Origin of the sequence: Rhodanobacter sp. KK11 (assembly GCF_033345435.1) — a bacterium.
Taxonomy (GTDB): Bacteria; Pseudomonadota; Gammaproteobacteria; order Xanthomonadales; family Rhodanobacteraceae; genus Rhodanobacter.
In genome coordinates, this window is record NZ_JAWPMI010000003.1 from 224,902 (window position 1) to 335,565 (window position 110,664).

At 67.3% G+C, this 110,664-nt stretch carries 114 protein-coding genes, 1 tRNA gene and 1 other RNA gene (1 of these 116 only partly in view); 75 read left to right on the plus strand and 41 right to left on the minus strand.

The window, feature by feature from the left end:
• From R5H19_RS08925 to R5H19_RS08935, 3 genes are all read right to left on the minus strand, one after another.
• Positions 1-524, minus strand: the start of a protein-coding gene (locus tag R5H19_RS08925) for a bifunctional enoyl-CoA hydratase/phosphate acetyltransferase (RefSeq protein WP_318158639.1). It extends 889 nt beyond the left edge of the window; 524 of the gene's 1,413 nt are visible here — the first part of the coding sequence; it begins with the start codon at positions 522-524; its stop codon lies beyond the left edge, outside the window.
• 86 nt (positions 525-610) lie between these two features.
• Entirely contained in the window at positions 611-1,810 is a 1,200-nt protein-coding gene (locus R5H19_RS08930; protein WP_318158640.1) for a cation:proton antiporter, read from the minus strand.
• A 55-nt stretch (positions 1,811-1,865) separates the two neighbouring features.
• Entirely contained in the window at positions 1,866-3,248 is a 1,383-nt protein-coding gene (locus R5H19_RS08935) for an MFS transporter (RefSeq protein WP_318158949.1), read from the minus strand.
• Positions 3,249-3,518: 270 nt separating this feature from the next.
• Between R5H19_RS08935 and rnk the strand changes: the two genes are divergently transcribed.
• Genes rnk through epmA form a run of 3 tightly spaced genes read left to right on the plus strand, consistent with a single transcriptional unit; the run spans position 3,519 to position 7,328 of the window.
• Entirely contained in the window at positions 3,519-3,926 is a 408-nt protein-coding gene (gene rnk / locus R5H19_RS08940) for a nucleoside diphosphate kinase regulator (RefSeq protein WP_318158641.1), read from the plus strand.
• Positions 3,927-3,981: 55 nt separating this feature from the next.
• Positions 3,982-6,372, plus strand: a complete 2,391-nt coding sequence (ligA, locus tag R5H19_RS08945) for an NAD-dependent DNA ligase LigA (RefSeq protein WP_318158642.1) — start codon at positions 3,982-3,984, stop codon at positions 6,370-6,372.
• Positions 6,372-7,328 (plus strand): EF-P lysine aminoacylase EpmA, encoded by a 957-nt coding sequence (gene epmA, locus R5H19_RS08950; RefSeq protein WP_318158643.1) that lies wholly within the window; start codon positions 6,372-6,374, stop codon positions 7,326-7,328. The genes ligA and epmA overlap by 1 nt, the downstream gene beginning before the upstream one ends.
• 38 nt (positions 7,329-7,366) lie before the next feature.
• Here epmA and aqpZ read toward each other — a convergent pair whose 3' ends face one another.
• Positions 7,367-8,068, minus strand: a complete 702-nt coding sequence (aqpZ, locus tag R5H19_RS08955) for an aquaporin Z (RefSeq protein ID WP_318158644.1) — start codon at positions 8,066-8,068, stop codon at positions 7,367-7,369.
• Positions 8,069-8,256: 188 nt separating this feature from the next.
• On the opposite strand from aqpZ, the gene R5H19_RS08960 reads away from it, so the two are divergent.
• Positions 8,257-9,555 (plus strand): MFS transporter, encoded by a 1,299-nt coding sequence (locus R5H19_RS08960; protein ID WP_318158645.1) that lies wholly within the window; start codon positions 8,257-8,259, stop codon positions 9,553-9,555.
• Here R5H19_RS08960 and R5H19_RS08965 read toward each other — a convergent pair.
• Both R5H19_RS08965 and sbcB read right to left on the minus strand, forming a co-directional pair.
• A complete protein-coding gene (locus R5H19_RS08965) occupies positions 9,552-10,238 on the minus strand; it encodes a DUF2461 domain-containing protein (protein ID WP_318158646.1) in 687 nt (228 codons plus the stop codon). The genes R5H19_RS08960 and R5H19_RS08965 overlap by 4 nt on opposite strands.
• 33 nt (positions 10,239-10,271) lie before the next feature.
• Entirely contained in the window at positions 10,272-11,717 is a 1,446-nt protein-coding gene (sbcB, locus tag R5H19_RS08970; protein WP_318158647.1) for an exodeoxyribonuclease I, read from the minus strand.
• A gap of 57 nt (positions 11,718-11,774) precedes the next feature.
• Here sbcB and orn point away from each other — a divergent pair, with 57 nt between their 5' ends.
• From orn to R5H19_RS08990, 4 genes are all read left to right on the plus strand, one after another.
• Complete coding sequence (gene orn / locus R5H19_RS08975; RefSeq protein ID WP_318158648.1) at positions 11,775-12,341, plus strand: oligoribonuclease; 567 nt, start codon at positions 11,775-11,777, stop codon at positions 12,339-12,341.
• Positions 12,342-12,368: 27 nt separating this feature from the next.
• The gene (folP, locus tag R5H19_RS08980) at positions 12,369-13,283 is read left to right on the plus strand and encodes a dihydropteroate synthase (RefSeq protein ID WP_318158649.1); all 915 of its coding nucleotides are present in this window, start codon (positions 12,369-12,371) and stop codon (positions 13,281-13,283) included.
• Between the two features lie 81 nt (positions 13,284-13,364).
• Positions 13,365-14,717 carry a phosphoglucosamine mutase gene (glmM, locus tag R5H19_RS08985; protein ID WP_318158650.1) on the plus strand — a complete coding sequence of 451 codons (1,353 nt, stop codon included), beginning with the start codon at positions 13,365-13,367 and terminating at the stop codon, positions 14,715-14,717.
• 99 nt (positions 14,718-14,816) lie between these two features.
• Positions 14,817-15,752 (plus strand): 2-oxoglutarate and iron-dependent oxygenase domain-containing protein, encoded by a 936-nt coding sequence (locus R5H19_RS08990; RefSeq protein ID WP_318158651.1) that lies wholly within the window; start codon positions 14,817-14,819, stop codon positions 15,750-15,752.
• 46 nt (positions 15,753-15,798) lie between these two features.
• Here the strand turns inward: R5H19_RS08990 and R5H19_RS08995 are convergent, their stop codons facing one another.
• Positions 15,799-16,473 (minus strand): DUF6445 family protein, encoded by a 675-nt coding sequence (locus R5H19_RS08995; protein ID WP_318158652.1) that lies wholly within the window; start codon positions 16,471-16,473, stop codon positions 15,799-15,801.
• A gap of 54 nt (positions 16,474-16,527) precedes the next feature.
• Entirely contained in the window at positions 16,528-17,337 is an 810-nt protein-coding gene (locus R5H19_RS09000) for an SDR family oxidoreductase (protein ID WP_318158653.1), read from the minus strand.
• Between the two features lie 138 nt (positions 17,338-17,475).
• Between R5H19_RS09000 and tpiA the strand changes: the two genes are divergently transcribed.
• The 5 genes from tpiA (at position 17,476) to R5H19_RS09025 (ending at position 20,576) form a co-directional block, all read left to right on the plus strand.
• Positions 17,476-18,243, plus strand: a complete 768-nt coding sequence (gene tpiA / locus R5H19_RS09005) for a triose-phosphate isomerase (protein WP_318158654.1) — start codon at positions 17,476-17,478, stop codon at positions 18,241-18,243.
• A 7-nt stretch (positions 18,244-18,250) separates the two neighbouring features.
• Complete coding sequence (gene secG, locus R5H19_RS09010) at positions 18,251-18,712, plus strand: preprotein translocase subunit SecG (protein WP_318158655.1); 462 nt, start codon at positions 18,251-18,253, stop codon at positions 18,710-18,712.
• Between the two features lie 11 nt (positions 18,713-18,723).
• A tRNA-Leu gene (locus tag R5H19_RS09015) sits at positions 18,724-18,808 on the plus strand.
• Between the two features lie 512 nt (positions 18,809-19,320).
• A complete protein-coding gene (locus tag R5H19_RS09020) occupies positions 19,321-19,788 on the plus strand; it encodes a hypothetical protein (RefSeq protein WP_318158656.1) in 468 nt (155 codons plus the stop codon).
• Positions 19,789-19,922: 134 nt separating this feature from the next.
• On the plus strand, positions 19,923-20,576 hold the full coding sequence (locus R5H19_RS09025; protein WP_318158657.1) for a response regulator: 654 nt from the start codon (positions 19,923-19,925) through the stop codon (positions 20,574-20,576).
• A 90-nt stretch (positions 20,577-20,666) separates the two neighbouring features.
• On the opposite strand, the gene R5H19_RS09030 is transcribed toward R5H19_RS09025, so the two are convergent.
• The gene (locus tag R5H19_RS09030; RefSeq protein ID WP_318158658.1) at positions 20,667-23,813 is read right to left on the minus strand and encodes an Rne/Rng family ribonuclease; all 3,147 of its coding nucleotides are present in this window, start codon (positions 23,811-23,813) and stop codon (positions 20,667-20,669) included.
• 333 nt (positions 23,814-24,146) lie between these two features.
• Here R5H19_RS09030 and R5H19_RS09035 point away from each other — a divergent pair, with 333 nt between their 5' ends.
• Entirely contained in the window at positions 24,147-25,145 is a 999-nt protein-coding gene (locus R5H19_RS09035) for an RluA family pseudouridine synthase (RefSeq protein WP_318158950.1), read from the plus strand.
• Here R5H19_RS09035 and R5H19_RS09040 read toward each other — a convergent pair whose 3' ends face one another.
• Complete coding sequence (locus R5H19_RS09040) at positions 25,146-25,487, minus strand: 4a-hydroxytetrahydrobiopterin dehydratase (RefSeq protein WP_318158659.1); 342 nt, start codon at positions 25,485-25,487, stop codon at positions 25,146-25,148.
• Positions 25,488-25,641: 154 nt separating this feature from the next.
• Here R5H19_RS09040 and R5H19_RS09045 point away from each other — a divergent pair, with 154 nt between their 5' ends.
• Positions 25,642-26,250, plus strand: a complete 609-nt coding sequence (locus tag R5H19_RS09045; protein WP_318158660.1) for an NfuA family Fe-S biogenesis protein — start codon at positions 25,642-25,644, stop codon at positions 26,248-26,250.
• A gap of 72 nt (positions 26,251-26,322) precedes the next feature.
• Here R5H19_RS09045 and R5H19_RS09050 read toward each other — a convergent pair whose 3' ends face one another.
• Positions 26,323-26,676: a cytochrome c gene (locus tag R5H19_RS09050; protein WP_318158661.1), complete on the minus strand. Its 354-nt coding sequence runs from the start codon at positions 26,674-26,676 to the stop codon at positions 26,323-26,325.
• A gap of 19 nt (positions 26,677-26,695) precedes the next feature.
• Positions 26,696-27,019 (minus strand): cytochrome c, encoded by a 324-nt coding sequence (locus R5H19_RS09055; RefSeq protein WP_318158662.1) that lies wholly within the window; start codon positions 27,017-27,019, stop codon positions 26,696-26,698.
• Positions 27,020-27,218: 199 nt separating this feature from the next.
• On the opposite strand from R5H19_RS09055, the gene ssrA reads away from it, so the two are divergent.
• Positions 27,219-27,572: a transfer-messenger RNA gene (gene ssrA, locus R5H19_RS09060) on the plus strand.
• A gap of 52 nt (positions 27,573-27,624) precedes the next feature.
• Here the strand turns inward: ssrA and smpB are convergent.
• Positions 27,625-28,116, minus strand: a complete 492-nt coding sequence (gene smpB / locus R5H19_RS09065; protein WP_318158663.1) for an SsrA-binding protein SmpB — start codon at positions 28,114-28,116, stop codon at positions 27,625-27,627.
• Between the two features lie 141 nt (positions 28,117-28,257).
• Between smpB and R5H19_RS09070 the strand changes: the two genes are divergently transcribed.
• Both R5H19_RS09070 and R5H19_RS09075 read left to right on the plus strand, forming a co-directional pair.
• Complete coding sequence (locus R5H19_RS09070) at positions 28,258-28,689, plus strand: type II toxin-antitoxin system RatA family toxin (protein WP_318158664.1); 432 nt, start codon at positions 28,258-28,260, stop codon at positions 28,687-28,689.
• Positions 28,682-28,960: an RnfH family protein gene (locus R5H19_RS09075; protein WP_318158665.1), complete on the plus strand. Its 279-nt coding sequence runs from the start codon at positions 28,682-28,684 to the stop codon at positions 28,958-28,960. The genes R5H19_RS09070 and R5H19_RS09075 overlap by 8 nt, the downstream gene beginning before the upstream one ends.
• 15 nt (positions 28,961-28,975) lie before the next feature.
• Here R5H19_RS09075 and bamE read toward each other — a convergent pair whose 3' ends face one another.
• Entirely contained in the window at positions 28,976-29,443 is a 468-nt protein-coding gene (gene bamE, locus R5H19_RS09080; RefSeq protein ID WP_318158666.1) for an outer membrane protein assembly factor BamE, read from the minus strand.
• Between the two features lie 75 nt (positions 29,444-29,518).
• Here bamE and fur point away from each other — a divergent pair, with 75 nt between their 5' ends.
• Entirely contained in the window at positions 29,519-29,941 is a 423-nt protein-coding gene (gene fur / locus R5H19_RS09085; protein ID WP_318158667.1) for a ferric iron uptake transcriptional regulator, read from the plus strand.
• A gap of 306 nt (positions 29,942-30,247) precedes the next feature.
• Here the strand turns inward: fur and R5H19_RS09090 are convergent, their stop codons facing one another.
• On the minus strand, positions 30,248-31,840 hold the full coding sequence (locus tag R5H19_RS09090; RefSeq protein WP_318158668.1) for an MASE1 domain-containing protein: 1,593 nt from the start codon (positions 31,838-31,840) through the stop codon (positions 30,248-30,250).
• Positions 31,841-31,930: 90 nt separating this feature from the next.
• Between R5H19_RS09090 and R5H19_RS09095 the strand changes: the two genes are divergently transcribed.
• Positions 31,931-32,566, plus strand: a complete 636-nt coding sequence (locus R5H19_RS09095) for a response regulator transcription factor (protein WP_318158669.1) — start codon at positions 31,931-31,933, stop codon at positions 32,564-32,566.
• A gap of 12 nt (positions 32,567-32,578) precedes the next feature.
• Here R5H19_RS09095 and recN read toward each other — a convergent pair whose 3' ends face one another.
• On the minus strand, positions 32,579-34,252 hold the full coding sequence (gene recN, locus R5H19_RS09100) for a DNA repair protein RecN (protein WP_318158670.1): 1,674 nt from the start codon (positions 34,250-34,252) through the stop codon (positions 32,579-32,581).
• A gap of 120 nt (positions 34,253-34,372) precedes the next feature.
• Between recN and hrcA the strand changes: the two genes are divergently transcribed.
• From hrcA to dapB, 5 genes are all read left to right on the plus strand, one after another.
• Positions 34,373-35,443, plus strand: a complete 1,071-nt coding sequence (gene hrcA, locus R5H19_RS09105; RefSeq protein WP_318158671.1) for a heat-inducible transcriptional repressor HrcA — start codon at positions 34,373-34,375, stop codon at positions 35,441-35,443.
• Between the two features lie 79 nt (positions 35,444-35,522).
• Positions 35,523-36,056, plus strand: a complete 534-nt coding sequence (gene grpE, locus R5H19_RS09110) for a nucleotide exchange factor GrpE (protein WP_318158672.1) — start codon at positions 35,523-35,525, stop codon at positions 36,054-36,056.
• 152 nt (positions 36,057-36,208) lie between these two features.
• Positions 36,209-38,125, plus strand: a complete 1,917-nt coding sequence (gene dnaK / locus R5H19_RS09115) for a molecular chaperone DnaK (RefSeq protein WP_318158673.1) — start codon at positions 36,209-36,211, stop codon at positions 38,123-38,125.
• A 111-nt stretch (positions 38,126-38,236) separates the two neighbouring features.
• Positions 38,237-39,361, plus strand: a complete 1,125-nt coding sequence (dnaJ, locus tag R5H19_RS09120) for a molecular chaperone DnaJ (protein WP_318158674.1) — start codon at positions 38,237-38,239, stop codon at positions 39,359-39,361.
• Positions 39,362-39,410: 49 nt separating this feature from the next.
• Positions 39,411-40,211: a 4-hydroxy-tetrahydrodipicolinate reductase gene (gene dapB, locus R5H19_RS09125; protein WP_318158675.1), complete on the plus strand. Its 801-nt coding sequence runs from the start codon at positions 39,411-39,413 to the stop codon at positions 40,209-40,211.
• 81 nt (positions 40,212-40,292) lie between these two features.
• Here the strand turns inward: dapB and R5H19_RS09130 are convergent, their stop codons facing one another.
• Entirely contained in the window at positions 40,293-40,988 is a 696-nt protein-coding gene (locus R5H19_RS09130; RefSeq protein WP_318158676.1) for a 2OG-Fe(II) oxygenase, read from the minus strand.
• Positions 40,989-41,202: 214 nt separating this feature from the next.
• On the opposite strand from R5H19_RS09130, the gene carA reads away from it, so the two are divergent.
• From carA to greA, 3 genes are read left to right on the plus strand one after another with little or no spacing between them, the layout of a single operon-like run.
• A complete protein-coding gene (gene carA / locus R5H19_RS09135) occupies positions 41,203-42,339 on the plus strand; it encodes a glutamine-hydrolyzing carbamoyl-phosphate synthase small subunit (RefSeq protein ID WP_318158677.1) in 1,137 nt (378 codons plus the stop codon).
• Positions 42,332-45,559, plus strand: a complete 3,228-nt coding sequence (gene carB / locus R5H19_RS09140; RefSeq protein WP_318158678.1) for a carbamoyl-phosphate synthase large subunit — start codon at positions 42,332-42,334, stop codon at positions 45,557-45,559. Before carA ends, carB begins: the two co-directional genes overlap by 8 nt.
• Complete coding sequence (gene greA / locus R5H19_RS09145; RefSeq protein ID WP_318158679.1) at positions 45,556-46,032, plus strand: transcription elongation factor GreA; 477 nt, start codon at positions 45,556-45,558, stop codon at positions 46,030-46,032. The genes carB and greA overlap by 4 nt, the downstream gene beginning before the upstream one ends.
• Positions 46,033-46,123: 91 nt before the next feature.
• On the opposite strand, the gene ykgO is transcribed toward greA, so the two are convergent.
• The 4 genes from ykgO to R5H19_RS09165 form a co-directional block, all read right to left on the minus strand.
• Positions 46,124-46,249, minus strand: coding sequence for a type B 50S ribosomal protein L36 (gene ykgO / locus R5H19_RS09150; protein WP_318158680.1), 126 nt, complete (start codon positions 46,247-46,249; stop codon positions 46,124-46,126).
• Positions 46,250-46,310: 61 nt separating this feature from the next.
• Complete coding sequence (locus R5H19_RS09155; protein ID WP_318158681.1) at positions 46,311-47,222, minus strand: LysR family transcriptional regulator; 912 nt, start codon at positions 47,220-47,222, stop codon at positions 46,311-46,313.
• A gap of 250 nt (positions 47,223-47,472) precedes the next feature.
• Entirely contained in the window at positions 47,473-49,491 is a 2,019-nt protein-coding gene (locus R5H19_RS09160; protein WP_318158682.1) for an NADPH-dependent 2,4-dienoyl-CoA reductase, read from the minus strand.
• A gap of 87 nt (positions 49,492-49,578) precedes the next feature.
• Entirely contained in the window at positions 49,579-49,836 is a 258-nt protein-coding gene (locus tag R5H19_RS09165; RefSeq protein WP_318158683.1) for an acyl-CoA-binding protein, read from the minus strand.
• Positions 49,837-49,948: 112 nt separating this feature from the next.
• On the opposite strand from R5H19_RS09165, the gene cmk reads away from it, so the two are divergent.
• From cmk to bla, 11 genes are all read left to right on the plus strand, one after another.
• Positions 49,949-50,629, plus strand: a complete 681-nt coding sequence (cmk, locus tag R5H19_RS09170; RefSeq protein ID WP_318158684.1) for a (d)CMP kinase — start codon at positions 49,949-49,951, stop codon at positions 50,627-50,629.
• A gap of 175 nt (positions 50,630-50,804) precedes the next feature.
• Positions 50,805-52,478 carry a 30S ribosomal protein S1 gene (rpsA, locus tag R5H19_RS09175; RefSeq protein ID WP_318158685.1) on the plus strand — a complete coding sequence of 558 codons (1,674 nt, stop codon included), beginning with the start codon at positions 50,805-50,807 and terminating at the stop codon, positions 52,476-52,478.
• Positions 52,479-52,556: 78 nt separating this feature from the next.
• Entirely contained in the window at positions 52,557-52,856 is a 300-nt protein-coding gene (locus R5H19_RS09180; RefSeq protein WP_318158686.1) for an integration host factor subunit beta, read from the plus strand.
• A 173-nt stretch (positions 52,857-53,029) separates the two neighbouring features.
• Positions 53,030-53,278, plus strand: a complete 249-nt coding sequence (locus R5H19_RS09185; protein WP_318158687.1) for a DUF1049 domain-containing protein — start codon at positions 53,030-53,032, stop codon at positions 53,276-53,278.
• Positions 53,275-54,447, plus strand: coding sequence for a lipopolysaccharide assembly protein LapB (gene lapB, locus R5H19_RS09190; RefSeq protein WP_318158688.1), 1,173 nt, complete (start codon positions 53,275-53,277; stop codon positions 54,445-54,447). Before R5H19_RS09185 ends, lapB begins: the two co-directional genes overlap by 4 nt.
• Positions 54,448-54,454: 7 nt before the next feature.
• Positions 54,455-55,477, plus strand: coding sequence for a glycosyltransferase family 4 protein (locus tag R5H19_RS09195; protein ID WP_318158689.1), 1,023 nt, complete (start codon positions 54,455-54,457; stop codon positions 55,475-55,477).
• Entirely contained in the window at positions 55,464-57,362 is a 1,899-nt protein-coding gene (locus R5H19_RS09200) for a nucleoside-diphosphate sugar epimerase/dehydratase (protein ID WP_318158690.1), read from the plus strand. The genes R5H19_RS09195 and R5H19_RS09200 overlap by 14 nt, the downstream gene beginning before the upstream one ends.
• The gene (gene galU / locus R5H19_RS09205; RefSeq protein WP_318158691.1) at positions 57,359-58,234 is read left to right on the plus strand and encodes a UTP--glucose-1-phosphate uridylyltransferase GalU; all 876 of its coding nucleotides are present in this window, start codon (positions 57,359-57,361) and stop codon (positions 58,232-58,234) included. Before R5H19_RS09200 ends, galU begins: the two co-directional genes overlap by 4 nt.
• 78 nt (positions 58,235-58,312) lie before the next feature.
• Positions 58,313-59,602 carry an FAD-binding oxidoreductase gene (locus tag R5H19_RS09210; RefSeq protein WP_318158692.1) on the plus strand — a complete coding sequence of 430 codons (1,290 nt, stop codon included), beginning with the start codon at positions 58,313-58,315 and terminating at the stop codon, positions 59,600-59,602.
• The gene (locus R5H19_RS09215; RefSeq protein ID WP_318158693.1) at positions 59,599-59,946 is read left to right on the plus strand and encodes a tRNA-binding protein; all 348 of its coding nucleotides are present in this window, start codon (positions 59,599-59,601) and stop codon (positions 59,944-59,946) included. Before R5H19_RS09210 ends, R5H19_RS09215 begins: the two co-directional genes overlap by 4 nt.
• Positions 59,947-60,044: 98 nt before the next feature.
• A complete protein-coding gene (gene bla / locus R5H19_RS09220; RefSeq protein ID WP_318158695.1) occupies positions 60,045-60,917 on the plus strand; it encodes a subclass B3 metallo-beta-lactamase in 873 nt (290 codons plus the stop codon).
• Positions 60,918-60,935: 18 nt separating this feature from the next.
• On the opposite strand, the gene R5H19_RS09225 is transcribed toward bla, so the two are convergent.
• Positions 60,936-61,859 (minus strand): MBL fold metallo-hydrolase, encoded by a 924-nt coding sequence (locus R5H19_RS09225; RefSeq protein WP_318158696.1) that lies wholly within the window; start codon positions 61,857-61,859, stop codon positions 60,936-60,938.
• Positions 61,860-62,035: 176 nt separating this feature from the next.
• On the opposite strand from R5H19_RS09225, the gene R5H19_RS09230 reads away from it, so the two are divergent.
• Both R5H19_RS09230 and R5H19_RS09235 read left to right on the plus strand, forming a co-directional pair.
• Positions 62,036-62,377, plus strand: a complete 342-nt coding sequence (locus R5H19_RS09230; protein WP_318158697.1) for a hypothetical protein — start codon at positions 62,036-62,038, stop codon at positions 62,375-62,377.
• 9 nt (positions 62,378-62,386) lie between these two features.
• Positions 62,387-62,812, plus strand: a complete 426-nt coding sequence (locus tag R5H19_RS09235) for a DUF2231 domain-containing protein (protein WP_318158698.1) — start codon at positions 62,387-62,389, stop codon at positions 62,810-62,812.
• On the opposite strand, the gene R5H19_RS09240 is transcribed toward R5H19_RS09235, so the two are convergent.
• The 5 genes from R5H19_RS09240 to R5H19_RS09260 all read right to left on the minus strand — a co-directional run bounded on the left by R5H19_RS09240 (position 62,793) and on the right by R5H19_RS09260 (position 66,763).
• Entirely contained in the window at positions 62,793-63,437 is a 645-nt protein-coding gene (locus R5H19_RS09240) for a DNA-3-methyladenine glycosylase (protein WP_318158699.1), read from the minus strand. The genes R5H19_RS09235 and R5H19_RS09240 overlap by 20 nt on opposite strands.
• Positions 63,438-64,091 carry a DNA oxidative demethylase AlkB gene (alkB, locus tag R5H19_RS09245; RefSeq protein WP_318158700.1) on the minus strand — a complete coding sequence of 218 codons (654 nt, stop codon included), beginning with the start codon at positions 64,089-64,091 and terminating at the stop codon, positions 63,438-63,440.
• Entirely contained in the window at positions 64,088-64,819 is a 732-nt protein-coding gene (locus R5H19_RS09250; protein ID WP_318158701.1) for a 2OG-Fe(II) oxygenase, read from the minus strand. Before R5H19_RS09250 ends, alkB begins: the two co-directional genes overlap by 4 nt.
• Positions 64,816-65,892, minus strand: a complete 1,077-nt coding sequence (gene ada / locus R5H19_RS09255) for a bifunctional DNA-binding transcriptional regulator/O6-methylguanine-DNA methyltransferase Ada (protein ID WP_318158702.1) — start codon at positions 65,890-65,892, stop codon at positions 64,816-64,818. The genes R5H19_RS09250 and ada overlap by 4 nt, the downstream gene beginning before the upstream one ends.
• Before the next feature lie 169 nt (positions 65,893-66,061).
• Positions 66,062-66,763, minus strand: coding sequence for a pirin family protein (locus R5H19_RS09260; protein ID WP_318158703.1), 702 nt, complete (start codon positions 66,761-66,763; stop codon positions 66,062-66,064).
• Positions 66,764-67,167: 404 nt separating this feature from the next.
• Between R5H19_RS09260 and R5H19_RS09265 the strand changes: the two genes are divergently transcribed.
• Entirely contained in the window at positions 67,168-67,554 is a 387-nt protein-coding gene (locus R5H19_RS09265; protein ID WP_318158704.1) for a carboxypeptidase-like regulatory domain-containing protein, read from the plus strand.
• 164 nt (positions 67,555-67,718) lie between these two features.
• On the opposite strand, the gene R5H19_RS09270 is transcribed toward R5H19_RS09265, so the two are convergent.
• On the minus strand, positions 67,719-69,302 hold the full coding sequence (locus R5H19_RS09270; RefSeq protein WP_318158705.1) for an SDR family oxidoreductase: 1,584 nt from the start codon (positions 69,300-69,302) through the stop codon (positions 67,719-67,721).
• Positions 69,303-69,630: 328 nt separating this feature from the next.
• On the opposite strand from R5H19_RS09270, the gene R5H19_RS09275 reads away from it, so the two are divergent.
• Positions 69,631-70,680: a hypothetical protein gene (locus R5H19_RS09275; RefSeq protein WP_318158706.1), complete on the plus strand. Its 1,050-nt coding sequence runs from the start codon at positions 69,631-69,633 to the stop codon at positions 70,678-70,680.
• Positions 70,681-70,785: 105 nt separating this feature from the next.
• Here R5H19_RS09275 and R5H19_RS09280 read toward each other — a convergent pair whose 3' ends face one another.
• Together R5H19_RS09280 and R5H19_RS09285 are read right to left on the minus strand one after the other, a co-directional pair.
• Positions 70,786-71,112: a DUF5329 family protein gene (locus R5H19_RS09280; protein WP_318158707.1), complete on the minus strand. Its 327-nt coding sequence runs from the start codon at positions 71,110-71,112 to the stop codon at positions 70,786-70,788.
• Between the two features lie 143 nt (positions 71,113-71,255).
• Positions 71,256-72,803, minus strand: a complete 1,548-nt coding sequence (locus tag R5H19_RS09285; protein ID WP_318158708.1) for a phospholipase D family protein — start codon at positions 72,801-72,803, stop codon at positions 71,256-71,258.
• Between the two features lie 389 nt (positions 72,804-73,192).
• Between R5H19_RS09285 and R5H19_RS09290 the strand changes: the two genes are divergently transcribed.
• From R5H19_RS09290 to R5H19_RS09315, 6 genes are all read left to right on the plus strand, one after another.
• On the plus strand, positions 73,193-73,705 hold the full coding sequence (locus R5H19_RS09290; protein ID WP_318158709.1) for an ECF-type sigma factor: 513 nt from the start codon (positions 73,193-73,195) through the stop codon (positions 73,703-73,705).
• Positions 73,706-73,781: 76 nt separating this feature from the next.
• Positions 73,782-76,601: a protein kinase gene (locus R5H19_RS09295; protein WP_318158710.1), complete on the plus strand. Its 2,820-nt coding sequence runs from the start codon at positions 73,782-73,784 to the stop codon at positions 76,599-76,601.
• Positions 76,602-76,724: 123 nt separating this feature from the next.
• Complete coding sequence (locus tag R5H19_RS09300; protein ID WP_318158711.1) at positions 76,725-78,155, plus strand: cytochrome c peroxidase; 1,431 nt, start codon at positions 76,725-76,727, stop codon at positions 78,153-78,155.
• 41 nt (positions 78,156-78,196) lie between these two features.
• Positions 78,197-78,988, plus strand: coding sequence for a methanethiol S-methyltransferase (gene mddA, locus R5H19_RS09305; RefSeq protein ID WP_318158712.1), 792 nt, complete (start codon positions 78,197-78,199; stop codon positions 78,986-78,988).
• A gap of 300 nt (positions 78,989-79,288) precedes the next feature.
• Entirely contained in the window at positions 79,289-80,473 is a 1,185-nt protein-coding gene (locus tag R5H19_RS09310) for a hypothetical protein (RefSeq protein WP_318158713.1), read from the plus strand.
• 323 nt (positions 80,474-80,796) lie between these two features.
• Positions 80,797-81,195, plus strand: coding sequence for a carboxypeptidase-like regulatory domain-containing protein (locus R5H19_RS09315; RefSeq protein ID WP_318158714.1), 399 nt, complete (start codon positions 80,797-80,799; stop codon positions 81,193-81,195).
• Between the two features lie 250 nt (positions 81,196-81,445).
• Here R5H19_RS09315 and R5H19_RS09320 read toward each other — a convergent pair whose 3' ends face one another.
• The 3 genes from R5H19_RS09320 to R5H19_RS09330 all read right to left on the minus strand — a co-directional run bounded on the left by R5H19_RS09320 (position 81,446) and on the right by R5H19_RS09330 (position 85,817).
• Complete coding sequence (locus R5H19_RS09320; protein ID WP_318158715.1) at positions 81,446-82,651, minus strand: acetyl-CoA C-acyltransferase; 1,206 nt, start codon at positions 82,649-82,651, stop codon at positions 81,446-81,448.
• A 115-nt stretch (positions 82,652-82,766) separates the two neighbouring features.
• The gene (locus R5H19_RS09325; protein WP_318158716.1) at positions 82,767-85,154 is read right to left on the minus strand and encodes a 3-hydroxyacyl-CoA dehydrogenase/enoyl-CoA hydratase family protein; all 2,388 of its coding nucleotides are present in this window, start codon (positions 85,152-85,154) and stop codon (positions 82,767-82,769) included.
• Between the two features lie 36 nt (positions 85,155-85,190).
• Positions 85,191-85,817, minus strand: a complete 627-nt coding sequence (locus R5H19_RS09330) for a TetR/AcrR family transcriptional regulator (protein ID WP_318158717.1) — start codon at positions 85,815-85,817, stop codon at positions 85,191-85,193.
• A 222-nt stretch (positions 85,818-86,039) separates the two neighbouring features.
• Between R5H19_RS09330 and ndk the strand changes: the two genes are divergently transcribed.
• The 11 genes from ndk to tadA all read left to right on the plus strand — a co-directional run bounded on the left by ndk (position 86,040) and on the right by tadA (position 97,634).
• A complete protein-coding gene (gene ndk, locus R5H19_RS09335) occupies positions 86,040-86,465 on the plus strand; it encodes a nucleoside-diphosphate kinase (RefSeq protein ID WP_318158718.1) in 426 nt (141 codons plus the stop codon).
• Between the two features lie 2 nt (positions 86,466-86,467).
• A complete protein-coding gene (gene rlmN / locus R5H19_RS09340) occupies positions 86,468-87,598 on the plus strand; it encodes a 23S rRNA (adenine(2503)-C(2))-methyltransferase RlmN (protein ID WP_318158719.1) in 1,131 nt (376 codons plus the stop codon).
• On the plus strand, positions 87,588-88,376 hold the full coding sequence (gene pilW / locus R5H19_RS09345; RefSeq protein WP_318158720.1) for a type IV pilus biogenesis/stability protein PilW: 789 nt from the start codon (positions 87,588-87,590) through the stop codon (positions 88,374-88,376). Before rlmN ends, pilW begins: the two co-directional genes overlap by 11 nt.
• Positions 88,373-89,374: a RodZ domain-containing protein gene (locus R5H19_RS09350; RefSeq protein WP_318158721.1), complete on the plus strand. Its 1,002-nt coding sequence runs from the start codon at positions 88,373-88,375 to the stop codon at positions 89,372-89,374. The genes pilW and R5H19_RS09350 overlap by 4 nt, the downstream gene beginning before the upstream one ends.
• Before the next feature lie 153 nt (positions 89,375-89,527).
• Positions 89,528-90,178 carry a tetratricopeptide repeat protein gene (locus R5H19_RS09355; RefSeq protein WP_318158951.1) on the plus strand — a complete coding sequence of 217 codons (651 nt, stop codon included), beginning with the start codon at positions 89,528-89,530 and terminating at the stop codon, positions 90,176-90,178.
• Positions 90,175-91,386 (plus strand): outer membrane protein assembly factor BamB, encoded by a 1,212-nt coding sequence (gene bamB, locus R5H19_RS09360; RefSeq protein ID WP_318158722.1) that lies wholly within the window; start codon positions 90,175-90,177, stop codon positions 91,384-91,386. Before R5H19_RS09355 ends, bamB begins: the two co-directional genes overlap by 4 nt.
• A gap of 22 nt (positions 91,387-91,408) precedes the next feature.
• Complete coding sequence (gene der, locus R5H19_RS09365) at positions 91,409-92,812, plus strand: ribosome biogenesis GTPase Der (protein ID WP_318158723.1); 1,404 nt, start codon at positions 91,409-91,411, stop codon at positions 92,810-92,812.
• A gap of 70 nt (positions 92,813-92,882) precedes the next feature.
• Positions 92,883-93,752: a bifunctional methylenetetrahydrofolate dehydrogenase/methenyltetrahydrofolate cyclohydrolase FolD gene (folD, locus tag R5H19_RS09370; RefSeq protein ID WP_318158724.1), complete on the plus strand. Its 870-nt coding sequence runs from the start codon at positions 92,883-92,885 to the stop codon at positions 93,750-93,752.
• A 91-nt stretch (positions 93,753-93,843) separates the two neighbouring features.
• Positions 93,844-95,301: an IMP dehydrogenase gene (guaB, locus tag R5H19_RS09375; protein WP_318158725.1), complete on the plus strand. Its 1,458-nt coding sequence runs from the start codon at positions 93,844-93,846 to the stop codon at positions 95,299-95,301.
• Positions 95,302-95,489: 188 nt separating this feature from the next.
• Positions 95,490-97,067 (plus strand): glutamine-hydrolyzing GMP synthase, encoded by a 1,578-nt coding sequence (guaA, locus tag R5H19_RS09380; protein ID WP_318158726.1) that lies wholly within the window; start codon positions 95,490-95,492, stop codon positions 97,065-97,067.
• Between the two features lie 78 nt (positions 97,068-97,145).
• The gene (gene tadA / locus R5H19_RS09385) at positions 97,146-97,634 is read left to right on the plus strand and encodes a tRNA adenosine(34) deaminase TadA (RefSeq protein ID WP_318158727.1); all 489 of its coding nucleotides are present in this window, start codon (positions 97,146-97,148) and stop codon (positions 97,632-97,634) included.
• Between the two features lie 3 nt (positions 97,635-97,637).
• Here tadA and R5H19_RS09390 read toward each other — a convergent pair whose 3' ends face one another.
• Together R5H19_RS09390 and R5H19_RS09395 are read right to left on the minus strand one after the other, a co-directional pair.
• Positions 97,638-97,922, minus strand: coding sequence for a hypothetical protein (locus R5H19_RS09390; RefSeq protein WP_318158728.1), 285 nt, complete (start codon positions 97,920-97,922; stop codon positions 97,638-97,640).
• Between the two features lie 89 nt (positions 97,923-98,011).
• Entirely contained in the window at positions 98,012-98,179 is a 168-nt protein-coding gene (locus R5H19_RS09395) for a hypothetical protein (protein WP_318158729.1), read from the minus strand.
• Positions 98,180-98,444: 265 nt separating this feature from the next.
• On the opposite strand from R5H19_RS09395, the gene R5H19_RS09400 reads away from it, so the two are divergent.
• The 3 genes from R5H19_RS09400 to R5H19_RS09410 all read left to right on the plus strand — a co-directional run bounded on the left by R5H19_RS09400 (position 98,445) and on the right by R5H19_RS09410 (position 100,422).
• The gene (locus tag R5H19_RS09400) at positions 98,445-98,615 is read left to right on the plus strand and encodes a hypothetical protein (RefSeq protein WP_318158730.1); all 171 of its coding nucleotides are present in this window, start codon (positions 98,445-98,447) and stop codon (positions 98,613-98,615) included.
• A gap of 332 nt (positions 98,616-98,947) precedes the next feature.
• On the plus strand, positions 98,948-99,523 hold the full coding sequence (locus tag R5H19_RS09405; protein WP_318158731.1) for a GNAT family N-acetyltransferase: 576 nt from the start codon (positions 98,948-98,950) through the stop codon (positions 99,521-99,523).
• Positions 99,524-99,540: 17 nt separating this feature from the next.
• Positions 99,541-100,422 carry a universal stress protein gene (locus R5H19_RS09410; protein WP_318158732.1) on the plus strand — a complete coding sequence of 294 codons (882 nt, stop codon included), beginning with the start codon at positions 99,541-99,543 and terminating at the stop codon, positions 100,420-100,422.
• Between the two features lie 218 nt (positions 100,423-100,640).
• Here the strand turns inward: R5H19_RS09410 and R5H19_RS09415 are convergent, their stop codons facing one another.
• Genes R5H19_RS09415 through R5H19_RS09430 form a run of 4 tightly spaced genes read right to left on the minus strand, consistent with a single transcriptional unit; the run spans position 100,641 to position 102,385 of the window.
• A complete protein-coding gene (locus R5H19_RS09415; protein WP_318158733.1) occupies positions 100,641-101,078 on the minus strand; it encodes a universal stress protein in 438 nt (145 codons plus the stop codon).
• Between the two features lie 25 nt (positions 101,079-101,103).
• Positions 101,104-101,274, minus strand: a complete 171-nt coding sequence (locus R5H19_RS09420) for an SDR family oxidoreductase (RefSeq protein WP_318158734.1) — start codon at positions 101,272-101,274, stop codon at positions 101,104-101,106.
• Positions 101,275-101,313: 39 nt separating this feature from the next.
• Positions 101,314-102,150, minus strand: coding sequence for a universal stress protein (locus R5H19_RS09425; RefSeq protein ID WP_318158735.1), 837 nt, complete (start codon positions 102,148-102,150; stop codon positions 101,314-101,316).
• Between the two features lie 28 nt (positions 102,151-102,178).
• Positions 102,179-102,385 (minus strand): dodecin family protein, encoded by a 207-nt coding sequence (locus R5H19_RS09430; RefSeq protein WP_318158736.1) that lies wholly within the window; start codon positions 102,383-102,385, stop codon positions 102,179-102,181.
• Positions 102,386-102,575: 190 nt separating this feature from the next.
• On the opposite strand from R5H19_RS09430, the gene R5H19_RS09435 reads away from it, so the two are divergent.
• Complete coding sequence (locus R5H19_RS09435) at positions 102,576-103,295, plus strand: CBS domain-containing protein (protein WP_318158737.1); 720 nt, start codon at positions 102,576-102,578, stop codon at positions 103,293-103,295.
• Positions 103,296-103,433: 138 nt separating this feature from the next.
• On the opposite strand, the gene R5H19_RS09440 is transcribed toward R5H19_RS09435, so the two are convergent.
• Both R5H19_RS09440 and R5H19_RS09445 read right to left on the minus strand, forming a co-directional pair.
• Positions 103,434-103,793, minus strand: a complete 360-nt coding sequence (locus R5H19_RS09440) for a hypothetical protein (protein ID WP_318158738.1) — start codon at positions 103,791-103,793, stop codon at positions 103,434-103,436.
• 421 nt (positions 103,794-104,214) lie between these two features.
• The gene (locus R5H19_RS09445; protein WP_318158739.1) at positions 104,215-104,568 is read right to left on the minus strand and encodes a helix-turn-helix transcriptional regulator; all 354 of its coding nucleotides are present in this window, start codon (positions 104,566-104,568) and stop codon (positions 104,215-104,217) included.
• 82 nt (positions 104,569-104,650) lie between these two features.
• Between R5H19_RS09445 and R5H19_RS09450 the strand changes: the two genes are divergently transcribed.
• The 11 genes from R5H19_RS09450 (at position 104,651) to R5H19_RS09500 (ending at position 110,486) form a co-directional block, all read left to right on the plus strand.
• On the plus strand, positions 104,651-104,854 hold the full coding sequence (locus R5H19_RS09450; protein ID WP_318158740.1) for a hypothetical protein: 204 nt from the start codon (positions 104,651-104,653) through the stop codon (positions 104,852-104,854).
• A complete protein-coding gene (locus R5H19_RS09455; protein WP_318158741.1) occupies positions 104,854-104,988 on the plus strand; it encodes a hypothetical protein in 135 nt (44 codons plus the stop codon). Before R5H19_RS09450 ends, R5H19_RS09455 begins: the two co-directional genes overlap by 1 nt.
• Positions 104,985-105,170: a hypothetical protein gene (locus tag R5H19_RS09460; RefSeq protein ID WP_318158742.1), complete on the plus strand. Its 186-nt coding sequence runs from the start codon at positions 104,985-104,987 to the stop codon at positions 105,168-105,170. The genes R5H19_RS09455 and R5H19_RS09460 overlap by 4 nt, the downstream gene beginning before the upstream one ends.
• A complete protein-coding gene (locus tag R5H19_RS09465) occupies positions 105,167-105,421 on the plus strand; it encodes a hypothetical protein (protein WP_318158743.1) in 255 nt (84 codons plus the stop codon). The genes R5H19_RS09460 and R5H19_RS09465 overlap by 4 nt, the downstream gene beginning before the upstream one ends.
• Before the next feature lie 206 nt (positions 105,422-105,627).
• The gene (locus R5H19_RS09470; RefSeq protein ID WP_318158744.1) at positions 105,628-106,587 is read left to right on the plus strand and encodes a replication initiation factor domain-containing protein; all 960 of its coding nucleotides are present in this window, start codon (positions 105,628-105,630) and stop codon (positions 106,585-106,587) included.
• 225 nt (positions 106,588-106,812) lie between these two features.
• Complete coding sequence (locus R5H19_RS09475) at positions 106,813-107,088, plus strand: single-stranded DNA-binding protein (protein ID WP_318158746.1); 276 nt, start codon at positions 106,813-106,815, stop codon at positions 107,086-107,088.
• 226 nt (positions 107,089-107,314) lie between these two features.
• On the plus strand, positions 107,315-107,539 hold the full coding sequence (locus R5H19_RS09480) for a hypothetical protein (RefSeq protein WP_318158747.1): 225 nt from the start codon (positions 107,315-107,317) through the stop codon (positions 107,537-107,539).
• Between the two features lie 477 nt (positions 107,540-108,016).
• On the plus strand, positions 108,017-108,892 hold the full coding sequence (locus R5H19_RS09485) for a hypothetical protein (protein WP_318158748.1): 876 nt from the start codon (positions 108,017-108,019) through the stop codon (positions 108,890-108,892).
• A gap of 3 nt (positions 108,893-108,895) precedes the next feature.
• Positions 108,896-109,210 (plus strand): DUF2523 family protein, encoded by a 315-nt coding sequence (locus R5H19_RS09490; RefSeq protein WP_318158749.1) that lies wholly within the window; start codon positions 108,896-108,898, stop codon positions 109,208-109,210.
• Positions 109,210-110,343: a zonular occludens toxin domain-containing protein gene (locus R5H19_RS09495; protein WP_318158750.1), complete on the plus strand. Its 1,134-nt coding sequence runs from the start codon at positions 109,210-109,212 to the stop codon at positions 110,341-110,343. Before R5H19_RS09490 ends, R5H19_RS09495 begins: the two co-directional genes overlap by 1 nt.
• Positions 110,343-110,486, plus strand: coding sequence for a hypothetical protein (locus tag R5H19_RS09500; protein WP_318158751.1), 144 nt, complete (start codon positions 110,343-110,345; stop codon positions 110,484-110,486). Before R5H19_RS09495 ends, R5H19_RS09500 begins: the two co-directional genes overlap by 1 nt.
• The last annotated feature ends 178 nt before the right edge of the window (positions 110,487-110,664 follow it).

Sequence of the window (110,664 nt, forward strand, 5' to 3'; positions counted from 1 at the left end):
CGGGTCGCCAGCGGAAGGCCATCGACGCCGGGCACGCGCACTTCCGGCAGGCAGGTGCGCGCGTATTCGATGCGCGCATCCGGCGCGGTCACGTCGACCGTGCCGTCGATCGCCAGCACGCCGTGCTGGTTGGTGCAGCGGCAGGCGAAGCGGATGCGTCGGGTCGCCGCGTCCCGCGCGATCGCCTGCACCTGCACCGCCAGCGTGTCGCCGATGCGCACCGGCGCGTGGAAACGCAGCGCCTGCTCCAGGCAGGCGGTGCCGGCCCCGGGCAGGCGCGTGCCCAGCACGGCGGAGATCAGCGCCGCGCCCCACATGCCGTGGCCGATCACGCCGTGGAGGCCGGGCGCGGCGCCGCACGCCGGGTCCAGCGGCTGCGGATCGCCGTCGCCGTAGAGGGTCGCCAGCAGCTGCGCGTCCTCCGCGGTCAGCGTGCGCTCGATCGTCGCGCTGTCGCCGACGGCGATCTCGTCGAACGTGCGGTTGCGGATCGGCGGCGCGGTGTCGGGCGGGGTCTCGTCCATGCGTCTGCTCCGGTCGGTGTCGGCGGTACCGGCGGCGCCGGTGCGGACAGCGTAGCGCCGCCGGGCCCGGCGCGTCGAAGCGGCATTCAGCCGCGCACGTCGGGAACCTCGACCGGGCCGGCGCTGCGCTTCAGCAACCACGCCAGCACCGGCGGCGTCACCATCGCGGTAAGCAGCGACATCGCCACGATGATGGCGTAGATGCGGTTGTCGAATACGCCGGCGGCGAGGCCCAGGGTGGCGACCACGATGCCCACTTCGCCGCGCGGCACCATGCCGAAGCCGATGATGGTGGCGCTGCGCCGGCCCAGCGTGATCGAGCCCAGCCAGCCGCCGATGAACTTGGAGACGATGGCGATCGCAGTGACCACGGCCAGCATCCACAGTGCCTCGGCGCTGGCCAGCTCGTGCAGGTCGACCTTGCTGCCGGTGACCACGAAGAAGAACGGCGTGAGCAGGGCCAGCAGCGGCTGGGTCTGTTTTTCCAGGGTGTGCTGCTGGCGGGTTTCCGAGGCGATCATGCCGGCCAGGAACGCGCCGATGATCGCGGCCAGGCCGAACCGGGTGGACAGCCAGGCCAGGCCCAGGCACAGCGCCAGCACAATCATCAAGGGCGAGTGCGGGCCCAGCGGCCGGTCCAGCCAGCTGGAGTTCCAGCGCATGATGCGCGCGCCGCCCCAGCCGATCACCGCGATGAAACCGACCGCGCCGGCCAGCACCACCAGCAGGTGCGAGGCGTTGATGCTGCCGCCGCCTTGCAGCGACACCACCACGCCGAGCAGCAGCATGGCGAGGACATCGTCGATCACCGCCGCGCCCAGGATCACCTTGCTCTCGATGCGCTGCAGCGCGTTCAGTTCCTGCAGCACGCGCGCGGTAATACCGGCCGAGGTGGCCACGAAGGCAGCCGCCACGAACAGCGAGCGGTCCCAGTCAAAGCCGTTGCCATGGGCCCACACGCTGCCCATGCCGAACGGCACCAGCACGCCGACCACGCCGACCACGAACGCCACCTTGCCCACTTTCTTCAGGTCTTCCAGCCGGGTTTCCAGGCCGACTGCGAACAGCAGCAGGATCACGCCGATCTCGGCCAGCACGTCCAGCGGGGTGCCGGTGGCGATCTGCCCGGGGGTGATCCAGCCCAGCAGCGAGGGGCCGATCGCGCAGCCGGCGGCGATCTCGCCGACCACGCCGGGCAGCTTCAGCCGTTGCGCGATCTCGCCGCCGATCTGGGCGGCGACGAACACGACGAACAGGGTGAACAGGATCTCGCTGGCGTGGTGCATGCGGTGCGTGTCCGGACTTTCGACAAAGACTGCATGCTACATGCAGCTTCCCGCGTCATGCAGCGCCGGGCAACGGGCGATCATGCCGCAGGCGGCTGAACACGCGGCTGGCCAGCGCGGTGATCGCCGCCAGCAGGATCATCGTCCAGCGGAATGCCACCACGTAATCTTCATGGGCGTGCCCTTGCAGCATCGCTTCCATCAGCAAGGTGGACAGTGCGATGCCGAAGCTCATCGCGAGGTATTGCACGGTCGAGGCCATCGACGAGGCCATCGAAGCGTGCCTGATGTCGAGGTCGGTGTAGATCAGCGTGTTCATCGTGGTGTATTGCAAGCCGGCAAAGGCGCCGTAGGCGAACGTCAGCAACGCGATCACCCACACCGGCGAGCCCGGGCCAAGCAGGGCGAACGTGGCCAGCAGCGCGGCCACGATCAGCGTGTTGCCCAGCAGCAGGCGGCGGTAACCGTAGTGCACCAGGGCGCGGTTGACCGCCCATTTCGCGATGATCGAGCCCAGCGCCTGCGGCACCATCATCAGGCCGGCCATCAGCGGCGACCAGCCGCAGCCGACCTGCAGGAACAGCACCAGCAGCAGGAACATGCCGGAGATGCCGAGCCGGGTGAACAGCCCGCCGGCCAGCGATACCCATACGCTGCGCACCTTCAGCAGGGCCAGGTCCGCCACCGGATGGCGGGTGCGCCGGCTGTGCCACACGTAGACCGCACCGAGCAGCACGGCAACCAGCGTGCACAGGCCCATCTGCAGCCACGGCACCGGCGCACTGCCGGCCAACTCCGAGGCGGTGAGCAGCAGGGCCGAGGCGGCGGCAAACAGCAGGAAACCGGGCAGGTCGAAACGGTTCGCGCGGTCGAGCCGGTAGTCGGGCATGTCGCGCCGGTTCATCCACACGCCGGCGATCGCCACCGGCACGTTGATCAGGAAGATCAGCCGCCACGAGGCGAACTCCACGATGGCGCCGCCCAGCAGCGGCCCCAGCACCGAACCGAGCAGGCCGAAGGTGGCCACCGTGCTCATCGCCCGCACGAACTCGCGCTTGTCGATGCTGCGCACCAGCACGTAGCGGCCCACCGGCATCAGCGCGGCGCCGCCGATGCCCTGCACCACGCGCGCGGCGACCAGCTGCGGCAGCGTTTGCGCGATGCCGCACAGCAGCGAGCCCAGGCCGAACACCACGATCGCCGCGCCGAACACCCGCCGCGTGCCGAAGCGGTCGCACAACCACGGGCTGGCCGGGATCAGGACCGCCAGGGTCAGCACGTAGCTGGTCAGTGCGGTGCGCATGCCCAACGGGGTGACCTGCAGCGCGTCGGCCATCGCCGGCACCGCGGTGTTGACCACGGTGGAATCCAGCGACTGCATGAAGAAGGCAGCGGCGACCAGCCACAGCAGCCCGCGGAAGCGCTCGCGCGTGGACATCGCGGACAGGCCTTCGGCTCCACCAGCTTCTGGTGCAGGAGCATCGGCGGCGACGGCGTGGGTATCCGCGGCGGTATGGGAAGGCATTTCCGGCATGGTAACCGCTGTGAAAGCTTGATTTTCGTCGGCAGTATCCGCACAGTTGGCCTTGTTTCACCTGCCAGTCATGCCCATATGGGCATCAAGGCCATCGACAACCACGCGCGCCGGGGCGACTTCGTTCCGGCGTGCGCTTTTGTGCGGCAGGAGCCGCGAGTACCAGGAAAAGCCATGAGCAAGCCACCGATCACCGTTTCCCGCATCGACCTGGAACGCATCGAAGCGTTGTTGGAACGTCTGCCGGCCGCCGAGGCCGACAAGCTCGACGCGTTGCGCGCGGAGCTGGATCGCGCCGAGGTGGTCGAGCCGGCGGCGATGCCCGGGCACATCGTGACGATGAACTCCACCGTCACCTTCGAGGACGAGAGCAACGGCGAGAAGCTGACCCTGACCCTGGTCTACCCGGCGGGCGCAGGCGCGCCCGGTACGGTGTCGATCCTGGCGCCGGTGGGCAGTGCGTTGCTCGGGCTGGCGCGCGACCAGCAGATCGACTGGCCCACCCCGGACGGCCGCAAGCGCCGCCTGAAGGTGCTGGAGATCGCCTACCAGCCGGAAGCGGCCGGGCACTTCCACCGCTGAGGCCGCAGCACGCGCCGGTGTCGTTAAACTGCGGGGAGATCCGAAGGAGACCCGCATGACCGAACGCCCGGCCCCGGCCGAGACTGTCGCCCGCGCCGCCGCGCTGCGGGCGCAGATCGAGCAGGCCAACTACCGCTACCACGTGCTCGACGACCCGGACATCACCGACGCCGAGTACGACCGGCTGATGCGCGAACTCGAGGCGCTGGAGGCCGAGCATCCCGCGCTGGCCTCGCCCGATTCGCCCACGCGCAAGGTCGGCGCGCGCGCGCGCGGCGGCTTCGCCGAGGTGCGCCACGCGATCCCGATGCTGTCGCTGGGCAATGCGTTCGAGCAGGACGGCGAGTCGGATCGCGAACGTTTTCATGAAGTGGCCGAGTTCGAGCGCCGCATCGAGCAGACGACGAAACGGACCCAGCCCGTTTTCTCGGTGGAACCGAAACTCGACGGCCTGGCGATCAGCCTGCGCTACGAACACGGCGTCTTCGTGCAGGGCGCCACCCGCGGCGACGGCGAGACCGGCGAGGACGTGACCGCCAACCTGCGCACCGTTCGCGCCATACCTCTGAAGCTGCGCGGCACGGGCTGGCCCGACGTGCTCGAAGTGCGCGGCGAAGTGGTCATGCTGCACAAGGATTTCGAGGCGTTCAACGCCTATGCCCGCAAGCACGGCGAGAAGCCGTTGGCGAATCCGCGCAACGGCGCCGCCGGCTCGCTGCGCCAGCTCGACCCGGCGGTCACCGCGAAGCGGCGGCTGAGTTTCTTCGCCTACGCGGTGGGCGAGGTGAAGGGCGGCGAGCTGCCGCCGACCCATTCGGCCACGTTGCGGCAACTGCGCGAGTGGGGTTTCCCGGTGTCACCGGAAGTGGACATCGCACACGGTTTCGACGGCCTGATCGCGTACTTCCGGCGCATCGGCGCGAAGCGCGACAGCCTGCCGTACGACATCGACGGCGTGGTCTACAAGCTCGACGACTACGCCGGCCAGCGCGCGATGGGCTTCGTCTCGCGCGCGCCGCGCTGGGCCATCGCGCACAAGTTCCCGGCACAGGAGCAGACCACCACGGTCGAGGCGATCGAGATCCAGATCGGCCGCACTGGCGCGGCCACTCCGGTGGCGCGGCTGGCGCCGGTGCAGGTGGGCGGCGTCACCGTCACCAACGCCACGCTGCACAACGCCGACCAGGTGGCGCGACTGGACGTGCGCGTGGGCGACAGCGTGATCGTGCGTCGCGCCGGCGACGTGATCCCGGAGGTGGTGCGGGTGATGCCCGAACTGCGGCCGCCGCACGCGCGCCCCTGGCATATGCCCACGCGTTGCCCGGTATGCGGCTCCGCGCTGCTGCGCGAGGAGGGCGCCGCCGCGTGGCGCTGCTCGGGCGGACTGGTCTGTGCCGCGCAACGCAAGGAGGCGCTGATCCACTTCGCCTCGCGCCGCGCGATGGACATCGAGGGACTGGGCGAGCGCTTTGCCGAGGCGCTGGTGGAGCTCGATATCGTGCACTCGCCGGCCGACCTGTACGGCCTGGGCGTGGACGATTTCGTTGACATGAAGCGCCGCATCGACGAGCGCGACGGCACCACGCCGGAGACGGTGAAGGCCGGCAAGGTGGCGACCAAGTGGGCAGAAAACCTGGTGGCCGGAATCGAGGCCAGCAAGCACACCACGCTGGCGCGTTTCCTGTATGCGTTGGGCATCATGCATATCGGCGAGAGCACGGCGAAGACGCTGGCGGCGTGGCTGGGCCGGCTCGATTTCGTGCGCAGCACGCCGGCGCCGGTGCTGCGCGTGCTGCCGGACATCGGCAGCGAAGTGGCGACCTCGATCGCCGGCTTCTTCGCGCAGGCAGGCAACGAGCAGGTGGTCGACGCGCTGCTCGAAGCCGGCATTACCTTCAGCGACGAAGGCGCGCCGTCGCCGCAGCTGCGCGAACGCCTGGACCTCGGCGTGCTGCTGGGCATGGCCAGCATCAACAAGCTCGGCCCGAAGAGCTGCACCTTGCTGGCGCAGCATTTCCCCACGCTGGACCGGTTGCTGGCCGGCGGGCCGGCGCACTGGATCACCGCCGGCGTGCCGCAGGCGGCGGCGACCAGCCTGCAAGACCACCTTGCCGATCCGGCCGCCCTGGCCGGGTTGCGCGAGGCCGAGGCGGCGATGCAGCGCCTGCTTGCAGCCATCCCGAACACGGCGAAAGCGGCGACGGCGCCGCTGGAAGGGCAGACCTTCGTGCTCACCGGCACGCTGGCCTCGCTCAGCCGCGACGAGGCGAAGGACCGGCTCGAAGCGCTGGGCGCCAAGGTCTCCGGCTCGGTGTCGAAGAAGACCAGCGTGGTAGTCGCCGGTGAGGCCGCCGGCTCCAAGCTGGACAAGGCGCAGGAGCTGGGCGTGCCGGTGTGGGACGAAGCGCAGCTGCTGGCCCTGCTCGGCAAACACGAGGCAGCTTGATGGGCGTCGAACCACTTGCCGCACTGCAACTGCGTGCGCGGCTGTACGCACTGGTGCGTGCGTACTTCGCCGAACGCCAGGTGCTGGAGGTGGAGACGCCGATCTTGTCGGCGGCCGGCAATACCGAGCCGAATATCGAGAGCTTCAGCACCAGTTTCAGCGGCCATGTCGACGCCGGCGCGCGCGAGCGCTGGCTGCGCACCTCGCCGGAGTATCCGCTGAAGCGGCTGCTCGCGGCCGGCATCGGTGACTGCTACGAACTGGGTCGGGTGTTCCGCAACGGCGAGGCGGGCGGGCGGCACAACCCCGAGTTCACCATGCTGGAGTGGTACCGGGTCGGCTGGGATCATCGCCGGCTGATGCAGGAAGCCATCGCGCTGGTCGAGGCCGCGCTGGCGATGGTGGAACGGCGCGCCGAGGTGTTGGTGACGAGTTACCGGCAGCTGTTCCTGGACGAACTGGGCATCGACCCGGCGCATGCCTCGATCGACGAGTTGCGCGCACCACTGGCGGAGTTCGGCATCGGCCCGGAAGGGTTGGGCCACGATGACTGGCTCGACCTTTTGATCACGCACCGGCTGCAGCCGGTGTTCCCGCGCGACCGCATCACGGTGATCCACGACTACCCGGCCAGCCAGTGCGCGCTGGCGAGGATCCGCCCCGGCGAGCCGCCGCTGGCCGAGCGCTTCGAGCTGTACCTGGGGCCCTACGAACTGGCCAACGGCTATCACGAGTTGAACGATGCAGCCGAACAGCGCGCGCGCTTCGAACGCGACAACGCGGTGCGCCGCGCGCGTGGCCTGCGCGAGCTCCCGCTCGACGAGCGCCTGCTCGGCGTGCTCGACGCGCTGCCCGACTGCGCCGGCGTGGCGCTGGGCGTGGAGCGCCTGCTGATGTGCCTGGCCGACACCGATGCGATCGCCGACGTGCTGGCGTATCCCTTTTCCGAAGCTTGAAGACAACGACCCCGCCGGGTGGCGGGGTCGGACGCGGATCAGTCGCGGCTTTCCAGCAGGTAGCGGTAGATCAGTCCGCCGACGATGCCGCCGATCAGCGGCACCAGCCAGAACACCCACAACTGGTCGATCGCCCAGCCACCGTGGAACAGCGCCACGCCGGTCGAGCGGGCCGGGTTGACCGAGGTGTTGGTGATCGGGATGCCGACCAGGTGGATCAGGGTCAGCGCCAGGCCGATCGCGATGCCGGCGAAACCGGCCGGCGCGCGCTTGTCGGTGGCGCCGTGGATCACGACCAGGAAGAACGCGGTGAGCACCAGCTCGGCCACGATCGCCGCGTGCAGCGAGTAGTGGTCGGGCGAGTGCTCGCCGTAGCCGTTGGAGGCGAAGCTGCCGGCGGTCACGTCAAAGCCGGCCTTGCCGCTGGCGATGATGTACAGCACGGCACCGGCGGCGATCGCGCCGAGCACCTGGATCACCACGTAGGGCACCACGTCCTTCGCCGGGAAACGGCCACCGGCGCACAGGCCCACGGTGACTGCCGGGTTGAAGTGCCCGCCGGAGATGTGCCCGACCGCATAGACCATGGTCAGCACGGTGAGGCCGAAGGCCAGCGCCACGCCGGCGAAACCGATGCCCAGTTCCGGGAACGCTGCCGCGAAGATCGCACTGCCGCAACCACCAAACACCAACCAGAACGTGCCGAAGAACTCGGCACCGAGTCGCTTGCTCATGTTCATCGTGGAGACTCCTGCTGCGAAGGGAAGGAGATGCCCGGCGTGCCCATGCGCATGCTGCGGCAGCGCATGGCGTGCCAAGTCAAGCACACCCCAGTGCCGCCCGCCATGCCGGATGCCGTCGTAGCCGGCGCACCCGGAGCGATCTGCGGTAAGGTGGCGCGCCTTCCGCCGCGGGGACCCGTCCGTTGATGAATGCGCCGTCCGTAGCCGACCACGAGCGTCTGCGTCCACGCGACGTGAAGACCCTGCTGCTGTCCGCGCTGGGCGGCGCACTGGAGTTCTACGACTTCGTGGTGTTCGTGTTCTTCGCGATTCCGCTGAGCCATCTGTTCTTTCCGCCCGACACGGCGCCGTGGCTGGCCCAGTTGCAGGTGTTCGGGATTTTCGCCGCCGGATATCTGGCGCGGCCGCTGGGCGGCATCGTGATGGCGCACTACGGCGACACGCTGGGGCGCAAGCGGATGTTCACCCTCAGCGTGTTCCTGATGGCGGTGCCGACCCTGGCCATCGGCCTGTTGCCGGTGTACGCGCAGATCGGCCTGCTGGCGCCGCTGTTGCTGCTGTTGCTGCGGGTGGTGCAGGGCATCGCGGTGGGCGGCGAGGTGCCCGGCGCGTGGGTGTTCGTGGCCGAGCACGTGCCGCCGAAGCGGATCGGCTTCGCCTGCGCCAGTCTCACTTCGGGGCTTACCGTGGGCATCCTGATCGGCTCGCTGGTGGCCGCGGCAATCAACAGCCGGATGACCCCGGCCGAGGTGCTCGATCACGGCTGGCGGCTGCCGTTCCTGGCCGGCGGCGTATTCGGCTTCTTCGCGGTATGGCTGCGCCGCTGGCTCAGCGAGACGCCGGTGTTCGAGGCGATGCACGCGCGCAGGGAACTGGCCGCGGGCCTGCCGTTGCGGCAGGTATTCGAACGGCACCTGCCCGGCGTGCTGCTGTCGATGCTGGTGACCTGGATGCTCACCGCGGCGATCGTGGTACTGATCCTGATGACGCCGACGCTGGCGCAGTCGGTGTTCCATGTGGCGCCGGCGCGCGCATTCCTCGGCAACAGCGTGGCTTCGTTCGCGCTGGCGCTGGGCTGCCTCTTCTACGGCTGGCTGACTGACCGCCTCGGCTACGCGCAGGCGCTGCTGGCGGGCGCGATCGGCTTGCTGGCGTGCGGTTACGCGTTGTACTTCGACCTGCAGGCCGGCGCCGCGCACTTCGTCGCGCTGTACGCGCTGGCGGGTTTCGCCGTGGGCGTGGTCGGCGTGGTGCCAACGTTGATGGTGGTGGCGTTTCCGCCAGCGGTGCGTTTCTCCGGCCTGTCGTTCTCGTACAACGTCGCCTATGCGTTGTTCGGCGGATTGACGCCGCCGCTGATCGGCCTGCTGATGAGGCGGTTCGGCGTGCTCGCACCGGCGCACTACGTGGCGTTCACCGCCGTGATCGGTATCGCCGTGGCAGCCTGGCTGCTGACCGCACGGCGCGCGGCAGTTCCTGCCTAGAACTCCAGTTCCTGCGCTGCGCACAGGTAGTCGACTAGTGGCGCGACGCGCTTGAACGTGGCCACCGTCCACGGCAGCAGTTCTTCCGAACAGGCCAGCGCTTCATCGAACGCGGTGGTGGCGACGAAGTCCTTGCGCTTGAGGTCTTCGATCAGCTCGTGCGCGGGGTCGTAGCCGCGCGGCGGGCGCACCAGCGATTCGCCGCCCAGCTGCAGGTGCTCGCGGAACGCCTTGCCCTGCGTGGCGCGCTTCCACGCGGCCGGGTTGTCGACCAGGAATTCGCGGATGTGCTTCAGCGCCTCCGGTTCCGGGTGCCACATGCCGCCACCGGCGAAGCACTCGCCGGGTTCGATGTGCAGGTAGAACCCCGGTGCCTGGATCTCGTGCCGGCGCTGGTGGAAGAAACGCGAGCCCTGCCACGACTTGTACGGCAGCTTGTTGTTGGAGTAGCGGGTGTCGCGGTAGATGCGGTACAGCGAGCCGCCGTTCTTGCGCGGATCGGCGCGGTAGTGCGGGCTGATCTTTGCCAGCGGCGCCTGCAGGTCGGTGATCAGCTGCAGGAACGGTTCGCGCACGTGGCGCTCGTAGTCGTCCTTGTGCGCGTGGAACCAATCGCGGTTGTTGTTGCGCCCGACGGCGCGCAGGAAGCGGAAGGTGGCGGGGGTGAAATAGCTCTGGGGCATGGTGGGTCTTGAGGACGGATCGGGTGGGTTGGATCAGAGGGGTTCGACGCTGACGGCGAGTTGTTCGCCCCAGGCCTGCAACTGGTCGAGCAGGGCCAGCTTGTGCTGCACCTGCGGATCGTGGCGCAGCTCATCGAGGCGGGCGAAATAGTCGTCGAGGGTGAGGCCGGTCAGCGGCGTGTGCCGGGTGAGGCGTGCCTGGCGGAAGCTTTCCCAGCGCGCGCGTTCGTCGGCGTCCAGCGTCTCGGGCCAGTTGCGTGCGCGGTAGCGGAACAGCAGTTCCGGATACCGCGGGTCGCGGAACGGGAACGCGCGCGTGCCCAGTTCCTGCGGCGGCGTGGCACGGACCTGGGCGAGCAGGCGCTTGTCGGCATCGGGAAGGAAGCCGCCGCCGTACAAGGCCAGTTCGGGGTCTTCCGGCGGCGTCAGTTCGGCGGCGCGCTGGAACACGCGGCGCAGTTTCTCGGCCAGTCCGTCGACGGCGTGCAACACGTCGCGGTGGGCCTGGCAGCGGGCCAGGTCCAGTCGCAGTCGCTGCAGGTCCACGCCCTGCAGCACCGACAGCGGCGCCAGCGCCGGCGCGTGGTTCGCGCGCACGGTGCGCAGCGGGATGCGTTCGACGTCCTCGGGCAGGTCGGCGCGTGCGGTGAAGATGCGGTCGGCGATCTCGTCCTCGTCCAGCGCCAGCCATGCGGCCGGGTCGGTGGCGAGGTCGTACACGATCACCTCGCCGGGGCGGCTGGGATGCGGCGCCAGCGGCGCGATCACGGCCAGGCAATGGCGGTTGGCCGGGTAGCGCGAGGAGACGTGCACCAGTGGCGTCATGTTCACCACGTCGAGCAGCTCGAACACCTTCTGCTTGCGGCGCAGTCCGTAGTACCAGTCCCACAGCCGCGGCTGGCGCACGCGGATCAGCCGGGCCAGCCCGATCAGCGCATGGACGTCCGACAAGGCATCGTGGGCGCGCTCCTGGGTGAGTTGGTTCGCACCGGCCAGGTGTTCCAGCTTGAAGCTGGGCGAACCGTCCTCGCGAGTCGGCCAGACGATGCCTTCGGGCCGCAGCGCCTGGCACAGGCGCACCAGGTCGATCAGGTCCCAGCGCGAGTTGCCGTTCTCCCACTCGCGGCCGTACGGCTCGTAGAAGTTGCGGTAAAGCATCTGCCGGGTGAATTCGTCGTCAAAGCGCAGCGAGTTGTAGCCCACGCCGCAGGTGCCCGGCGCAGCCAGCTGCTCGTGCACGCGGGCGGCGAATTCGGCCTCGCTGACGCCTTCACGCTCGGCCTGCTGCGGGGTGATGCCGGTGATCAGGCAGGCGTCGGGGTGCGGCGGCATCTCCAGCGACGGCTTGCCGTAGAACATCACCGGCTCGCCGATGATCTCCAGTTCCATGCTGGTGCGGATACCGGCGAACTGCAGCGGACGGTCGCGCCGCGGGTCGGCGCCGGAGGTTTCGTAGTCATGCCAGAAGAAGGTCTGCATGGAACGGATCATCGCATGCTGGCAAGGCTGATAAACTGCGGCGCACAAGGAGAGCCCATGAGCCAAGCCCACGAAGACAACCTGATCTGGATCGATCTGGAGATGACCGGCCTCGACACCGACAACGACTCGATCCTGGAGATCGCCACGATTGTCACCGACAAGGAACTGAACGTGCTGGCCGAAGGGCCGGTGTTCGCGATACGCCACGAGATCGACCGGCTGGAGTCGATGGACAGCTGGAACTCCAATCAGCACCACAAGTCGGGGTTGTGGCGGCAGGTGCTGATATCGGAAACCGACCACGCGATGGCCGAGCAGGCCACGGTGGATTTCCTGCGCACGTGGGTGCCGCCGGGCAAGTCGCCGATGTGCGGCAACTCGATCTGCCAGGATCGCCGTTTCCTGCACCGGCAGATGCCGCGGCTGGAGCGCTACTTCCACTACCGCAACCTGGACGTCTCCACGCTCAAGGAACTGGCCCGGCGCTGGGCGCCGGAGATCGCCAAGAGCGTCGGCAAGGAATCGGCGCACACCGCGCTGTCGGACATCCGCGATTCCATCGCCGAGCTGCGCCATTATCGCCGCTACATGGGCGAACTGGGCGGCAGGATCGAAGCCTGAGTGCCGTTTCCGGACATTGACGAGGTCATGAGCATGTCGAACGATCTGTTTGCGCCGGTGCTGGATTGCGCCGGGCGCCCGTTGCGGCTCGACCGTGCACGGGTGGTCGGCATCCTCAACGTCACCCCCGATTCGTTCTCCGACGGCGGCACGCACGACAGCGTGGAAGCGGCCGTGGCGCACGGCCTGCGCCTGGCGGAGGAGGGCGCCGACATGATCGACGTCGGCGGCGAGTCGACCCGTCCCGGCGCCGCCGACGTGCCGGTCGAGGAGGAACTGCGCCGGGTGCTGCCGGTGATCGAGCAACTGGTCGCGCGCACCACGCTGCCGATCGCGATCGACACCTCCAAGCCGCAGGTGATGCGCGCGGCGGTGGCCGCCGGCGCCGGCATGATCAACGACGTGTACGCGCTGCGCCGCGACGGCGCGATGGAGGCCGCGGCCGAGCTGGGCGTGCCGGTGTGCCTGATGCACATGCAGGGCGGGCCGCGCAGCATGCAGGCCGAGCCGCACTACGACGACGTGGTCGGCGAAGTGCACCGCTTCCTCGCCGACCGGCTGTTCGCCTGCGAACTGGCCGGGATCGACCGGCGCAAGGTGATGGTCGACCCGGGTTTCGGCTTCGGCAAGACGCTGCAGCACAACCTGGCGCTGCTGCGTGCGCTGGAACGCTTCGCTGACCTCGGCAGCGGCGTCTATGCGGGGCTGTCGCGCAAGTCCATGATCGGCGAGCTGACCGGCCGCCGGACGCCGGCCGAGCGCGGCGCAGGCTCCGTGGCTGCCGCGTTGATCGCGGCGCAACGCGGTGCGCGCCTGCTGCGCGTGCACGACGTGGCCATCACGGTGGACGCCCTGGCGGTGTGGCAAGGTGTGCATGCCGGTGACGAAGCGCCTCGCCGTGATCCCGCCCCAGCCGTACCGCGCTGGCCCGACGACGACTGAACATCACGACCATCGGGCACGACGGGACAACGGACTGCAGGGCCGGGCCGCCCGGCGGCAGTCCACCGGGAGACGATACGCATGATCCAGCACAAGTATTTCGGCACGGACGGCATCCGCGGCACGGTGGGCGTGTGGCCGATCAATGCCGAGTTCATGCTGCGCCTCGGCCGCGCGCTGGGCGCGGTGCTCGGGCGGCAGGGCACCGCGCGGCGTGGCGTGCTGATCGGCAAGGACACCCGCATTTCCGGCTACATGTTCGAAGCCGCGCTGGAGGCCGGGCTGGTCTCCGCCGGCGTGGACGTGCGCATGCTCGGGCCGATGCCGACGCCGGCGGTGGCCTTCCTCACCCGCTCGCTGCGCGCCGAGGCCGGCATCGTGATCAGCGCCTCGCACAACCCGCACCACGACAACGGCATCAAGTTCTTCTCCGCCCACGGCGAGAAGCTCAGCGACGCGATGGAGGAGGCGATCGAGGCGGAGATCGACGCACCCTTCGTCACTGTGCCCTCCGAGCAGTTGGGCAAGGCCCACCGCATCGACGATGCGGCGACCCGCTACGCGGAGTTCTGCAAGAGCACGGTCGCCGGCGACTTCAACCTCAACGGCCTGAAAGTGGTGCTGGACTGCGCCAATGGCGCCACCTACCAGGTCGCGCCGAAGGTGTTCGCCGAGCTGGGCGCCGCGGTGATCGCCATCGGCGACAAGCCGGACGGCTTCAACATCAACCGTGAGGTCGGCTCGACCCACCCGCAGGCGCTGCAGCAGGCCGTGCTGGCGCAGGGCGCCGACCTCGGCATCGCCTTCGACGGTGACGGCGACCGCGTGCAACTGGTCGACCGCCACGGCGTGCTGGCCGACGGTGATGACATCCTCTACGTGCTGGCGCGCAGCTGGCATGTGCAGGGGAAACTGCAAGGGCCGGTGGTCGGCACCCTGATGAGCAACTACGGCCTGCAGCAGGCGCTGGCCGCGCTGGACGTGCCGCTGATCCGCGCCAACGTGGGCGACCGCTACGTGCTGCAGCTGTTGCACGAGCGTGGCGGCATGCTGGGCGGCGAGACGTCCGGCCACATCCTGTGCCTGGACCGTGCCACCACCGGCGACGGCATCGTGGCCGCGCTGGCCGTGCTGGAAGCGCTGGCGCATTCGGGCGAGGACCTGGCCACTGCGCGGCAGGGCCTGCGCAAACTGCCGCAGGTGATGCTGAACGTGCGCGCCGAGGGCGCCCGCCGGGCGTTGGCCGACGAGGAAGTGCAGCAGGCGTTGGCCGAGGTGGAACACGCCTTGCAAGGTCGCGGCCGGGTGGTGCTGCGCGCCTCCGGCACCGAGCCGCTGGTGCGGGTCACCGTCGAGGGCGCCGATGCGGCGGAAGTGCAGCAGTTGGCGGAAAGGCTGGCAGGAACGGTAAAATCCGCCGCCGAACGCTCGTGAACCTGTAGTTGTACCGGGTCGCCATGGATTGGCCCGACGTGCCCCGCCCTCTGCGGTGGCGGATGAATCGACCGCACGCCCAACCTGGTGACTACAGCCATGAAGAATGTTCCCACCCTCGACATCCGCCGCTACGACACCGATCGCGACGCCTTCGTCGCCGAGATCGGCGCGGCCTACCGCGAATTCGGCTTCTGCTGCATCAGCGGCCACGGCATCGCGCGCGAGCTGATCGACGGCTCCTACGACGCGTTCCGGCGTTTCTTCGCGTTGCCCACCGAAACCAAGATGAAGTATCACGTCGCCGGCAGCGGCGGCGCGCGCGGCTACACCCCGTTCAAGGTGGAGACCGCCAAGGACAGCCAGTACGCCGACCTCAAGGAGTTCTGGCACATCGGCCGCGAGATCCCGCGCGATTCGAAGTTCGCCGACGTGATGCCGCCGAATGTCTGGCCCAGCGAAGTGCCGGACTTCAGGCAGTACGGCTACGGCCTGTACGAGGCGCTGGACCAGCTCGGTACCCGCGTGCTGCGCGCGTTGGCGCTGCACATCGGCGAGGCGGAGAACTTCTTCGAGGACAAGACCGACCTCGGCAACTCGATCCTGCGGCCGATCCACTACCCGCCGATCACCGAGGAGAACATCCCGAACGTGCGTGCCGGCGCGCACGAAGACATCAACTTCATCACGCTGCTGGTCGGCGCCAGCGCGGAAGGTCTCGAAGTGCTCACCCGCGAGGGCGAGTGGCTGCCGATCACCACCGAGGGCGACGCCATCGTGGTGAACATCGGCGACATGCTGCAGCGGCTCAGCAACCACGTGTACCCGTCCACCACGCACCGGGTGGTCAACCCGAAGAACGAGAACGCGCGCAAGCCGCGCTACTCGGTGCCGTTCTTCCTGCATCCGAACCCGGACGTGGTGCTGGACCCGCTTGATTCGTGCATCACGCCGGACAATCCGCGCCGCTACGACAGCTCGATCACCTCGCACGAGTACCTGCTGCAGCGCCTGCGTGAGATCAAGCTGATCTGAGCCGGGATGCGGGGTTCGGGAGAGCCTGGCGAAACCGGGTCGGCAGTCACGCCATCCAGAAGAACACGGCGGTCATGCGCTTGCTGGCGGTACCCTCCAGACCCCAGTACGCGCTGGCGCTGTGGATCAGGTTGGCCTTGTAGAGCAGCAGCCGGTTGCAGCGGTGCGCCACGCGCACGTCCTCGACAAACGCGTTCGGCTGCACGAAGCGGTTGCCCAATGCTTCGGCCAGGTTGCGGTGCGGCGGCAGCACGATGTTGCCGCCGAGCTGGCCGCCGGGCATGCGCTGGCGGAAGAAGCTGGTGCCGCAGTGGTCGGGCACGTCGGGGTTGAGGTACAACACGGCGGCGTAGCGGCACAGGTGCGATGAATCGGTATGTGGCTTGACCGCACCCTCGACCGCGCCGACCACCTGCACGCAGTTGTGGTTGAGCCGGATGCCGGCCTCGGTCTGCTCGACCCACAGCTTCTTCGCACCGGTAAGCCGGCGCACCTGCGCCTCCAGCATGGCCAGTTCGTCATCCAGCAGGGCGGGGCTGGCGCGCATGCCCGGCCAGACTTCGCCAGTGTACGGATAGCCCATTTCCCAGTCGGTCCTGGCCAGACAGCGCGTGCGTACCTCACCGACGTTCGGCAGCGCCTCGTCCATCACCCAGTAGTCGCGCCCCTCGACGGGCTTGCGGTAGGGCAGCGGGCGCATCTGGGTCGGAAACAGGGACATGGGTCGGCGCTTGTGGGAAGTCGTGGATGATGTTTGCGGAAGGGGACGCACAGCCTAGATCGAGGTGTTCCGGTAGCGCCTCGATTCGCGCGCCGAAAGCCGCATGGCCAGTCGGTCCGGCAGCAACTGCACCAGCGTCTTGATGGCGCGGTTGACCCGCCCCGGGATGTACACCGCCTCGCCGCGCTCGACGGCGGCGATGCCCTGGCGTACCACTTCTTCGGCGCTCAGCCACAGGAAGCCGGGCAGCCGGTTCATCTTGTCGCGGGTGCCGGTGACATCGTGGAATTCCGACCAGGTGAAGCCCGGGCACAGCGCGCAGACGTGCACGCCGGCGGCGTGGTTCTCCAGCGCCAGCGACTGCGAGAATTTGATGAGGTAGGCCTTGCTGGCGGCGTACAGGGTGTGCCCGGCCGGGCCGGGAACGTGTCCGGCCAGCGAGGCGACGTTGATCACGCGGCCGTAACCACGTTGGCGCATGCCCGGCAGCAGCCGCCAGGTCAGTTCGGTCGGCGCCGCCAGCAGCACCTGCAGGAACTGCGCATGGGTTGTCCAGTCGTTGGCGACGAAGGTGCCGGGTACGCCGTAGCCGGCATTGTTGAGCAGCCAGTCCACCTGCAGCCCGCGCCGGTCCAGTTCGTCGCACAGTATCTGCGGCGTGGCCGGATCGGCCAGGTCGTGCGGCAGCACGGTGACCTGTGCGGCATGCCGTTCACGAAGTTCGGCAGCGAGGGCTTCCAGTCGGTCGGTGCGGCGCGCAGTCAGCGCCAGGTTGTGGCCGAGCGCCGCGAGTTGCCGGGCAAATTCGGTGCCGATGCCCGAAGAGGCCCCGGTGATCAGGCTGAGCGGACGAGTCGGCGTCATGCGGCGTTCCACGTGGCGAATCGTCATTCTTGACCGGCTCGCCAGGGCGGCGCCAGTGGCACAGGCCCGTTCCGGCGGTTTGCCCATCTCCTGGACCGTCGGTAAGCTTGCGGTTTTGACCGCAGCGGAAGCCGCCCCATGCGCAAGAAACTCGTCGCCGGCAACTGGAAAATGCACGGCAGCCGTTCGATGGCCAAAGCCTTGATGGCCGACATCGCCGCCGGCGTGCCGGACGGCGTCGAGGTGGCGGTATTTCCACCGTTTCCCTATGTGGCCGAGCTGGCCCGGCAGTATGCCGACTCCAGCCTGGGCATCGGCGCCCAGGATGTCAGCGAGCACGAGGGGCAGGGCGCGTATACCGGCGAAGTCTCTGCCGCGATGCTGGCGGACGTCGGCGCGCAATGGGTGCTGGTCGGCCATTCCGAGCGGCGCCAGTACCATGGCGAAAGCGACGAACTGGTGGCGCGCAAGTTCGCCGCGGCTCGCGCCGGCGGCCTGACGCCGATCCTGTGCCTGGGCGAAACGCTGGAACAGCGTGAAGCCGGCGAAACCGAGGCGGTGATCGCCCGGCAGCTGCAGGCCGTACTGGCGACCAACGGCGTGGCCAGTTTCGATACGGCGGTGATTGCCTACGAGCCGGTCTGGGCCATCGGTACCGGCCACACCGCCAGTCCGGAGCAGGCACAGCAGGTGCACGCCTTCATTCGTAGCCAACTGGAAAAAGAAGATGTTATGATTGCCCGTCTGACCCGACTGCTTTACGGCGGTAGCGTCAAGGCGGCCAATGCCGCGGAATTGTTCGCGCAGGCGGACGTGGATGGAGGGCTGATCGGCGGGGCCTCCCTGGCCGCATCCGACTTCCTTGGAATCTGCGCCGCGGCGCATCAGGCGCCACAGGCTCGATAGAAACCTTATGTTCGTCATTTTCAGCGTGTTCTACATCCTGATCGCTGCAGCGATGATCGTGCTGATCCTGCTGCAGAACGGCGCTGGCGCCGATGCCGGCTCGGGCTTTGGCGGCGGCGCTTCGGCCACGGTGTTCGGTGCACGCGGCTCGGCCACGTTCCTCACCCGTGCCACCGGTGTCCTGGCAGGCCTGTTCTTCCTGCTCAGCCTCGGCATGGGTATCTACCTGCATGGCAACGGCGCGCCGCATGCCAATACGGAAGATCTCGGCGTGATGGCCGCACTTGCCGACAAACCCGCGGCCGGCAAGCCGACTCCGGCCGCACCTGCGGCTGGTACGGAAGTGCCATCGGCGGTTCCCGCGACGACGAACCATGCCGTTCCGGCTGCGGTACCGGCGGCAACTCCCGCCCCGACCCAGGGTCAGGGCGAACTGCCGGCAGCCACTGAGCCGCCGGCGAAACACTGAGCAACACACCTGCCCAGGTGGCGGAACTGGTAGACGCACTACCTTGAGGTGGTAGCGACGCAAGTCGTAGGGGTTCGAGTCCCCTCTTGGGCACCAATCACGATCCATGTAGACCAACGATCCAGGGTAGCTTCCACGCTACCCTTTTTCGTAAGGCGACACCTCTGTCACGCAGGTCTCACGGTGTTGCGGTCGGGTGTCACGCTGCATGTCCAGCGCCGGCACCGCGCCGCCAGGCATCGCCGGCATCGGGCGCATAACCTCTTTGGTGGCCGCCACGACCCAGGGTCGGACCGGTGTCGCGGGGCAAATGTTCAGCGCTGCTCACCAGTGGCAGGCCACCTTCATCCCTTTTCAGCGGCCAGGGCTCTGGGGCTTTCATGAAGGGCCGTGTCCCTTCGTTCCTGCGCGGGGCGGGCTGCGGGCGTCCTCGCCACAAGCCATGCCCCATCATTCCCACTGGCCCGCTCGAAAATGCGCAGGCGAGACGGAAGCACTGAACGACGCGGTTGAGCGCTGCGCGGGTGGCGGATGGGCGGTGCTTTTCAGGCCGTGCTTTGCGGGTTGCATGAGCACCGACTCGGGACTGCCTCCTGGGCTACATGCGGATGGCTTCGACAGACGTGCCCGAGGCCGCAACACAAAATCACGGATTGAAGGTTTTTTTGCGTGCCGTGATACGTGAACGGAAAAGGGTGTGCGTCGGCCGGCGGCATCCGAAGCAGCAGAAGAAGGTGATGAACGTCGGCAATTCGTGCAGGCATCACAGCACCTTGCGTACAGCGGGCGTAGGCGCCGGCCGACATATCGAGCGTTGGGACCATGACACAGTGCGCCAGGCGACGAAGGGGAGCCGAATGACCGGTCTTGTCGCTGTCAGATTCTTCGTGGCGGGGGGGCTGTCCATGATGGCGATTTTGTTGAAGCGGGAGCTCGGGGCTGGCCCAAGGCGAGTACCAGTGCCCTGCGCGCCGGGTTCGCGCGAAAATGCCCGGGACGATTTTCATGATGGTGCTGTGCGTCGTGCCGGCGTCGACGAAGGCGAGAGCGAGGCCGTCCATACGCCGGTGGCCTGAGCGATGCTGGACCAGATGCCTATATCGCGCCTGGTGCGGCCGTCGCTGGCCGGCTTTCCCTGCCGCACGACAACCGCTTGCAAAGGGGCGCCGTGCGACCTAATTTCATGCAGCCCAACCAAGGAGGGCGTCAAGTGATCAATGTGGTCCTGGTGGACGATCACGAGCTGGTTCGTACCGGTTTTCGGATGATCTTGCAGCAACAGCCGGACATAAAGGTCGGCGGCGAGGCAGGCAGCGCCGAAGAGGGCCTGCAGTTGATCCGGACGCTGGCGCCGGACATTGCCCTGGTCGACGTGCACATGCCGGGCATGAGCGGCATCGAACTCACCGAGCGCGTGTGTCGTTCGAAACTGCCCACGCATGTCGTCATCGTGACGGTGGTCGACGACGCGCGTTTCCCCAAGCGCCTGCTCGACGCCGGCGCGCTCGGTTACCTGACCAAAGGGTGCAGCGCCGACGAGCTGGTGTCCGCCGTGCGTCAGGTGGCCGGCGGCCGGCGTTACCTTGCCCCGGCCGTCGCCCAGCAGCTTGCGCTGGCTACGCTCGATGGCAGTGCCTCGCCGTTCGATGTCTTGTCCAGTCGCGAACTCGAAGTGGCGATGATGCTGGTGCGCGGCAAGCCGCTGACGATCATCGGCGAGCAGCTCAACCTGAGTCCGAAGACCGTCTCCACCTACAAGCAGCGACTGATGGAGAAGCTGCACGTGGACCATGTGCTCAGCCTGGCGCATCTGATGACGGTACATGGCCTCATCGACATGCCGAGTCATCATGTCGGCAACTGACGCGGCGGAGCATGCCGCCGCATGATTCGAAGCGATAAAAAAACCGGACCAGGGGTCCGGTTTTTTCGTGCTGCATGACGCTGCCAGGACTCAGCCGCGCGAGTTGCCCTCATGGGTATCGGGCTCGGTGCGTGACCGCGACATGGCCGGTTCGCTTTCCTCGGTGGCCGGCGGCACCGGGCTTGCTGCCGGAAGAGTCACCGGCTGGGCCAGCAGGTCGCCTTGCTCGGGCAGCGGCAATGAATCCACCGCGTCGACCGGCGCCGGCGTTTCAGGCGTGTCGATGGTGTCCGATGCCGTCGTCACGTCAGCCGGGCGCTCTGCCTGATCGGCCGACGAGGCTGCAGTCGTGGCCGGTGCAGGGGCCACGTGAGAGGCGGGCGTCGGGGTTGCCGGAGCCGCCGTCGGGATCGGTTGTGCCGTCGACGGAACTCCGACGGTCGATGTCGCGTCGGAGACCGGGCGGCTGATCGTCGTTGGCGTTGCAACAGCCGTAGTGACGACTGCCGGTGCAACAGCCGTGTGGGAGTCTGCACTGTTCGCCGTGAACGGGGTCGTTTGCGGTTTCGGCTCCGGGGCAGCCGCGGAGGTGACTGTCACGACGTCTTGTTCATCGGTCGCGGCGGTTGCCGTCGCGGATTTCACCACATCGGGGATCGGCGGCAGGGGCGGCAGGTTGAACGCCGTGACGGCGGGCACAGCAGCGCTGACCGCCGCGGCTGCCGAGGCGGTGGCGGCCTTTTCGATCGGCTGGACCGGTGTCGACTGACGAACCGCGGGAGCGGCGGCCGCCATCGTGGCGTTGTCGTTCGGGCCGGCCGTGGGCGACGAGTCATGCGGCGACGGCCCGGTGTGCGCGACCGGAATGTCTGCGCCGGCGGCCGTAGCAGTTTCGTCGCGGTCCTCGTCGTCGAGTGCTTGCACCTGAGCGTTGTCGATGCCCGCGCTGCCGGCGGCGGCTTCGTCGTGACGGCGGCGGCGGCGACCACCGCGGCGGCCGCGGCGACGGCGCGACTGGCCGCCTTCGGCATCCGTGGTGTTGTCGACGGACTCGGGAGCCGTCGAAGTGACCGGCGCCAGCGGCAACTGCTCGGCTTCTTTCGCCGCGTCATCCAGCGGAGCTGCGGTCGGACGCTCATCGGCGGCGGCACGAGGCGGCCGTTCGGTCTTGGGCGCTTGCTGTGGATTCGGTTTGCGTTCCGTTCGTGCCGGGGTGCCCTCGGCGGCGGCCGGTTTGGGCTGACGCGGTTCCGCCTTGGCCGCCTGCGCCTGCTGTGCCGGACGCGGCTGGCCCTCGTTGTTACGTTGGCGATTGCCGCGCGGCTGCTGGGTGGTGGATTTCGCCGGGCCTTGCTGGGTGTTCTCGCGCCGTGGCTGGCGCGACGACGGAGCATTTGCGCTGGCGCCGTTGCGATTGCCGCGCTCGTCACGACGGTTGCGGTCGCCGCCGTCCCTGCCGGCGCGCTGCGGCGCCGACGCTGCCGTCTCCGCACTGCGGAACCAGCCCAACAGGCGCGAGATGATGCCGCCGGCGGGGACCGCGGCAGCAGGGGCCTTCGGCGGAATGGCTGCCGGCTGACGGCGTGCAGCTGGCTGCGCCGCGGAGGCTGGGGCGACGACTTCCTCGCGCACCGGTGCCGGGCTGGCCGGTACGATGCCGCTCACCGCGGGCTGTTCGCCGCTGCCCAGGGTCTGGCCCATCTTCGGGATCGGCGTGGCCTCCACCGTGGTGAGGCGCTCGTAGCTGGGCTTGCTGTGCTCGCCCATCTCCGCCTCGCGGATGCGCTGAATCTCGATGTGCGGGGTTTCCAGCTTCTCGTCGGCGACGATCACCACGTGCGCCTTGTGGCGCAGCTCGATCTCGACCACGCTGGCGCGTTTTTCGTTGAGCAGGAAGTTGGCAACGCTGGTGGGCGCCTGCACCAGCACCTGGCCGGTGTTGTCCTTCATTGCGTGTTCTTCGATCAGGCGCAGGGTGGACAGCGACAGCGATTCGACGCCGCGAATGTGGCCGTGGCCCTCGCAGCGCGGGCAGACGATCTGGGTCGCTTCGCCGAGGCTGGGGCGCAGGCGCTGGCGCGACATCTCGAGCAGGCCGAAGCGCGAGATGCGGCCGATCTGCACGCGGGCACGATCCTGTTTCAGCGCTTCCTTCAGGCGGTCTTCCACTTCGCGCTGGTGCCTAGGGCTGTCCATGTCGATGAAGTCGATCACGATCAGGCCACCGGCATCGCGGATGCGGCACTGCCGGGCGATTTCCACCGCCGCTTCACAGTTGGTGTTGAACGCGGTTTCCTCGATATCCGAGCCCTTGGTGGCCTTGGAGGAGTTGATGTCGATCGCGGTGAGCGCTTCGGTCTGGTCGATCACGATCGAGCCACCGGAGGGCAGGCGTACCTGGCGGTCGAACGCGCTCTCGATCTGCGTCTCGATCTGGTAGCGGGTGAACAGCGGGGTGTCGTCCTTGTACAGCTTGAGCTTGCGCAGGGCGTTGGGCATCACCTGCTGCATGAAGTCGCGGGCATCGTTGTACAGCGATTCCTCGTCGATCAGGATCTCGCCGATATCGCTGCGCAGGTAGTCGCGCAGGGCGCGGATGAACAGCTTGGACTCCTGGTAGATCAGGAACGGCGCCTTCTGCTTGCTGGCTGCCGCGGAGATCGATTTCCACAGCTGCAGCAGGTAGTCCAGGTCCCACTGCAGCTCTTCGGCGTCGCGGCCGAGGCCGGCGGTGCGCACGATCAGGCCGACGTCATCGGGAACCGTGACGTGATCCAGGGCTTCCTTCAGTGCCTGCCGGTCCTCGCCCTCGATCCGGCGCGAGACGCCGCCGGCCTTCGGGTTGTTCGGCATCAGCACCATGTAGCGGCCGGCCAGGCTGATGAACGTGGTCAGGGCGGCGCCCTTGTTGCCGCGTTCCTCTTTCTCTACCTGGACGACGACTTCCTGGCCTTCCTTGATCAGCTCGCGGATGTTCGCCTTGTGCGGATCCAGGCCCGGGGCGAAGTATTCGCGGGAGATCTCCTTCAGCGGCAGGAAGCCGTGGCGCTCGGCACCGTACTCGACGAAACAGGCTTCGAGTGAAGCCTCAACCCTGGTGATTCGGCCCTTGTAAATATTGGACTTTTTCTGTTCCCGCGAAGGGATTTCGATGTCCAGGTCGTACAGGGTCTGGCCGTCGACAATAGCCACGCGCAACTCTTCACGCTGAGTCGCGTTGATCAACATGCGTTTCATGGTGGTAATCCTCGGCTAGCCGCGCGTCGCGTGCCACGGTGGCGCCACCATGGCGGCCTGCCGGAGATCGCGCCGCTGCGGTTAAGCGGCAAAAAAACGGCACCGTTTCCGGCGTCGGGATGATTCGGTCAGCAGCGCCCACCGCCCCGACACCGCAATGGCATCGGACAAACAGCGACCCAAACCGTTACGATGAAAGGGAGTCGCAACCGGCCGCCACAAGGCAATCGGAGCAACCCTCGCCGACATCCGGGAGGGCATTCGGCCCGGTCCGGATTGCGGCGGGCAGAATGTAGCGCCCGCCGAGTATCCTATTTAAACAGGTTTTTTTCAATGCAGACGGCAACTTCCCATGACGCATCTCACGGTGTACGTCAAGTCGAGATCGGCCCCGAGCGCGACGGCCAGCGTATCGACAATGCGCTGGTGACCATCCTCAAGGGCGTGCCCAAGAGCATGATTTACCGACTCTTGCGTACTGGCCAGGTACGTGTGAACGGCAAGCGGGCCAAACCCGACACTCGTCTCATTGATGGCGATACGTTACGTATTCCGCCGGTCCGGGTGGCGGAGCGAGCGGAGCAGCAGGGGCCATCCGAGGGGCAGGTCGCCGAGCTGGCCGAGGCGGTCATCTTCGAGGACAAGCACTTCCTGGTGATCGACAAGCCCGCCGGGGTGGCCAGTCATGGCGGCAGCGGAGTCAGCCATGGCGCGATCGAACTGCTGCGCGCAGCCCGGCCGCAGGAACACCTGGAACTGGTGCACCGGCTCGATCGCGATACCAGCGGTGTACTGGTGTTTGCCCGTACGCGAGCGGGGTTGACCGGCCTGCAGGCAGCGATCCGTGCCGGTGAGGTCACCAAGCAGTACCTGTGCCTGATGCTCGGCCACCCGTCCAAGGCCAAATTCGACGTCAATGCGCCATTGCTCAAGTCCGTGCTGCAAGGCGGTGAGCGGATGGTTCGGGTGTCGGACCACGGCAAGCCGTCACTGACCTTTTTCCGCGAGATGGAGCAATACCCCAGCGCCCGCCTGATGCAGGCCACGCTGGGCACCGGCCGCACCCACCAGATCCGCGTGCATGCGGCGCATGTCGGCCATCCGCTGGCCGGCGACCCGAAGTACGGCGATCGCGAGATGAACAAGCGCTATCGCGAGATGGGCCTGCACCGGATGTTCCTGCACGCATCGCACATGAGCTTCGACCTGGACGGGCGCTCCTACAGTTTTTCCGCGCCGTTGCCGCAGGACCTCAAGGATTTTCTCGACGTGCTGGCGGTGAAGGGAAAGCGGCTGGTGTGGATGCAGGAGAAATCGCGCACCGGCTCCTGATCAGCGCGCGAGCAGGGCGTCGACCCGTGCTGCGCAAACGAAATCGTTGAGCGACAGGCCGCCCACGTCGTGGGTCGACCACAGCAACCGGCAGTGGCCGTAGCCGGCTTCGATGTCCGGGTGGTGGTCTTCCTGGTTGGCCATGAAGCCCACCGCGTTGATGAAGCCCAGGGTGTGGTGGAAGTCGGCGAAACGGAAATCCTTGACGATGGCCGTGCCGTCGCGGTGCAGCTGCCAGCCCGGCAATTGCCGCAACAGCTCGGCCGCCTGCTCGGCGTTCAGGGCGTGCTCTTTGCCCTTGCGCGGTTGGCAATGCCCGTTGGCCAGGTCGTTGGCGTTCATCGTGATCTCCGTCGAGGCTTGAGTCTTGGGGATGCGAAGCGTCGAAGTTGTGCGCGCAAATGTCAAAGCGCGCGCGGGACCCTAAACAGGACTAAAATGGTGCTATTTAGCCGATTTCCATCCATCGGCACTCATCGGCGACCCTGGAGCAGGCATGATCGAAATCTCGGAACGCGCGCAGCAGCATTTCCTGCGGCTTCTTTCACAGCAAGGCATCGACGGGCTGGGCATCCGCCTGCGGGTGACCTCACCGGGCACGCCGGCGGCCAACTGCGAGCTGGAGTTCTGCGAGCCCGCGGATCTGGCCGGCGGGGAATGGACGATCGAGTGCGCCGGCTTCGACTTCCATATCGATGGCGACAGCGCCAGCTGGCTGGATCAGGCCAGCATCGACTTCGAGCCCAATGCCACCGGTGGCCAGCTCAATATTCGCGCACCGAAGATCAAGGGCGACGTGCCGGGTGTGGAAGCAGGCCTGATCGAGCGCGTGCGCTATGTGCTGGAGGCGGAGGTCAACCCGAAGCTGGCCTCGCACGGCGGCCGGGTCAGCCTGCTGGAGATTGACGCCGACGGCGCGGTGCTGCTGCAGTTCGGTGGCGGCTGCCACGGCTGCGGGATGGTCGACGTGACGCTGAAGCAGGGAGTGGAGAAGACGCTGCGCGAGCGGGTACCGGAGATCACGGCGGTGCGTGACGCCACCGACCACGCCGCCGGCAAGAAGCCTTACTACAGCAAGCCGGAGGGCAAGTCGGCGATTGCCTGAACGACAACGCCGCCGCAAAACAAAAGGGTCCGCCAACGCGGACCCTTGATGTTTTCACGCGACTAGGCGGACCTAGTTGCTGCCGCTGATATGCCCCTTCAGCGTATCCAGCTTGCTCGGCAAGCTGGAGAAATAGGTAGAGATGTCCTCGATATCCTGGTCGGACAGGGTGGCCACCATGCCTTTCATGATCGGATTGTCGCGCTCGCCGTCCTTGTACTCGTGCAGCACTTTCTGCAGATAAAGGTTGTACTGGCCGGCCAGGCGCGGGTACTGCGGGTCGACCGCGTTGCCGTCTGTGCCATGGCAGGCGAAGCAGGTGGCCGCCTTCTGCTTGCCGTTCTCGGCGTTGCCGGCAGCAATCGACTGGGTGGAAGCGAACGCCAGGATGGCGCCGAATGAAAGCAGGATGATTGCACGTTTCATGCGGGAAGTCCTTGGCAACTTACTTGGCGAGGCTGGAAAGATAGGCGGCGATGTTCTGGATGTCCGTGGCGGACAGGCTCTGTGCCTGCGCATCCATGGTCGGATGCTTGCGGCCGCCGCTCTGGTAGCCTTGCAGGGCATTGACGATGTATTGCTCGTTCTGTCCGGCAATCTTCGGCACCGGGTACTGCGGATAGGCGTTGGTATAGCCGGGCACGCCATGGCAACCGGCGCACGTGTAGATCAGTTTGCGACCGGCAGCCTTGTCGCCTTCGGCATGTACGCTGGCGGCGGCAAAGAGGCTTGCGGTTACGGCCAGGCCAAGCAATTGCAATCGAGTCATCGAGATCATTCCCACTGTGCGACGAATACGGGAGCGCGCAAGTCACCAAGTATAGACGTTGCGTTAACGCACGAACAACACTCGGCTTGACGTTGGTCAATGTTTGCACAGTGCGTATCCGCTACAGGCCTCCTCAATCGTGCGGCATTGCCGTTACGATCCGCGCCCCCATATACTGGCGTGGTCCGCTCGTTCTTCCGGGGGTGTCCTGGCTTCGACGGAGGTAGTGAGACGACTTGGTGCATGCCGAGGGGGCAGCTTTCCTCGTTAATCCAGCAGCAAACTCATAGTTGCCAACGACGACAACTACGCTCTGGCCGCTTAAGGCCTAGCCCCGAACCCACTTGTGCTCATGCTCGTCGGTGTAGGGTCATTATCATGAGATCGCCGAACGCTGCCGCCTGGCGGTTCTAGGCTAAATCAATCAGGCTGGTTCCGCGGTGCGCCTTGCCCATCGTGCTTGTCGCGGAACGAGATCGAACGGCGGGCTAAGCATGTAGATCCAGGCGTTGAACGCCTTCGGACGCGGGTTCGACTCCCGCCACCTCCACCAATGCAAAACCCCCGGCTTGCCGGGGGTTTTTCTTGCACTTCCTGCGGCGGCTTCAGGCTGCACGGTTGTGCGAGCGCATGGTGCGCTGCTTTTCGATCTGCCAGTCGCGCTGCTTTTCGGTATCGCGCTTGTCGTGTTCCTGCTTGCCGCGGGCAAGGCCGATCTCGAGCTTCACCTTGTTGCCCTTCCAGTACATCGCGGTGGGCACCAGGGTGTAGCCCTTGCGCTCGACTGCGCCGATCAGCTGGTCGATCTCCTTGCGATGCAGCAGCAACTTGCGGGTGCGCCGATCCTCGGCGACGACGTGGGTGGAGGCGCTGATCAGCGGGGGGATCGAGGCGCCGACCAGGAAGATTTCGTTCTTCAGTACGACCGCGTAGCTGTCGCCGAAGTTGATCCGGCCTGCGCGCAGGGCCTTCAGCTCCCAGCCCTGCAACGCGAGGCCGGCCTCGAAGCGCTGGTCGATGTGGTACTCGAAGCGCGCGCGCTTGTTGAGCGCGATGGTGCCGCTGCCCTTGTTGTCCTTGTCCTTCGCCTTTGCCATGTCCGCTAAACTTAGGGCCTCTGGGCGGCCGTATTGCCCGTCGCCCCATCGGAGCGACGCATTTGTCGAGAGTGCACCCCGGGAAGGGCGCTCATTTGATCTTCGCATTCATGGATGAATGCACAAGCCCAAGAGGTTGCCGTGATCGAAATCCGCCGCAGTGCACTGGTGAAGTATTCGCCGGCGCAGATGTTCGAGCTGGTCAACGAAGTTGAAGCATACCCAAAGCGCTTCACCTGGTGTGCCGGTGCCGAGATCATCGGACGCAGCGACGACGTGCTGGTGGCGCGACTGGACCTGAAGTTCGCCGGATTCCATCAGAGTTTCACCACGCGCAACACGCTCGACCCGCCGCGGCGCCTGCGGATGGATCTGGTCGATGGTCCGTTCCGCAGCCTCGAAGGCGTGTGGAATTTCATCGCGCTGGGCGAAACCGGGTGCAAGGTCGCGTTCGAGCTGGATTTCGACTATGCCGGTCGGCTCGGCGGCGGCGCACTGAAACTGGGGTTCCAGGGACTGGCCGGGCGCATGGTGGGCGATTTCTGCCGCGAGGCCGAGCGGGTTTATGGCTGAACGCACGATCCGCGTCGAGGTGGTCTACGCTGGATCCGAGCAGGTGGTCCGGCGCCGGGTCGAGTTGGCCGTTGGCAGCACGGTGATGCAGGCGATCGCGGCCTCGGGAATGGTCGCCATGCTCCCAGGCGAGGCGATCGACCCATCGCGCCTGGGCATCTTCGCGCGGAAGGTGGGACCGGATCGGCCGGTGCGGGAAGGCGACCGAATCGAAATCTACCGACCGCTGGCACTTGACCCGATGGAGGCACGCCGCCGGCGCGCCCGCTGAGGGGATGCTGCCGGGTCAGTGGCCGTCGTTGCCATCCGGGTTGCCGCCCTGGCCAAAGCCGCCATTCTTCTTCTCGTCCGGGGACGTGTTCTTGTCGCCCTGGGTTTCGGTGGCCGGATAGCCGGCGTTGTACTTCTTGCTGTCCTTGACCAGTTGCTGGGCATCCTGCGCGAAGAAATCGCCCTCGGTGCGCACCAGGGTGTCGTTGTTGAAGGTCAGGGTGAACGTGCGCACTTTCATCGCGCCGCCCCGGTGCGACATGGTCGACACGTAATCCCAGCGGCTCTGGTCGAACGGCGTGTTGACCGAGGGGGTGCCCATCAGCACCAGTACCTGGCGCTTGGTCATGCCGGGCTTGAGCTGATCCACCGTTTTCTTGTCGAGCAGATTGCCTTGCTGCACGTCCGGTTTGTAGACGATGTGGCAGCCGGCGACGGAAAGCGCCAGCATGGCGAAAACCAGCAGGGTGATCAGCTTTTGCATGCGTGTTGCGTCCGGGTCGTGAGGGTGTCGGATGATACACTACCGGCCTGGAAACGCCGTGTGCGGGGGTGAATCATGGAACAGGAAACCAAAGAGTTGCGCAGGGTTGGTCTCAAGGTGACCCATCCGCGCATGCGCATCCTGCAAATCTTCGACGAAGAGGGCGCTCAGCACCTCACTGCCGAAGACGTCTACAAGAGGCTGCTTGCCCACCAGGAAGACATCGGCCTGGCCACGGTGTATCGCGTGCTGACCCAGTTCGAGGCGGCCGGTATCATCGTCAAGCACAATTTCGAAGGCGGTCAGGCTGTCTACGAACTCGATCGCGGCAAGCATCACGATCACATGATCGATGTGGACAGCGGGAACGTGATCGAGTTCGTCAGCGAGGAAATCGAGCGGCTGCAGCACGAGATCGCGGCGAAGCACGGCTACGTGATCGAAGATCACAGCCTGGTGCTGTACGTGCGGCCGAAGCAGCGCGCACGCAAGGACTGAGCCGCCACCCTGGCTGCAAAGTGCTGGCCGGCGCGGGAAGCGGCGTGCAGGCGGGCACAAAAAAGCCGCGGGGAGGACTCCTGTCCGCCCGCGGCTGCTCCCCTACCTGCCGATCGGCGGCGCGAATGGCTCGCTGTCGCCTTTTGACCATCGCCAGGTAGCGGCGAAACGGCATCCTGCCGTTGTTTCAGGGCCCCCGTCCCCACGGTGACCCTGATCCACCATCTTGCGATGGTGGCTCCCCCACATCGATGAAGCGATCCTAACGGGGGCTTCACGTTCCCGGTATCGGAAAAATTCCTAGTCCTACCGGCTGTTCTCGGTGGGATGGTTGTTGCTGCGCAACAGAATACGCAGATGAACGCCGGCAGGTGCCGGACGCAGGCGGAACTGCCCGCCAAGTGAGGTGACGCGGTCGCGCATGCCTTGCAGGCCGCGACCGCCCCGTGGCAGCCGGCTGGGCAGGCCGGTGCCGTCGTCGCGCAGATCGAGCAGGGCCACTGGGACGCCCTGGCGCTCGCCGATGCGCAGGCGCAGGCGGAACTCGCTGGCCTTGGCGTGCTTGACGGCATTGGTCGCGCTTTCCTGTACCAGCCGATAGATCGCGGTGCGGGTGTCGTCGTCCAGCAGGCGCGGATCGCCGTGCAGCTCGGTGCGGTAGGTCATCCCGGCGGCATTCAGCAGGTCGCGGATCGGGCCCTCGTCGAGGGCGCGCAGCAGGCCGAATTCGTCCAGCACGGCAGGGCGCAAATCGTCCAGCAGGCGATGCAGGGCCCGCCGCATGTGCGCGAGGATGGTATTGATCGAGGCGCTGATGTCCTCCATGCCGGCCTGGTGCAGGCGGGCCTGGGCCAGCTTCACGTGGGTCTGGATCGCGGTGATGTTCTGGCCCAGCTCGTCGTGCAGTTCGGCAGCCAGGTGCCGGCGCTGGTTCTCGTCGGCCTGCAGGTTGCCGCGGGCGGCATCGCGCAGTTGGTGGGCCAACTGGTCCAGCCGGCGGTTCACCGCGCCCAGATAGACGTTCTGCTCGGCGACCCGCTCGCTGCTCCGACGCAGCGCATCGGTGGCCGAGCCCAGCATCAGCGCACCCGTCCCGGCTACGGCCAGGAACAGGTAGGCCGCGGCGTTCGAAGGGGCATGGCCCAGGTGCTGATCGACCAGGGTCATGCCAAGGCTGGTGATGAGCATGGCCAGGCTGGCGCCGCGCCAACCGTGACGGAAGGCGAAGAACAACACCGGCGCCAGCGACAGCACGCGGGCGAATTGCGGCTGGGGAGCTGCCTGTTCGGACAGCACCAGCAGGATCGTCATGGAGGGCAGCATCACCAACAGCCCGTCCATGAACAGGCTGACCAGGGCTCGCTGCTCGATCCGGGTGCGCAGCAGCATGATCATCAGCGGCACGATCAGCAGGATGCCCAGATAGTGGCTGAGCAGTTCTTCGCCGAGCACGCGGATGATCAGTTCCGGCGAACTCGGCGTGCTGACCAGCGCCAGCAGGGCCGCATCGACGGCGGTGGTGGCGGTCACCACCAGCACCACGGAGAGCAGCAGGCGGGTCACTTCCTGCGGGCTGTGCAGGCTGGCGTGCAGGTTGAACCGCCGCAGCAACCACAGGCCGGCAGCCATCACCAGCGGCTCCGGCAGCTCGTCGACGGCGAAACCGACCCAGCCCTGCGGCAGGCCATGGGTCCAGCTGATACCGGCGGTGGCGACCAGCTCGGCACCCAGCAGCCAGCCCCAGTAACGAACCGGAGTGAGCAGCAGGGCACCGAAACGCAGACCGTAAGGCAACATCCAATACGGCTGCACCGTCAGCCACAGCAGCAGCCACAGCAGCAGGTAGCCGGCAGCGAGCAGGGGGCCGGAGTCGGGCAGGCGTAGGGGCTTCAGGCGCATGCGCGGATGTTACATGGGCACCCCCGGTCCTGCCGTCGGCGTGCCGGAGGGGAGGTGCGTGGCAGGGGAGTCCGTGTGTAAAGTAGCGGGATGTACAGCATCGTTCTGGTCGACGACCACGCCATCGTTCGCGAGGGTTTCAAGCGGCTGATCGAGATGGAGCCCGATCTCGACGTGGTAGCCGAGTGCCGCAGCGCCGACGATGCGGTCGAGGCGGTAAGCCACTGGCATCCCGACCTTGTCGCACTGGACCTCTCCCTGCCCGACGGCAGCGGCCTGCCGCTGATCGAACATCTGCTCAGCGTGCACGCGCAAACCCACGTCGTGGTGTTGAGCATGCACGACGGCGAACCGTACGTATCCGAGGCGCTGCGCCGCGGTGCCAGCGGTTACGTCACCAAGGGCGTGGCGCCGGAGGAACTGGTGGCGGGCCTTCGTGCGGTGATGCAGGGCGAGTGTTTCCTCAGCTCGGACTTGCGCCAGCGCCGGGCCGATCGCCCGGACGCGGCATTGGACCCGATCAACCGGCTGACCGCGCGCGAGCGCGAGGTATTCCTGCTGCTGGCCGGTGGCCGCGCCCCGAAACAGGTGGCGGCGGAACTGGGGATCGGGCAGAAGACGGTCTACATCCATCGCGCCAGCCTGATGGGCAAGCTGGGCGCCGGTTCGGAACTGGATCTGTACCGGATGGCCACCGAGCGCGGGATGCTGCCGCCGACTGGATGACCGGTCGCCGGATCAGGCGGTCTGCGCCCGCTCCAGCATCTGCTTCGCATGGGCCCGCGTCTCGCGGGTGATCTCTACGCCGCCCAGCATGCGCGCCAGTTCATCGCGGCGACCGGCAGCGTCGAGCCGTTCGATCTGCGTACGGGTGGAGTCGCCGTCGCTATGCTTGCTGACCTTGAGGTGCGCATGGCCCTGGGCGGCTACCTGCGGCAGATGGGTGACGCACAGCACCTGGCGCTGGGTGCCCAGCGCGCGCAGTTTCTGCCCGACCACTTCGGCGACCGCGCCGCCGATACCGGTATCGACCTCGTCGAAGATCATGCTGCCAATGGTGTCCTTGCCCAGCGTGGCGACCTCGATCGCCAGGCTGATGCGCGCCAGTTCGCCACCGGAGGCAACCTTGCGCAACGGGCGCGGCGGCTGGCCGGGGTTGGCGCTGACCAGCAGCTCGCAGCGTTCCCCGCCCTGCGGGTCCGGCTCGCCGCCGGCAGCCGGTTCCAGCTCGACGCGCAGCAGGCCACCGGCCATGCCCAGCTCGGCCATCAGCACGCTGACCTCGTCACCGAGCCGGGCGGCAGCGGCGGCGCGTGCTTCGCTGAGTCCGGCTGCTGCACGGGTGTACTCGTCCAGCAAGCGCTGGCGTTGTGCCGCCAGTCGTTCCAGCGCGTCACCGGCGCCTTCGAGCTCGGCCAATTCGGTTCGCAGGGCGGCCAGCCGGTCGTACAGCTCGGCCACCGGCAGTCGATGCCGGCGCGACAACTCGTGCAGGCGGGCCAGGTGGTTGTCGACCTCGGTATAGCGCTCCGGATCGAGGTCGACGTCCTGTGCATAGCGCGCCAGGCCGTCGGCAGCTTCGCCAAGCTGGATGTCAGCGTTGTCCAGCAGCTCCAGCAGCGGGTTCAGCGCGTCGTCGAGCGCGGCCAGTTTGCCGAGTTCGGTTTGTGCCCGGCCGAGTGCGCGGCGTAACGCGAATTCACTGTCGCCGTCGAGCAGCTCGACCACGCCTGCGGTACCTTCAGCCAGTCGGCCGGCATTGGCGAGGCGCTTGTGGTCCGCCTCCAGCTCGGCCAGTTCGGCGGGGGGCAGCGCCCATTTTTCCAATTCGTCGATTTCGTGGCGCAGCAGTTCGATGCGCTGGTCGCGATCGTCGCCGCCGCTGAGCTTGCGCATGTGCGCACCCAGCTCACGCCACTGCACTGCGCTGCCGCGCACTTGCGCCAGCAGGTCGTCGTGGCCGGCGTAGGCATCGAGCAGGGCCAACTGGTGCGGGCGCGACAGCAGCGCCTGATGTTCGTGCTGGCCGTGGATCTCGACCAGCAGTGCGGCCAGCTCGCCGAGCTGGCGGGCATTGGCCGGGCGGCCGTTGATCCAGGCCTTGGAGCTGCCTTCGGCGCGGATCACCCGGCGCAACTGGCAGCCGCCGTCCTCGTCCAGTTCCTCGCGTTGCAGCCAGTCGCGGGCTGCGGGCAGCTCGGCCAGGTCGAACTCGGCCGCCAGTTCGGCACGGTCGCTGCCGGCGCGCACCATGCCGCTGTCGGCGCGGGCGCCGGCCAGCAGCATCAAGGCGTCGACCAGCAGTGACTTGCCGGCGCCGGTCTCGCCGCTGACCACGGTCAGACCCGGGCCGAACGCGACCTCGGCGGCTTCGACGACGGCAAAGTGACGGACGTAGAGCGAGGTGAGCATGGGCAGGCTGCTGATGGAGTGACCGGATTGTAGCGGCAGCCCGGTGGCGCGACATGTTTCACTTGCAAGCTGCGCGCGCAGACCTTATTTCTGTCGGGTCTCAAGGATCGCTACAGCCGCATGATCAATCCGCATGGCCACGACCTCGATGCGCGTGCCCGCCGCCTGTTGCGCACGCTGATCGCCCAATACCTGGCCGATGGCGAGCCGGTCGGCTCGCGCACGCTATCGCGCTCATCCGGTCTGGACGTGAGTCCGGCGACGATCCGCAACATCATGGCCGACCTCGAGGACGCCGGCCTGGTCGCCTCGCCGCATACCTCGGCGGGTCGGGTGCCCACCCCGCGCGGCCTGCGTCTGTTCGTGGACAGCCTGATCGAACTGCAGCCGCTGCCGCAGGCGGAGATGGCGCGCCTGCAGCGCAAACTGCCGCCGGGGCCGACCACCACTCGCGACCTGCTCGGCAACGTGTCGACCCTGCTGTCGGCGATGACCCGCTTCGCCGGCGTGGTCACGGTGCCGCGCCAGGCCGATTTCCCGCTGCGCCACATCGACTTCGTGGCGCTGCCGGACGCACGGGTGCTGGTGATCCTGGTGTTCAGCGACAACCAGGTGCAGAACCGCATTGTGCAGCTGGCCAAGCCGCTGGGCGCACGCGAGCTGGAGCAGGCCGCCAACTACCTCAACAGCCATTTCGCCGGGCTGCGCGTGGACGACATCCGCGCCAGCCTGCTGGCCGAGGTGCGCACGGCCGGCAGCGAGCTGAACCGGATGCTGGCCAGCACGGTGGAGCTGGCCACTGCCTCGTTCGCGCCGTCGGCCAGTGGCCCAAGCGGCCCGGACGTGCTGGTCAGCGGGCAGACCAACCTGATGGGCTACGCCGAGCTGGCCGACCTGCAGCGCCTGCGCGAACTGTTCGAGGCGTTCCAGCAGAAGAACGAATTGCTGCAACTGATGGAAGTCTGCGCCCGCGCGCCGGGGGTGCGGCTGTTCATCGGCGAGGAATCCGGCTTCACCGCCCTCGACGGCTGCAGCGTGGTGACCGCCAGTTACGGCGCACAGGGACGCGTGCTGGGCGCGGTCGGCGTGATCGGCCCGACCCGGATGGCCTACGAACGGGTGATCCCGGTGGTGCAGGCCACCGCCGGATTGCTCAGCGACGCCTTGAATCGCGCTGCCACGACCCTATAACCGCCCCGGGAGCGGGATTTCTCGCGAATCTGGGCGGTCGGCGCGTGTGTCGGCCACGAAACTTTGTTTTGGAGTGAGCATGCAGAACAACGATCCGCAGTCGCCGGGCGAAACGCCGCTGCAGGGCCAGGGCGCCGAGTCGACGACCACCGAACTGGCAAGTCTGCAGGCGCGTGTGGCCGAGCTGGAAGCAAGCAACGCGGAGTTGCGCGAGACGGTGTTGCGAGAGCATGCAGAGCTGGAGAACCAGCGGCGCCGCCTTCACCGCGACCTGGAACAGGCCCGCCGCTTCGCCAACGAGAAACTGCTGAGCGAGCTGCTGCCGGTCTACGACGGTCTGGAGAGCGGGCTGGCGATCGAGGGCGGCGACTTTGCCTCGATGCGCGAAGGCCTCGTGCTGACCCTGAAGGCGTTGCTCAAGGTGGCCGAGAACCATGGCATGGCGCAGGTCGATCCGCAGGGCCAGCCGCTCGACCCGGAACGTCATCACGCGGTGAGCATGGTCGAGGCCCCGGGCCAGGCGCCGGGCACCGTGGTCAGCGTGCTGCAGAAGGGCTATGTGCTCAACGATCGCCTGCTGCGCCCGGCTCTGGTCGCGGTGGCAAAGGACTGAACGGCGGCGTCCGGGGCCGCCTGAACGGTGCGACGGCGGGCGCCGCGAAATCACATCGGGGGCCTTGCCGGCATTGAATCGCCAAGGCCGGGCCCCATCTGGAAACCGGTGCGGCCGCGGGGGCCGCAAAAAAAATTTCGGAGATCGCACACATGGGCAAGATCATCGGCATCGACCTGGGCACGACCAACTCCTGCGTGTCCGTGATGGACGGCAGCACGACCAAGGTCATCGAGAACTCGGAAGGCGATCGCACCACGCCCTCCATCGTCGCCTTCACCAAGGACGGCGAAGTGCTGGTGGGCGCCTCGGCCAAGCGCCAGAGCGTGACCAACCCGAAGAACACCTTCTATGCGGTGAAGCGCCTGATCGGCCGCAAGTTCACCGATGCCGAGGTGCAGAAAGACCTGCACATCGTGCCTTATGGTGTCGTTGCTCATGACAACGGCGATGCCTGGGTGCAGACCTCCGACGGCAAGAAGATGGCGCCGCAGGAAATCTCCGCCAAGGTGCTGATGAAGATGAAGAAGACCGCCGAGGACTACCTCGGCGAGACGATCACCGAGGCGGTGATCACGGTGCCGGCGTACTTCAACGACAGCCAGCGCCAGGCGACCAAGGACGCCGGCAAGATCGCCGGCCTGGAAGTCAAGCGCATCATCAACGAGCCGACCGCGGCCGCGCTGGCCTATGGCTTGGACAAGAAGGGCGGCGACCGCAAGATCGCGGTTTACGACCTGGGCGGCGGCACCTTCGACGTGTCGATCATCGAGATCGCCGAAGTCGACGGCGAGAAGCAGTTCGAGGTGCTGGCCACCAACGGCGACACCTTCCTCGGCGGCGAGGACTTCGACATGCGCGTCATCGACTACCTGGTCGAGGAATTCCAGAAGGAGCAGGGCATCGACCTGCGCAAGGACCCGCTCGCGCTGCAGCGCCTGAAGGACGCCGCCGAGCGCGCCAAGATCGAGCTGTCCTCGAATCACCAGACCGACGTGAACCTGCCGTACGTGACGGCCGACGCGTCCGGTCCGAAGCACCTCAACATCAAGCTGACCCGGGCCAAGCTCGAGGCGCTGGTCGAGGACCTGGTCAAGCGCACCATCGAGCCCTGCCGCACTGCGTTGAATGACGCCGGCCTGCGTGTGTCCGACATCGACGACGTGATCCTGGTCGGCGGCCAGACCCGCATGCCGAAGGTGCAGGAGGCGGTGAAGGATTTCTTCGGCAAGGAGCCGCGCAAGGACGTCAATCCGGACGAGGCCGTCGCCGTGGGCGCGGCGATCCAGGGTGGCGTGCTGGGCGGTTCGGTCAAGGACGTGCTGCTGCTCGACGTCACCCCGCTGTCGCTCGGCATCGAGACCATGGGCGGCGTGATGACCAAGCTGATCGAGAAGAACACCACGGTGCCGACCAAGGCCTCGCAGACCTTCTCCACCGCCGACGACAACCAGACCGCAGTGACCGTGCACGTGCTGCAGGGCGAGCGCGAGCGCGCCAGCGCGAACAAGTCGCTGGGCAAGTTCGACCTGCAGGGCATCGAACCGGCGCCGCGCGGCATGCCGCAGATCGAAGTCACCTTCGACATCGACGCAAACGGCATCCTGCACGTGTCGGCCAAGGACAAGAAGACCGGCAAGGAGCAGAAGATCGAGATCAAGGCCGGCTCGGGCCTGTCCGAGGAGGAGATCGCGCGGATGGTCGCCGACGCCGAGGCGAACAAGGAAGAAGACAAGAAGTTCCACGAACTGGTGGCCACGCGCAACAAGGCCGACCAGCTGGTGCACGCCACCCGCAGCGCGCTGAAGGAGCACGGCGGCAAGGTGCCGGCCGACCAGCTCAGCAGCATCGAGGGCGCGTTGTCCGACCTGGAGAAGGTCAAGGATAGCGACGACAAGGCGGCGATCGAGGCCAAGGTCGAGAAGCTGGAGCAGGTGGCGCAGGCGCTGTATGCGGCCGCGCAGGGCGGCCAGGCCGATGCTGGCGCGCAGTCGGCACCGGGCGGTTCTGCTCAGCCGGACGACGTGGTCGACGCCGAGTTCACCGAAGTGAAGGACAACAAGCAATAATCACCGGCCGTCAGCGGTACGGCCGATCGACCAGCCCGCGCCAGGCAAACTCCCGGCGCGGGCTGTTTTGCTGGATGGGGCAGGGGCGTGACAAGCAGTGTGGATGCATGAATGAGCAAGCGTGACTACTACGAAGTGCTGGGCGTCGAGCGCAGCGCCAGCGAAGCCGAGCTGAAGAAATCCTTTCGCCGGCTGGCGATGAAATACCATCCGGACCGCTGCCCGGACGATCCCACCGCGCAGGACAAGTTCAAGGAGGCCAAGGAGGCCTACGAAGTCCTGTCCGACGCTTCGAAGCGCGCGATGTACGACCAGCATGGCCATGCCGCTTTCGAGAACGGCATGGGCGGTCGCGGTGGCGCCGGCTTCGGTGACATGGGCGACATTTTCGGCGACATTTTCGGTGACATCTTCGGCCGCGGCGGCGGGCGTGGCCGCCCGCGGCGCGGCGCCGACCTGCGCTACATCATCGAGCTGAACCTGGAGGAGGCCGTGTTCGGCGTCAGCCGGCAGATCGAGGTGCCGACCCAGGTCAACTGCCACCATTGCAACGGCAGCGGCTCGGAGGACGGCAAGGTCAGCAAGTGCAAGACCTGCCACGGCCACGGTCAGGTGCGCATGCAGAACGGCATCTTCTCGATCCAGCAGGCCTGCCCGCATTGCGGCGGCAGCGGCCAGGCGATCGAAAGGCCGTGCCGGAAGTGTCATGGCGAGGGCCGCCTGGAAGAAACCCGCACGCTGTCGGTGCAGATCCCCGAGGGCGTCGACAACGGGGACCGCATCCGCCTCTCCGGCCAGGGCGAGGCCGGCCCGGCCGGTGCGCCGGCCGGCGACCTGTACGTGGAGGTGCGCGTGCGCGAACACGACATCTTCCAGCGCGACGGCAACGACCTGTACTGCGAATTGCCGATCCGTTTTTCGCAGGCGGCGCTCGGTGCCGAGCTGCCGGTGCCGACGCTGGAAGGCGAAGTGCCGATCAGCATTCCGCCGGAAACGCAGACCGGCACCCAGTTCCGTCTGCGCGGCCGCGGCGTGAAGTCGGTCCGCAGCAGCCGCCACGGCGACCTGATTTGCCGCGTGGTGGTGGAGACGCCGGTACGCCTGACCAGGCAGCAGCGCGAGCTGCTGGAGTCCCTGGAGGCCACCTTCGCCGGCAGCGACGCCGGCAAGCACACGCCGCGCGCCAAGGGCTGGGTCGACGGCGTGAAAAAATTCTGGTCCAGGGTCACCGCGTAGGCTTCGCTGCGCGGTTAGCATGTACGGCCCGACCACTGGAACGCCGCCGATGCCCCGTCCTCTTCGCCTCGCCCTGAACGGCGCCTCCGGTCGCATGGGGCACGCATTGCTCGACCTGCTTGGTGCGGACGCAGGCATCGAGCTGGTGCATGCGGTGGTCGCGCCGGGCTCGGTCCACGACGGCCAGCCGGTACCCGGCCTCGCGACGGGTTCTCTGCACTATGCGCACGACTGGACACTGGCGCCGCCGATCGATGTCATCGTCGACTTCAGCAATCCGGCTGCGCTGGCACGGGCGCTCGATCATTGCCTGGCGCACGGCACGGCCCTGGTCAGCGGGACCACCGGCATCGACGCAGCACTCGAAACACGCCTGGCCGATGCCGCCCGCCACATCGCGATCCTGCGCGCTGCCAATTTCAGCCTCGGCGTGGCGGTGTTGACGCGCCTGCTGCGCGAAGCGGCGGCGGCCCTGCCGGACTGGGATCTGGAAATCGTCGAGGCGCACCACGGCCGCAAGCAGGACGCACCGTCCGGTACTGCGCTGGCGCTCGGCCGGGCGGCAGCGGCGGCACGCGACACCGTGCTGGAAACGACGGCGACATACCACCGCGAAGGCCACACCGGCGAGCGTGCCGAGGGCAGCATCGGCTTCGCCGTGGTGCGCGGGGGCGACATAGTCGGCGAGCACACGGCCATGCTGATCGGGCAGGGCGAACGGCTGGAGCTGGCACATCGCGCCACCGACCGGTCGATCTTCGCGCGCGGCGCCCTGTACGCGGCGCGCTGGCTGACAGGCCGGCCGGCCGGCCGGTGGCAACTGGACGACGTGATCGCCACGTTGCCCTGAGCCGGTCTCGAAAGATCGCGCGTTGACGGCGACGAGCGGTGGGGCAGTTGTCGCGCGTGGCCAGGTCGTCGCGGGGCAGGCTCAGTCGGGGTGCGAGGCGTTGCGGCCGCGCCCGGCACCGAGCTTGGCATCCAGACGGCCGAATAGCTTCTTGAATGCGCGCGAGAACTTGCCGCGTTTGGTCTTGCGCAGCTTCTCTTCTTCGCTGGTCAGCCAGGCCACCTGGATCACCCGTCGTTCGCCCTCGTAGGGCAGGTGGCCATGAAAGGAGTTTTCGCAACGCTTGAACACGGCGAACTCGCCGTAGAGCGGCGCCAGCTCGGGAACCACCACGCTGTCGATGTCGTCGATCTTGTGCAGGAAACGCAGGCAGCCGTCGCTGGTGTCCGGCCATTGCGGATTCAGGTAGATCAACGCGGTGGCCACCTTGGACCTGCTGTCGGTATGGATGGTGCCGTGGCGCTTGTTGAGCAGGCGACAAAGCGTCACCAGGGTCGGGTACTGGTCGAGCTGGTCGATGCCCAGGCGCTGGCCGATGGCGCGGGCGAACGCCGGCGCTGTCATGTTCTCGATCAGCGTATTGATGCTGGGGCCGCACTCGGCCGGGTCGTAGGGGAAGAAGCCGGCGCTGACATAGCGGGGGAAGTCGCGATCCAGCTCATCACGCGCCTCGTCCGGCAGCTGCCCGTGCGCCATCATGAACGGGAAGGGCTGGTGCTGAACCGTGGTATCCGGACGATCGAGGCGGGCGGGATCGAGCAGGACGGCGGCACTCATGGGGCATCGGACTCCGGCGAAATGTCGCCTAGTGTAGCGCCGCTCGATCGGGGCAAACGGCCTCGAATGCGCAATATTCACGTTCCGTAAGGTGGACAGAAACGGCCCCGCCGCCTATCATTTCCACCCGCCCGAATTTCTTTCCCTGTCAAGTTCCACAAGCCGGCAATCCTGCGGCTTGCGGACTTCGCTGTATCCAAAAGGCGGTTACCCGATGCCTATTTCTGCCCTGCTGGCCCTCGAAGACGGCAGCGTGTTTCACGGTCACGCCGTCGGCGCCCTTGGCGAAACCGTCGGCGAGGTGGTCTTCAACACCGCGATGACCGGCTACCAGGAGATCCTCACCGATCCTTCCTACGCGCGCCAGATCGTCACGCTGACCTATCCGCACATCGGCAGCACCGGCGTCAACGCCGAGGACGTGGAGTCCACCGCCGTGCACGCAGCCGGCCTGATCGTGCGCGACGTGCCGCGCCGGGCCAGCAACTGGCGCAGCACCGAAAGCCTGCCCGACTACCTGAAGCGTCACGGCACGGTCGCGATCGCCGGCATCGACACTCGCCGGTTGACCCGCATCCTGCGCGACAAGGGCGCGCTCGCCGGCTGCATCGTGGCAGGTGAGCAAGTCGACGCCGATGCGGCGCTGGCCAGGGCACGCGCGTTCCCCGGCCTGAACGGCATGGACCTGGCCAAGGTGGTCAGCACCGTCAAGCCGTATGCGTGGAACCAGGGCGTGTACGACCTCGATCGTGCTTCATTCAACCAGCCCGCGCTGCGCTTCAAGGTGGTCGCCTACGATTTCGGCACCAAGCTCAACATCCTGCGCCTGTTGGCCGAGCAGGGCTGCGAGATCACCGTGGTGCCGGCACAGACGCCCGCCGCCGAGGTGCTCGCCATGAAGCCCGATGGCGTATTCCTCTCCAATGGCCCCGGCGATCCGGCGGCCTGCGATTACGCCGTCGCGGCGACCCGGCAATTCCTCGACGCGAAGATCCCGCTGTTCGGCATCTGCCTCGGCCACCAGTTGATGGGCCTTGCGCTGGGCGGCAAGACGCTGAAGATGAAGTTCGGCCACCACGGCGCCAACCATCCGGTGAAGGACCTGGACGACGGCCGCGTGCTGATCACCAGCCAGAACCACGGCTTCGCGGTGGACCCGGCCACACTGCCGGCGCACGCGCGTGTCACGCACGTCTCGCTGTTCGACGGCTCGCTGCAGGGTTTCGCGCTGACCGACCGCCCGGCGTTCTGCTTCCAGGGGCACCCCGAGGCGAGCCCCGGCCCGCACGATATCGGCTATCTGTTCCAACGTTTTGCCGCACTGATGCAGGAGGCCCGCACGCATGCCTAAGCGTACCGACATCAAGAGCATCCTCATCATCGGCGCTGGCCCGATCGTGATCGGCCAGGCCTGCGAGTTCGACTACTCCGGTGCGCAGGCGTGCAAGGCGCTGAAGGAAGAGGGCTACCGGGTGATCCTGGTGAACTCCAATCCGGCCACCATCATGACCGACCCGGATACCGCCGACGCGGTCTACATCGAGCCGATCAACTGGCAGACGGTAGAGCGCATCATCGCCAAGGAACGTCCGGACGCGGTGCTGCCCACGATGGGCGGACAGACCGCGCTGAACTGCGCACTGGATCTGGCCGACCACGGCGTGCTGGAGAAGTACGACGTCGAGCTGATCGGTGCCAAGCGCGACGCCATCCGCATGGCCGAGGACCGCGAGTTGTTCAAGCACGCCATGACCGAGATCGGGCTGGAAAGCCCGAAGTCGGACGTGGCCAAGAGCTTCGAGCACGCAGTGCGGATCCAGACGCAGCTCGGTTTCCCCGTGATCATCCGTCCCAGCTTCACGCTGGGCGGCACCGGCGGCGGCATCGCCTACAACAAGGAAGAGTTCGAGACCATCGTCAAGCGCGGCCTCGAAATGTCGCCCACGCACGAGGTGCTGATCGACGAATCGGTGCTGGGCTGGAAGGAATTCGAGATGGAGGTGGTCCGCGACACCGCGGACAACTGCATCATCATCTGCGCCATCGAGAACCTCGACCCGATGGGCGTGCACACCGGCGACTCGATCACGGTGGCCCCGGCGCAGACGCTCACCGACAAGGAATACCAGCGCCTGCGTGATGCCTCGATCGCGGTGCTGCGCAAGATCGGCGTGGATACCGGCGGCTCCAACGTGCAGTTCGGCATCAACCCCGCCGACGGCCGCGTGGTGGTGATCGAGATGAACCCGCGCGTGTCGCGCTCCTCGGCACTGGCGTCGAAGGCCACCGGCTTCCCGATCGCCAAGGTCGCCGCCAAGCTGGCCGTGGGCTACACGCTCGACGAGCTCAAGAACGACATCACCGGCGGCAGGACGCCAGCCTCGTTCGAGCCGTCCATCGACTACGTGGTCACCAAGATTCCGCGCTTTGCCTTCGAGAAGTTTCCGCGTGCCGACGCGCGCCTCACCACCCAGATGAAATCGGTGGGCGAGGTGATGGCCATTGGCCGCACGTTCGCCGAGTCGCTGCAGAAGGCGCTGCGCGGGTTGGAAACGGGCAAGACCGGCTTGAACCCCACCGGACTCGATATCGGCACGGAAGAAGGCCTGGCCACCCTGAAACGCGAGCTGCGCGAGCCGCGTCCCGATCGCGTGTTCCATCTTGCCGATGCATTCCGCGCCGGGTTGTCGCTGGAAGAGGTGCACGAGCTCAGCCGGGTCGACCCGTGGTTTCTCGCCGCATTCGAGGACATCGTTCTCGCCGAGGGTGAGGTCAAGGCGCAGGGCATCGCTGCACTGGACGCCCCGCGCATGCGCGCGCTCAAGCGCATGGGCTTCTCCGACGCGCGCCTGGCCGAGCTGACCAGCTCCGACGAGGCGGCCGTGCGCCACTTGCGCCGCACCCTGGGCGTGCGCCCGGTGTACAAGCGGGTGGACTCGTGCGCTGCCGAATTCGCCACCACCACGGCCTACATGTACTCGACCTACGAGGAAGAGTGCGAGGCCCACCCCACCGACCGTGAGAAGATCATCGTGCTCGGCGGCGGCCCCAACCGCATCGGCCAGGGCATCGAGTTCGACTACTGCTGCGTGCACGCGGCGCTGGCGCTGCGCCAGGATGGCTATGAAACCATCATGGTCAACTGCAACCCGGAAACCGTCTCCACCGACTACGACACTTCCGACCGCCTGTACTTCGAGCCGCTGACGCTGGAGGACGTGCTGGAGATCGTCGATCTCGAAAAGCCCAAGGGCGTGATCGTGCAGTATGGTGGCCAGACCCCGCTGAAGCTCGCGCGGGCCCTGGAAGCTGCCGGCGTGCCGATCATCGGCACCAGTCCCGATTCGATCGACCTGGCCGAGGATCGCGAGCGCTTCCAGCACATGATCGAGAAGCTGGGCCTGCGCCAGCCGCCGAACCGCACCGCGCGCAACGCCGACGAGGCGCTGGCGCTGGCGCGCGAGATCGGCTACCCGCTGGTGGTGCGCCCCAGCTACGTGCTCGGCGGTCGCGCGATGGAGGTGGTGTACGACGACGCCGACCTGTCGCGCTACATCCGCGAGGCGGTGCAGGTGTCGAACGATTCGCCGGTGCTGCTGGACCGCTTCCTCGACCACGCGGTCGAGGTGGACGTGGACGTCATCGCCGACGCCCAGGGCAACGTGCTGATCGGCGGCATCATGGAGCACATCGAAGAGGCCGGCGTGCACTCGGGCGATTCCTCCTGCTCGCTGCCGCCGTATTCGCTCAGCACCGAAGTGCAGGACGAACTGCGCCGCCAGGTTGCCGCGATGGCCAGGGAGCTCAAGGTGATCGGCCTGATGAATACCCAGTTCGCCATCCAGGGCGAGACAGTGTTCATCCTCGAGGTGAACCCGCGCGCTTCGCGCACGGTGCCGTTCGTTTCCAAGGCCACCGGCGTGGCGCTGGCCAAGATCGCTGCGCGCTGCATGGCCGGCAAGACGCTGGCCGAGCAGGGTGCCACGAAGGAAGTGATCCCCGCGTACTACTCGGTGAAGGAGGCGATCTTCCCCTTCATCAAGTTCCAGAACGTCGACCCCATCCTCGGTCCCGAGATGCGCTCCACTGGCGAGGTGATGGGCGTGGGCCGCAGCTTCGGCGCCGCGTTCGCGCGCGGCCACGATGCTGCCGGAATCAAGACGCCGCCGAAGGGCAAGGTGTTCGTGTCGGTGCGCGACGCCGACAAGGACCGCCTGCTGCCGGTGGCGCAGGACGTGCTGCGCCGCGGCTTCAGTCTGGTGGCCACTGGTGGTACCGCGGCCTATTTGCAGAGCCACGGTGTCGCCTGCGAGCGGATCAACAAGGTGCTCGAAGGCCGCCCGCACATCGTCGACCTGATCAAGAACGGCGAGATCGTCTATATCGTCAACACCACCGAGGGCAAGCAGGCGATCGCCGACTCGTTCTCGATCCGGCGCGAGGCGTTGCAGCATCGCGTCACGTACTCCACTACAGTGGCGGGCGCCCGCGCGCTCGTGCATTCGCTGGACTTCCACGGCGACGGTGAAGTACACAGCCTGCAGGAACTGCACAAGGAGCTCAGCGCATGAGTCGCGCCCCCATCACCAAGACCGGCGCCGAGCGCCTGCGCGCGGAACTGGAACGGCTGAAGTCGGTCGAGCGCCCGCGCATCATCGCGGCGATCGCCGAGGCCCGCGCCCACGGCGACCTCAAGGAGAACGCGGAGTATCACGCCGCACGCGAACTGCAGAGTTTCACCGAGGGCCGCATCGCCCAGCTCGAAGCCCTGCTGTCGACCGCCGAAGTGATCGACGTGGCCCGGCTCAATCCCGGCAAGCGCGTGGTGTTCGGCGCCACCGTCGACCTGGAGGACGAGGACAGCGGCAGCAGCGTGACTTACCAGATCGTCGGCGACTTGGAGGCGGACATCAAGCAGCGCCTGATCGCGGTGTCCTCGCCGATCGCCCGCGCGTTGATCGGCAAGAACGCCGGCGACAGCCTCGAGTTCACCGCACCGAACGGCGTCAAGCACTACGAGATTGTCGACGTCCGCTACGAATGACGGGTGCCCCGCGCCAGCAACGGCGGCACGCCCACTCGCCCACAAGAAAGGCCGCTTGCGCGGCCTTTTTCATGAGGTCGACAGGCTGGGCTCAGCGCTGGCGGGCCTTGAAACGGGGGTTGCTCTTGCAGATCACGAACACCTTGCCACGACGGCGCACAACCTTGCAGTCGCGATGCCGCACCTTGGCGGACTTCAAAGAGTTAAGCACCTTCACGGCCAGCTCCTGACGCTAGACTAAAATGTAAGCACGCAAGTGTAGCGGTTCCAATGACTTGTCACAAGTCCGGCGCGATGGCCGTTTCCGCCACCGTGGCCAGGAATTGTTGCAGGGCGGGGGAGGGGTCGTCGGATCTGCTGGCTACGGCCAGCAGCAGGAAGGCATCGGGATCTTCCAGTGGCACGTAGCTGACTCCGGCCAGGCGCACGGTGCGCATGCTGGCCGGGACCAGAGCCAGCCCCAATCCGGCGGCAACCAGGGCCAGCAGGCCGTTGATCTGCTGGGCATGCTGGGTGATCGACGGCTGGAAACCGGCACGCGTCGCCAGCTTCACTAGCCGGTCGTAGAGCGTGGCGGCGAGTTCGCGCGGTTGCGACACGAACGCGTCGCCGGCCACCTCGGCCAGGCGCAGGCTGCTGCGCCCGGACATCGGGTGGCCGGCGGGCAGGGCAAGCATCAGGGGCTCGCGATCAACCACGCTGAGGCGCAGGCTGCCGGCATCCCGCACGCGTGACGGCTCGTCGCGGACAAAGCCGACGTCGATCTGGCCGGCGAGCAGGGCCGCAAACTGGGGCTCGGTATACATCTCGCTGAGTTGCAGGCGCACATTGGGAGCAAGCTGGCCGAAGCGCAGCAGGGCCTGCGGCATGGCTGGATGGAACGAGACCGAAACCGTGTAGGCCAGCCGCAGCTGGCCGCTGTAGCCCGCCGCGGCAGCCACGACCTGGCTGCGGGATTCATCGACCTTGGCCAGGATCTGCCGTGCGTGCTCCAGGAAGACCCGGCCAGGTTCAGTCACTGCCACGCTGCGTTTGGTGCGCTCGAGGAGGCGCACGCCCAGATCCTGCTCCAGCGACTGGATCTGCTGGGACAGCGGCGGCTGGGAAAGATGCAGGCGCAGTGCGGCGCGGGTGAAGCTCAGTTCTTCGGCGACGGCCACGAAGTAGCGCAACTGGCGGAGATCAAACATATAGCTATCACGAATAAATGATGGCTTAAATATATATTAGATACTTTATTCGGTCGATCATAAAATCATTCCCGTCCCGCCACTTCCCCTCCCCCCTAGTGGCGGCGGCCCTCGCCCCGCAGCGACGCTAAACACGGCATCTGGTTCAACTCCCCCCCTGAACCCATGTCGATGCGTCTTCCCTGCGGGGCGCTTTCTTTTGCACGGTCGATACCCTGCTGCCCTCAGGCAGCAGGGTATCGTGCCGGGCCTAGATTTCGCTGGCCACGCGGGTGCCCTGGGCGATGGCGCGCTTGGCGTCCAGTTCGGCAGCCACATCGGCGCCGCCAATCACATGCACTTTCACGCCGGCCGTGATCAGTTCGTCGGCCAGCAGGCGGTTCGGCTCCTGTCCGGCGCAGACCACCACTTGGTCCACCGGCAGGATCTGTGGTTTGCCGTCGACGCTGATGTGCAGGCCCTGGTCGTCGAAGCGCTCGTAGCCGACCTTGCCCAGCATGGTCACCCGCTTCGCCTTGAGCGCAGCCCGGTGCACCCAGCCCGTGGTCTTGTTGAGCCGTGCACCGAGGCGCCCCTCGCTGCGCTGGAGCAGCCAGATCTGGCGTACCGGCGCTTCCGGTTGCGGCGGCTGCAGGCCGCCGCGCTGCCGCAGCTGCATGTCCACACCCCATGCCCGGGTCCAGCGGACCACGTCGGTGGTAGGCGAGGGCTGGTGCTCGACCAGGAACTCGGCCACGTCGAAGCCGATGCCACCGGCGCCGATGATCGCCACCCGCGCGCCTACCGGGCGGTGCCGGGCCAGCACGTCGAGATAACCCAGCACACGCGGATCGTCGCTGCCGGGAAAGCTCACCCGGCGCGGCGTAATGCCGGTGGCGATCACCACTTCGTCATAGCCGCCTGCGCGCAGCGAGGCGACATCCGCCGTCTGGCCGAGCCTGACGTTGACGCCGGTGTCGTCCAGTCGGTGGCGGAAGTAGCGCAATGTCTCGTGAAACTCTTCCTTGCCCGGAATCTGCTTGGCGTAGTTGAACTGGCCACCGATCTCGCTGGCCTGGTCAATCAGGGTCACCGCGTGGCCGCGCTCGCCCAGGGTGGCGGCGCAGGCCATGCCGGCCGGACCCGCACCCACCACGGCAATGTGCTTGCGTCGCGTCGTCGGTTCGATCTTCAGCTCGGTTTCGTGGCAAGCGCGCGGGTTGACCAGGCAGCTGGCGCGCCGGTTCTGGAACACGTGGTCGAGGCAGGCCTGGTTGCAGGCGATGCAGGTGTTGATGCGCTCGCCGCGACCGGCCTTTGCCTTGTTTGCCCATTCGGGGTCGGCCAGCAGCGGCCGCGCCATCGAGACCATGTCGGCCCGGCCGCCGGCGAGGATGCGTTCGGCCACGTCCGGCATGTTGATCCGGTTGGTGGCGACCAGCGGGATCGCCACCTCGCCCTTGAGCTTCTGCGTGACCCAGGCGAAGCCGGCGCGCGGCACGCTGGTGACGATGGTGGGTACGCGCGCCTCGTGCCAGCCGATGCCGGTGTTGATGATGCTGGCGCCGGCCGCCTCGATCGCCTTGGCCAGGGTCGCGATCTCGCTCCAGTCCTGGCCACCATCGACCAGGTCGAGCATCGACAACCGGTAGATGATGATGAAGTCGCGGCCTACGGCTTCGCGCGTGCGGCGCACGATCTCGACCGGAAAGCGCATGCGCCGCGCGGCGTCGCCGCCCCAGGCGTCGTCGCGCCGGTTGGTGTGCGCGGCGATGAATTCGTTGATCAGGTAGCCTTCCGAACCCATCACCTCGACGCCGTCGTAACCGGCATCCCTGGCCAATTTCGCGCAATGCACGAAATCGCCGATGGTGCGCTCCACGCCGCGCGCGGTGAGCGCCCGCGGTGTAAACGGGGTAATCGGCGACTTCAGGCGCGAAGGTGCCACCGACAGCGGGTGGTAGCCGTAGCGCCCGGCGTGCAGGATCTGCATGCAGATGCGCCCGCCTTCGGCGTGCACGGCGCGGGTCAGCTTGCGGTGGCGCGGCTTGTGCCAGGGCATGGTGAGGCGCCCGCCGAACGGTTTCAGCCAACCCTCGATGCTGGGTGAGATGCCGCCGGTGACCATCAGGCCCACGCCGCCGCGGGCGCGCTCGGCGAAATACGCGGCCAGTTTGTCGTAATCGCTGGCCTTGTCCTCCAGCCCGGTGTGCATCGAGCCCATCAGAATGCGATTGGGCAGAGTGACGTGGCCCAGATCGAGCGGGGCGAACAGATTCGGGTAGTGCATGCGGTCCACACGAGGCTCAAACGATCGTATGAATGTGCCGGCGTTCGGCTCCGGAAAGCAAGCGCCGCATGCGAAAGGTGAGCGGGATCAGGCCAGCAACTGATGTACCAGCGCGATGTAACGACGCATGGCGTCCTCTGCGGAAACGCCGCTCAATTGCGCCCAGGCCTCGTGCTTGGCGGTGCCGACGAAGTCGAAGAAACCGGGCTGGGCACGCTTGAGATCGCCCTCCGAACCCTGTTTGTAGAGCGCATAGAGTTTCAGCAGGGTGTCGTTGTCGGGACGCCTGGCCAATCGCTGGATGTCCTTGGCAGCCTGTTCGAACTCGCGGCGAAGATCGGTCATAAGCGGATCGGACATGGCAGGCGGGCTGAGCAAACCGGCTAGATAGCACGCGCCCCGGGCGTGGTCAACGCGGTAAACTGGTCGCTTTAGCCACCCCCATCAGGATCTTTCCATGAGCCAGGCCCACGCCGTCCCGGTACTCACCATCGACGGACCGTCGGGGTCGGGCAAGGGTACCGTCAGCGCACTGGTGGCCGAACGGCTGGGCTGGCGACTGCTGGATTCCGGCGCGTTGTACCGTGCGGTGGGCTATGCCGCCGGCATGGCCGGGCTGGATCTGTCAGACGTGGAGGCAGTGACCCGCTGCGCGCAGAACACGAAGATCCAGTTCCGCGCGGCCAGCGACGGCGGCGCGACGCGGGTAATCGTCAACGGGCACGATGCCACCGACGAATTGCGCACCGAGACCGCCGGTGCGGCGGCTTCGGCGATCGCCTCGATGCCATCGGTGCGCGAGGCACTGGTGGCGTTGCAACTGGGCTTCCGCAAGGCTCCCGGGCTGGTCGCCGACGGGCGCGACATGGGCACGGTGATCTTCCCTGATGCACCGCACAAGGTGTTTCTCACCGCGAGTGCCGCCGAACGGGCAAAAAGGCGCTATAAGCAGTTGAAGGAAAAGGGACTCAGCGTTACACTTGCCGGCCTTCAGCGCGAGATCGAGGCCCGCGACAGCCGTGACGCATCACGTGCGGTTGCGCCGCTCAGGCCCGCCGAAGATGCCGTACTGGTGGATACCACCGGCATGGGCATCGACGAGGTCGTCGCGAAAGTACTTGCCGTCGTGCAGCCTTGACCGGGTCGCGCGGCGGTTTCTGTGCCCCTGCTGCGGCAGGGGGTTTTGACCAATGGTGACGATGGTCGGTTCAGTGGAACCACCTGAAGGCGCCCTCAACCGGTGGACCGGAAGTTCGTGCGCAACACCCTAGCAGACGCGACGAACCACGGTCTTTTCCCACTATGGAATCAACATGACTGAAAGTTTTGCCGAACTGTTTGAACAGAGCCAGCAGGCCATCTCCAAGCTGAAGCCCGGCGCCATCGTCACCGGCATCGTGGTGGAGATCCGCAACGACGTCGTCGTGATCAATGCGGGCCTGAAGAGCGAAGGCATCGTCCCGATCGAGCAGTTCAAGGACGAGAACGGCACCCTCGAGGTGAGCGTTGGCGATCCCGTGAAAGTGGCTCTCGAGGCCATGGAAGACGGTTTCGGCGAAACCAAGCTGTCACGCGAGAAGGCCAAGCGCTCGATGGTGTGGGACGACCTCGAGGAGGCGTTCGACAAGGAGGAGACCATCAAGGGCATGATCTCCGGCAAGGTCAAGGGCGGCTTCACCGTCGACATCAAGGACGTCCGCGCGTTCCTGCCGGGCTCGCTGGTCGACGTGCGCCCGGTGCGCGAGCCGACCTACCTCGAGGGCAAGGAACTCGAGTTCAAGATCATCAAGCTGGACCGCAAGCGCAACAACGTGGTGGTCAGCCGCCGCGCCGTCGTCGAGACCGAGTTCTCCGAGGAGCGCGAGAAGCTGCTGGAGCGCCTGACCGAGGGCGCGGTGGTCAAGGGCGTGGTGAAGAACCTCACCGACTACGGCGCGTTCGTGGACCTGGGCGGCATCGACGGCCTGCTGCACATCACCGACATGGCGTGGAAGCGCGTGCGCCATCCGTCCGAAGTGGTCAACGTCGGCGACGAGCTGGACGTGCGCGTGCTGAAGTACGACAAGGAGCGCAACCGCGTTTCGCTGGGCCTGAAGCAGCTGGGCGACGACCCGTGGGTCGCCATCGCCCGCCGCTACCCGGTCGGCAGCCGCCTGTTCGGCAAGGTCTCCAACGTCACCGACTACGGCTGCTTCGTCGAGATCGAGCCGGGCGTGGAAGGCCTGGTGCACGTGTCCGAGATGGACTGGACCAACAAGAACGTCAACCCGGCCAAGGTGGTGCAGGTCGGTGACGAGACCGAAGTGATGGTGCTGGACGTGGATGAAGAGCGTCGCCGCATCTCGCTGGGCATCAAGCAGACCCGCTCCAACCCGTGGGAAGCCTTCGCCGCCATGCACAAGAAGGGCGACAAGGTCTCCGGCCAGATCAAGTCGATCACTGACTTCGGCGTGTTCATCGGTCTGGAAGGCGGCATCGACGGCCTGGTGCATCTGTCCGACATCTCCTGGCAGATGTCCGGCGAGGACCTCGTGCGCAACTTCAAGAAGGGCGACGAGATCGAGGCCGTGGTGCTGGCGGTGGATCCGGAGCGCGAGCGCATCAGCCTCGGCATCAAGCAGATGGAGCAGGATCCGTTCGGCCAGTTCATGGCGGCGAACCCGCGCGGCAGCATCGTCACCGGCACCGTCAAGGAAGTCGACGCGAAGGGCGCCGTGATCGACCTGGGCGAGGGCGTGGAGGGTTACCTGCGCGCCAACGACATCGCCAAGGAGCGCATCGACGACGCCACCCAGCACCTCAAGGTGGGTGACAAGGTCGAGGCCAAGTTCACCGGCATGGACCGCAAGGGCCGCCAGCTGGCGCTGTCGATCCGCGCGAAGGACGAAGAGGACGCGCCCGATACGTCGGCGGACTACTCGTCCGCTGCCAGCGGCACGACCAAGCTTGGTGCGCTGCTCAAGGAGCAGTTCAACAAGGCCGACTGATCGCCTTGCAGCAGCTCGGACGCGTGGCGGTGGCCAGTCCCGCCGCCACGCCGTCTCATGTCACGGACGTAGGGGCCCATGACCAAATCCGAATTGATCGAAGCGCTGGCCAGGCGCCAGACCCATCTTGCGTTCGCTGATGTCGAGATGGCCGTCAAGAGCATCATCGAGCAGATGAGTCACGCATTGGCTCATGGTGAACGCATCGAGGTACGCGGCTTCGGCAGCTTCGCGTTGCACTACCGTCCGCCGCGCATGGGGCGCAATCCCAAGACGGGCGAGGCCGTGGCGCTGCCCGGCAAGCACGTTCCGCACTTCAAGCCCGGCAAGGAATTGCGGGAACGCGTCAACCAGGATCCGCAGCAGAAAACCGCCTGACGCGCGGCTCATCGTCAGGAGCAACCGACCGGAGGCAGGCGACGCAAGTCGATCCTGCCTTTTTGTTGCGGTGCCCTCCGCCATGGCTGCAGGCCGCCATCAATCGATACATTGCTGCCCGCACCGTCCGCGCTGCCTGTGCCTGTCACGAGCAATCGGGTAAAGTCTCGGCCATGCGACTGCTCGCCATCATCGTCCTCATGATCTTCATCGCCGCCGGCGTCGTACTGGGTGCGCTCAATGCCGACTTGGTCGGTTACGACTTCGCGCTGGTCCGGCTGCAATTGCCCAAGGGTGCTGCCTTGCTGGGCGCACTGGTGGTCGGTTGGCTGCTGGGCGGGCTCACTGCATGGTTCGGCATGAGCATGCGCCAGCGTCACCGACGGATGGGCGCGGACAAGACGTTGCCGGCCAAACCATGAATCTCCTGTATGTGCTGGTTCCGCTGGTGCCAGTTGCGTTCGTGCTGGGCTGGTGGGCCTCCCGCCAGGTCGGCGCACGCCGTTCCGGTGCCGCGGTCAGCGAGCTGTCCTCGGACTATTTCCGCGGCCTGAACTACCTGCTCAACGAGGAGCAGGACAAGGCGATCGAGGTCTTCCTCAAGCTGGCCGAGTACAACCGCGACACGGTCGAGACGCATCTGGCGCTGGGCAACCTGTTCCGCCGCCGTGGTGAGGTGGACCGGGCAATCCGGTTGCACCAGCACCTGGTCTCGCGCCCCGGCCTGACCGACGCCATGAAGACGGTGGCGCTGCTGGAGCTGGGCGAGGACTACATGCGTGCGGGCCTGCTCGACCGTGCCGAGGCGCTGTTTTCGGACCTGGTGGCGATGGACGCGCACGCGCCGTCCGCGTTGCGCCACCTGATCGCGATCTACCAGCACGAGCGTGACTGGCACAAGGCGATCGAGCACGCGCGTCGGCTGGAGGTGATGACCGGCGAAGACGAGGCGCCGATGATCGCCCAGTTCTACTGCGAGCTGGCCGACCGCTCACGCCAGCATGGCGCGCGCGCCGAGGCGCGCGACTACCTGCACCAGGCGTTCGAGTGCCAGCCGAATTGCGTGCGCGCGTTCATGCTGACCGGCCGTCTGCTGTCCGAGGACGGCCAGCATGCCGAGGCGGCGGCGGCGTACGAGGCGGCGATCAACGCCGACATCGCGTTCACCCCGGACATCCTGCCGCCGCTGCTCAACAGCTACGCCCGCTCGCAACAAATGGAGCGCGCCGAAAGCTTCCTGCGCGACATGCTGAGCCGCTATCACGGTGTCTCGCCGGTGCTGGCGCTGACCCACCTGTACCGCCAGCGCGACGGCGAGCGCGCGGCGATCGACTTCCTTACTGCACAGTTGCGTCTGCGTCCGTCGGTGCGTGGCCTGATGGCCCTGATCGACGCCACCATGGACAAGATCGAGGGCGAGGCACGCGAGAATTTCCTGATCCTGCGCGATCTGACCCGCAAGCTGCTGGAAGGCCAGGCGATGTACCGCTGCAGCCGCTGCGGCTTCGGCGCCAAGGCACATCATTGGCAATGCCCCAGTTGCAAGAGCTGGAGTACGATCCGGCCGATTCATGGTGTCGCCAGCGAGTGAGTGGAGCATGTACCTGACCATGGGATGGTTGCTGGCCAGTTTTTCGATCACCTTGCTGCTGGTGCGCGGCGCGATCGGCTATGCGCATCGGCGCGGCATGCTGGACCAGCCCGGACAACGTCGCTCGCATCACCTGCCCACCCCGCGCGGCGGTGGCGTCGGCATCGTCGCGGCGATGCTGGTCTGCCTGCCGGGCATGCTGCTGAGCCTGCCGGCGCCGTGGCCGGCGAGCGTGACCGCAGGCTTGTGCGGCGCATTGGCGCTGGTGGCACTGGCTGGCTGGTGGGACGATCACCGGTCGCTGCCGATCCTGCCGCGGCTGGGTGCCCAGTTGCTGGCGGTCGGGCTGTTTTCACTGGGCCTGCTGGCCACCGGTTTGCCTGGGTGGTGGCTGCCATTGCTGCTGCTCGGCGGCACCTGGAGCATCAACCTGCACAACTTCATGGACGGTATCGACGGCCTGCTGGCACAACAGGCGTTCTTCGTAGGCACAGGCCTGGCTCTGCTGGCGCGGGCGACGGCACAGCCTGCGCTGGCCACCGCAGCGGCGGCCCTTGCGGCATCGGCACTGGGTTTCTGGTGCTTCAACCGGCCGCCGGCGCGAATCTTCATGGGCGACGTCGGCAGCGGCAGCGTGGGCCTGCTGGTCTTTGCGTTCAGCGCGATGCTGTGGCGCGTCGAGCCGGCGCTGCTGTGGCCGGCGCTGATCCTGTCGTCGGCCTTCGTGGCGGACGCCAGCCTGACCTTGTTGACCCGCATGTGGCGCGGACGGCGCTGGTACACTGCGCATCGCGAACACCTGTACCAATGGCTGGTGCGTCGCGGGGGAACGCACGCACGGGCGGATATCGCCTATGCGGGCTGGAACTTGCTGGTCGCGGCACCGTCGGCCTGGTTGGCCTGGAGTCATCCACCCATGGCACTGCCGATTACCATAGCCGTCCATCTTGGCGCTGCAGCCGCATGGCTGGCGCTGAAACGTCGCTGTCTGCGACGCCACCTGCCCAAGGCGCCCCATGTCGCTGCGTAAGCTTGTCGGCTTCATCCACCCGCGTATCGCCGTCGTGCTGCACGACCTGGCCATGGCCGCGCTCGCCTGGTGGATCGCCAAGCTGCTGCGCTACGTGCTGCGGCCCGATGAGCTGTTCAGCTTCCAGCCGCTGGAATTTCCGATCGTGCTGCTGGTGCAGGGGCTGATCTTCCGCTGGACCGGGCTGTACCGGAGCGTTTGGCGCTTCGCCAGCCTTCCGGATCTGTGGAACATCGTGCGCGCCGTGGTGATCGGCTCGCTGCTCATTGGCCTGTCGTTGTTCCTCTACAACCGGCTCGAGGGCGTGCCGCGCTCGATGCTGGTGCTCTATCCGCTGCTGCTTGCCGTGCTGCTCGGAGGTCCACGCCTGGCCTACCGCTACTGGAAGGACAGCCGCAACGACCTGTTGCAGAACCAGGTCGTGAAGCGGGTCCTGATCGTCGGCGCCGATCGCGCCGGCGAGGTGCTCTCGCGCGACTTGCACCGCGACCCCCACTATGCCGTGGTCGGCTTCGTCGACGACAAACCCAGCCTGCGCGGCGCCAGCATCAACGGCCGCCCGGTACTGGGCCGCTTCGACCAGTTGCCTGAGGTTGCCCGCGAAGTGGCGATCGACATGCTGCTGATCGCACTGCCGGGCGCCTCGACGGCCGAGATGCGGCGGGTGGTTTCGCTGTGCGACGCCACCGACCTGCCGTACCGGACCATACCGCGGCTGGAGGACGTGGTGGCCGGCCGCGCCCAGTTCAACCAGATCAAGGAAGTGGCGATCGAGGACCTGCTCGGCCGCGACACGGTGGAACTGGACTGGACCGCGATCCGCGAAACCCTGAACGGGCGCCGCGTGCTGATCACCGGCGGCGGCGGCTCGATCGGCTCGGAACTGTGCCGCCAGGTCGCCCGGCTGGGCGCGCAGTCGCTCACCGTGGTCGAGCAGAGCGAATACAACCTGTACCGGATCAGCCAGGAACTGCGCGCGGATTTCCCCGAGCTGATCCTCGACGGCGTCCTCGCCAACTGCGGCGACCAGGTCGCCATGCGGAAGGCGTTTGCGGACGTCAGGCCGCAGGTGGTGTTCCACGCCGCAGCCTACAAGCACGTGCCGATGCTGCAGGGGCAGCTGCGCGCGGCGTTCCGCAACAACGTGCTGGGCACGCGCACGGTGGCCGACGTGGCCCGCGAAACCGGGGTCGAGTGTTTCGTGCTGATCTCCACCGACAAGGCGGTCAACCCGACCAGCGTGATGGGCGCCTGCAAACGCATCGCCGAGATCTATTGCCAGAACCTCGATGCGCACGCCGAGACCCGTTTCATGACGGTGCGCTTCGGCAACGTGCTCGATTCGGCCGGCTCGGTGGTGCCGTTGTTCCGCCGGCAGATCCGCGACGGCGGCCCGGTCACCGTGACGCATCCGGAAATATCGCGCTACTTCATGACGATTCCCGAGGCCTGCCAGCTGATCCTGCAGACCGCCAGCATCGGCAAGGGCGGCGAGATCTTCGCGCTGGACATGGGCGAGCCGGTGAGGATCCGCGATCTGGCCGAGCAGATGATTCGCCTCGCCGGCAAGAAGCCGGGCAGCGAGATCCCGATCGTCTACACCGGCCTGCGTTCCGGCGAGAAGCTGTTCGAGGAACTGTTTCATCCGCTGGAGAACTACAGCGCCACCACGCACGCCAAGATCTTCCTGGCGCAACACCGCGAGGTGTCGTGGGAACTGTTGCAGGCGATGCTGCACAAGGCTGCCGAGGCGGCCGACGTTTTCGATGAGGAAGAACTTCGCCGCTGCGTGTCCAGCCTGTTGCCTTCGTTCCGCTGGAGCGAATCGGCGCAGCCGGACAACGTAGTGTCGATCCGCCGCGCCAATCCGGAGATCAACGAGTGAGCAAGCCCCTGCGCAAAGTGGTGTTTCCCGTGGCCGGACTCGGCACGCGCTTCCTGCCGGCGACCAAGGTGGTGGCCAAGGAAATGCTGCCAGTGCTCGACAAGCCGCTGATCCAGTACGCCGTCGACGAGGCGGTGGATGCCGGTGCCGACACCCTGGTTTTCGTCACCAACCGCTACAAGCATGCGATCGCCGACTACTTCGACAAGGCCTACGAGCTGGAGTCGAAGCTGCACGAAAAAGGCAAGGCCGAACTGCTGGCGCTGGTGCAGGGCACCTTGCCGCGGCACGTGCGGGCGATTTTCGTGACCCAGCCCGAAGCGCTGGGCCTGGGGCATGCCGTGCTGTGCGCCAAGCCTGTGGTCGGCGACGAGCCGTTCGGCGTGATCCTGCCGGACGACCTGATCTGGAACGGCGCCGGCAAGGGCGCGTTGCGACAGATGGCCGAACTCGCCGAGGCGCAGCAGGCCGGCGTGATCGCGGTGGAGGAAGTGCCGCATGACCAGACCGACAAGTACGGCATCGTCGACGCCGTGCCGGTCGACGAGCGCAGCGCGCAGATCCGCAGCATGGTCGAGAAGCCCAAGCCGGCCGATGCACCGTCGAACCTGGCCGTGGTCGGTCGCTACGTGCTACCGGGCCGTATTTTCCGGTTGCTGGAGCAGACCACGCCCGGCGCCGGCGGCGAGATCCAGCTCACCGACGCGATCGACGCGCTGCTGAAGGAACAGGGCAAGGTGCTGGCCTACCGCTTCGAAGGCATCCGTTTCGATTGCGGCAACAAGGCCGGGCTGGTGCGCGCCACCATGCACATGGCGATGCAAGACCCGAAACTCGCGCCGACCGTGCGTGCGTTCCTCGGCCAGCTCTGAGCCACGGCTGCCGCAACGTCCGGGCATGAGGGATATGCTTGCCCGATTGCGGACACCGGTGCCACCCGTCGCTGCAGCATGAAATCGTCTTCGTCCACGTCCTACTACCGCGCCACGGCCACGCCGTACCCGACCTGGGCGCCGCTGCAGGGCAGCGCGCATGCGCGCGTCGCCGTGGTCGGCGGCGGCTTTGCCGGCCTGAACACCGCACTCGGACTGGCCGAGCGCGGCGTGCGCGACGTGGTGTTGCTGGAACGCGAGCAGGTCGGTTTCGGCGCGTCCGGCCGCAATGGCGGCTTCGTCTTCGCCGGCTACTCGCTGGGCGAGCAGGCGCTGCTCGATCAGCAGGGCGAGACCCGTGCACATGCGCTGTTCAAGCTCACCACCGAGGCGGTCGGGCGGATCCGCCGGCGCGTGGCCGACTACGCGATCGCCTGCGATGCGGTCGACGAGGGCGTGATCTGGGCCAACTGGTTCCGCGATCCGGCCGTGCTGCGCCGGCGCCAGCAGTTGCTGGCCGACCATTACGGCGTGCAATGGCACTGGCTGCCCGAGACCGAACTGCGCGCGCTGGTGCGCAGCGAGCGCTACCACGACGGCCTGTACGAACGCGATGCGCTGCACTTGCATCCGCTCAACTACGCGATCGGCCTGGCCGCCGCGGCAGCCGGGCAGGGCGTGCGCATCCACGAGTACAGCGGCGTGCGCAGCCTCGTGCGCGAAGGCCTGCAATGGCGCCTGCGCACGGCGCAGGGCGAGCTGCTGGCCGATCAGGTGGTACTGGCCTGCGGCGGCTATCTGGCCGGGCTGCGCAAACCGATCGACCGGGCGATCCTGCCGATCGCCACCTACGTGATGGTGACCGAACCGCTCGGCGAACGCCTGGACGAGTGCCTGCACACCCGTGCGGCGGTCTACGACAGCCGCTTCGCGTTCGACTACTACCGGGCGCTGCCTGACACGCGGCTGCTGTGGGGCGGGCGCATCTCGGTGCTCAACCGTTCGCCGCGCGGGGTGCAGCGGTTGCTGACGAGGGACCTGCTGCGCGTGTTCCCGCAGTTGGCGGGCGTACCGATCGAGTACGCATGGTCGGGCCTGATGAGCTACGCGCGGCACCAGATGCCGCAAATCGGCGGTGACGGCCATGGGCTGTGGTGGGCCCAGGCCTTCGGTGGCCATGGTCTGGCGCCGACCTGCGCGGCCGGCGAACTGCTGGCAGCGGCGATCGCCGAGGGCGATGATGGCTGGAAACGGTTTGCCGGCTACGACCTGGGCAGCACCCATCGCCCGTTCGGTTATCTTGCGGCGCAGGCCAGCTACTGGTGGCAGCAAAGCCGCGACTGTCTGAAAACGAGGCTGGAAGGATGAGTGCAACGAATCCCCCCGAAATCAGCTGGGCCGATTTCGAGAAAGTCCTGATCGTCGCCGGCACGGTGACGAAAGTGGAACCGTTCCCCGAGGCGCGCAAGCCGGCGTGGAAGGTATGGGTGGATTTCGGCCCCTACGGCGAGAAGAAGACCAGCGCGCAGATCGCCGCGCTGTACCGCGCGGAAGATCTCGTCGGCCGACAGATCGTGGGCGTGATCAACTTCCCGGAAAAACAGATCGGCCCGTTCCGCTCGCAGTTCCTGCTGACCGGTTTTCCCACCGACCAGGGCGTGGTGGTCACGGCGGTCGAGCGGCCGGTACCGAACGGCACCCGGCTGGCCTGAAGCGGCCGCGCACTGCCCGCGATTCGCCCGCAACGCGCCAGTGCAGGTTCTTCGTGGGCGGCTACCATGCCCGCTTCGCCCCCACCACGGAGTTCCGCATGAACCGAATCATCCGCACGCTGTGGATCGGCGCCGGCCTGATCCTGGGCGGCCTGGCGCACGCACAGACGGCGAGCTGGAGCCAACCGCAGCAGCCGTTCCGCATCTACGGCAACAGCTGGTACGTGGGCACGCAGGGGCTGAGTGCGATCCTGATCACCTCGCCGCAGGGCCATGTGCTGATCGACGGCACGCTGCCAGGCAATGTGGCGCAGATCGAGGCGAACATCCGCGCGCTCGGCTTCCGCCTGCGTGACGTGAAGCTGATCCTGAACTCGCATGCGCATTTCGACCACGCCGGCGCCATCGCCGGGCTCGCGCACGACAGCGGTGCCACGGTAGCCGCCAGCGCGGCCGGGGCGAAGGAGCTGCGCTCCGGCGGCAACGACCCGGATGATCCGCAGTACGGCATGGCGACACCGTATCCGGTGGTGGCCTCGGTGGAAGTGGTCGCCGACGGCGCGGCCGCGCGGGTGGGGTCGATCGCGGTCACGGCGCATTACACGCCGGGCCACACGCCCGGCGGCACGTCGTGGACCTGGCGATCGTGCGAGAAGGAACGTTGCCTGGCGTTGGCCTACGTCGACAGCCTCACCGCGCTGAGCCGCGACGACTTTCGTTATACCGACGACCCGGCACGGGTGGCAGGTTTCCGCCGATCCTTCGCGACGGTCGCCGCGTTGCCCTGCGACATTCTGATCACCCCGCACCCCGAGGCCAGCGGCTTCATGCAGAAGATCGCCGCACGTGATCGCGAGCATTCGCCGGCGGCGCTGATCGACACCAATGCTTGTCGCGCCTATGCCGCGGCTGCAGAACCGCGCTTCGAGGCACGCCTGGCGAAAGAGCGGCAGGACGCGCGCGGCCAGTGAAGCAGCCGCGACCGAAGCTCAGCGGCCCAGCCACACCTCCAGCCCCTGCGCGTTCAGTTCGATGTCCATGCCCAGCAACTGGCGCAGCACCTCGCGCCCCTGGTGCCAGCCATGGGCCTCGGCGCGGGTCGCGTAAAGCCTGGTGAGCGATTCCGCCAGCACGGCATGCCGGTCGGGCCTGCCGTGCGCGGCGCAGGCCAGTTCGACCATCGCGTCGATCTGCACGTGCAGGTCCGCCGCCAGACGCCCGACTTCCTCCACCCGGCCATAGTGGGTGAGGTACATCGCCTGCGGCCGCAGCGCGACCAGTCGCTCGATCGAGGCATGCAGCGCTTCGGGATCGAACTGCACTGGCGAGGTGGTGGGCAGGATGAACGGGCCGCGCGCGGTGTCGAAGTCGCGGTACGACAGGCCGAATACGTCACCGGTGAAACACACATCGGCGCGCGCGTCGTGGATGGCGATGTGGTGGCGCGCGTGGCCGGGCGTGTCGAGGCAGCACAAGGCACGGCCGGCGAGATCGACGACGTGGCCGTCCGCCGCCTCGACCACGCGCTCGGCGGGGATCGGGCGCAGCCGGCCATAGGTCTGCTCCATCACCGACTCGCCGTACACCGCGCTGGCGCCGGCCCACAGCGCGGCGGGATCGATCATGTGCCGGGCGCCGCGCGGATGCACCACCAGCTTCGCGTTCGGCAGCTGCGCGATCAATTCGCCGGCGCCGCCAGCATGGTCCAGGTGCACGTGGGTGAGGATCAGCCAGTCCACCGCGGCAACGGAAATCCCGGCATCGTCCAGCGCCGCCAGCATGCGCGGCACGGCGAAGTTCGTGCCGCAGTCGATGAAGGCGCCGCGGCCGTGCTCGACCACCAGATAGGCTGCGTCGAACCGCGGCCGCACGAAGCCGGTGTCGATGGTGTGGATGCCGTGGATGGATGCCATGCTTGCCTCGCGGACCGGACGATCCGGCGAGGGTAGCAAGCCGGGGCGGGACGGGCATTTGCACCATGGTCGAGGGCGTGCCGAGGCCGCCCGCCGGGCGCGGGAACCTTAGGAGGCGTCGCCGCATCGGATCGGCAGCTGTCCACTTCATCAACGCACCACCCGGGGGAAACGACATGCTGCTCTATGCGATTCTGGTTTTTGCGGTTGCCGCCATCGGCGGTCTGGTGCTGGCTTCCAGCGTGCTGCGCGGCAAGCTGGCGCCGTGGGCGATTTCGGCGCTGCACGCGCTGCTTGGCGCCAGCGGCCTGGTGTTGCTGATCCTCGTGGTGCTGCAGGGTGCGGCGCCGGGGCGGCTCACCGCGGCGCTGGCCCTGCTGGTGCTGGCGGCACTGGGCGGTTTCTTTCTCGCCTCGTTCCATCTGCGCAAGCAGGTCGCGCCGAAGGTCGTGGTGTTGGTGCACGCCGGTGTCGCGGTGGTCGGCTTCCTGACCCTGCTCAGCCTGCTGCTGGCCTGAGCCGCCGCCATGCGCCATCCGCTGCATCCGGCCCTGGTGCATTTTCCGATCGCCTGCTGGTCGCTGGCCACGGCGGCGGATCTGGCCAGCCTGGCCTGGGGCGAGCCGGCGTGGCGGTTCGCCGGCGTGTTGCTGCTGGCGGGGATCGGCTTCGCGATCCCCGCCATGCTGGCCGGCCTGCTCGAACTGGCCAAGCTGGCCCAGGACAACCCGGCGATCAAGGACGTCAACCGGCACATGCTGATGGTGATGGGCGCGCTCTGCTGCTACGTGGCCAGCCTGTTCCTGCGCCTGCACGGCACGCATTTCATCGCGCCCGGGCTGCCGGCGATCGGACTGAGCGTGCTGGGCTTCCTGTGCCTTGGCGTGGCCGGCTGGCTGGGCGGCAAACTGGTGTACGGACACCGGTTGGGCGTCAGCCCGCCGGCTCCCTAGCCTTTGCCTTCGGCGGCCGCGGCACGCGCCACAGGTACCAGGCTGCGGCGGTGCGGTACGGGCTCCAGGCCGCGCCGATCACGGCCAGTGCCTTCGGCGCGGGCGCCGTGTCCAGCGACTTCAGCAGGCGGTAGCCTTCACGCACGCCGAAGTCGTCCACCGGCAGGATGTCGGGCCGGTCCAGGCCGTAGATCAGGAACATTTCCGCGGTCCAGCGGCCGATGCCTTTCAGCAGGCAGAGCCGGGCGATCAGTTCCTCGTCCGGCAGCGCCAGTGCCGTGGCCAGGTCGGGAACGACGCCGCCAACCGTGGCCGCGGCGATGCCGCGGATCGTCTCGATCTTGCGTGCCGAAAAACCGCAGCCGCGCAGGGTGGCGACGTCGGCGTCGAGCAGTTGCGCCGGCAACGGAAACGCCCGCTGCGGATGCAGCGCCAGCAGCCGCGCCAGGATCGCGTCGCCGGCCTTCACGTGCAGTTGCTGGTAGGCCACCGCACGCACCAGCGTTTCGTACGGCTCGCGCGTGGGCCTGGCGACGTGTGCGCACGGGCCGGCCTGCGCCACGAGGCGCGCCCAGTCGGCGTCGAGCGCGGCGAGAAAACGCGCGGCATCCGTACCTCGCTGCACCTAGCCGGCCTTGCGGAAGGTGAGGTTGATGCGGCACTCGCCTAGTGCCTCGTGATGGTTCGGCTTCAGCGGCAGCACGCCGTGGAAGCGCAGCCGCGCCGCTCCACCCCACACCACCACGTCGCCATGCACCAGCGGCACGCGCTGCACGGGGTCGGTGCGCCGCAGGCCGCCGAACCGGAACATCGCCGGGATGCCCAGCGACACCGACACGATCGGTAGCCCGAGGTCACGCTCGTCACGGTCCTGGTGCAGGCTGAGCCGGCTGCCGGGTTCGTAGCGGTTGAGCAGGCAGGCGTCCGGCACGAAGCCAGGAAAGCCGGCGCGCGCGGCGGCAGCCACCGCCAGGCGCATGAATGCCGGCGGCAGCGGCGGCCACGGTCGACCGCTGTCCGGGTCGATCGGATCGTAGCGATAGCCGCGATGATCGCTGACCCAACCCAGTGGCCCGGCATTGGTCATCGCTACCGACATGCGCAAGCCGCCGGGCGTGACCAGGTGGCGGAACGGCGCCTGCGCCGCGATGGCCGCGACGGCCTGCAGCAACGGCGCCTCTTCGGCCAGGGCGAAGCCGCGCAGCACCATCGCGCCGTCGCCCAGCGGCTCGTCGCGGCGGGGTGTCTGGCTGGCGGCGAACAGGTCGGCCGTGGTCATGCGGCGTCGTGAAAGATGATGCCGAGGGTGTGCCGGCGACCGCTGCGCACGCGGCTGACGCCGTGGCGCAGGTTCACCCGGTAGCTGCCGCGCGTGCCCCGCATCGGCCGCTGGTGCACCGCGAACAGCACCGCATCGCCCTGGCGCAGCGGCACCACCTCGGCGCGGGACTGCATGCGCGGGCGCTGCTCGGTCAGCACGAATTCGCCGCCGCTGAAGTCGCGTCCCGGTGCGGACAGCAAAATCGCCAGCTGCAACGGAAACACGTGCTCGCCATACAGATCCTGGTGCAGGCAGTTGTAGTCGCCCGCGCCGTACTGCAGCAGCAACGGGGTGGGGCGCCGCTGGCCGGCGGCATGGCAGCGCGCGATGAAGTCGGCATGCGTTTCGGGGTATCGCACGGCCAGCCCCATCGACGCGCTCCAGCGGTTCGCGATCGGCGCCAGTCGTGGGTAGACCGCAGCGCGCAGCCCGGCCACCAGCTCGGGCAACGGGTAGTTGAAGTAACGGTATTCGCCACGACCGAAACCGTGGCGACCCATCACCACGCGGCTGCGGAAGCGCCCGTCGTCCGCGTACATGCCGGCCAGCGCCGCGCACTCCTGCGGCGACAGCAGTGCCTCCAGCATCGCGCAGCCGTGCGCATCGAGTTCATCGGCGATCCCGCTCCAGTCGTACACCTGCAGCCGCGGGTCGGTTTCGAGGGCAGGGCGCCATTGCGCATTCATGCCTGCGCCTCACGCTCCAGCAACGCGCGCTTGCGCTGCACGCCCCAGCGGTAGCCTGACAGGCCGCCGTCGTTGCGCACTACGCGATGGCACGGAATCGCCACCGCCAGCAGATTGCTGGCGCAGGCCTGCGCCACCGCCCGCGTGGCCGCGGGCGAACCGATGCGCCGCGCGATCTCGCTGTAGCTGGCGGTGCTGCCGACCGGAATCTCGCGCAGCGCCTGCCACACCCGCTGCTGGAACGCGGTGCCGCGCACGTCCAGCGGCAGGTCCAGGCCGATCGCCGGCGCCTCGACGAAGCCGACCACCTGCGCCACCAGCCGCTCGTAGTCGCGATCGCCGCCGATCAGCCGGGCCTTGGGGAAGCGATCCTGCAGGTCGCGCGCCAGTGCGTCCGGGTCGTCGCCGAGCAGGATCGCGCACACGCCGCGCGCGCTCTGCGCGACCAGGATCGCCCCCAGCGAGCATTCGCCGATGGCGAAGCGGATCTCGCTGTCGGCGCCGCCGGCACGGTAGCTGGAAGGCGTCATGCCCAGCATCCGGTCGGCATTTTCGTAGAAGCGGCTGCTGGCATTGTAGCCGGCGTCGAAGATCGCCGCGGTCACCGAGGCACCGCGCTCCAGTTCATTGCGCACGCGACGGCTGCGATGTGCCGTGGCGTACTGCTTCGGGGTCACGCCGGTGAGCGCCCTGAACACGCGATGGAAATGGAACGGGCTGAGCCCGGCCGGTTTCGCCAGTTGCTCGAGCGTGGGCGCGGTCTCGGCCTGCTCGATCGCGCGGCAGGCCGCGGTGACCATCGCCGCATGCTGCTCCGCCAGCGACGGCTGGTCGGGCCGGCAGCGCTTGCACGGGCGAAAGCCGGCGCGCTCCGCCTCGGCGGCGGTGGCATGGAACACCACATTCTCGGGGCGAGCTGCACGCGCAGCGCAGGAGGGCCGGCAGTACACGCCGGTGCTGCGCACCGAATAGACAAAGCTGCCGTCGGCGTGCGCGTCGCGCGCCTGCACTGCATCCCAGCGCGGGTCGGCAAGGGTGGCGGCACGTGCCGCCTGTTTGTCGGAGGTTTTCATGGCTGTTCCTTCCGTCGGATTATCGCTCAAGGCGCAATCTACGGACCGGCAACCGCCGCAGCACTCCGGGTCTTGCGGTCGAATTCGAACGGGGCTGCGCCGGCCCGCCCATCGCGACGGAAGCGTGCCGGGTGAGCCCCGCCACCGGGACGGCCGGCATACCTGAAGCTCAGGGCGCGGTGTCGACCAGCACCAGCTCGGCGTCTTCCAGCGCCGTCATCTTCAGTACCGGCTCATGGCGGATCGCGGCGCCGTCGCGGGCGTCCAGCTTCACGCCATTGAGTTCCACCTTGCCGGTGGCCGGCACCAGGTAGGCGTAACGTCCGGGAGCCAGCGCGTACTCGGTGCTCTCGCCGGCTTTCAGGGTGGCGCCGAGCACGCGTGCATCGGTGCGCAGCGGCAACGCCTCAGTGTCGTCCTTGAAGCCGCTGGCCAACGCCACGAAGCGGCCCGAACGATCGCTCTTGGGAAACGGCCGCGCGCCCCACGACGGCGGCTTGCCGTTCTCGTCGGGGATGATCCAGATCTGGAAGATGCGCGTGGTCACGCCCTCCCGGTTGTACTCGCTATGGGTGATGCCGGTGCCGGCACTCATCACCTGCACGTCGCCGGCTTCGGTACGACCGGCGTTGCCCAGACTGTCCTTGTGGCTGATCGCGCCCTCGCGCACATAGGTGATGATTTCCATGTCCGCGTGCGGGTGTGGCGGAAAGCCGGTCTGCGGCGCGATGGTGTCGTCGTTCCACACGCGCAGCGCGCCCCAGCCCATGCGCCTGGCATCGTGGTAGCCGGCAAACGAGAAATGATGTTTCGCCTTGAGCCAGCCGTGGTCGGCCCCGCCCAGGCTGTCGAAGGGTCTGCGTTCGATCACGGCTGTTCTCCCGATGTCGTGTCGCGCCCGACTGGCGCATGCCCGACAACATAGGGCCGTACGGATCAACTTGAAATGATCGTCCCGGAAACGGATCGTTGCCGTATCGCGAACTTCCCACGCTCGGAATCACGCCCCGCACGTGGCCCTGCGGCCATAAGGCATACCCATGACCTATGGCCCTTCGACGGACACCGCGAGTCCGCATAGGCTGCGCACGGTCAACCGGCAATGCCGGTCATTTGTCGGTTGGCCGTGGACGGAAACGTGAGGCTGCGTGCGCTGATCAGTTGAACGCATGGCAGGCGGGCAAGCCGTCCGGTACTCCCCATGAGCCGATTGCCGAAAATGATTTCTGCAGGCTCGTATCCCCATGGTCGTTACAGAAAAAATAAGGATGTCACATGAACAGCATGCATAGTGAGCACAACCGCCCCGTGCGCCGTCGCGGTCTCTCGGCGTGGAGCCTGGCGCTGGCCGTCGTCATCGGTGCCGGATCCGTCGCGGTCAACGCGCAGTCCACCGCAGGAAGCGTTTTCGGCGTGGCCCCGGCAGGCCAGACCATCATGGCGAAGAGCACCACGAACGGGCTAAGCCGTCACGTCAAGGCGGACGCCAAAGGCCGCTACACCCTCGGCGCGCTGCCGGTCGGCGTGTATACGGTGACGCTGGAGAAGGATGGCCAGGCTGTCGAGCAACGGTCGAACGTCAAGCTGGTGGTGGGTCGTGGCATCAAGGTCGACTTCACCTGCCCGCAGGAAGGTTGCGCGGAATCCGCAAGCAACCAGTAAGGGGCGCGGACCGCGCCGCTTCCCGCAAGAGCGACGGGGAACAGCGCAAACACGGTCCGGCTGCGATCCTTCCATCTGAAGCCGCGTTCGCCACAAGATGCCCGGTGCCGGAAAGCACCGGGCATCTTGTCGTATGAGCCGGTCGCTACGGCAGCCGGCGTGCCTCACCAGTCCGTCGGCCGGTAATCTTTCAGGAACTGACCCCACACGTGCTCGCCGGTGTTGATGCCGTGGATGATCGGGTCGACGATGCGGGCGGCGCCGTCGACGATGTCCAGCGGCGGGTGGAAGCGTTCCTCCCGCACCTTCTTGGCAGCCAGCTCGGCCGGGTCCTCGTCGGTCACCCAGCCGGTATCCACGCTGTTCATGTGGATGCCGTCGTTGTGGTAATCCGTGGCGGAAGTGCGCGTCATCATGTTCAACGCGGCCTTGGCCATGTTGGTGTGCGGGTGGCGGGTGGTCTTGAAGCTGCGGTAGAACTGGCCTTCCATCGCCGACACGTTGACGATGTGCTTGCCTCGCTCGTCCGTGCGCAGCATCAGCGGCTTCAACCGCGCGTTGATGATGAACGGTGCGATCGCATTCACCAGCTGCACCTCCAGCAGCTCCACCGACGGCACTTCGGCCATCAGCAGCCGCCACGAATTGCGCTTGCGCAGGTCGACCTGCTGCAGGTCCTGGTCGAGCCGGCCTTCGGGAAACAGGTGGCTCTGCACCAGCAGCTCTTCAGGCAGCAGCGGCAGCTGCGACAGCTCGGCGGCGCGGCGCAGCCCCGGCAGGTCGGAAGCGCGGCCGGCTAACGCCGTCGCACCGGCTTCAGGCAGGATGTTCGCGCCGCGCAGGCCTTCGTAGTGACCGACCAGCCGGCGCACGTGCTCGGGCAGTTCGTGCAGCGCCGCGGTTTCGCCTTCCATCATGTGCGCGTAGAAATCCGGCGGCCGGCGCACGGTCTGGCAGGCGTTGTTGATGATGAAGTCCAGCCGCGGCCGGGTGGCCACCAGTTCCTGGCAGAACGCCTCCACGCTGGGCGTGTGGCGCAGGTCGAGACCGTAGACCTGCAGGCGATGGCCCCATTCGGCGAAGTCGGGTTCGGCCGCGTAGCGCGCCGCCGAATCGCGCGGAAAGCGGGTGGTGACGATCAGCTCGGCGCCGGCGCGCAGCAGCTTCAGGCCGGCCTGGTAGCCGATCTTCACGCGGCCGCCGGTGAGCAGCGCCACGCGCCCGCGCAGGTCGGCGAGCTCGCTGCGCTTGGCGTAATTGAACGCGGCGCACTCGGGACACAGCTGGTCGTAGAAGAAATGGATGGCCGAGTACTTGCGCTTGCACACGTAGCAGTGCTTCGGCTCGACCGACTCGCGCGGCTGCGCGGCATCGGCCTCGGGCGGGACGTCGTGCGGCAGGAAGCCTTCCGGCGCGAACACGTTCGGCGTGGTGAACACCGGCTTGCGCCGCAGCGTGCGGATGCCGGTCTGGTTCAGCACGCTCTCCTCGGTCTGGATCTTGCTGGCATGACGCGCCTTCTCGGCTGCCTTCAGCTTGATCCGGCGCTCCACCGGGTCGGGGTGGTAGACCTGCGCCACCGCCTGGTGCAGGCGCTGGCGGTCGTCCGCCGGCAGTTGGTCCAGCAGTCGGCGATCGGCCGCCACCGATTCCAGCAGGGCCGCCGCGGCACGCAGGCGCTCCAGCAGGGCGGTATCCGCGTCGTCGGTCAGGGGCGTGGGAGCAGGTGTGGTCGTCAAGAGGGTCATCCGTAGTTCGGTGCAAAAGGCAGGCAGGCGCGCCGCCAGCCGGCTATTTTGCCTGTTTTCCGGCCTGGCCCGGGAAATGCCGGCGCAGCACCCGGACCGGCTGCCCATGCGTCAAGCAGACTCGAGGTTTGGTTATTGGGCGCTGCTGCACATTTTTGTGGCACGGGTGATGCAAAAGTGGCGCCGTGGCCATCCAGGCTGGATGGCATGAGCAGTACCCAGGCAGCTCAGGCGCTGGCAGGATCGCGCGCCGCGGCTGCCGCCCAGCGACGAAGGTTGTGGTGTGAGTGTGCCGACAGACGCAAGTGCGCAAGTGAAAGAGGCCGTCATGGCCCAGCCCATCGCTGTTCCCGCTCTCCCCGTCGACACCCTGCTGGGCGACCTGCCTACTGCGCACCGTGCGCTGCCGATTGGCCACCGGATCGCGGGGCAGGGCTGTCATGGGGCGAAAACCGGCATCCGGTCCTGCAGCACCGGCAACGCGAACCGCATCCGTTTCGTATATTTTCCACGAGCCGATCACGACCACCGGGCGACCTATCATCGGCACCTGGTCATCGCCGAAATCCTGCTCGCCCGGGTGCTGGCCGCCCGTGCCGAGGGCCTGCGGCCGATGGCTCCCTCGCTCGATTACGCCGCCGAAGCACGCGTCACGCTGCGGCCGCCGCAAGACATGTTCCACCCGGCCACGCTGGAATACCGCCGTTGGTACCGCGCCGACGGTGCCGCGCGTGCGCAGCCGCTGACCCAGGAGGCGCTATCGCTGCGGCTGGCGGCCGACGGCGACCTGTCAATGAGGGAGGCGCGCGCGCGCGTCGCACGGCGCTCGCACGCCCTGCCGGCCGCCGACCAGGCGTGGCTGATCGCCCGCCGCAACGCGCCGCCGGCGCGGCGCCCGCTCAACCAGGCGGAATACCTCGCGCTGGCCGCGGCCCTCGATGGCATCTGGCAGGCCTCGACCGGGGCTTCGCATGCGGAACGCGCGAATCGCCGGATCACGCTGCGCGTGGTGGCCGCGCTGGGCAGCCTGCTGGACGAATACGTCGCAGCACCGTTCAAGTCGACCGCCCTGAGCGAGACCTTCAACGAGCACCACCTCGCCCATCTGCGTCAGAGCATCGAGTACTCGCGCCAGGCGGAGTCCGCTTCGGGCACCTTGCTGGCCGGTCCGAAAGCCTGGTTCGCCGCCAAAGCCGCGCGTATGCGCGCCGAGCATCAGATCGGCTTGGCCAAGTCGCCGGCGGCATCCCCCGCGCTGCGCCTGTCGGGACGCCCGGTGATCGCCGTGGTCGGCGGCCGCCTGCACACCTTCGTCGACGGCCGGCGCCCCGGCGCCCGGCTGGCTTCGGCCGTACCGCTCTACGCCACCTTCGGCTGAGCGCGGAGCGATCCCGCTCGAAGCTCCGTTCTCCCTGAGCCTGTCGAACGACGTTGCCTCGGGGCCAGTCCCCGGCCTCACGCGACTCGTCCAACCTTCGGCAGGCTAAGGACGAACGGAAGTGTCCGGATCCGGAGTACGAAAGGCGGCCAGCCTGCCGCGCAGGAACGTGGCGGCGTCGATGCTGTGGCCGTCGGCGAAACGGATGGAGTAACGAGCCCCGGATACCGACGAGCTGGTGGCGCAGTAGACGATGAAGTCATCCGCGGTCTTCACCCGGCTGCCGGCGAAGCGCAGCTTCAGGCGCATGTGCGCGGCCGCCTGTGCCCCATCGTAGGCACTGCCGTTGCGGATGAAACTGGCGCCGTGCAGCGTGGCGATCGTGGCGATCAGGTAGTCGATCTTCTGTTGCTCGGTCGGTGGCGTCGGCACGGACTGTCGGGCGAACGCAGGCGTCAGCAACAGGACGAACAGCAGCCATGTCAGCAGCGTCCTGCACAGGCATGCGGGGACTGGTCGGCCGGGAGGGTGGCGTGTTGCGGGGAGCATGGGGCAGGGTCCTTTCATCCGGCTGCCTAGAGCAGGCTTTCCAGCGGCAGCAGCTTGAGCATCTGCACTTCGATGCGGCGCTGAGCGGTGGCGCCGGGGTCGCGGTCGTAGCTCACCGGTTTGCCGTTGTCGCTGGCCTGCCATTGCATGGCGCCGCCGTCCGTCTTCAGCATCACGTGCCAGGCACTGGCGGGCAAGGTGGCGGTGTCGAAGAACTGGGTCACCGCCGCAGCCAGCGGCGGGCAATCGACGATGAGGCCCATCTCGGTGTTCAGCAGTTTCGAACGGGCGTCCATGTTCATCGAACCGATGAACACCTGCTGCCGGTCCACCACGATCGCCTTCGCATGCAGGCTGACGCCGGACGAGGTGCCGCCCGCGGTGGCGGATTGGGCGGCTCCGGCGGCGGGACGCAGTTCGTACAGCTGTACGCCACCTTCGAGCAGCGCACGGCGGTAGCGCGAGTAGCCCGAGAACACTGCCGGCTCGTCATTGGAGGCGAGCGAATTGGTCAGCACCTTCACCGTGACGCCGCGTGCCGCGAGTGCCGCGAGATACTGCGCGCCGTTGTCGCCGGGAACGAAGTACGGCGAGATCAGCAGCAGCTCGTGCTGCGCGCCGTCGGTGAGCGCCTTGACCTCCGGACCGATGCGCAACTGTGGCTGGTCGTGCCCGGCCTCGATCTTTTCCGGCTGGTCGGCGACCAGGGTGGCCGGCCCCCAGAACCACTTGCCCGGGCGGTCGGCGGAGGCGCCATGGGGCAGCTCATCCAGCGTCGCCTGCGCGTAATCCGACTGCGCGAACGCACGCGCGTCGTGGGCCAGATCCAGCCGCAGCCTGGCCAGATCGTAGTGGTCGGCATGCTTGCCGCTGAAGGCCTTCACCGGATAGGCGGCGTCGCAATTCCAGTAGTCGTCGAACGCCTGCGACGCCTGCGTCACCACCGGCCCGATCGCGATCAGGTCGAGGTCGCGGAAATTGGTGCTGTCGCCGGCATCGAAATAGGCGTCGCCGATATTGCGGCCGCCGACGATGGCGACGTTGCCGTCCATGATGAACGACTTGTTGTGCATGCGCCGGTTGAGCCGGGGCGCATCCAGCAGGAACTGCGTGGCCCGGGAGAAGACGGATGGTTTTTTCGTGGCAAACGGGTTGAACAGCCGCACCTCGATGTTCGGGTGGGTATCCAGCGCGTCGAACATGTCGATCGCTTCGCCCGCGTTGATGTCGTCCACCAGCAGGCGCACGCGCACGCCGCGATCCGCCGCCGCCAGCAGCCGCTGCGCCACCAGCCGCCCGGTCGCGTCGTTGTCGAAGATGTAGTACTGCAGATCGAGCGAGTGTTGCGCGTGATCGGCCAACGCCACCCGGCTCATCAACGCGTTGGTGCTGCGGGTGAGCAGGCGGAAGCCGGACTTGTCCTGGTGTTGTTTCACTACGGCGTGCACGTAGCGCGCGCCTGCCGTGGTCGTGGCCGGCGGCAACGCCTTCGACGGCGGCTTGACCACCGCCGCCGGCGGCGAGCAGGCACCCAGCACCAGACCCAATGCAACCGTCGCCACGAAACGCCGCATGTCCGCACCGCCTGTCCGCTGTAATCCGCAAGCCACCCGGCCCGACCTCGACGCCGGCAGATTCGCCCCACTTTGCGCAGGCCGTCGTGAACGCGACGCGACCGACCCGCGACTCCAGCCTGGGCTCCGTTCACCCCGGCCATAAAACCCGGTTCGCCCTGAGCCTGCCGAAGGGCATCACCACGAGGCGGATCTCCAGCTGCACGCTCTTTCCGCCATCCTTCGACAAGCTCGGGGTGAACGGAAGCGGATGCCGCTTCGGACCGCGAACACGGCAGCAGATGCCCGGGCTCGGTCTGGCGCCCCGGCCGGCAGCCGGAGGCGTACGATGCGGCCGTGAAGGATGGCGGCTGCACGGAGGGGTTTTCGCCATGCCCGGAACCAGGCAAGTGCCCATCGACGGTTCGGCGGATGCGCTGTTCGTCACGGTCTACGCGCGCCTCAAGGCGATGGCCGCGCGGCAACTGGCCGGCCAGCGCAACGCCACCCTGGACACCACCGAACTGGTGCATGAGTTGTATCTGCGCATGGGTCGGCGGCAGGTGCTGCAGTTCGAGCATCCGGCGCAATTCTTCAGCTACGCCGCGCGCGCCATGCGCCACCTGCTGATCAATCGTGCGCGTGATCGCCTGCGTCTGTGTGCCGGCGGGCAGTGGCTGCGGGTCACCGTGGACGATCGTAATCTGAAACTGGCGCTGGACACCGCCGAGCAGGCGCTGGCGCTGGATGCCGCGCTGGACGCCCTCGAGCAGGCCGACGCGCGCGCCGCCCAGGTGGTGGAACTGCGTTACTTCGCCGGGCTCAGCCTGGAGCAGGTAGGCGAGACCCTCGGGCTGGCCCGCCGCACCATCGACCGCGACTGGCGGTTTGCCCGCGCCTTCATCAAGGCGCGCATGGAATAGGAGGATGCCGACCGGCGTCGCAAATGGCCGGCGTTCGGGGTTTATCGGGCAAGGCAGGGCGAGGGAGGAGTACGTCGTGGAAGAACACACCGCGACACTGCGCGAGCTGTTCGAGGCAGCCCTCGAGCTGCCTGTAGCGGAGCGCGCGCGCCTGCTGGCGGAACATTGCTCCGACCCGCGGCAGCGTGCCGCACTCGAGCGCATGCTGGCCGCCGACGCGACCGACGACGAACTGCTGCCGGTCGGCGACGCCGCCTGCGCCGTGCGCGCGATCGGCGACGGCAGCGTCGCCGAGGCGCTGCCGGCAGGCAGCCGCATCGGCCCGTTCGAGCTGCTCGAAGTGCTGGGCGAGGGCGGCTCGTCCACCGTGTTCCGCGCGTTCCGCGAGGTGGATGGCGTACGCCAGGAAGTAGCCCTCAAGCTGCTCGCGCGCGGCCTGTACACCAGCGACGCACGGCGCCAGTTCCGCCGCGAACGCGAGGCGCTGGCACGCCTGCAACATCCCGGCATCGCGCACCTGATCGAGGGCGGGATCACCGACCACGGCCTTGCCTACATCGCGCTGGAGCTGGTCGATGGCCTGCCCATCACGCGCTACGCCCGCGAGCACGGGCTGGGCCAGCACCAGCGCCTGGTGCTGTTCCTGATGGTCTGCCGTGCGGTTGAGACGGCGCACCGCGCGCTGATCGTGCACCGCGACCTGAAGCCGTCCAATGTGCTGGTCACCGCCGACGGCAGCGTCAAGCTGCTTGATTTCGGCATCGCCAAACTGCTCGACGAGGACGCGACCGGCGCCATCCGCACCCAGCACCGTGCGCTGACCCCGGCCTACGCCGCTCCGGAACAGTTCGCGCAGCAGCCGGTCACCACCGCCACCGACGTGTACGCGCTCGGCGTGCTGCTGGACGAGCTGGTCACCGGACGCCGGCGCGTCGACGTCGACGGCGACGGCGGCACGCCCTCGTCGCGGATCAGCCCGGCGTCGATCATCACCGCCTACGGTGCCGCGCCGGCCAGCGCCTCGACGCTGCGGCGCAAGCTGCGCGGCGACCTCGACAACATCGTGCTGAAGGCCACCGCCAGCGAGCCCGATCGCCGCTACGCCTCGGCCGGTGCACTCGCCGAGGACATCGAACGCCATCTGGACCGTCAACCGGTGCTGGCCCATCCGCCTTCGCGCTGGTACCGGGCCAGCAAGTTTGTCGACCGCCACCGCGGCGGCGTGGCCACCACCGCGGTGTTCATGCTGGCCGTCCTGGTTTCGCTGTCGGTTGCCCTGTGGCAGGCCCACGTCGCGCGACAACAGGCGGCGCGGGCGAACGCGGTGCGGGATTTCGTCGAGAGCCTGTTCGCGCCGGTCCGCTACGGCGTCGCCGCGTCAAAGCAACCCAGCCTGGACGAGTTGCTGGCGCGCGGCGTGGCGAAACTCGGCGACTCGCCGCAACTGGACGACGGCGGCCGCGTGGACCTGCTGGCGATGTTCTCGCGACTGTACGAGAACCTCGGCGATGTCGCGCAATCGCGCAAGCTGGCGAACCGGGCCGTCGCGCTGTCCGAACGGACGCTGGCGCCGTCCGCCATCGAGGCGATCCGCGCGCTCACCGCACGCGGCTACGCCGAAGTGCGCACGGAAGACTACGCGGCCGGCGGCGCCGACTTGCGCCTGGCCCACCGGCGCATGCTGGCGCAAGGCATCCATGGCGAGGCGCTGATCGACCTGCTCGGCCCGCTGGGCGCGGTGGAGAACAGCGAAGGGCGCGGCGAAGCCGCGCTGGATCTCGCTCGCGAGGCGCTGGTCGAGCGCATCGCCAACTGGGGGCCGGACGACCCGCGGGTCGGCATCGGCTACAACGACGTCGCCTCCGCGCTGGAAGGGCTGGCCCGCTACGACGAGGCCACCGCCATGTGGCGCAGAACCTGGCGGTTCGAACTGGCGCACTTCGGCCGGTCCAGCAATGAATCCACCCTGACGCTGGCCGGCTGGGCTTCGTCGGCGTTTCGCGCCGGCCACTGGACGCAGGCACACACGCTGTTTGCACAGGCGCTGGCGATGTACGCACGCAACGGTGGCCGGCCGCAGCTGACCCAGGTGTACGCCGCGCAGAAGGCCTGCGTGCTGGAAGGGCTGCGGGCCGATCGCGCCAGTGCGCAGGCGCGTTGCGGGCAGGCGCAGGCCTGGTCCGCCGGCGGCTTCGGTGCGGACAGCGCGCTGCACGGCGATTCGCTGGAAGCCACCGCCTTCGGCGAGGTGGAAAGCGGCAACCTGGCCGCGGCGCGCCAGTTGCTCGACGCCGCGCGCCGGCGCTACAGCAACGATCCGGCCAACCGCCTGCGGATCGGCCGCGCGGACAGCGAACTGGCCGGCATCGACCTGCTGCAAGGCCAGCCAGCGCAGGCGCGCGAGTTGCTGCCGGCCGCCATCGCCGATCTGCGCACGCACCCGTATCCGCTGCCGCCGCTGATTGCCGAAGCACGCCTGCTGCTGGCCTGCACCCAGGCGCCCGGCGCGCCATGTCCCGGCGACCTCCAGGCGACGGTCGATCGCGACCTTGCCGCGGCTGCACCCAGCGGCGACCCGCAGCTGCTGTGGGTGCGCACGCTGTTGGCGCAGGTCGAACTGACGCAGGGCAGGGCCGGCGCGGCGAAGGAACGGCTGGCGTCGGCGATCCGCGACGCCAGCCGCGAACTGCCGCCCGCGCATCCGCGCCGGCTGGCGGCGCAGCTGTGGCTGGCCGTCGCCGCGGCGCGTAGCGGCGATTGTGCCGACGCCGCGGCGCAGGCCCGCGCCGCCGGCACGGCGATCGACGCCGGCGGCCTTGCCGCGCATCCCACCCTGGCCGGCGCCGAGGCGCTGCTGCGCCGTCCCGTCGCCTCCTGCGGCGCGCTGATGCACTGACTTCCCGCCGCGTCGTGCGCGCAGCAGGCGCGTGTCGCAATTTCCGCTTCCATGGTGTTTTGCGTAGTGCCCACCCACCGCACGGGTCCGGGGCGCAACGATCAACCAGGGAGGCGCATCGTCATGTTCCATCACCACGCGATCCATGCGGACGCGCGCCGGCGGCTGGCTGCCGTGGCTGCGCTCATCCTGCTGGCCGGCCTCGGCGCGGCACGCGCCCAGGGCGGCCCACAAACCACTCCTCTGGTCACCGCCAATCCCTCGGGCTGGCTGCAGACCAGCCCGTCCAGCGGACGCATCGACACCGGCAACCCGTTCTTCCGGAGCTTCGGCCCGAACGGGCGCTCGTGCAATTCCTGCCATCGCCAGGCGCAGGGCTGGACGATCTCCGCCGACGAGGTGCGCCAGCGCTTCGCCGCGACCGGCGGCACCGACCCGATCTTCCGCCCGGTCGACGGCGCGGTCTCGCCGCTGGCCGACGTTTCCACCGTCTACGCGCGGCGCAGCGCCTACGCCATGCTGCTCAGCCGTGGCGTGATCCGCGTCGGCATGGCGATGCCGGCCAATGCCGAGTTCCGCCTCACCGCCATCGACGACCCCTACGGCTACGCCAGCGCGCGCGAGCTGTCGCTGTTCCGCCGCCCGCTGCCGGCCACCAATCTGATCTGGGACACCGCCGTGATGTGGGACGGCCGCGAGACCGATACCCCGTTCAAGCCACCGATGGACGCCGGCATCGACATGGAAGACCTGCGTGAAAGCCTGGCCTCGCAGGCACGCCACGCCATCCTTGGCCACGAACAAGCGGCCGTCGCGCCGGACGACGAGGTGATCCGGCAGATCGTGGATTTCGAGTCGCACCTGTTCACCGCGCAGATCGCCGACCGCCAGGCCGGCCGGCTCAACAGCGACGACGCCATGGGCGGCGCCGACATCCTCGCCCAGCAGCGCTTCTGGGTCGGCATCAACGACACCCTCGGCAACGACCCCACCGGCGACGCCTTCGACCCGCGCGTGATGCGCCTGTTCGACCACTGGGACGACCCCGGCGCGCTGCTGCGCCGCGCCCCACGCGATCGCGCCCGCGCCGCCATCGCCCGCGGCGAGCAACTGTTCAATACCATGCCGATCGCCATCAGCGGCGTGGCCGGGCTCAACGACGTGACTGGCCTGGCCGTGATCCACGGCAGCTGCAGCAGTTGTCACGACGCGCCCAACATCGGCAACCATTCGGTGGCGCTGCCGGTGAACATCGGCATCGCCGACGCCGGCCGGCGCACCCCGGATCTGCCGCTGTACACCCTGACCAACGTCGCCACCGGCCAGACCGTACAGACCACCGACCCCGGCTTGGCCATGCTGACCGGCAAGTGGGCCGACATCGGCAAGTTCAAGGGGCCGATCCTGCGCGGCCTGGCGGCGCGCGCCCCGTATTTCCACAACGGCTCGGCGGCGACCCTGATGGACGTGGTCGACTTCTACGACACCCGCTTCAACGTGCACATGAGCACGCAGCAGAAGAGCGACCTGGTGGCGTTCCTGTCGGCGCTGTGAGGCGGGGTTTGCCTTCGGCTTGAATCACGAGGTGGACGATCATGCGTGCTTTGCTGACCCTCTGTTACGGTGTGCTCTGCTACGCCGTGTTCTTCCTCACCTTCATCTACGCCATCGGCTTCGTCGGGGACGTGCTGGTGCCGCGCAGCGTGGATCGCCCACCCGCCGTGCTGGCGCCGGCCATGGCGTGGTTCGTCGATCTGCTGCTGCTCGGCCTGTTCGCCGTGCAGCACAGCGGCATGGCCCGCGCCGGCTTCAAGGCGTGGCTCTCGCGCTGGTTGCCGCCGGCGCTCGAGCGCAGCACCTACGTGCTGCTGTCCAGCCTGGCGTTGATCGTGCTGTTCCGCTGGTGGCAGCCGCTGCCGGGCACGATCTGGCGGGCCGAGGCCGGCTGGGCGGTGGGCCTGCTCTACGCGATGTCCGCCGGCGGCTGGCTGCTGGTGCTCAGCGGCACCTTCGTCATCAACCACTTCGACCTGTTCGGCCTGCGCCAGGTGTGGCTGGATGCACGCGGGCAGCGTTACACGCCGCCGCCGTTCAAGCAGCAACTGTATTACCGCCTGGTGCGCCACCCGCTGATGCTCGGTTTCCTCGTCGCGTTCTGGGCCACGCCGCACATGAGCATGGGTCACCTGCTGTTCGCCGCGGCCAGCACCGGCTACATCCTGGTCGCGGTGAAGTACTTCGAGGAGCGTGACCTGGCCGCCGCGCACGGCGACGACTACCGCCGCTACCAGCACGAAGTGCCCATGCTGTGCCCGTGGCCGCGGCCGCACCACGGCGCCACCCGACCCGACTCGTCCAAACCGTCCACGCCGCGCACGGCGCATTGAGCACGCCACTGCCGATGCGGCCGGGCGGGGTTGCCGGCGGCCTGCGGCATCTAGCCGAAACCGCGTTTCGCCGACCCGAGTGGCGCACGGCGCCGCACCACGGCTGCACCGTCGCCGTGTTCCTGCTGCCAGGTCCCGCGCGCAGGAAAGGAAGTCCTGGCCACGTTGTCCGCGACACGGTGCGCTGCCGCCGGCCAGCCGCTGCGCGCATTCGCCGGGTTTCCCGTGGCACGATCCCGCGTTCACCCGCAGGACATCCTGCGGCTTCGACACTTCATCGTCTGAACGGCGGGAGCAGTAGTGCGATACGGCAAATCCGAAAACACCGCGTGCCGGAGCGGGCCGCCTTCCCGCACTGCCTGTAGTGGCTTGTGGCTGCTCGCCTGCGCCAGCATGGCGGGCGCAGCGCATGCCGGTGGTGCCACGCCGCGCAGCGGCGGAAACGCCGCCCCGACGCGCCTGGCCATCCAGGTCAACGACGACCGCATGACGGTGAACCTTGCCGGGGCGCCGCAGATTTACCTGTACGGCGCGATCGACGCCGGCGCGCCGCAGCGGTTCGAGGCGCTGGTGAAGTCGGGCAAGATTCCGCCCGGGTCCGACGTCTATCTGAATTCCTCGCAGGGCGACCTGGACGCCGGCATGGCATTGGGGCGATTGTTCCGCACCGGCTCGATGACGACGCATCTTGGAACACCGCGACGCAAAAGCCGTGGCGGGTACCGCGGCGTCAAGGCGGCCGTCTGCAGTGGGGCCTGTGTCTATGCCTACTTCGGCGGCCTGTACCGCTGGGCGCCCACAGGCCGCGACCGCGTCGGCCTGGTGCGCCACCCGACCGCACCGGCAACGCCACCCGGCACTACGCCGGCCCTGCCGGCGAACAGCACGGTGGACGCGTACCTGAGGGAGATGGGCATCGATTTCGGCCGGCTCGCGCCGGCACCGGCATCGGCGGGGGAATCGCCGGACTGGCTGACCGCGGACCAGATGGTCGTCGCCGGCCTGGCCAACAACGGCCGGCTCCCGCTGAAGACGAAAAGCCGGCTGCTGCCGCCGGCGCCGCTCCTGGAGCTGCATCAGGAAAATCGCCGCGGCAACCATCGGCTCGTCCTGCAGTGCCGGCCGGGCAGCGTGACGCTCACCGCCTACGACGAGGTGGGCGCGACCCGCGCCCGGCAGATCGTGGCGCATGAAACGCGCTCGTATTTCGAAGTCGACCGCCAGGAAGTGCTGGTCGAGCCGCGCGGTGCGGCGCGTGCCGTCGATGGTGCCGTGGTGACAAGTCGGTCCTGGCCTCCCGCCGAGCTGGGACGGCTGCTTTCGTCGACTTCCATCGGCGCCTGGGTCGGTGGCCGGCGCAGCGCATTCCGTTACGGCGCCACCTTCATGCTCTATCCCGCCCGGCATGCCATCAAGGATTTCTACAACGCCTGCTGGCGCGCCGCGCCGTGGCCGGCCAAGCCGACGCCGGCGAAGAAGGGCTGAGCCTGCCGGCGCATGGCTCGTTGCCGCGGTAAGCGCCGCGCCATGGGCGCGCTTTCATGCGGATCCATGACTTCCGGCCGGCATGACCTCCGACCCTTCGATCAGGCGCTGCTGCGGGCGTACGCTGTGCGCAACCATCCGGTATGTGGTGTCGTCGGCCACCCCGATGGCAGCGGACGGAAAGCAGAACGATGCCTGCCCCCAGCGGCCATCCCCAGGCCCGGCAGGTGAGCGAAACCGTCCGGAGCCCTCATGAGCGGATGGCCTGGCTGTTTGCCGCGCTCATGTTCCCCATCATCGTCCCAACGAGGCAGGTAAACCCCATGAACAACCACAACTCCCTCTCGCGTCATCATCCCCGGCGCCGCCGCGGCTTCACGATCCGGGGCCTGGCAATGATGGCGGTCATCGGCGCCTGCGCGGCGGGGTCCGCCGCGACCTGGGCACAGGACACCGCAGGCAACATCTTCGGCAAGGCACCGGCGGGCAGCACCATCACGGCGCTGAGCACGACGTCCGGATTGCAGCGCCAGGACCAGGCGGACGCCAAGGGCCGCTACAAGATCGGACCGTTGCCGACCGGCAATTACACGGTAACGATGGAAGAAAGCGGACGCCCCGTCGCCAAGCACCTGAACGTGCCGGTGGTCGTGGGCCGCGGCATCAAGGTCGACTTCGATTGCGCGCAGAGCGACTGCGCAAAGGCGGCGAACGAGCCGTAGCTCATCACCACGCCTGCACGGACTCGGGCCGACCTGCGGGTGGCCGTGTCGGCGGCGAAACGCGAGTCAGGCATCGTCGTGGCGCCCGGCCCTGGCCCGGCCGGCGACGGATCGCCCGGCGCCGAAAGACGCCGGGCCATTCAGTGCTGCGGGAAACGGGGCCGTGTCGCGACAAGGATGGTCACGGCCCTGATCGATGCCCCATCCCGGAAGCGCTCATGCCGGTCTTCGCAGGCATGCGGGCAGGGCGTCACAGGGCTTCGAAGATGCCCGCCGCGCCCATGCCGGTGCCGATGCACATGGTCACCATGCCGTACTTCTGCTTGCGCCGGCGCATGCCGTGCACGAGCGTGGCGATGCGCACCGCGCCGGTGGCGCCGAGCGGGTGGCCGAGCGCGATGGCGCCACCGAGCGGGTTGACCTTGGCCGGGTCGAGGCCGAGATCGCCGATCACGGCCAGCGCCTGGGCGGCGAACGCTTCGTTGAGTTCGATCCAGTCGAGCTGATCCTGGCTGATGCCGGTCTGCTTGAGCGCCTTGGGGATCGCTTCCTTCGGGCCGATGCCCATCACCTCGGGCTTCACGCCGGCGACGGAGAAGCCGACGAAGCGGGCCAGCGGCTGCAGGTTGTACTGCTTGATGGCCTTTTCGCTGGCCAGCAGCACGGCGCCAGCGCCGTCGGACATCTGGCTGGAGTTGCCGGCGGTGACGGTGCCGCCGAACTGGCCGTTGCGGAACACGGTCTTGAGCTTGGCCAGCACCTCGGGCGTGGTGCCGGCACGCGGGCCTTCGTCGTCCTTGATCAGGCGGTTGTCGGTGACGATGCCGCGGGTGGCAAGGTCGGGGTAGTGGTCGGCGAGCTGGAACGGGGTGATCTCGTCCCTGAACTCGCCGGCGGCCTGGGCGGCCAGCGCGCGGCGATGGCTTTCCACCGAGAACGCATCCTGCTGCTCGCGGCTGACCTTCCACTGCTTGGCCACGTTCTCCGCGGTGATGCCCATGCCGTAGGCGATGCCGATGTGCTCGTTGTCGAAGATGCCCGGGTTCATCGCCACCTTGTGGCCCATCATCGGCACCATGCTCATGCTCTCGGTGCCGCCGGCCAGCATCAGGTCTTCCTCACCGAGGCGGATGCGGTCGGCGGCCATCGCCACCGACTGCAGGCCGGAGGAGCAGAAGCGATTGACGGTGACGCCGGGCACGGTGTCGGGCAGGCCGGCCAGCAGCAGGCCGATGCGCGCCACGTTCATGCCTTGCTCGGCCTCGGGCATGGCGCAGCCGATGATGACGTCGCCGATCTGGTGCGGGTCGATGCCCGGCGCCTGCGCCATCACGGCGCGAATCACGTGGGCCAGCATGTCGTCCGGACGGGTATGGCGGAACACGCCGCGCGGCGCCTTGCCGACCGGGGTGCGGGTGGCGGCGACGATGTAGGCATCTTGCACTTGCTTGGTCATTTCGTTCTCCGTAGCCCTTCGCGCGGTGCGCGGATCAGGGCGAAGTTTTGTCGTGGCTTGCAGGGACAACCCTCCCCACCCGGCCCTTCCCTTGAAGGGGAGGGCCGGGGCAGGGTCAATTGCGCAGCGGTTTGCCGGTAGTCATGGTGTGGGCGATGCGGGCCTGGGTCTTCTCGGTCTTCGCCAGTTCCACGAAGTGCTTGCGCTCCAGCGCCAGCAGCCATTCCTCATCCACCGTGGAGCCGCGTTCGATCACGCCGCCGCACAAGGTGTCGGCGATGCGCCGGGCGATTTCCACGTCGTGCTCGGAGGCGAAGTAGCCGGCCTGCAGGTTGGCCAGCGAGGCGCGGAAGGTGGCGCTGCCCACGTCGCCGGCGACCGGGATGGCGCGCTGGTACAGTGGCGGGCGGTAGCCGGACTCGGCCAGCGACAGCGCGACTTTCTTCGCCACGTAGAGCAGTTCGTACGGGTTGAACACCACCACATCGGACTCGCGCAGCAGGCCCATGGCCTTGGCCTCGATCGCGCTGGGCGAGACCTTGGCCATCGCCACGGTCTCGAACACCTTCTTCAGTTCCTCGAACGGATCGGCCGGGTTGGCCTTGCCGGCGCGCACGGCCAGCTCGTGCAGGCCGCCACCGGCGGGCAGCAGGCCTACGCCGGCCTCGACCAGACCGATGTAGCTCTCCAGCGCGGCCACGGTGCGCGCCGAGTGCATCTGGAACTCGCAGCCGCCGCCCAGCGCGAGCCCGCGCACGGCGGCCACCACCGGCACCAGCGAATGCTTGATGCGCATGCTGGTGCGCTGGAAATTGGCGACCATCTTCTCGAAGTCGTCGAATTTGCCGGCCTGCAGCAGGCCCAGCGCGCCCTTGAGATCAGCGCCGGCGGAGAACGGCTCGGAGTCTTGCCAGATCACCACGCCCTTGAGCTTTTCTTCGGCGATGCCGATGGCGTGCTGGATGCCGTCGAGCACGTGGTCGTTGACCGTGTGCATCTTGGTCTTGAACGAGATGATGCCGATGCCGTCCTCGCCCAGCGTCCACAGGCGGATACCGTCGTTCTCCCACACCGTGCTGCCCTGGTCGAACTTCTCGCCCAGGATCGGATCGGGAAACAGCTGGCGTGCGTACACCGGATGCTGCGAGCGCGGCTTGTCGGCGTTGGCGCTGGCCGAGTACGAGCCGGCCTTGCCGTGCACGCCGCTGCGGCCGTCGATGACCCACTTGGGCAGCGGCGCCTGGCTCATCGCCTTGCCGGCGGCGATGTCTTCCTCGATCCACTTGGCCACCTGCTGCCAGCCGGCGGCCTGCCAGGTCTCGAACGGGCCGAGCTTCCAGCCGTAGCCCCAGCGGATCGCGAAGTCGACGTCGCGCGCAGTGTCGGCAATGTCGGCCAGGTGGTAGGCGGTGTAGTGGAACAGATCGCGGAAGGTGGCCCACAGGAACTGCGCCTGCGGGTCCGCGGAGGCGCGCAGCTTGGCGAACTTCTCGGCTGGGTCCTTGATGGCCAGGATGGCGGCGACTTCGTCCGAGGCTTTCTGCTCGGACGGGCGATAGTCCTGCTTCGCCACGTCGAGCACCACAATGTCCTTGCCGGCCTTGCGGTAGAAACCGGCGCCGTTCTTCTGGCCCAGCGCGCCCTTTTCAATGAGCCCGCTCAGCCACACCGGCGCTTTGAAGTACTGGTGCCAGGGGTCGTCGGGCAGGGTATCGGCCATTGTCTTGATGACGTGGGCCATGGTGTCCAGACCGACCACGTCGGCGGTGCGGTAGGTGGCGCTCTTGGGGCGGCCCACGGCCGGGCCGGTAAGCGCGTCGACCACGTCGAAGCCCAGCCCGAACTGCTCGGTGTGGTGCATGGTGGCCAGCATCGAGAACACGCCGATGCGGTTGCCGATGAAGTTGGGCGTGTCCTTGGCGCGCACCACGCCCTTGCCGATGGTGGTGACCAGGAAGGCTTCCAGGCCGTCCAGCACGGCGGCGTCGGTCAACCGGGTCGGGATCAGCTCGACCAGGTGCATGTAGCGCGGCGGGTTGAAGAAGTGCACGCCGCAGAAGCGGTGGCGCATCTCCTCGGGCAGCGCCTCGGCCAGGGTATTGATCGACAGGCCCGAGGTGTTGGAGGCGATGATCGCGGTCTTCGACAGGTGGCCGGCGATCTTCCGGTACAGGTCCAGCTTCCAGTCCATGCGCTCGGCGATCGCCTCGATCACCAGGTCGACGTCCTTGAGGTGATCGAGGTCGTCGTCGTAGTTGGCCGGGATGATCGCGCCGGCAAGGTTCTTGTCGGCCAGCGGGGCAGGCGACAACTTGGCCAGGTTGGCGATGGCCTTCAGCGCGATGCCGCTCTTCGGCCCTTCCTTGGCAGGCAGATCGAACAGCACGGTTTCGACGCCGGCATTGGTCAGGTGCGCGGCGATCTGCGCGCCCATGACGCCGGCGCCCAGCACGGCGGCCTTGCGGATGCGCAGTGCTGAAGTGGGTGAAGATGCAGCGGTCATTGGCTTCTCCGAGAGTGCAAAGGGGGCAGGTGAAGTTCAGGGATGGCTGAGCCCGGCAACGGCGAAACGGATCAGATGCTGCGCGGTCTGCTCGCGGTGCGCGCGTTCGCTGACGTCGCTCTTGCGCTGGATCATGCCGAAGCCGGACATCGCATGGGTCAGCGCGCCGGTGACCAGGTCGATGCGCCAGTACAGCTCTTCCTTGCTCAGCTGCGGCAGCAGCCGCGCGAACTCGGCGGTGAACTGGCGCATCACATGGCCGTAATTAGTGGACAGGAACTGGCGCAGGCTGTCGTCGTGCTCAGCGAACGCCCGTGCCAGCACGCGCATGAACAAGGCGCCGCTTTCGTCGTGCGACAACTCGAGGGCAGGGCGGATGAACGCCTCCAGCACGTTTTCGAGGGTGGTTTCCGGAGCACCGGCGATCCTGGCCAGGGCAGCCAGTCGGCGTGCGTTCAACGCGTCCAGCCGGCGCCGGAACACTTCCTCGACCAGCTTGTCCTTGGAACCGAAGTGGTAATTGACGGCGGCCAGGTTGACCCCGGCCGCCGTGGTGAGCTGGCGCAGCGAAGCCCCGTCGAAGCCGCGCTGGGCGAACAGGAGCTCGGCGGCGCCGAGTATCCGTTCCTTGGTTGAGCCGGAGCTGTTCACGGGCGAAACCATCCATCGGCCACAGGCCGGTTCAAACGATCGTTTGAGCATACGCGGGCAACTCGGCGGCCGTCAAACGGGCGTTTGTTGCAAGCGCCCGGCGACTTGCGTATGAGTTAGAATCTGTCAAACTTTCATGGCTAAATCCGCAATCTTCGTCGGGTTTGGCCGCTTGCCGGCCGGACCGGCTACATCCTCGTTTCCCATTCATCCGTTTTTCCGGAGCAGACCCGTATGGCGCTGGAGCGCACTCTTTCCATCATCAAGCCCGATGCCGTCGCCAAGAACGTCATCGGCGAAATCTATGCCCGCTTTGAAAAGGCCGGCCTCAAGATCGTCGCTGCGCGCATGAAGCAGCTGTCACGCAAGGAAGCCGAAGGCTTCTACGCCGTGCATCGCGAGCGCCCGTTCTTCAAGGCGCTGGTCGAATTCATGATCTCCGGCCCGGTGATGATCAGCGTGCTGGAAGGCGAGAACGCCGTGCTGGCCCACCGTGACCTGATGGGCGCCACCAACCCGAAGGAAGCCGCCAAGGGCACCATCCGCGCCGACTTCGCCGACTCCATCGACGCCAACGCCGTGCATGGTTCCGATGCGGTCGAAACCGCCAAGGTGGAGATTGCCTATTTCTTCGCTGCGACGGATGTGGTTTCAAGGTAACCATGCAACAAGTTGTCGCCAGCTCGAACAAGGTCAACCTGCTCGACTTCGATCGCCAGGGTATGCGTGATTTCTTCACGCAGATCGGCGAGAAGCCGTATCGCGCCGAGCAGGTGATGAAGTGGATCTACCACGACCTGGAAGACAACTTCGAGAACATGACCGACGTGGGCAAGGCGCTGCGCGCCAAGCTCGCCGAGGCCTGCTACATCGGCGCACCGAAGACACTGTTGGACAAGGTGGCCACCGACGGCACCCACAAGTGGCTGCTCGGCATGGACAGCGGCAACGCGATCGAGACGGTCTATATCCCGGAACCGACCCGGGGCACCTTGTGCGTCTCCTCGCAGATCGGCTGTGCGCTGAACTGTCAGTTCTGCTCGACCGGTGCGCAGGGCTTCAACCGCAACCTGTCCACCGCCGAGATCATCGGCCAGGTATGGGTGGCGGCGAAGTACCTGGGCAACGTCACCCACCAGAACCGCCGCATCACCAACGTGGTGATGATGGGCATGGGCGAGCCGCTGGCCAATTTCGACAACGTGCTGAAGGCGATGAAGCTGATGCGCGACGACCTTGGCTTCGGCCTGGCCGCCAAGCGCGTCACGCTGTCCACTGCCGGCATGGTGCCGTTGATCGACCAGCTCTCGGAGGCCATCGACGTGTCGCTGGCGGTATCGCTGCATGCGGCCAACGACGAGCTGCGCACCGAGCTGATGCCGATCAACAAGCGCTACCCGATCACCGAGCTGCTGGCCGCCTGCCAGCGCTGGATCGCGCGCAAGCCACGCACCTCGATCACGTTCGAATACACCCTGATGAAGGGGGTCAACGACCAGCCCGAGCATGCCCGCCAACTGATCAAGCTGATGCGCAAGCTGCCGACCTGCAAGGTCAACCTGATCCCGTTCAACCCTTTCCCGGGCACCCAGTTCAAGCGCTCGAACCCGGACGACATCCACCAGTTCCAGACACAACTGCTGAATGCCGGCGTGCTGACCATGCTGCGGCGCACCCGCGGCGACGACATCGACGCTGCGTGCGGCCAGCTGGCCGGGCAGGTCACCGACCGCACCCGGCGCAGCGCCGATATCCGCAAACGGCAGGACGAGGGGGCAAGGCATGCGATTTGACCGGGCGCTGATCTTCAGCCTGCTGTTGCCGCTGGCCGGTTGTGTCACCACGCATACCGACAGCAGCTCGTTGGGCAAGAGCATGCCGCAGACCAGCAAGGCGGAACAGGCGCAGGACGCCGCCCGCATCCATACCGAGCTGGGCCAGCGCTACATGGCCAACGGCGACCTGCAGACGGCGCTGGAAAAACTGACCAAAGCGCTGCAGTTCGACCCCAACTACGCGCCGGCGCATACCGTGATCGCCGTGCTGTACGAGCGCATCAACAGGCTGCCGCAAGCCGAGCAGCATTACCGCAAGGCGGTGGCGCTGGAGCCGGCCAAAGGCGCGCCGAACAACAATCTCGGCGTCTTCCTCTGCCACACCGGGAAAATCGCCGAGGCAAACCAGTATTTCCAGAAAGCCATCGCCGATCCGTTCTACCAGACCCCCGATGTGGCGCTGACCAATGCCGGCGTCTGCCAGCTGCGCGCCAACGACGTCGCCGGGGCCGAAGCGAGTTTTCGTGACGCCATCGCAAGAAATCCCAATAATGCGGAGGCACTCTTCCAGCTTGCGAATACGCTTTATCTGCAGGAGGATGCATTTCGCGCCAGGGCTTTCCTCCAGCGGTTCGATGCGCTGGGTCAGCCGACTGCCGCATCGCTCAAGCTAGGTCATGACATCGAAACCCGTCTGGGCAACCCGGAAGGTGCCCGTACTTACAGCAAGCGATTGCTCAGCCAGTTCCCGGACTCGGAACAGGCGCACACCCTAGACGCAACTGCCGGCCAATGACTCCCATGCAGCAGCCTCAACCGAACGAACAGCGTCCAGGCGAGTCCGGACTGTTCGGTGTCAATTTGCTCGACATGGACGTTTCCTCGGCAAACCCCCACGTGGTGAGTTTCGGCAGTCGCCTGCATGCGGCACGTGAAGCCCAGGGTCTGGATCTGGAAGCCTGCGCCCACGCGCTGAAATTGCCCGTCCGCGTGCTGCGCCAGCTCGAACGCGACCAGTACGACGGTGCCGACTCCAGGATCTATTTGGCCAGCTATATCCGCAAATACGGCCGCCACCTGGGCATCAACGAGGCATCGATCCAGGTCGAACTCGACCGCATCAGGCAGATCGAGACGCCGCCGCTGGTGGCCACCGGCGGCATCTCGCACTCACGTTTCCTGCTGGACCGCTACGCCACTGCCGCCACCTATGTCGTGCTGACCGCGGTGATCGTGGTGCCGATGATCTGGCTGGGCGTGCGTGGCACGCTGGACCGCGACCTCAGCCATCTCGCACCGCTGGACGCCACCCCGGTCGCCCAGCTGGAGGCGCCCGCCACCCACGTGGCGGCGGCCGACGCGCATACCGGTACGCCGGTTCCGCAGGCGCCGCCGAAGGCAACGCCGCCGCAGGAAGCAGACCAGCCGTTGCTGGCCTCGATGGCGCCGTTCCCGAACCTGGAAAGCGCCACCCTGTCGCCAAGCAGGCCAGCTGCACCCGCCGCGAGCAGCAGCGGCACGGGCGACCACAGCCTGAGCCTCAGTCTCTCCGCGGCAAGCTGGGTCGAAGTGACCCAGGCCGATGGCACGCGACTGGAGTACGGCCTGCTGGCCGCCGGCAGCAGCAGGACCTGGCACAGCGACCAGCCGTTGGACGTACGTATCGGCAACGCCAGCGGCGCCCAGGTCAGCATCGACGGCAAGTCGATCGGTCTGGGCGAATTCCGTCGCGCCAACGTGGCCCGTTTCCGCCTGCAGATGCAGGACGGCAAGGCCGCTGCCATCGGCTTCTGATCGCCATCCGGGCCGCTGCGGGCGGCCCATTTCGGTTATGCTTGCCCACTCGGTTCGCTCGGCAACGAGCGGGCATGACCGGCGTTTCCTCTTGGTTACCGCACCGGCCCGCGCATGCGTTTGCAGGTGCGCGGCCTTTTGAATGGTGATTGCATGGCATTTGAAGAATACGACAAGTACGAACAGAGCGAGCTGGTTCAGAAGTGGCTGCGCGACAATGGCGTGTCGATCGTCGTCGGCATCGCGATCGGCCTGGTCGGCATCTTCGGTTGGCAACAGTGGCGCAACCATCAGGCGCGGAACGAGAGCCAGGCTTCCCAGCTCTATGAGCAGATCCAGATCGCACAGGCGTCCGGCAAGCCGGACACCGTCGCACAGCTGACCGACCAATTGATGAAGGACTACGCGAAGTCGCCGTTTGCCGTCTTCGCCGTCAGCAACCGCGCCAAGCAGCAGGTGCTGGCCGGGCAACTGGACAAGGCCGAGACGTCGCTGGAATGGGCCGAGAGCCATGCCGTCGCGCCGCCGCTGAAATCGCTGACGCTGCTGCGCATCGCGCAAGTGGAACTCGCCCGCGACAACGGCAAACAGGCACTGGCCACACTCGACCGCATCCCGGCCGACAGCTATCAGGGGCTGGTGCAGGAACTCCGCGGTGATGTGCTGGTCAAGCTTGGGCGCTCCGACGAAGCACGCAAGGCCTACCAGACGGCCCTGTCAGCCTTGGGCGAGGAAGCGCCGCAACGCGGCGCCTTGCAGATGAAACTCGACGATCTGGCCGTGGCCGGGAAGCAGGGTGCATGAAAGCTGAAACGATCAAACGTACCTTGCTGATCACGCTGGCTTCATTGGTGACACTTGCCGGGTGCCATTCGTTCAAGAAAGAAAACGTCCAGCCGCCGACCCCGCTGGCCAAGGACTTCAAGCCGACCGTGCAGGTCACCCGCCTGTGGCGTACCAGCGTGGGCGACGGTGCGGGCACCAGCGGCGCACGCCTGCGCCCGACCGTGGTCGACGGCGTGCTCTACGCCGACAGCACGGACGGCAAGCTGGTGGCGATTGACGCCGCCAGCGGCAAGAGCCTGTGGTCGAAGAGTTCGCGTACCCACGGTTGGTTCGGCTGGGGCGACAAGAAGCGCAAGGACGCTCAGTACGCCGGTGGCCCGGCGGTCAACGGCGACCTGCTCGCCGTCGGCACGCTGGACGGCCATGTCTATGGCGTGAACGCGAAGGACGGCAGCCCGCGCTGGGAGGCGGAACTGAAGTCCGAGGTACTGGCCTCGCCGGTGATCGACGGCGGCCTGGTGATCGTGCGCACCAGCGACGGTCGCGTCTACGGGCTGGACGCCGCCAACGGCGAGCGCCGCTGGGTGTACGACCAGGGTAGCGTGCCGCTGCTCAGCCTGCGCGGCAACGGGCCGCTGCTGGCGGCCAACGGCGTGCTGTTCTTCGGCAGCGACGACGGCAAGCTCGTCGCGCTGCGCCAGGACAACGGCGCCAAGCTGTGGGAACAGAAGCTGGCCAGCGGCGAGGGCCGCACCGAAATCGACCGCCTGAATGATGCCGACGGCGCGATCCTGCTGGATGGCAGCACGCTCTACGGCACTGCCTACCACGGCAACCTGGTGGCAATCGACGGCCCCAGCGGCCGGCCGCTGTGGGCGCACCCGTTCTCCAGCTTCGAGTCGCTGGCGGTCAACGATCATGCGGTCTACGGCGTCAACGACGCATCGGTGGTGTGGGCCTTCGACAAGAATGGCGGCGCCGACATGTGGAAGAACGACTCCCTGAAGTACCGCTGGCTCACCGGTCCGGCCGTACAGGGCAATTACGTCGTGGTCGGCGATCTGGAAGGCTACGTGCATTGGTTGCAGACCGGTGACGGCGCACTGGCCGCACGCGAACGGCTGTCGAAGAAGGCGATCCGGGCCCAGCCGCTGGTGGTGGGCGACACCGTGTACGTCGAGGACGTCGAGGGCCGCATCGGCGCCTATCGTCTGTCCTCGCACTGATCGCCGGAACGAAGTACTCCTGATGCTGCCCGTCGTCGCACTGGTTGGTCGTCCGAACGTCGGCAAGTCGACCCTGTTCAATGTGCTGACGCGCAGCCGCGACGCCCTGGTGGCCGACATGCCGGGCGTCACCCGCGACCGTCACTACGGCATCTGCCGCACCGGCGAACGGCCGTTCGTGGTGGTCGATACCGGCGGCCTGTCCGGTACCGACGAGGCCATGGACGTGCTGACCGCGAAGCAGGTGCGACTGGCGATCGCGGAAGCGGACGTGCTGGTGTTCGTGGTCGACGCCCGTGACGGCCTGCTGCCGCAGGACGACGCGATCCTGGCCGAGCTGCGCCGCAGCGGCAAGCCGATCGTGGCGGTGGTCAACAAGACCGACGGCCTCGACGAGCAGGCCGTGATGGCCGAGTTTTTCGCCTTCGGCATCGGCGCCACACTGCCGCTGTCGGCGGCGCACAACCGCGGTACCGACGACTTCCTGCGCGTGCTGCTGCCGCTGCTGCCGGCCGACCGGGAAAGCGCTGCAGAGGTCGAGAGCGAGGACGGCAGTATCCGCGTAGCCATCGTCGGCCGCCCGAACGCCGGCAAGTCGACCCTGATCAACCGCCTGCTGGGCGAGGAGCGGCTGATCGTCTCCGACGTCGCCGGTACCACCCGCGACCCGATCCGGGTGCCGCTGGAGCGCGACGGCAAGCGCTACACGCTGATCGATACCGCTGGCATCCGGCGCAAGGCGCGGGTCGAGGAAGCGGTCGAGAAATTCAGCGTCATCAAGACGCTGCAGTCGATCGCCGCTGCCCAGGTGGTGGTGGTGATGATCGACGCCCGCGAGAACCTGGCCGACCAGGATCTCACCCTGATCGGCTACGCGGTGGACGAGGGCAGGGCGCTGGTCATCGCGATCAACAAGTGGGACGACATGGACGCTTACCAGCGCGACGAGTGCCGCCGCGCGCTGGATCGTCGACTGGTCTTCGTCGACTGGGCCAAACAGGTGCAGATCTCCGCGCTGCATGGTTCCGGCCTGCGCGAACTGATGCGCGCAGTGGTGCGTGCACATGCGTCGGCTACCCGGGAACTGGTGTCCTCCGACCTCACCAGGGCACTGGAAAAGGCCTACGAGAGCTACCAGCCGCCGCTGGTGAACGGCCATGCGCCGAAGCTGCGCTTCGCGCATCCGGGCGGCACCAATCCGCCGACCATCGTGATCCACGGCAGCCGCACCAAGCACATCGCGCCGGCGTACCAGCGCTATCTGGAGAACTTCTTCCGCAAGCGCTACAAGCTGGAAGGCACGCCGATCCGGATCGTCTTCCGCGAGGGCGAGAACCCGTACGCCGGGCGCAAGAAGGTGCTGACCAAGGAACAGCAGCACAAGGCCAGGCGCCGGCGCAGCGAATTGATCAAGCGCACCCGCTGAAACGCATGCGCCGTTTGTGCGCATCGGGCGCAGCCCGGATAATGGCGGACTTCGCAGCCAGGCACCGCCCATGAACGCACGCATCCTCGACGGCAAGCGCATCGCTCAGGAACTGCTGGAGCGCATCGGCCTGCGTGTCGCCGCACGGGTAGCGCAAGGGCTTCCCGCGCCGGGGCTGGCCGTGGTGCTGGTGGGCAGCGATGCGGCTTCGACGGTCTACGTACGCAACAAGCGCAAGGCCTGCCAGCAGGTGGGTTTCCACTCGTTCGGCTACGACCTGCCGGCCAGCACCACCCAGGAAGAACTGTTCGCCCTGATCGACCAGCTCAATGCCGACCCGGACGTACACGGCATCCTGGTGCAATCGCCGCTGCCTGAGCACATCGACGAAGATGCGCTGGTCGACCGCATCGACCCGAACAAGGACGTCGACGGCTTCCAGGCGATCAACGTGGGCCGGCTGGCCTTGCGCCGCTTCGGCCTGCGTCCGTGCACGCCGAAGGGCGTGATGACCCTGCTCGGCCACACCGATCGTCCGGTGCGTGGCCAGCACGCGGTGGTGATCGGCGTGTCAAACCACGTGGGCCGTCCGCTGCTGCTGGAGCTGCTGATCGCCGGCTGCACCACCACCTGCTGCCACAAATTTACCCGCGACCTGGAAAGCCACGTGCGCCAGGCTGACATCGTGATCGTCGCCGTGGGCAAGCCCGGGCTGGTGAAGGGCGAGTGGATCAAACCCGGTGCCGTGGTGATCGACGTGGGCATCAACCGGCTCGACGACGGTCGCCTGGTCGGCGACGTGGAATTCGCCCCGGCCGCCGAGCGCGCCAGCTGGATCACCCCGGTGCCCGGCGGCGTCGGCCCGATGACGGTGGCCACACTGATGGAGAACACGCTGGAGGCGGCGGAAGCGCGCATGCCGCCGCGCCGGGTCGCCTGATCCGGCATCGGTTGCCGCCGCATTCAGCCGCGCGTCTGGCGAGCATGCCGGCAGGGCGCGTATAATTCCCTTTTGCAGCGGGACTTTTCGCATGCGCATCCTCGCCGAGGCCCTGACCTACGACGACGTTTATCTCGTTCCGGGCCATTCCGTCGTACTCCCCCGCGACGTCGACACCTCCACCCGCTTGACCCGCAACCTGCGCCTGAACATCCCGATCGTATCGGCCGCGATGGACACGGTCACCGAGGCGCGACTCGCCATCACCATGGCGCAGCAGGGCGGCATCGGCATCATCCACAAGAACATGACCGCCGAGCAGCAGGCCGCCGAAGTGCGGCTGGTGAAGAAGTTCGAGGCCGGCGTGATCCGCAGCCCGATCACCGTGGGCCCGGACACCTCGATCCGCGAAGTGCTGCGGCTGACCCACGCGCACAACATCTCCGGCGTACCGGTGGTCGACGGCGGCAAGCTGGTCGGCATCGTCACCAGCCGCGACATGCGCTTCGAGCGCAAGCCCGAGGATCCGGTGCGCAACATCATGACCCGCCAGGACAAGCTGGTCACGGTGAAGGAAGGCGCCAGCCAGGACGAAGTGCTGCAGCTGCTGCACAGGCACCGCATCGAGAAGGTGCTGGTGGTCAACGACGACTTCCAGCTGCGCGGGCTGATCACCGTGAAGGACATCCAGAAGGCGCGCGACAACCCGCACGCCGCCAAGGACAGCCACGAGGCGCTGCTGGTCGGCGCCGCGGTCGGCGTGGGCGGCGACACCGAGCAGCGCGTGGCTGCGCTGGTCGACGCCGGCGTCGACGTGCTGGTGGTGGACACCGCGCACGGCCATTCGCAGGGCGTGATCGAACGCGCCGGCTGGGTCAAGAAGCACTACCCGCAGGTGCAGGTGATCGCCGGCAACATCGTCACCGGCGAGGCGGCGCGGGCGCTGCTCGACGCGGGCGTGGATGCGGTCAAGGTCGGCGTGGGTCCCGGTTCGATCTGCACCACCCGTGTGGTCGCCGGCGTCGGCGTGCCGCAGATCACCGCGATCGACCTGGTCGCCACCGCGCTGAAGGACGAGATCCCGCTGATCGCCGACGGCGGCATCCGCTATTCGGGCGACATCCCCAAGGCGCTGGCCGCCGGCGCCTCCAGCGTGATGCTCGGCTCGATGTTCGCCGGCACCGAGGAATCGCCGGGCGAGGTGGAACTGTTCCAGGGCCGCTCGTACAAGAGCTACCGCGGCATGGGCTCGATCGGCGCGATGCAGCTCGGCTCCAAGGACCGTTACTTCCAGGACGAGGCCGACGCCGACAAGCTGGTGCCCGAAGGCATCGAGGGCCGCGTGCCGTACCGCGGCCCGCTGCGCAACATCATCCACCAGCTGATCGGCGGCCTGCGCGCATCGATGGGTTATCTCGGTGCGGCCACCATCGAGGACGTGCGCAGCAAGGCGCAGTTCGTCAAGGTCACCTCCGCCGGCGTCACCGAAGCGCATCCGCACGACATCCAGATCACCAAGGAAGCGCCGAATTACCGCTTGAATTCCTGATCCGGACGGGGAGGGCAGCCACCATGATGCCCTCGCCGTCACCCCGGCGAAAGCCGGGATTCAGTGATTTGTGCCGGAAGCCTCGGAAGGCGCAGGGTCCCGGCTTCCGCCGGGATGACGAGCGTGGAGTTTTCGTCATCCGCAGCATCCGTTGGCCCCTCCTTCCCTGATACCTGCCCGAAGCAGCCATGACCAACATCCACAGCGAAAAGATCCTCATCCTCGACTTCGGCGCGCAGTACACCCAGCTGATCGCCCGCCGCGTGCGCGAGATCGGCGTGTACTGCGAGATCTGGGCCTGGGACCACGACCCGGCCGAGATCGCGGCATTTGCGCCGAAGGGCATCATCCTGTCCGGCGGCCCGGAATCGACCACGCTTGCGGGCGCGCCCAAGGCGCCACGGCAAGTGTTCGACTCGGGCCTGCCGATCCTCGGCATCTGCTACGGCATGCAGACCCTTGCCGCCCAGCTTGGCGGTGCCACGGAAGCGGCCGACGCCCGCGAATTCGGCCACGCCAGCGTGGACATCGTGGCGTCCAGTCGTCTATTCGACGGCCTCACCGATCATGCGGGCGAGCACAAGCTGGATGTGTGGATGAGCCACGGCGACCACGTATCGAAGGCGCCGCCTGGTTTCGTCGTTACCGGCCGCACCGAGCGCATTCCCGTCGCCGTGATGGAGAACGAGGACAAGCGCTGGTACGGCGTGCAGTTCCACCCGGAAGTGACGCATACCAAGCAGGGCGGGGCGCTGCTGAAGCGTTTCGTCACCGAGATCTGCGACTGCGCCACGCTGTGGACGGCGGCCAACATCATCGACGACCAGATTGCCCGCGTGCGCGCCCAGGTCGGCGACGACCACGTGCTGCTGGGCCTGTCCGGCGGCGTCGATTCCTCGGTGGTCGCCGCCTTGCTGCACCAGGCGATCGGCGACCGGCTGAGCTGCGTGTTCGTCGACACCGGCCTGCTGCGCTGGCAGGAAGGCGACCAGGTGATGACCACCATGGCCGAGCACATGGGTGTCAAGGTGATCCGCGTCAACGCCGCCGAACGCTACTTCAAGGCGCTGGAAGGCGTGTCTGACCCGGAGGCCAAACGCAAGATCATCGGCCGCCTGTTCGTGGAGATCTTCGACGAGGAGTCGGACAAGCTCATCGCCACCGGCGGCAAGGTGAAGTGGCTGGCGCAGGGCACCATCTACCCCGACGTGATCGAGTCGGCCGGCAGCAAGACCGGCAAGGCCCACGTCATCAAGAGCCACCACAACGTCGGCGGCCTGCCCGAGCACATGAAGCTCAAGCTGGTCGAACCGCTGCGCGAACTGTTCAAGGATGAGGTGCGCCGCATCGGCGTGGAGCTGGGCCTGCCACGCGAAATGGTCTACCGCCATCCGTTCCCGGGCCCGGGCCTGGGCGTGCGCATACTCGGCGAAGTGAAGGCCGAATACGCCGAGCTGCTGGCCCGCGCCGACGCCATCTTCATCGACGAGCTGCGCAAGGCCGGCCTGTACGACCGGACCAGCCAGGCGTTCGCGGTGTTCCTGCCGGTGAAGTCGGTGGGCGTGGTGGGTGATGCGCGCGCCTACGAATGGGTGATCGCACTGCGCGCGGTGGAAACCATCGACTTCATGACCGCGCACTGGGCGCACCTGCCGTACGAGTTTCTCGGCAAGGTTTCAAACAGAATTATCAATGAATTGCGTGGTGTTTCTCGCGTTGTTTATGACATCAGTGGAAAACCACCGGCCACGATCGAGTGGGAATAGCAGAATCAACCACTTGCGAACACAAGAGAGGGCCGGCAACTTGCCGACCTTCTCATATTGAATTCATAATTCATTGAAATGACTGATGAAATAAGCAAAACTTCCGGTACATTCTCAACTGCCGACGTGCAGTACATGCAGCGTGCGCTGCAGTTGGCGGCGCATGCCCGCGATGCCGAGAACGAAGTGCCGGTAGGGGCGGTGCTGGTGCAGGGCGGGGAGATCGTCGGGCTGGGCTGGAACCGCAACATCACCCTGCATGATCCGACCGCCCACGCCGAGATCATGGCCATGCGCGCCGCCGGCGAGCGGGTAGCCAACCATCGCCTGTCCGGTGCCACGTTGTACGTGACGCTGGAGCCGTGCTCGATGTGCGCCATGGCGATGATCCACGCCCGCCTGGGCCGGGTGGTCTACGCCGCCGCCGATCCCAAGACCGGCGCCGCCGGCAGCGTGTTCGACACGCTGGTCGACGTTCGCCACAACCACCGCATCGAAGTCGCCGGCGGCCTGCTGGCCGAGGAATCCGCCGGCATGCTGCGTGAGTTCTTTCGCGCCAGACGCTGAGCATCAGCCTCCGTCGTACGGGACATCGACCGTGGCCAAGGTACCCCCGGCAGGCGCATGGGCATCGCTGCCGACCAGTTGCAGACGCAGCCCCCACGGTGCCAAGAAATCCAGCACCATGCGGCCAGCCAGCGGGCCGGATGCCGCCCGATGCGGCAAACCGATGACGCTGACGCCGTCACGCTGCAGCCATTGCGCAGCGTGGAGCACATCGTCCGAAACAAACTGCAGCGGGGGAGTAGCCCGGTGCGGGGCGAACGAGGGGGCGCTGCCGCGATCGTCGAACAACTCGATGACCGAACCCGCACCGCAAGACACCAGGCGAGGCGCCGGCGGGTCGTCCGACGCGACTGTGGCTGTCGCGGATTCCGGACCGATCAGGCGGCATGCCAGGACGTCCCGGAAAAAGCCACGGCCTGCGCCAGATCCGGCACGCCAATCCGGGCGTAGTCGCCGCCATACAACGTGGCCGCTCGGACGCCCGACGGCGCGAGCGCACCCAGCCCGAGAGTGAGAAACAGCAGCGCAGGAAGTGATTTGCCCATGAATCGTGCAGCCGAATGCGTCTTGGGCAGCTACGTGGGCATCGGACATCTCCGGCAAAACCCCTGACTGGTGGCCAGCGAGTTTCCCTGCGCGAACGATCATTCCGTTGCGCACCGTTCCCATCCGGAAACGGAGCGATCACCCGCATGCCGTTTATCCGCCACGCCGGAACCCCGATCCTGTCGTCACGCATACAGGCCGGCGTGCGTTGCCTGATCCAGATCGTTCGGCCCGGTCCATCATTCCTCGTCGAGGTCCATCAGGATGAAACGCCATCTCCACCCTTTGTTGCAGCATCCGCGCAGCCGATTCGAAAACGCCCACGCGGCCCGTCGAGCCGCCATGCCGCGCAACACGGTCGCCGGCGGCAGCCTGCGACGAGAGGACGGCTACGATTGGCTGCGGCGGATCAAGCAGGGGCGCCCGACAGGGTGAATCGCCCGCGGTCCCGCAGGTACTGAGGGCCCTCGCAGCGCGCAGCGCCGCTCGAACCCTGCAGGCGACAGGCCGCCATCCGGACCGTCTGCTCATGGGCACCTCCGCGGCGGCCATCGTTTCCATGGTTCCGAGATGCCCGGGAAACCCTGGGTGATTCCGGCCGCTGGCTGCGCAGCCACCTGCGCCTGCCCCTGTGCTCCTCGCGCATCGAGGGCCGCGCACACTTCAGTTGACAGGCGTCAAGTCGGCAGGCGCGCCAGCGGCATACACAGGAAGACACCGGATGCATCGCGCCGAGGACGGCATCCCCCGATCATCAGGACCACTCCATGACAAGCCACACGTCGCCGCAGCCTGCCGAGGGCGTATTCGGCAACTTCCCCCAACTCCTCGCAGGCACCCACTGGATCGACTGCCTGCTCGACGGCACGCCCGTGCTGATCCGCCCCCTGCGCGCCGAGGACCGCGAGCAGGAGGAGGACTTCATCCGGCGCCTGTCGCCCACCGCGCGCCGATACCGCTTCCTGGGCGATTTCCGCGAAGCCAGCCCGACCCTGATCGACCAGTTGATGGATGTCGATTTCCCGCGCCGGGTGGCGTTCGTGGCGCTGCTGCACGACAACGGCAAGCTGCGCGAGATCGGCGTGAGCCGCTTCGCCGCCACCACCGACGACAAGCAATGCGAATGCGCGGTGACCGTGGCCGACAACTGGCAGCACCGCGGCCTCGGCGTGCTGTTGATGCGGCACCTGATCGACGTGGCGCGGAGCAATGGCTACAAGCGCATGATCTCGCTCGACGATGCAACCAACCAGCCGATGCGGGAGCTGGCCGGCTTCCTGGGCTTCCGCCGGGAGCACGCTCCCGACGATCCCGCGCGGGTAATCCACGTGCTGGACCTGTGAACGGGACGGAGCCCGCCATGGTCCCGCGCACGCATCCGCCCGGCGAGGTGCGTTTTCCCGCCGCCACGCCGCGCGAGGGATGCCAGGCTCCTTCCGACATCCTTGCGCTGGTTACGTCGACTGGCCCCTGGAGCCGCTCGGTCGCGACCGCATTCGCGCTCGCCGGCCCATGGGGCAGCCACGTCACCGGGTGCTTCATCGACCCGGCCCTGCTCGCGTTGCGCGGTGTCGACGAAGAGCCTTCGGTACTGTCGCTGCAGCTGGAACTGCCGCGGGAAGCGGAAGAGGGCGCCGCGGCATTCGAAGAACTGGCGCGCCGCCGCGGCGTGCGCAGCGTGGCCTGGATGAGCGCGCATACCGGGCTGGCGCGCACGATGCACCAGTTGGGCGCCTGGCACGACCTGCTCGTGCTGGAGCGCGACATCGCGCAGGGCGACGGCAGCGACGACCTGCTCGGCGAAGCCTTGCTCGGTTGCCGCAAGCCCTGCCTGTTGTTGCCGCACGGGGACGAACCGCAGGCGTTCGCGCGGGTGATGCTCGCCTGGAACGGAAGCCTGGAGGCCACGCGCGCGATCCATGCCTCGCTGCCGTGCCTGGCACGCGCAAGGGAAGTGGTCGTGGTGGATGGCGCGCCACCGCCGGAGGACGACGGCGGGCCCGTGCCGTGCTTCCATCCGATCGAGTACCTGGCATACCACGGCATCGTGGCCCGGCGGCGAAGCCTCCACGCGCCCGTGCACGAGACCGGCGACGCACTGCTGCATGAAGCGCAGCGGATGGACTCGGACCTGCTGGTGATGGGTGCTTATGGGCATTCACGGCTGCGCGAGCGGGTACTGGGAAGCGCCACGCGGCGGATCCTGCAGCAGGCGACCTTGCCGGTGCTGATGCAGCATTGAACGAAGGATGGATGCCCGGCCTTCCGTTCCGGCCACGGATGGCTGACCGCCGATCAAGCACGCGGTTGGCCGGCTCACGGGAGCGCGTGCGGCAGATCCGGCGGGAGCGGATACGGCCGCGGAATGCGCCCATCGCGCAGGCATCCGCGCGAATCCCCCGATGGCGGAACCGGTGCCCGCCTGGCGGCGCCGTGGATCAGGCGTGCACTACGGTCGGCTCAATGGCACACCATCACCGGGACGGAGCTGGTCAGCAGCACCTTGTGCGTTTCGCTGCCCAGCAACAGCCTGGAGAGGCCGCGCCAGCCGTGCGACGCCATCACGATCAGGTCGCATCGGCGCTGCTGCGCCTCCTGCACGATCCACTCGCTGGGCGTGTCGCCGACGACGTGGTTGCCATCGCATGGCACGCCGGCTTTCCTCGCCAGGTCGCGCACGTCGGCGAGGTTGCGCTCGGCGCGCAACACGGCGCTCTCCATGTAGGAGGCCTGGGTGTCCGCGATCATCTCCGCCATGTAGGTGAAGGTGTGGAAGGGCGGGATCACGTACAGCGCGTGGACACTGGCGCCGCACGACCTGGCCAGCTCGATGCCGAGCTTCACGCCGTGCAGGGACAGCTCGGAGCCGTCGGTCGGAAGCAGGATGTGCTTGAACATGGGTGACTCCCCTTTGACATGGTGGTTACCGGCAGCTGTAGCCGCCGTCGATCATCAGTTCGCTGCCGGTGACGAACTTCGTTTCGCCCGAAGCCGGACAGACCACGCTCCGGGCGATGTCGTCCGCTTCGCCCGTGTAGCCAGGCGGGCGCAGCGCCGCCGGTGACCAGTGCGAGTTGCCGTCGAGCCTGCCCATGCGATGCCTCCCGTCCGGTGAAGAAGATGTCGATGACACTCAATGGCACAACAGCACCGGCAGCGCGGCATGCGCGAGGACGTGCCGCGTCACTCCGCCGAGCACCCATTCGCGAAAGCGGGTGTGGCCGTAGGCGCCCATCACCAGCAGACCCGCGCCGATTTCGCCGGCGGCGCCGAGCACGGCGGTGCCGACGTCGCCCTCGCTGCCGCCTTTGATCGCCCGGCTTTCCGCCGTCATGCCATGGCGGAGCAGGTACCCGGCCAGCTCGAAAGGCGGCAGCCAGGCGGTCATCCTGGACGGCGGCCGCTGTTCGCCCTGCAGGATCACGATGCGGCGTGCGCCTTGCAGCAGCGGCAGGGCGGCGTGGGCGGCACGCATTGCCTCGGTCGAGCCGTTCCAGGCGATCGCCACGGTATCCAGCGCGGGCGCCCGCACGGACGCCTGTTCCGGCACGACGATGCACGGCAGGCCGCCGGCGCCCAGGACGATGTTGCCCACCGACGACAGCGACCCCCAAGTCGCGTGGTCCGAGCGCTCGACCACCAGCAGGTCATGCCAGCTTCCGGCGAGGGCGAGTGCTTCGGGCACGTAGCCTTCGGCGACCTGCCAGGACGACTTGCGCTGGCCGAATTGCAGCACATGGGCCTCGAAGGCCGCGGCGGACGCGAAGGCCTCCCGCTCCAGGTCGAGCGTCGCGTCCAGCAGTTCGGCGAACAGCTCCGGCTCCTCGAAGGAAGGCAGCGCCGCCATGGGGGAGGCGCACACCCAGATGCCGGTCAGGTGCGCATCGAAGGCGCCGGCGAGGCGCGCGGCATACTCGACGCCGCCGCCCCAGCGCTTGAAACTTTCCGAGAACACCAGGACGTCACGCATCGGGGCGACTCCGCAAAAGGCCGGGCGTTCAATCCACGATGAAGGTCACGCGCAGGCAGACGCGCCACTCGGTGACGTCGCCGTTCGCCGACGTGCGCACCTTGATGTCGCTGACCCACGCCCCCTGGATCTTGTCGATGGTGGTGGCGACCTTGTGCAGCCCGGACTGCACGGCATCCTCGATGTTCTTGCCTGAAGCGGCGTTGATCTCGACGGTCTTGGCGATGGCACTCATGGGATGTCCCTCCGGCATGTGGCTGGGTCGGCCTGCCGCGCGGACCCGTATCCCGGCGCGGCAGCCATCGCCAACGTAGGCGAGCCCGACCGCCGGCTTGTTGATATTCATCAAGGGATGCCCGGGTGAGCGCGGGCAGCATGCATCGGGCCGGGCGCCGGCACCGTCGCGCCGCCAGCGGGAGTCCGCCATGAAAGTCCGCCAAGCGATGTCCACGCGGGTCGTCACCGTCACGCCGGAGACCACGCTCGGCGACGCCATGCGTACCATGCTGCGCGAACACATCAGCGGCCTGCCGGTGGTGGATGCGCGCGGTGCGCTGGCCGGCATGCTGACCGAGGGCGACCTGATGCGCCGCGCCGAGACGGGTACCGAGCGCGGGCGTCCGGCCTGGCTGGGTTTCCTGCTGGGCCCCGGCCGGGCGGCCAGGGATTTCACCGCCTCGCACGCGCGCCGCGTCGGCGAGGTGATGACCCGCGAGGTGGTCACCGTTGCGGCCGGCGCCCCGCTGGCCGAAGCGGTCCGGTTGATGGAGCGGCATCGCGTCAAGCGCCTGCCGGTGCCCGGCGAGCGGGGGCTGGAGGGTATCCTCAGCCGCGCCGACCTGCTGCGGGCGTTCCTCTCGGCGACGCCGGAGGAGGCGCCGCCGGACCTCTCCGACGCGGCCATTGCCCGCCGCCTTGCCCGCGAACTGGAGACGCAGGCATGGACGCCGCGGGAGAGCGTGCACGCGGAAGTGCACGGCGGCGTGGTGACCCTGCGCGGCATTCTGATCGACGACGCCGTGCGCGATGCGCTGCGGGTGCTGGCCGAGAACATGGCGGGCGTGCTGCGCGTGGATGACCGCCTCACCACCGTGGAGCCGATGACCGGCATGGTGGTGCGCCTGCCGGGCGAAGCGGGGCATTGAAGCGCACGCGCGGTGGCCCGCCAATGCCACGGGCGGCCCCGGTTCCGGCCAACGGGGAAAGACGGGCGGCGGCCTGCCGAGGCAGCAGGCCGGATCGAAACCCTGCGCGTGGCCGCTCCCCGGCCAGGCGACCCGCCGCTAGGGATTGTCGATGCCGAACCGGTCGACGAATTCCGCGGAGGCGCCCCTCAGCATGGCGGTACTCGCCGTGAAGACGCGAATGCGCTGGGCCGCGGCGCCGTCGGCTACGGCCACCTCGATATGGCTGACGGCATGATCGGCACCGTCGCCGTTGAACCGGGCAGGGGACAGCGGCACCTCCTCCACCTGCGCCACGCCGTCCATGGCATGAAGCATGTTCATGAGCGTTTCGGCACGGGTTTCGTCGTCGACGATGCGGATTCTCATGGTGTGCATGGCTGCTTCGATCGCTGTGCAGCGCGTCGCGCTGCGGCAGGCAACCTCGTCGAGGACGACGTCGCACGAAACCTGCCTCAACTGGCCTCCGGCCGGCGGACGTAACGCCCGGACGTCCTGGCGTTCGGCCGTGGGCGCTGCCAGGACACGGCGTGCAGCGGATTGAGCCGGGTACCGTCAACGCCCAGGCGACCATGGTTCCGCGAGGCGAGCCAGGCCATTGAGATCGCCGATACCCATTGGCGCGTCGAACGCAGGCTGTACAACCGCCCGGACAGTGCACCGACAGCCGGGCGGCGAAGCCAGCACGTGCGCTCCAGGCACGAGGGTGCCTTCCTGCCCGCCGAGCGGTCGCCCGCCGTGGCGCAGCGACGATCCGGCCCGGCGCCATGGGCTCACGTGTGGCGCAACGCCTCGATCGGGTTCAGCAACGACGTGTTGCGCGCGGGGTAGTCGCCGAAGAAGCAGCAACAGCGGCACAGCATCACGTTATTCTTAAATTTTACATAATATACAGAGTGCCCGGATTACGCGCAGCGGAATTCGCCCCTGCGTGTGTCGGCGCAACGCCGACCGCGATCAGGACTGCGGCGGCGATTTGAGCCAGTCGAAGCCATACCTTGCGCACCGCTGGCGAGCGGGCGCGTTCTGCCTCGATGAGTGGCAACCAGTGGGCGAGCGGTTCACCGAGCGCGTTACACATCTTCTCGACGCTGTCCGCTTCCGGGTGGCCTAGCTCCTTGCGCCACCTGGACACTGCAGCGCGCGTCACGCCTAGACGGAGCGCCGCTGCGTTGTCGGACGGCAGCGAGCACACTTTCTTGTATTTGTCAAGCAAATTAATCGAAGCGTTCATGTCACCGACCTATTGACGTGGTTGTCAACGGGGACTATACATGCTCCGGCGTCACGGGGTCCGTGACACAACAGGGGCTCACATGAACGATCCAACCACTGCCGGCCAACTCGATCTACCGCTGGTTGACCGCGATTTCATTGTCTTGATGGCCAAGGATTGCGAGCATCGTGCCGCTCGCGCTCTGGCCTTCCGCGACGTTCGCGACTACGAGACCTCCGTGCTCTACGAGATTGCTGCCGAGCGCGCTTCTCGAATCGCCTTCGATGTTGCGGGCGCCCGGTGATGTTCTGCCTCGGCCGCGACACCTTCCTGTACTCCTTCACGTATGCCGGCGGGCAGCTGCTCATCGGCATTTTGCTGGGCGCGATCTGCACGGTGTTGATCGCCGAGCTCGTCGCCTTGTTGCGTACTCGATGAGCGCCCGTCTTCTCCCTGCGGACTTCGTTCCGCCCGAAGCGCCCGACCCGTATGAGGTTGAGGCCAATCTCTCGCCTGCCGTCCGCCGTGATGTGCGCCTGACCCGGATCGCTGCCTACGAGGGCACGCGCTGGGCGGAGTACATCCCCGGCGAGCGCGTCTGTCTGGAGTTCGACGCATGAGTCCGTCTTTCAACACCCTGCACCCGCTGTCGGCGGTTGCTGATGTGTGCCAGCTGTCCGCGATCACGGTCCCGCAGTTCTCCGAGGCCATGGTGCAGGTGCTATGGGCGTTCGCCCTGGGCGGCGTGGTGACTGTGTTCTTCGGCGGTGCGCTGAGTCACTTCTTCTTCGTCTACCTGCTGCGGCTGCTGCCCAGCTGGTGCCGCTTCGACCGGGCGCTGTCTCGGCTTTTCCGGAGGGCCGGCCGATGAAGTGCCTCTCCGAGCCGTTCCCCGGCGCCTACGCGCTCGCTCAACCGTTTTCCCCGACCCTCCCGCCCCTCGCGCTGCCACCCCCTGGGCGGCGCGTGGGGAGGGCCGGGGGATTTTCACCGGCCGCACCGGGGAAACCCGCCGCTGCGGTCTGTCCCGTTGGTAACACGGGACAGAATGTTCAGGATCACCGCGAACCAAAGGCTTTGATCGACTACTGCACGGCCGTATTCCAGGTCTGCAACGTCGGGGAATTTTCCGATGGTTCGGGGGTTTTCACCGATGCCGGTATCCGGCAGTTCGTGGATACCGTGTATCCAGGCGCTGGCTTCGTCGTCGGCCCCGTTGTCGAAAAATTCGTTAACTATTGCCCTTGGTCGGCCCGCATTCTCGGCCCGGACGGTGAGCCGGCGGGGCACTTTTGCATCAGCGGCGATTCCAGCCGCGTGATGATAGACCTCACCGGCGCCGGTTGCCGCTGGGTGTCGGACTGGTCCGCCGTGGCGGACGTGCTGGCCAGCTATGGCGCGCGTCTGTCGCACGTTGACTGTGCCGTTGACGACTACGACGGCAGCGTCGTCAACCTGGCGCAGCTCAAGGCGATGGCCGAGTCTGGCAGGTTCAAGAACGACGGCGCAGGTGCGCCGCCTACCGCTTCGTTCCATGACGACATGGGAAGCAATCGCGGTTGCTCCCTGTACGTCGGCCAGCGCGGTCACAAGCAGCTGAACTGCTACGAGAAGGGCAAGCAGCTGGGCGACCCGGATAGCGACTATGTGCGCGTCGAGGTCCGCCTTTACGGTAAGCATCTCAAGGGAAAGACCTTGCCCTATGACGTGCTGACCCGGCCAATGGCCTACGTGACCGGCGCCTACGACGTGCTGGCCGAACTGTTCGCCGGCACGGATACCAGCCGCCCCAAGACGGTGAAAGCGGCCGTCGATGCGACGGCGGAAGGCGCTATCGAGTGGTTCAGCGAGTCCGCTGGGCCATTGCTCAATGTCGTGGTGGCGGCGTTCGGGGATCGCGCAATGGAGTTCCTCATGGAACGGGTCGCGCGCGATCAAGTGCCTCGGCGCTTTCGTGGCCTGGGGGCCGGCGCCGATCTTCCCCGCCTCTTTCGTGATGCGTTCGTGCCGCCGGAGGTCGGCGGCGCGGCTCTTTGACTCCCGCCCCGAGCGCAGCGAGTGGCAAGTAGCGGGAGTGACTTTGATCTGCCTCTCCGATTCGCTCAGAGGAGGGGATGCCTTTTCGCTCTTGCGAAAGGGATGTGTAAGGCCCGAAGGGTTCCCTCGGGAATGCAACGCAAGTGGAACCTGTAGCAGCCCGGTCCCCGCAGGGGATTCGCCCGCACTGAATAGACGTCCAGACGGCTAAACGAGGAAAAGCAAATGACCATCACCATCCAGATCGAAAACGAAAATGTCCGCGTGAAGAAGGGTGTTTCCGGCCGCACCGGCAAGCCCTACGAAATCCGCGAGCAGGCGGCAATCGTGCACGGCGTCGGGCGGTTTCCGCTCGAAACGTCGCTAACGCTGCCCGACACCGTGGACGGCTACAAGGCCGGCCATTACGAGGTGACCACGCCGTTGACGGTCGGCCGCTTCGGCCTGGACGTCTCGCGCGACCTCGGGCTCGTGCCGATCAAGCAGAAGGCGGCGGCGTAATGCCCTGGCTGTACTGCGCGCCGGAAGCGATAGACGCGGCCACGCAGCAGTGCAGCGCGCCGCAGTGGATCGATTTTCCCAGTCTGTTGCCGCCCCTGACTGTGGACGAGGGCCTTCGCATTTCCGCCGCCGTGGCGGGGTGCTGGGCGCTCGGGTACACGTGGCGGCTCATCCGTTCGGCCATGAGCGGTCGCGCTGTGTGACCGCGCAAACTCGGAGGTTTCACATGTTCAAGTTCATCAAGACCCGCGCTTCGGCGCTGTTCCTCGCCCTGGCCGCGTTCGTGGCCGCTCCCGCCGCCTTCGCGCAGACCAGCGACCTCGGCACCACCGTCAGCACGGCGATCGAGGCGGTGAATCCGCAGATCACCCAGGTGATCGGCGCGATGGCTGGCGCGCTCATGCTGATCGTGGCGTGGGTGCTGCTGAAGAAGGCATTCAGCGGTCGCTGACCGCTGAACGCAACACCGGGGGCGGGCGACCGCCCCCGTTTTTTCGGGCAGAAAGGGGCAGGGCATGGCCGGGTATTTCGTGATTATCGCAGTGCTGGGGGCGCTATGGCTCGCATTCACGGACTGACCGCGTTTGTCGTGGTGCTGCTGGCGAGTTTGTTCCTGCCGCAGCGTGCTGTTGCGTCGTCTTGCGGCGCGTCATATGAGACTAGCGACGAGGCTTTGAGCGCGTGTAATGCTGTCCTGAATAACGGCGGCTGGTCGGGTGGTTATTCGTGCCGTCAAGGCGTTAATAATTACAACATCTATGATGGTTATCACCAAGGCCCGATTTTCTCGTATTGTTCAGCATCCCCGCCGCCCTGTACGGATTTACCTCTGAAAACGTTCCAGGGTGGATTATCGTCTGTGTGCGTTTCTGGGTGCAGTTATGCGCCAGCGCCCGATCTGGGCGGAACGTCTCATCAGCGAATCAACATGGATGGTTCTATTTCCGAAGTGTTCGGCGGCACCTACAAAGCGACGGGCGCTGAGTGCAGTGGCGGCCCGAACGCTAACCCGCCCGTGACTGACCCCACGCCCGAGCGCAAGCTGTGCGGCGGCGGTAGCTGCCACGACGTTGCCGCCGGCAAGTTCTGCGCGGTCAACGGGGCGGGGGTGCAGGTGTGCGTCAGCGACAAGCCTCCGCCGTCCGGCGCGTGCATTACGGGCGGCGACACCACGCTTTGCGCGGGCAACCCGCCGCCACTGCCGCCGAACCCGCCCATCATCGACCCGGTGAGCCAGATTGCCGGGCAGGATCGCTACGCCGACACGTCGGGCGGCGTGACCGTCAACAACACGGTCAACAACTACAACACGTCCGGTCAGTCGCCGCAGAACGGGGCAGGGCCGGACGACTCGAAAGACCCTGCATCGTCATCGTCCAGCCCCGGCCCTGCCGACAACACGCGGGCCAGCGGCGGACGGGACTGCGGCTCGCCGCCGGTCTGCGAGGGGTCACAGGCCACGTGCATGGTTGTCACGCAAACGTATCTGCTGCGCTGCCCGCCGGGCGGCCAGCAGGCGGGGCCGGGCGAAAGCGACGGCGATACGACCGTCCCCGGCCTGGACGGCATCGGCGAGGGACCGGGCGAGGGCTTCATTCGGACGGAAACCGTGCTGGACAAGCTCGACACCAGCGGCTTCGGTGGCGGCGGGCAGTGCCCGGCGCTGCTGGTGCTGGACTTGCCGCAGTGGAATATTCACCTGGACGGGCAGGACCCGTTGTGGTGCAGCATTTTGGAGAAAATCGGCTACATGCTGATGTTCGTCGCTGCCTTCATTTCCCTGCGCATTCTCTCGGAGAAATAAGCCATGTTCGATAGCATCAAGGGCTGGCTCTGGCTTCATGGGAAAATGCTGATCGGGATATTCATCAGCACGCTTTTGCTGAAATCCGGCGGCATCATCGGGAAGATTTTCGGCACGCTTGGACTGGCGTTTATCACGTATAAATACGTGATGCCGGAGGTCAAGGGTTATCTTATGGGCTACGTCTCGGCGTTGGGCGCCGACGTGTATAACCTGATTATCTACGTGCAGGCCGACAAGGCCATGATTATGATCTTGAGCGCGGGTGCAACCAAGCTCGCAAGCAATCTCATGCTTGGCAAGGCGGGGGCAAGTTAATGGCACAGATCGAGTTGATTACTGCGAAACCGGGTGCAGGTAAATCGTTGCTGGCGATTACCAAGGGCTTGGCTTTTCTCAAAGAGGGGCGCACGGTCTACGCCGCCGGCTTCAAGGAACTGGATTACGAGGCGACGGGGTTTCTTCCGTTGCCCACGCCGCTGGAGGCGTTCGATAAGTCGAACGTTGACGACAACGGCCTTATTAAGCCTGACTGGATGCTGCTTGAAAACTCGGTCATTATCTACGACGAGTGCTACTCGGTTATTCCGAGTCGTGCAGCGGGTCGGCCGGTGCCGGTGCACATCGCGGCCCTGGCCCGCCATCGGCACTACAACATAGATTTCATCCTTGTCACGCAGAAGCATGACCAGATCGACAGCTTCGTGCGAGGCCTCGTCGGCCAGCATATTCACGTTCGTCGCAAGTTTGGCTTGAACGGCGCGGTGCTGAAAACGTGGGACCATTTCGAGCTGAACGCCGAGAAGGCGAAGCCTGATTCGTCGCCGTACTGGAAGTACCCCAAGCAGAATTTCAGGCTGTACAAGAGCGCAACCGCGCATAGCGTGAAGCGGAAGCTTCCGTGGTACGTGTGGGCGCCGATCCCTCTGCTGCTGCTGATCGGCGGCCTGGTGTGGAACGTCGTGCACACGTTCGGCGGGAAAGCAGCGGCGCCCGCGACTGCCGCGTCAGCGGCGGGCGCGGGCGTTGCGGCTTCTTCGCGCGACGCTGACGACGATCTACGCCGGCGCGACTATGCAAAGTGGCTGCAGCCGCGTGTGACTGGCCAGCCCTGGACGGCGCCGGCGTGGGACCAGCTGCAGCCGCAGGGGGTGCCTGACTTGTACTGCATCGCCGTCGACGACGGCCGCTGCGAGTGCCGCACCGAGCAGGGCACGCAGTATCACGTCGAGGCCGGCGTGTGCCGCACCATTGCCCGCGAGGGGGTCTACAACCCGTTTCGCAAGCCCATGGTTGACCAGCGGCCGATGCCGCGCGAGCCGGAGCGGCAGCGCGAGCCGGCGCAGCCTGTGCAGGTGCAAGCGCAAGCCGTCGGCTACTGGCCGAAGTCGCAGATCCCGCAGGAGTATTCGCCTCCTGAACACACCATCGTGACCCGTGGGAGCATGTGATGCCTGTCGTCGTGACGCTGATCGTCGAGAGCCTGGGCGGCGTGCTGGGTTGGCTGCTCGCGGTGCTGGGGTCGATGGGTGCCGTTCGGGTGCTGCTGCTGTCGTGGCGGCTTATCCGGGCGATCCGGGCTGCCCGCTCTTAAGGGGCCGCAGGCCCGAGCGCGGGAGCGCGTCTCTAAGGCCGGCCGCGTTCTTCGATCGAGGAAGTGTTAACCATCCCGGCCGCACTTTCCTCATCGGTCGGCTTTCCCCGTACCGCTTCCCGCCGAACCCGCTCTTTCTTCAACCAGGGCGCGGTAGTCGTCGGCAAGTGCGTCAGCA

Bases quoted from the DNA above. Each gene is read 5' to 3' on its own strand.
- R5H19_RS08930 (WP_318158640.1), bottom strand. From the start codon at position 1,810: ATGCACCACGCCAGCGAGATCCTGTTCACCCTGTTCGTCGTGTTCGTC.
- R5H19_RS08935 (WP_318158949.1), bottom strand. From the start codon at position 3,248: ATGTCCACGCGCGAGCGCTTCCGCGGGCTGCTGTGGCTGGTCGCCGCT.
- rnk (WP_318158641.1), top strand. From the start codon at position 3,519: ATGAGCAAGCCACCGATCACCGTTTCCCGCATCGACCTGGAACGCATC.
- ligA (WP_318158642.1), top strand. From the start codon at position 3,982: ATGACCGAACGCCCGGCCCCGGCCGAGACTGTCGCCCGCGCCGCCGCG.
- epmA (WP_318158643.1), top strand. From the start codon at position 6,372: ATGGGCGTCGAACCACTTGCCGCACTGCAACTGCGTGCGCGGCTGTAC.
- aqpZ (WP_318158644.1), bottom strand. From the start codon at position 8,068: ATGAACATGAGCAAGCGACTCGGTGCCGAGTTCTTCGGCACGTTCTGG.
- R5H19_RS08960 (WP_318158645.1), top strand. From the start codon at position 8,257: ATGAATGCGCCGTCCGTAGCCGACCACGAGCGTCTGCGTCCACGCGAC.
- R5H19_RS08965 (WP_318158646.1), bottom strand. From the start codon at position 10,238: ATGCCCCAGAGCTATTTCACCCCCGCCACCTTCCGCTTCCTGCGCGCC.
- sbcB (WP_318158647.1), bottom strand. From the start codon at position 11,717: ATGCAGACCTTCTTCTGGCATGACTACGAAACCTCCGGCGCCGACCCG.
- orn (WP_318158648.1), top strand. From the start codon at position 11,775: ATGAGCCAAGCCCACGAAGACAACCTGATCTGGATCGATCTGGAGATG.
- folP (WP_318158649.1), top strand. From the start codon at position 12,369: ATGAGCATGTCGAACGATCTGTTTGCGCCGGTGCTGGATTGCGCCGGG.
- glmM (WP_318158650.1), top strand. From the start codon at position 13,365: ATGATCCAGCACAAGTATTTCGGCACGGACGGCATCCGCGGCACGGTG.
- R5H19_RS08990 (WP_318158651.1), top strand. From the start codon at position 14,817: ATGAAGAATGTTCCCACCCTCGACATCCGCCGCTACGACACCGATCGC.
- R5H19_RS08995 (WP_318158652.1), bottom strand. From the start codon at position 16,473: ATGTCCCTGTTTCCGACCCAGATGCGCCCGCTGCCCTACCGCAAGCCC.
- R5H19_RS09000 (WP_318158653.1), bottom strand. From the start codon at position 17,337: ATGACGCCGACTCGTCCGCTCAGCCTGATCACCGGGGCCTCTTCGGGC.
- tpiA (WP_318158654.1), top strand. From the start codon at position 17,476: ATGCGCAAGAAACTCGTCGCCGGCAACTGGAAAATGCACGGCAGCCGT.
- secG (WP_318158655.1), top strand. From the start codon at position 18,251: ATGTTCGTCATTTTCAGCGTGTTCTACATCCTGATCGCTGCAGCGATG.
- R5H19_RS09020 (WP_318158656.1), top strand. From the start codon at position 19,321: ATGGCTTCGACAGACGTGCCCGAGGCCGCAACACAAAATCACGGATTG.
- R5H19_RS09030 (WP_318158658.1), bottom strand. From the start codon at position 23,813: ATGAAACGCATGTTGATCAACGCGACTCAGCGTGAAGAGTTGCGCGTG.
- R5H19_RS09035 (WP_318158950.1), top strand. From the start codon at position 24,147: ATGCAGACGGCAACTTCCCATGACGCATCTCACGGTGTACGTCAAGTC.
- R5H19_RS09040 (WP_318158659.1), bottom strand. From the start codon at position 25,487: ATGAACGCCAACGACCTGGCCAACGGGCATTGCCAACCGCGCAAGGGC.
- R5H19_RS09045 (WP_318158660.1), top strand. From the start codon at position 25,642: ATGATCGAAATCTCGGAACGCGCGCAGCAGCATTTCCTGCGGCTTCTT.
- R5H19_RS09050 (WP_318158661.1), bottom strand. From the start codon at position 26,676: ATGAAACGTGCAATCATCCTGCTTTCATTCGGCGCCATCCTGGCGTTC.
- R5H19_RS09055 (WP_318158662.1), bottom strand. From the start codon at position 27,019: ATGACTCGATTGCAATTGCTTGGCCTGGCCGTAACCGCAAGCCTCTTT.
- smpB (WP_318158663.1), bottom strand. From the start codon at position 28,116: ATGGCAAAGGCGAAGGACAAGGACAACAAGGGCAGCGGCACCATCGCG.
- R5H19_RS09075 (WP_318158665.1), top strand. From the start codon at position 28,682: ATGGCTGAACGCACGATCCGCGTCGAGGTGGTCTACGCTGGATCCGAG.
- bamE (WP_318158666.1), bottom strand. From the start codon at position 29,443: ATGCAAAAGCTGATCACCCTGCTGGTTTTCGCCATGCTGGCGCTTTCC.
- fur (WP_318158667.1), top strand. From the start codon at position 29,519: ATGGAACAGGAAACCAAAGAGTTGCGCAGGGTTGGTCTCAAGGTGACC.
- R5H19_RS09090 (WP_318158668.1), bottom strand. From the start codon at position 31,840: ATGCGCCTGAAGCCCCTACGCCTGCCCGACTCCGGCCCCCTGCTCGCT.
- R5H19_RS09095 (WP_318158669.1), top strand. From the start codon at position 31,931: ATGTACAGCATCGTTCTGGTCGACGACCACGCCATCGTTCGCGAGGGT.
- recN (WP_318158670.1), bottom strand. From the start codon at position 34,252: ATGCTCACCTCGCTCTACGTCCGTCACTTTGCCGTCGTCGAAGCCGCC.
- hrcA (WP_318158671.1), top strand. From the start codon at position 34,373: ATGATCAATCCGCATGGCCACGACCTCGATGCGCGTGCCCGCCGCCTG.
- grpE (WP_318158672.1), top strand. From the start codon at position 35,523: ATGCAGAACAACGATCCGCAGTCGCCGGGCGAAACGCCGCTGCAGGGC.
- dnaK (WP_318158673.1), top strand. From the start codon at position 36,209: ATGGGCAAGATCATCGGCATCGACCTGGGCACGACCAACTCCTGCGTG.
- dnaJ (WP_318158674.1), top strand. From the start codon at position 38,237: ATGAGCAAGCGTGACTACTACGAAGTGCTGGGCGTCGAGCGCAGCGCC.
- dapB (WP_318158675.1), top strand. From the start codon at position 39,411: ATGCCCCGTCCTCTTCGCCTCGCCCTGAACGGCGCCTCCGGTCGCATG.
- R5H19_RS09130 (WP_318158676.1), bottom strand. From the start codon at position 40,988: ATGAGTGCCGCCGTCCTGCTCGATCCCGCCCGCCTCGATCGTCCGGAT.
- carA (WP_318158677.1), top strand. From the start codon at position 41,203: ATGCCTATTTCTGCCCTGCTGGCCCTCGAAGACGGCAGCGTGTTTCAC.
- carB (WP_318158678.1), top strand. From the start codon at position 42,332: ATGCCTAAGCGTACCGACATCAAGAGCATCCTCATCATCGGCGCTGGC.
- greA (WP_318158679.1), top strand. From the start codon at position 45,556: ATGAGTCGCGCCCCCATCACCAAGACCGGCGCCGAGCGCCTGCGCGCG.
- R5H19_RS09155 (WP_318158681.1), bottom strand. From the start codon at position 47,222: ATGTTTGATCTCCGCCAGTTGCGCTACTTCGTGGCCGTCGCCGAAGAA.
- R5H19_RS09160 (WP_318158682.1), bottom strand. From the start codon at position 49,491: ATGCACTACCCGAATCTGTTCGCCCCGCTCGATCTGGGCCACGTCACT.
- R5H19_RS09165 (WP_318158683.1), bottom strand. From the start codon at position 49,836: ATGACCGATCTTCGCCGCGAGTTCGAACAGGCTGCCAAGGACATCCAG.
- cmk (WP_318158684.1), top strand. From the start codon at position 49,949: ATGAGCCAGGCCCACGCCGTCCCGGTACTCACCATCGACGGACCGTCG.
- rpsA (WP_318158685.1), top strand. From the start codon at position 50,805: ATGACTGAAAGTTTTGCCGAACTGTTTGAACAGAGCCAGCAGGCCATC.
- R5H19_RS09180 (WP_318158686.1), top strand. From the start codon at position 52,557: ATGACCAAATCCGAATTGATCGAAGCGCTGGCCAGGCGCCAGACCCAT.
- R5H19_RS09185 (WP_318158687.1), top strand. From the start codon at position 53,030: ATGCGACTGCTCGCCATCATCGTCCTCATGATCTTCATCGCCGCCGGC.
- lapB (WP_318158688.1), top strand. From the start codon at position 53,275: ATGAATCTCCTGTATGTGCTGGTTCCGCTGGTGCCAGTTGCGTTCGTG.
- R5H19_RS09195 (WP_318158689.1), top strand. From the start codon at position 54,455: ATGTACCTGACCATGGGATGGTTGCTGGCCAGTTTTTCGATCACCTTG.
- R5H19_RS09200 (WP_318158690.1), top strand. From the start codon at position 55,464: ATGTCGCTGCGTAAGCTTGTCGGCTTCATCCACCCGCGTATCGCCGTC.
- R5H19_RS09210 (WP_318158692.1), top strand. From the start codon at position 58,313: ATGAAATCGTCTTCGTCCACGTCCTACTACCGCGCCACGGCCACGCCG.
- R5H19_RS09215 (WP_318158693.1), top strand. From the start codon at position 59,599: ATGAGTGCAACGAATCCCCCCGAAATCAGCTGGGCCGATTTCGAGAAA.
- bla (WP_318158695.1), top strand. From the start codon at position 60,045: ATGAACCGAATCATCCGCACGCTGTGGATCGGCGCCGGCCTGATCCTG.
- R5H19_RS09225 (WP_318158696.1), bottom strand. From the start codon at position 61,859: ATGGCATCCATCCACGGCATCCACACCATCGACACCGGCTTCGTGCGG.
- R5H19_RS09230 (WP_318158697.1), top strand. From the start codon at position 62,036: ATGCTGCTCTATGCGATTCTGGTTTTTGCGGTTGCCGCCATCGGCGGT.
- R5H19_RS09235 (WP_318158698.1), top strand. From the start codon at position 62,387: ATGCGCCATCCGCTGCATCCGGCCCTGGTGCATTTTCCGATCGCCTGC.
- alkB (WP_318158700.1), bottom strand. From the start codon at position 64,091: ATGACCACGGCCGACCTGTTCGCCGCCAGCCAGACACCCCGCCGCGAC.
- R5H19_RS09250 (WP_318158701.1), bottom strand. From the start codon at position 64,819: ATGAATGCGCAATGGCGCCCTGCCCTCGAAACCGACCCGCGGCTGCAG.
- ada (WP_318158702.1), bottom strand. From the start codon at position 65,892: ATGAAAACCTCCGACAAACAGGCGGCACGTGCCGCCACCCTTGCCGAC.
- R5H19_RS09265 (WP_318158704.1), top strand. From the start codon at position 67,168: ATGAACAGCATGCATAGTGAGCACAACCGCCCCGTGCGCCGTCGCGGT.
- R5H19_RS09270 (WP_318158705.1), bottom strand. From the start codon at position 69,302: ATGACCCTCTTGACGACCACACCTGCTCCCACGCCCCTGACCGACGAC.
- R5H19_RS09275 (WP_318158706.1), top strand. From the start codon at position 69,631: ATGGCCCAGCCCATCGCTGTTCCCGCTCTCCCCGTCGACACCCTGCTG.
- R5H19_RS09285 (WP_318158708.1), bottom strand. From the start codon at position 72,803: ATGCGGCGTTTCGTGGCGACGGTTGCATTGGGTCTGGTGCTGGGTGCC.
- R5H19_RS09300 (WP_318158711.1), top strand. From the start codon at position 76,725: ATGTTCCATCACCACGCGATCCATGCGGACGCGCGCCGGCGGCTGGCT.
- mddA (WP_318158712.1), top strand. From the start codon at position 78,197: ATGCGTGCTTTGCTGACCCTCTGTTACGGTGTGCTCTGCTACGCCGTG.
- R5H19_RS09315 (WP_318158714.1), top strand. From the start codon at position 80,797: ATGAACAACCACAACTCCCTCTCGCGTCATCATCCCCGGCGCCGCCGC.
- R5H19_RS09320 (WP_318158715.1), bottom strand. From the start codon at position 82,651: ATGACCAAGCAAGTGCAAGATGCCTACATCGTCGCCGCCACCCGCACC.
- R5H19_RS09325 (WP_318158716.1), bottom strand. From the start codon at position 85,154: ATGACCGCTGCATCTTCACCCACTTCAGCACTGCGCATCCGCAAGGCC.
- R5H19_RS09330 (WP_318158717.1), bottom strand. From the start codon at position 85,817: ATGGTTTCGCCCGTGAACAGCTCCGGCTCAACCAAGGAACGGATACTC.
- ndk (WP_318158718.1), top strand. From the start codon at position 86,040: ATGGCGCTGGAGCGCACTCTTTCCATCATCAAGCCCGATGCCGTCGCC.
- rlmN (WP_318158719.1), top strand. From the start codon at position 86,468: ATGCAACAAGTTGTCGCCAGCTCGAACAAGGTCAACCTGCTCGACTTC.
- pilW (WP_318158720.1), top strand. From the start codon at position 87,588: ATGCGATTTGACCGGGCGCTGATCTTCAGCCTGCTGTTGCCGCTGGCC.
- R5H19_RS09350 (WP_318158721.1), top strand. From the start codon at position 88,373: ATGACTCCCATGCAGCAGCCTCAACCGAACGAACAGCGTCCAGGCGAG.
- R5H19_RS09355 (WP_318158951.1), top strand. From the start codon at position 89,528: ATGGCATTTGAAGAATACGACAAGTACGAACAGAGCGAGCTGGTTCAG.
- bamB (WP_318158722.1), top strand. From the start codon at position 90,175: ATGAAAGCTGAAACGATCAAACGTACCTTGCTGATCACGCTGGCTTCA.
- der (WP_318158723.1), top strand. From the start codon at position 91,409: ATGCTGCCCGTCGTCGCACTGGTTGGTCGTCCGAACGTCGGCAAGTCG.
- folD (WP_318158724.1), top strand. From the start codon at position 92,883: ATGAACGCACGCATCCTCGACGGCAAGCGCATCGCTCAGGAACTGCTG.
- guaB (WP_318158725.1), top strand. From the start codon at position 93,844: ATGCGCATCCTCGCCGAGGCCCTGACCTACGACGACGTTTATCTCGTT.
- guaA (WP_318158726.1), top strand. From the start codon at position 95,490: ATGACCAACATCCACAGCGAAAAGATCCTCATCCTCGACTTCGGCGCG.
- tadA (WP_318158727.1), top strand. From the start codon at position 97,146: ATGACTGATGAAATAAGCAAAACTTCCGGTACATTCTCAACTGCCGAC.
- R5H19_RS09395 (WP_318158729.1), bottom strand. From the start codon at position 98,179: ATGGGCAAATCACTTCCTGCGCTGCTGTTTCTCACTCTCGGGCTGGGT.
- R5H19_RS09400 (WP_318158730.1), top strand. From the start codon at position 98,445: ATGAAACGCCATCTCCACCCTTTGTTGCAGCATCCGCGCAGCCGATTC.
- R5H19_RS09405 (WP_318158731.1), top strand. From the start codon at position 98,948: ATGACAAGCCACACGTCGCCGCAGCCTGCCGAGGGCGTATTCGGCAAC.
- R5H19_RS09410 (WP_318158732.1), top strand. From the start codon at position 99,541: ATGGTCCCGCGCACGCATCCGCCCGGCGAGGTGCGTTTTCCCGCCGCC.
- R5H19_RS09415 (WP_318158733.1), bottom strand. From the start codon at position 101,078: ATGTTCAAGCACATCCTGCTTCCGACCGACGGCTCCGAGCTGTCCCTG.
- R5H19_RS09420 (WP_318158734.1), bottom strand. From the start codon at position 101,274: ATGGGCAGGCTCGACGGCAACTCGCACTGGTCACCGGCGGCGCTGCGC.
- R5H19_RS09425 (WP_318158735.1), bottom strand. From the start codon at position 102,150: ATGCGTGACGTCCTGGTGTTCTCGGAAAGTTTCAAGCGCTGGGGCGGC.
- R5H19_RS09430 (WP_318158736.1), bottom strand. From the start codon at position 102,385: ATGAGTGCCATCGCCAAGACCGTCGAGATCAACGCCGCTTCAGGCAAG.
- R5H19_RS09435 (WP_318158737.1), top strand. From the start codon at position 102,576: ATGAAAGTCCGCCAAGCGATGTCCACGCGGGTCGTCACCGTCACGCCG.
- R5H19_RS09445 (WP_318158739.1), bottom strand. From the start codon at position 104,568: ATGAACGCTTCGATTAATTTGCTTGACAAATACAAGAAAGTGTGCTCG.
- R5H19_RS09450 (WP_318158740.1), top strand. From the start codon at position 104,651: ATGAACGATCCAACCACTGCCGGCCAACTCGATCTACCGCTGGTTGAC.
- R5H19_RS09455 (WP_318158741.1), top strand. From the start codon at position 104,854: ATGTTCTGCCTCGGCCGCGACACCTTCCTGTACTCCTTCACGTATGCC.
- R5H19_RS09460 (WP_318158742.1), top strand. From the start codon at position 104,985: ATGAGCGCCCGTCTTCTCCCTGCGGACTTCGTTCCGCCCGAAGCGCCC.
- R5H19_RS09465 (WP_318158743.1), top strand. From the start codon at position 105,167: ATGAGTCCGTCTTTCAACACCCTGCACCCGCTGTCGGCGGTTGCTGAT.
- R5H19_RS09475 (WP_318158746.1), top strand. From the start codon at position 106,813: ATGACCATCACCATCCAGATCGAAAACGAAAATGTCCGCGTGAAGAAG.
- R5H19_RS09480 (WP_318158747.1), top strand. From the start codon at position 107,315: ATGTTCAAGTTCATCAAGACCCGCGCTTCGGCGCTGTTCCTCGCCCTG.
- R5H19_RS09485 (WP_318158748.1), top strand. From the start codon at position 108,017: ATGGATGGTTCTATTTCCGAAGTGTTCGGCGGCACCTACAAAGCGACG.
- R5H19_RS09490 (WP_318158749.1), top strand. From the start codon at position 108,896: ATGTTCGATAGCATCAAGGGCTGGCTCTGGCTTCATGGGAAAATGCTG.
- R5H19_RS09495 (WP_318158750.1), top strand. From the start codon at position 109,210: ATGGCACAGATCGAGTTGATTACTGCGAAACCGGGTGCAGGTAAATCG.
- R5H19_RS09500 (WP_318158751.1), top strand. From the start codon at position 110,343: ATGCCTGTCGTCGTGACGCTGATCGTCGAGAGCCTGGGCGGCGTGCTG.